The 108252-nt window shown below is 69.6% G+C and carries 115 protein-coding genes, 1 tRNA gene and 1 other RNA gene (2 of these 117 running past the window's edge); 46 read left to right on the forward strand and 71 right to left on the reverse strand.

What is annotated here, in order from left to right:
- Positions 1-422 carry the 3' portion of a ligase-associated DNA damage response endonuclease PdeM gene (gene pdeM, locus RSP_RS11605; RefSeq protein ID WP_011338396.1) on the forward strand. It extends 265 nt beyond the left edge of the window, so the window shows 422 of its 687 coding nt (coding positions 266-687); its start codon lies off the left edge, out of view; the stop codon is at positions 420-422.
- Here the strand turns inward: pdeM and RSP_RS11610 are convergent.
- The 14 genes from RSP_RS11610 to ybgC form a co-directional block, all read right to left on the reverse strand.
- A complete protein-coding gene (locus RSP_RS11610; RefSeq protein WP_011338397.1) occupies positions 386-1105 on the reverse strand; it encodes a LytTR family DNA-binding domain-containing protein in 720 nt (239 codons plus the stop codon). The genes pdeM and RSP_RS11610 overlap by 37 nt on opposite strands.
- A gap of 114 nt (positions 1106-1219) precedes the next feature.
- Positions 1220-2110: a bifunctional methylenetetrahydrofolate dehydrogenase/methenyltetrahydrofolate cyclohydrolase FolD gene (folD, locus tag RSP_RS11615; protein WP_011338398.1), complete on the reverse strand. Its 891-nt coding sequence runs from the start codon at positions 2108-2110 to the stop codon at positions 1220-1222.
- A complete protein-coding gene (locus RSP_RS11620) occupies positions 2107-2424 on the reverse strand; it encodes a chorismate mutase (RefSeq protein ID WP_009561857.1) in 318 nt (105 codons plus the stop codon). The genes folD and RSP_RS11620 overlap by 4 nt, the downstream gene beginning before the upstream one ends.
- Positions 2425-2498: 74 nt before the next feature.
- On the reverse strand, positions 2499-4172 hold the full coding sequence (locus RSP_RS11625) for a formate--tetrahydrofolate ligase (RefSeq protein ID WP_002720843.1): 1674 nt from the start codon (positions 4170-4172) through the stop codon (positions 2499-2501).
- Between the two features lie 80 nt (positions 4173-4252).
- Positions 4253-4879, reverse strand: a complete 627-nt coding sequence (locus RSP_RS11630; protein ID WP_043763983.1) for a hypothetical protein — start codon at positions 4877-4879, stop codon at positions 4253-4255.
- Positions 4880-5445: 566 nt separating this feature from the next.
- Entirely contained in the window at positions 5446-7347 is a 1902-nt protein-coding gene (gene ftsH / locus RSP_RS11635; RefSeq protein ID WP_002720845.1) for an ATP-dependent zinc metalloprotease FtsH, read from the reverse strand.
- Positions 7348-7425: 78 nt separating this feature from the next.
- Positions 7426-8664: a tRNA lysidine(34) synthetase TilS gene (tilS, locus tag RSP_RS11640; RefSeq protein WP_011338400.1), complete on the reverse strand. Its 1239-nt coding sequence runs from the start codon at positions 8662-8664 to the stop codon at positions 7426-7428.
- Entirely contained in the window at positions 8664-9488 is an 825-nt protein-coding gene (gene ybgF / locus RSP_RS11645; RefSeq protein ID WP_011338401.1) for a tol-pal system protein YbgF, read from the reverse strand. Before ybgF ends, tilS begins: the two co-directional genes overlap by 1 nt.
- A gap of 4 nt (positions 9489-9492) precedes the next feature.
- A complete protein-coding gene (pal, locus tag RSP_RS11650; RefSeq protein ID WP_002720848.1) occupies positions 9493-10041 on the reverse strand; it encodes a peptidoglycan-associated lipoprotein Pal in 549 nt (182 codons plus the stop codon).
- An 84-nt stretch (positions 10042-10125) separates the two neighbouring features.
- Complete coding sequence (tolB, locus tag RSP_RS11655; protein ID WP_002720849.1) at positions 10126-11460, reverse strand: Tol-Pal system beta propeller repeat protein TolB; 1335 nt, start codon at positions 11458-11460, stop codon at positions 10126-10128.
- 69 nt (positions 11461-11529) lie between these two features.
- A complete protein-coding gene (locus tag RSP_RS11660) occupies positions 11530-12774 on the reverse strand; it encodes a cell envelope integrity/translocation protein TolA (protein ID WP_017139941.1) in 1245 nt (414 codons plus the stop codon).
- A 10-nt stretch (positions 12775-12784) separates the two neighbouring features.
- Positions 12785-13255: a protein TolR gene (gene tolR / locus RSP_RS11665; RefSeq protein WP_002720851.1), complete on the reverse strand. Its 471-nt coding sequence runs from the start codon at positions 13253-13255 to the stop codon at positions 12785-12787.
- A gap of 3 nt (positions 13256-13258) precedes the next feature.
- Positions 13259-13957, reverse strand: a complete 699-nt coding sequence (gene tolQ / locus RSP_RS11670) for a protein TolQ (RefSeq protein WP_002720852.1) — start codon at positions 13955-13957, stop codon at positions 13259-13261.
- A 126-nt stretch (positions 13958-14083) separates the two neighbouring features.
- The gene (ybgC, locus tag RSP_RS11675; protein ID WP_011338403.1) at positions 14084-14482 is read right to left on the reverse strand and encodes a tol-pal system-associated acyl-CoA thioesterase; all 399 of its coding nucleotides are present in this window, start codon (positions 14480-14482) and stop codon (positions 14084-14086) included.
- Positions 14483-14749: 267 nt separating this feature from the next.
- Here ybgC and RSP_RS11680 point away from each other — a divergent pair, with 267 nt between their 5' ends.
- The 5 genes from RSP_RS11680 (at position 14750) to RSP_RS11700 (ending at position 19109) form a co-directional block, all read left to right on the forward strand.
- Positions 14750-15043: a hypothetical protein gene (locus tag RSP_RS11680; protein ID WP_009561845.1), complete on the forward strand. Its 294-nt coding sequence runs from the start codon at positions 14750-14752 to the stop codon at positions 15041-15043.
- A 412-nt stretch (positions 15044-15455) separates the two neighbouring features.
- Positions 15456-16568: a DNA polymerase III subunit delta' gene (locus tag RSP_RS11685; protein WP_011338405.1), complete on the forward strand. Its 1113-nt coding sequence runs from the start codon at positions 15456-15458 to the stop codon at positions 16566-16568.
- Between the two features lie 11 nt (positions 16569-16579).
- A complete protein-coding gene (locus tag RSP_RS11690) occupies positions 16580-17377 on the forward strand; it encodes a TatD family hydrolase (RefSeq protein WP_011338406.1) in 798 nt (265 codons plus the stop codon).
- A complete protein-coding gene (locus RSP_RS11695; RefSeq protein ID WP_011338407.1) occupies positions 17377-18174 on the forward strand; it encodes an MBL fold metallo-hydrolase in 798 nt (265 codons plus the stop codon). Before RSP_RS11690 ends, RSP_RS11695 begins: the two co-directional genes overlap by 1 nt.
- Complete coding sequence (locus RSP_RS11700; protein WP_011338408.1) at positions 18171-19109, forward strand: AEC family transporter; 939 nt, start codon at positions 18171-18173, stop codon at positions 19107-19109. Before RSP_RS11695 ends, RSP_RS11700 begins: the two co-directional genes overlap by 4 nt.
- On the opposite strand, the gene RSP_RS11705 is transcribed toward RSP_RS11700, so the two are convergent.
- The 3 genes from RSP_RS11705 to hemC all read right to left on the reverse strand — a co-directional run bounded on the left by RSP_RS11705 (position 19094) and on the right by hemC (position 24177).
- Positions 19094-21841 (reverse strand): DUF2339 domain-containing protein, encoded by a 2748-nt coding sequence (locus RSP_RS11705; RefSeq protein ID WP_011338409.1) that lies wholly within the window; start codon positions 21839-21841, stop codon positions 19094-19096. The two genes, RSP_RS11700 and RSP_RS11705, sit on opposite strands and share 16 nt — an antisense overlap.
- A gap of 434 nt (positions 21842-22275) precedes the next feature.
- The gene (locus RSP_RS11710) at positions 22276-23031 is read right to left on the reverse strand and encodes a serine/threonine protein kinase (protein WP_011338410.1); all 756 of its coding nucleotides are present in this window, start codon (positions 23029-23031) and stop codon (positions 22276-22278) included.
- Between the two features lie 177 nt (positions 23032-23208).
- A complete protein-coding gene (gene hemC, locus RSP_RS11715; RefSeq protein ID WP_017139943.1) occupies positions 23209-24177 on the reverse strand; it encodes a hydroxymethylbilane synthase in 969 nt (322 codons plus the stop codon).
- Between the two features lie 77 nt (positions 24178-24254).
- Here hemC and hemE point away from each other — a divergent pair, with 77 nt between their 5' ends.
- Positions 24255-25286, forward strand: coding sequence for a uroporphyrinogen decarboxylase (gene hemE, locus RSP_RS11720; protein WP_011338412.1), 1032 nt, complete (start codon positions 24255-24257; stop codon positions 25284-25286).
- Between the two features lie 99 nt (positions 25287-25385).
- A complete protein-coding gene (locus RSP_RS11725; protein WP_017139944.1) occupies positions 25386-26012 on the forward strand; it encodes a hypothetical protein in 627 nt (208 codons plus the stop codon).
- A gap of 140 nt (positions 26013-26152) precedes the next feature.
- Here the strand turns inward: RSP_RS11725 and hemF are convergent, their stop codons facing one another.
- Complete coding sequence (gene hemF / locus RSP_RS11730) at positions 26153-27028, reverse strand: oxygen-dependent coproporphyrinogen oxidase (RefSeq protein WP_011338414.1); 876 nt, start codon at positions 27026-27028, stop codon at positions 26153-26155.
- A gap of 116 nt (positions 27029-27144) precedes the next feature.
- Here hemF and RSP_RS11735 point away from each other — a divergent pair, with 116 nt between their 5' ends.
- Entirely contained in the window at positions 27145-27558 is a 414-nt protein-coding gene (locus tag RSP_RS11735) for a hypothetical protein (RefSeq protein WP_011338415.1), read from the forward strand.
- Between the two features lie 18 nt (positions 27559-27576).
- Here the strand turns inward: RSP_RS11735 and RSP_RS11740 are convergent, their stop codons facing one another.
- From RSP_RS11740 to clpS, 3 genes are read right to left on the reverse strand one after another with little or no spacing between them, the layout of a single operon-like run.
- A complete protein-coding gene (locus RSP_RS11740; protein WP_002720866.1) occupies positions 27577-28386 on the reverse strand; it encodes an SDR family NAD(P)-dependent oxidoreductase in 810 nt (269 codons plus the stop codon).
- Between the two features lie 12 nt (positions 28387-28398).
- A complete protein-coding gene (locus tag RSP_RS11745) occupies positions 28399-29400 on the reverse strand; it encodes a class I SAM-dependent methyltransferase (RefSeq protein ID WP_011338416.1) in 1002 nt (333 codons plus the stop codon).
- A 16-nt stretch (positions 29401-29416) separates the two neighbouring features.
- Positions 29417-29737, reverse strand: a complete 321-nt coding sequence (gene clpS / locus RSP_RS11750) for an ATP-dependent Clp protease adapter ClpS (protein ID WP_011338417.1) — start codon at positions 29735-29737, stop codon at positions 29417-29419.
- Between the two features lie 171 nt (positions 29738-29908).
- On the opposite strand from clpS, the gene RSP_RS11755 reads away from it, so the two are divergent.
- Complete coding sequence (locus RSP_RS11755) at positions 29909-30622, forward strand: HAD family hydrolase (RefSeq protein WP_002720869.1); 714 nt, start codon at positions 29909-29911, stop codon at positions 30620-30622.
- 179 nt (positions 30623-30801) lie between these two features.
- Entirely contained in the window at positions 30802-32226 is a 1425-nt protein-coding gene (locus RSP_RS11760; RefSeq protein WP_011841606.1) for a D-alanyl-D-alanine carboxypeptidase family protein, read from the forward strand.
- Positions 32227-32332: 106 nt separating this feature from the next.
- Here the strand turns inward: RSP_RS11760 and ccoS are convergent, their stop codons facing one another.
- From ccoS to ccoN, 8 genes are all read right to left on the reverse strand, one after another.
- Positions 32333-32491 carry a cbb3-type cytochrome oxidase assembly protein CcoS gene (gene ccoS, locus RSP_RS11765; RefSeq protein WP_002720871.1) on the reverse strand — a complete coding sequence of 53 codons (159 nt, stop codon included), beginning with the start codon at positions 32489-32491 and terminating at the stop codon, positions 32333-32335.
- Positions 32491-34704, reverse strand: coding sequence for a heavy metal translocating P-type ATPase (locus RSP_RS11770; protein WP_011338419.1), 2214 nt, complete (start codon positions 34702-34704; stop codon positions 32491-32493). Before RSP_RS11770 ends, ccoS begins: the two co-directional genes overlap by 1 nt.
- 3 nt (positions 34705-34707) lie before the next feature.
- The gene (locus RSP_RS11775; RefSeq protein ID WP_011338420.1) at positions 34708-35166 is read right to left on the reverse strand and encodes a FixH family protein; all 459 of its coding nucleotides are present in this window, start codon (positions 35164-35166) and stop codon (positions 34708-34710) included.
- A 1-nt stretch (position 35167) separates the two neighbouring features.
- The gene (gene ccoG / locus RSP_RS11780; protein ID WP_011338421.1) at positions 35168-36601 is read right to left on the reverse strand and encodes a cytochrome c oxidase accessory protein CcoG; all 1434 of its coding nucleotides are present in this window, start codon (positions 36599-36601) and stop codon (positions 35168-35170) included.
- A gap of 234 nt (positions 36602-36835) precedes the next feature.
- Positions 36836-37708 carry a cytochrome-c oxidase, cbb3-type subunit III gene (gene ccoP, locus RSP_RS11785; protein ID WP_011338422.1) on the reverse strand — a complete coding sequence of 291 codons (873 nt, stop codon included), beginning with the start codon at positions 37706-37708 and terminating at the stop codon, positions 36836-36838.
- Entirely contained in the window at positions 37705-37908 is a 204-nt protein-coding gene (locus RSP_RS11790) for a CcoQ/FixQ family Cbb3-type cytochrome c oxidase assembly chaperone (protein WP_002720876.1), read from the reverse strand. The genes ccoP and RSP_RS11790 overlap by 4 nt, the downstream gene beginning before the upstream one ends.
- A 12-nt stretch (positions 37909-37920) precedes the next feature.
- Complete coding sequence (gene ccoO, locus RSP_RS11795) at positions 37921-38646, reverse strand: cytochrome-c oxidase, cbb3-type subunit II (RefSeq protein WP_002720877.1); 726 nt, start codon at positions 38644-38646, stop codon at positions 37921-37923.
- Positions 38647-38662: 16 nt separating this feature from the next.
- Entirely contained in the window at positions 38663-40270 is a 1608-nt protein-coding gene (ccoN, locus tag RSP_RS11800; protein ID WP_011338423.1) for a cytochrome-c oxidase, cbb3-type subunit I, read from the reverse strand.
- Between the two features lie 195 nt (positions 40271-40465).
- On the opposite strand from ccoN, the gene RSP_RS11805 reads away from it, so the two are divergent.
- Positions 40466-41314: a universal stress protein gene (locus tag RSP_RS11805; protein WP_002720879.1), complete on the forward strand. Its 849-nt coding sequence runs from the start codon at positions 40466-40468 to the stop codon at positions 41312-41314.
- 79 nt (positions 41315-41393) lie between these two features.
- On the opposite strand, the gene fnrL is transcribed toward RSP_RS11805, so the two are convergent.
- Positions 41394-42140 carry a transcriptional regulator FnrL gene (fnrL, locus tag RSP_RS11810; RefSeq protein ID WP_002720880.1) on the reverse strand — a complete coding sequence of 249 codons (747 nt, stop codon included), beginning with the start codon at positions 42138-42140 and terminating at the stop codon, positions 41394-41396.
- Between the two features lie 62 nt (positions 42141-42202).
- On the opposite strand from fnrL, the gene hemN reads away from it, so the two are divergent.
- The gene (hemN, locus tag RSP_RS11815) at positions 42203-43555 is read left to right on the forward strand and encodes an oxygen-independent coproporphyrinogen III oxidase (RefSeq protein WP_011338424.1); all 1353 of its coding nucleotides are present in this window, start codon (positions 42203-42205) and stop codon (positions 43553-43555) included.
- A gap of 10 nt (positions 43556-43565) precedes the next feature.
- On the opposite strand, the gene RSP_RS11820 is transcribed toward hemN, so the two are convergent.
- The 6 genes from RSP_RS11820 to RSP_RS11845 all read right to left on the reverse strand — a co-directional run bounded on the left by RSP_RS11820 (position 43566) and on the right by RSP_RS11845 (position 51265).
- A complete protein-coding gene (locus RSP_RS11820) occupies positions 43566-44789 on the reverse strand; it encodes a glycosyltransferase (RefSeq protein WP_011338425.1) in 1224 nt (407 codons plus the stop codon).
- Positions 44790-44794: 5 nt separating this feature from the next.
- The gene (locus RSP_RS11825; protein ID WP_011338426.1) at positions 44795-46426 is read right to left on the reverse strand and encodes an ABC transporter ATP-binding protein; all 1632 of its coding nucleotides are present in this window, start codon (positions 46424-46426) and stop codon (positions 44795-44797) included.
- Positions 46423-47529, reverse strand: a complete 1107-nt coding sequence (locus RSP_RS11830) for an ABC transporter permease (RefSeq protein ID WP_009561816.1) — start codon at positions 47527-47529, stop codon at positions 46423-46425. Before RSP_RS11830 ends, RSP_RS11825 begins: the two co-directional genes overlap by 4 nt.
- Position 47530: 1 nt before the next feature.
- Entirely contained in the window at positions 47531-48619 is a 1089-nt protein-coding gene (locus RSP_RS11835; RefSeq protein WP_002720885.1) for a microcin C ABC transporter permease YejB, read from the reverse strand.
- A gap of 15 nt (positions 48620-48634) precedes the next feature.
- The gene (locus RSP_RS11840) at positions 48635-50572 is read right to left on the reverse strand and encodes an extracellular solute-binding protein (protein ID WP_011338427.1); all 1938 of its coding nucleotides are present in this window, start codon (positions 50570-50572) and stop codon (positions 48635-48637) included.
- A 168-nt stretch (positions 50573-50740) separates the two neighbouring features.
- Complete coding sequence (locus tag RSP_RS11845; protein ID WP_002720887.1) at positions 50741-51265, reverse strand: c-type cytochrome; 525 nt, start codon at positions 51263-51265, stop codon at positions 50741-50743.
- A gap of 120 nt (positions 51266-51385) precedes the next feature.
- On the opposite strand from RSP_RS11845, the gene RSP_RS11850 reads away from it, so the two are divergent.
- Positions 51386-52219 carry a prephenate dehydratase gene (locus RSP_RS11850; protein ID WP_002720888.1) on the forward strand — a complete coding sequence of 278 codons (834 nt, stop codon included), beginning with the start codon at positions 51386-51388 and terminating at the stop codon, positions 52217-52219.
- 18 nt (positions 52220-52237) lie between these two features.
- Here RSP_RS11850 and RSP_RS11855 read toward each other — a convergent pair whose 3' ends face one another.
- Together RSP_RS11855 and nudC are read right to left on the reverse strand one after the other, a co-directional pair.
- Positions 52238-52744 carry an SRPBCC family protein gene (locus tag RSP_RS11855; RefSeq protein ID WP_011338429.1) on the reverse strand — a complete coding sequence of 169 codons (507 nt, stop codon included), beginning with the start codon at positions 52742-52744 and terminating at the stop codon, positions 52238-52240.
- A gap of 37 nt (positions 52745-52781) precedes the next feature.
- Positions 52782-53735, reverse strand: coding sequence for an NAD(+) diphosphatase (gene nudC, locus RSP_RS11860; protein WP_011338430.1), 954 nt, complete (start codon positions 53733-53735; stop codon positions 52782-52784).
- 234 nt (positions 53736-53969) lie between these two features.
- Here nudC and RSP_RS11865 point away from each other — a divergent pair, with 234 nt between their 5' ends.
- The 5 genes from RSP_RS11865 to recR all read left to right on the forward strand — a co-directional run bounded on the left by RSP_RS11865 (position 53970) and on the right by recR (position 58891).
- The gene (locus RSP_RS11865) at positions 53970-55862 is read left to right on the forward strand and encodes a bifunctional 2',3'-cyclic-nucleotide 2'-phosphodiesterase/3'-nucleotidase (protein WP_011338431.1); all 1893 of its coding nucleotides are present in this window, start codon (positions 53970-53972) and stop codon (positions 55860-55862) included.
- A 72-nt stretch (positions 55863-55934) separates the two neighbouring features.
- Positions 55935-56033: signal recognition particle sRNA small type (gene ffs, locus RSP_RS11870), an RNA gene on the forward strand.
- A gap of 151 nt (positions 56034-56184) precedes the next feature.
- Positions 56185-57933, forward strand: a complete 1749-nt coding sequence (locus RSP_RS11875; protein ID WP_011338432.1) for a DNA polymerase III subunit gamma/tau — start codon at positions 56185-56187, stop codon at positions 57931-57933.
- A gap of 12 nt (positions 57934-57945) precedes the next feature.
- A complete protein-coding gene (locus RSP_RS11880) occupies positions 57946-58290 on the forward strand; it encodes a YbaB/EbfC family nucleoid-associated protein (RefSeq protein WP_002720893.1) in 345 nt (114 codons plus the stop codon).
- 1 nt (position 58291) lies between these two features.
- Entirely contained in the window at positions 58292-58891 is a 600-nt protein-coding gene (recR, locus tag RSP_RS11885; RefSeq protein WP_002720894.1) for a recombination mediator RecR, read from the forward strand.
- Positions 58892-58969: 78 nt separating this feature from the next.
- Here recR and opgC read toward each other — a convergent pair whose 3' ends face one another.
- Both opgC and RSP_RS11895 read right to left on the reverse strand, forming a co-directional pair.
- The gene (gene opgC, locus RSP_RS11890) at positions 58970-60190 is read right to left on the reverse strand and encodes an OpgC domain-containing protein (RefSeq protein WP_011841619.1); all 1221 of its coding nucleotides are present in this window, start codon (positions 60188-60190) and stop codon (positions 58970-58972) included.
- 195 nt (positions 60191-60385) lie between these two features.
- Positions 60386-61132, reverse strand: a complete 747-nt coding sequence (locus tag RSP_RS11895) for a DUF1013 domain-containing protein (RefSeq protein ID WP_002720896.1) — start codon at positions 61130-61132, stop codon at positions 60386-60388.
- 121 nt (positions 61133-61253) lie between these two features.
- Between RSP_RS11895 and RSP_RS11900 the strand changes: the two genes are divergently transcribed.
- The gene (locus RSP_RS11900; protein WP_011338434.1) at positions 61254-61874 is read left to right on the forward strand and encodes a ribonuclease T2 family protein; all 621 of its coding nucleotides are present in this window, start codon (positions 61254-61256) and stop codon (positions 61872-61874) included.
- A 303-nt stretch (positions 61875-62177) separates the two neighbouring features.
- Here the strand turns inward: RSP_RS11900 and RSP_RS11905 are convergent, their stop codons facing one another.
- The gene (locus RSP_RS11905; protein ID WP_002720898.1) at positions 62178-63164 is read right to left on the reverse strand and encodes an NAD(P)H-quinone oxidoreductase; all 987 of its coding nucleotides are present in this window, start codon (positions 63162-63164) and stop codon (positions 62178-62180) included.
- Between the two features lie 143 nt (positions 63165-63307).
- Positions 63308-64000, reverse strand: a complete 693-nt coding sequence (locus RSP_RS11910; RefSeq protein ID WP_002720899.1) for a COQ9 family protein — start codon at positions 63998-64000, stop codon at positions 63308-63310.
- Positions 64001-64206: 206 nt separating this feature from the next.
- On the opposite strand from RSP_RS11910, the gene rpsU reads away from it, so the two are divergent.
- From rpsU to RSP_RS11930, 4 genes are all read left to right on the forward strand, one after another.
- Positions 64207-64413 (forward strand): 30S ribosomal protein S21, encoded by a 207-nt coding sequence (gene rpsU / locus RSP_RS11915; protein ID WP_002720900.1) that lies wholly within the window; start codon positions 64207-64209, stop codon positions 64411-64413.
- 234 nt (positions 64414-64647) lie between these two features.
- A complete protein-coding gene (locus tag RSP_RS11920) occupies positions 64648-65385 on the forward strand; it encodes a phosphatidylserine decarboxylase (protein WP_257722017.1) in 738 nt (245 codons plus the stop codon).
- Positions 65386-65388: 3 nt separating this feature from the next.
- A complete protein-coding gene (pssA, locus tag RSP_RS11925; RefSeq protein WP_002720902.1) occupies positions 65389-66126 on the forward strand; it encodes a CDP-diacylglycerol--serine O-phosphatidyltransferase in 738 nt (245 codons plus the stop codon).
- Between the two features lie 23 nt (positions 66127-66149).
- Entirely contained in the window at positions 66150-66764 is a 615-nt protein-coding gene (locus RSP_RS11930) for a class I SAM-dependent methyltransferase (RefSeq protein ID WP_002720903.1), read from the forward strand.
- 38 nt (positions 66765-66802) lie between these two features.
- On the opposite strand, the gene RSP_RS11935 is transcribed toward RSP_RS11930, so the two are convergent.
- The gene (locus RSP_RS11935; RefSeq protein WP_011338436.1) at positions 66803-67261 is read right to left on the reverse strand and encodes an Lrp/AsnC family transcriptional regulator; all 459 of its coding nucleotides are present in this window, start codon (positions 67259-67261) and stop codon (positions 66803-66805) included.
- A gap of 139 nt (positions 67262-67400) precedes the next feature.
- On the opposite strand from RSP_RS11935, the gene ald reads away from it, so the two are divergent.
- Positions 67401-68519: an alanine dehydrogenase gene (ald, locus tag RSP_RS11940; protein ID WP_011338437.1), complete on the forward strand. Its 1119-nt coding sequence runs from the start codon at positions 67401-67403 to the stop codon at positions 68517-68519.
- 275 nt (positions 68520-68794) lie between these two features.
- On the opposite strand, the gene mscL is transcribed toward ald, so the two are convergent.
- Positions 68795-69235 carry a large conductance mechanosensitive channel protein MscL gene (gene mscL, locus RSP_RS11945; RefSeq protein WP_011338438.1) on the reverse strand — a complete coding sequence of 147 codons (441 nt, stop codon included), beginning with the start codon at positions 69233-69235 and terminating at the stop codon, positions 68795-68797.
- Positions 69236-69696: 461 nt separating this feature from the next.
- Positions 69697-70248 (reverse strand): TlpA family protein disulfide reductase, encoded by a 552-nt coding sequence (locus RSP_RS11950; protein ID WP_011338439.1) that lies wholly within the window; start codon positions 70246-70248, stop codon positions 69697-69699.
- Positions 70249-70269: 21 nt separating this feature from the next.
- On the opposite strand from RSP_RS11950, the gene argH reads away from it, so the two are divergent.
- The 6 genes from argH to RSP_RS11980 all read left to right on the forward strand — a co-directional run bounded on the left by argH (position 70270) and on the right by RSP_RS11980 (position 76367).
- Positions 70270-71685, forward strand: a complete 1416-nt coding sequence (argH, locus tag RSP_RS11955) for an argininosuccinate lyase (RefSeq protein ID WP_011338440.1) — start codon at positions 70270-70272, stop codon at positions 71683-71685.
- Complete coding sequence (locus tag RSP_RS11960; RefSeq protein WP_002720910.1) at positions 71682-71831, forward strand: hypothetical protein; 150 nt, start codon at positions 71682-71684, stop codon at positions 71829-71831. The genes argH and RSP_RS11960 overlap by 4 nt, the downstream gene beginning before the upstream one ends.
- A 5-nt stretch (positions 71832-71836) precedes the next feature.
- Complete coding sequence (locus tag RSP_RS11965; RefSeq protein WP_011338441.1) at positions 71837-72055, forward strand: hypothetical protein; 219 nt, start codon at positions 71837-71839, stop codon at positions 72053-72055.
- A 1-nt stretch (position 72056) separates the two neighbouring features.
- Complete coding sequence (locus RSP_RS11970; RefSeq protein WP_011338442.1) at positions 72057-72374, forward strand: DUF2834 domain-containing protein; 318 nt, start codon at positions 72057-72059, stop codon at positions 72372-72374.
- Positions 72375-72568: 194 nt separating this feature from the next.
- Positions 72569-73834, forward strand: a complete 1266-nt coding sequence (gene lysA / locus RSP_RS11975; protein ID WP_002720913.1) for a diaminopimelate decarboxylase — start codon at positions 72569-72571, stop codon at positions 73832-73834.
- 28 nt (positions 73835-73862) lie between these two features.
- Positions 73863-76367 (forward strand): TIGR02302 family protein, encoded by a 2505-nt coding sequence (locus RSP_RS11980; protein ID WP_011338443.1) that lies wholly within the window; start codon positions 73863-73865, stop codon positions 76365-76367.
- Between the two features lie 201 nt (positions 76368-76568).
- Here the strand turns inward: RSP_RS11980 and RSP_RS11985 are convergent, their stop codons facing one another.
- Positions 76569-77660: a zinc-ribbon domain-containing protein gene (locus tag RSP_RS11985; RefSeq protein ID WP_017139945.1), complete on the reverse strand. Its 1092-nt coding sequence runs from the start codon at positions 77658-77660 to the stop codon at positions 76569-76571.
- A gap of 163 nt (positions 77661-77823) precedes the next feature.
- Here RSP_RS11985 and RSP_RS11990 point away from each other — a divergent pair, with 163 nt between their 5' ends.
- Genes RSP_RS11990 through RSP_RS12000 form a run of 3 tightly spaced genes read left to right on the forward strand, consistent with a single transcriptional unit; the run spans position 77824 to position 80121 of the window.
- On the forward strand, positions 77824-78495 hold the full coding sequence (locus RSP_RS11990; RefSeq protein ID WP_011338446.1) for a cell division ATP-binding protein FtsE: 672 nt from the start codon (positions 77824-77826) through the stop codon (positions 78493-78495).
- A complete protein-coding gene (locus RSP_RS11995) occupies positions 78492-79394 on the forward strand; it encodes a cell division protein FtsX (protein WP_011338447.1) in 903 nt (300 codons plus the stop codon). Before RSP_RS11990 ends, RSP_RS11995 begins: the two co-directional genes overlap by 4 nt.
- A 1-nt stretch (position 79395) precedes the next feature.
- Positions 79396-80121: a lysophospholipid acyltransferase family protein gene (locus tag RSP_RS12000; RefSeq protein WP_011338448.1), complete on the forward strand. Its 726-nt coding sequence runs from the start codon at positions 79396-79398 to the stop codon at positions 80119-80121.
- A 12-nt stretch (positions 80122-80133) separates the two neighbouring features.
- Here RSP_RS12000 and RSP_RS12005 read toward each other — a convergent pair whose 3' ends face one another.
- From RSP_RS12005 to mobA, 3 genes are read right to left on the reverse strand one after another with little or no spacing between them, the layout of a single operon-like run.
- Positions 80134-80724: a GNAT family N-acetyltransferase gene (locus RSP_RS12005; protein WP_011338449.1), complete on the reverse strand. Its 591-nt coding sequence runs from the start codon at positions 80722-80724 to the stop codon at positions 80134-80136.
- Entirely contained in the window at positions 80721-82079 is a 1359-nt protein-coding gene (gene mobB / locus RSP_RS12010) for a molybdopterin-guanine dinucleotide biosynthesis protein B (RefSeq protein WP_011338450.1), read from the reverse strand. Before mobB ends, RSP_RS12005 begins: the two co-directional genes overlap by 4 nt.
- The gene (mobA, locus tag RSP_RS12015; RefSeq protein WP_011338451.1) at positions 82076-82657 is read right to left on the reverse strand and encodes a molybdenum cofactor guanylyltransferase MobA; all 582 of its coding nucleotides are present in this window, start codon (positions 82655-82657) and stop codon (positions 82076-82078) included. Before mobA ends, mobB begins: the two co-directional genes overlap by 4 nt.
- Positions 82658-82732: 75 nt before the next feature.
- Between mobA and RSP_RS12020 the strand changes: the two genes are divergently transcribed.
- Complete coding sequence (locus RSP_RS12020; RefSeq protein WP_011338452.1) at positions 82733-83440, forward strand: AzlC family ABC transporter permease; 708 nt, start codon at positions 82733-82735, stop codon at positions 83438-83440.
- Positions 83437-83769 (forward strand): AzlD domain-containing protein, encoded by a 333-nt coding sequence (locus RSP_RS12025; protein WP_002720923.1) that lies wholly within the window; start codon positions 83437-83439, stop codon positions 83767-83769. The genes RSP_RS12020 and RSP_RS12025 overlap by 4 nt, the downstream gene beginning before the upstream one ends.
- A gap of 24 nt (positions 83770-83793) precedes the next feature.
- Here the strand turns inward: RSP_RS12025 and RSP_RS12030 are convergent, their stop codons facing one another.
- The 4 genes from RSP_RS12030 to RSP_RS12045 are packed head-to-tail and all read right to left on the reverse strand — an operon-like array spanning position 83794 to position 87404.
- The gene (locus RSP_RS12030) at positions 83794-84405 is read right to left on the reverse strand and encodes a hypothetical protein (protein ID WP_011338453.1); all 612 of its coding nucleotides are present in this window, start codon (positions 84403-84405) and stop codon (positions 83794-83796) included.
- Between the two features lie 34 nt (positions 84406-84439).
- On the reverse strand, positions 84440-84625 hold the full coding sequence (locus RSP_RS12035) for an aa3-type cytochrome c oxidase subunit IV (protein WP_011338454.1): 186 nt from the start codon (positions 84623-84625) through the stop codon (positions 84440-84442).
- Between the two features lie 59 nt (positions 84626-84684).
- A complete protein-coding gene (locus tag RSP_RS12040; RefSeq protein WP_011338455.1) occupies positions 84685-85719 on the reverse strand; it encodes an MBL fold metallo-hydrolase in 1035 nt (344 codons plus the stop codon).
- Positions 85716-87404 (reverse strand): acyl-CoA dehydrogenase, encoded by a 1689-nt coding sequence (locus RSP_RS12045; protein WP_011338456.1) that lies wholly within the window; start codon positions 87402-87404, stop codon positions 85716-85718. Before RSP_RS12045 ends, RSP_RS12040 begins: the two co-directional genes overlap by 4 nt.
- 108 nt (positions 87405-87512) lie before the next feature.
- Between RSP_RS12045 and RSP_RS12050 the strand changes: the two genes are divergently transcribed.
- Entirely contained in the window at positions 87513-88451 is a 939-nt protein-coding gene (locus tag RSP_RS12050) for an L-threonylcarbamoyladenylate synthase (protein WP_011338457.1), read from the forward strand.
- Between the two features lie 150 nt (positions 88452-88601).
- Here the strand turns inward: RSP_RS12050 and RSP_RS12055 are convergent, their stop codons facing one another.
- The gene (locus RSP_RS12055; RefSeq protein ID WP_011338458.1) at positions 88602-89189 is read right to left on the reverse strand and encodes a DNA-3-methyladenine glycosylase I; all 588 of its coding nucleotides are present in this window, start codon (positions 89187-89189) and stop codon (positions 88602-88604) included.
- 276 nt (positions 89190-89465) lie between these two features.
- Between RSP_RS12055 and RSP_RS12060 the strand changes: the two genes are divergently transcribed.
- Positions 89466-90641, forward strand: a complete 1176-nt coding sequence (locus tag RSP_RS12060; RefSeq protein WP_011841641.1) for an acetyl-CoA C-acetyltransferase — start codon at positions 89466-89468, stop codon at positions 90639-90641.
- A 99-nt stretch (positions 90642-90740) separates the two neighbouring features.
- Complete coding sequence (gene phbB, locus RSP_RS12065) at positions 90741-91463, forward strand: beta-ketoacyl-ACP reductase (protein ID WP_002720931.1); 723 nt, start codon at positions 90741-90743, stop codon at positions 91461-91463.
- Between the two features lie 142 nt (positions 91464-91605).
- On the opposite strand, the gene RSP_RS12070 is transcribed toward phbB, so the two are convergent.
- The 3 genes from RSP_RS12070 to RSP_RS12080 form a co-directional block, all read right to left on the reverse strand.
- The gene (locus RSP_RS12070) at positions 91606-91773 is read right to left on the reverse strand and encodes a YdcH family protein (RefSeq protein WP_009561774.1); all 168 of its coding nucleotides are present in this window, start codon (positions 91771-91773) and stop codon (positions 91606-91608) included.
- Positions 91774-91871: 98 nt separating this feature from the next.
- Entirely contained in the window at positions 91872-92633 is a 762-nt protein-coding gene (locus RSP_RS12075) for a tRNA1(Val) (adenine(37)-N6)-methyltransferase (protein WP_011338460.1), read from the reverse strand.
- Positions 92633-92848, reverse strand: a complete 216-nt coding sequence (locus RSP_RS12080) for a putative signal transducing protein (RefSeq protein ID WP_002720934.1) — start codon at positions 92846-92848, stop codon at positions 92633-92635. The genes RSP_RS12075 and RSP_RS12080 overlap by 1 nt, the downstream gene beginning before the upstream one ends.
- 68 nt (positions 92849-92916) lie before the next feature.
- Between RSP_RS12080 and RSP_RS12085 the strand changes: the two genes are divergently transcribed.
- Entirely contained in the window at positions 92917-93918 is a 1002-nt protein-coding gene (locus RSP_RS12085; RefSeq protein WP_011338461.1) for a polyprenyl synthetase family protein, read from the forward strand.
- Positions 93919-94243: 325 nt separating this feature from the next.
- Positions 94244-94711 carry an MmcB family DNA repair protein gene (locus tag RSP_RS12090; protein ID WP_017139947.1) on the forward strand — a complete coding sequence of 156 codons (468 nt, stop codon included), beginning with the start codon at positions 94244-94246 and terminating at the stop codon, positions 94709-94711.
- On the opposite strand, the gene RSP_RS12095 is transcribed toward RSP_RS12090, so the two are convergent.
- Entirely contained in the window at positions 94712-94933 is a 222-nt protein-coding gene (locus tag RSP_RS12095; protein WP_009561771.1) for a DUF6324 family protein, read from the reverse strand.
- Positions 94934-95048: 115 nt separating this feature from the next.
- Between RSP_RS12095 and RSP_RS12100 the strand changes: the two genes are divergently transcribed.
- Both RSP_RS12100 and RSP_RS12105 read left to right on the forward strand, forming a co-directional pair.
- Positions 95049-95534 (forward strand): GNAT family N-acetyltransferase, encoded by a 486-nt coding sequence (locus RSP_RS12100; RefSeq protein ID WP_009561770.1) that lies wholly within the window; start codon positions 95049-95051, stop codon positions 95532-95534.
- Between the two features lie 45 nt (positions 95535-95579).
- Positions 95580-95656, forward strand: a tRNA-His gene (locus RSP_RS12105).
- Positions 95657-96316: 660 nt separating this feature from the next.
- Here RSP_RS12105 and RSP_RS12110 read toward each other — a convergent pair.
- The 5 genes from RSP_RS12110 to ribB all read right to left on the reverse strand — a co-directional run bounded on the left by RSP_RS12110 (position 96317) and on the right by ribB (position 100147).
- The gene (locus RSP_RS12110; RefSeq protein ID WP_011338463.1) at positions 96317-97189 is read right to left on the reverse strand and encodes a DUF481 domain-containing protein; all 873 of its coding nucleotides are present in this window, start codon (positions 97187-97189) and stop codon (positions 96317-96319) included.
- A gap of 207 nt (positions 97190-97396) precedes the next feature.
- Complete coding sequence (locus RSP_RS12115; RefSeq protein ID WP_011338464.1) at positions 97397-97717, reverse strand: hypothetical protein; 321 nt, start codon at positions 97715-97717, stop codon at positions 97397-97399.
- A gap of 316 nt (positions 97718-98033) precedes the next feature.
- The gene (gene nusB, locus RSP_RS12120) at positions 98034-98507 is read right to left on the reverse strand and encodes a transcription antitermination factor NusB (protein WP_011841646.1); all 474 of its coding nucleotides are present in this window, start codon (positions 98505-98507) and stop codon (positions 98034-98036) included.
- The gene (locus RSP_RS12125) at positions 98504-99040 is read right to left on the reverse strand and encodes a 6,7-dimethyl-8-ribityllumazine synthase (RefSeq protein WP_002720942.1); all 537 of its coding nucleotides are present in this window, start codon (positions 99038-99040) and stop codon (positions 98504-98506) included. Before RSP_RS12125 ends, nusB begins: the two co-directional genes overlap by 4 nt.
- Before the next feature lie 3 nt (positions 99041-99043).
- On the reverse strand, positions 99044-100147 hold the full coding sequence (gene ribB, locus RSP_RS12130) for a 3,4-dihydroxy-2-butanone-4-phosphate synthase (protein ID WP_009561762.1): 1104 nt from the start codon (positions 100145-100147) through the stop codon (positions 99044-99046).
- A 112-nt stretch (positions 100148-100259) separates the two neighbouring features.
- Between ribB and RSP_RS12135 the strand changes: the two genes are divergently transcribed.
- Positions 100260-100478 (forward strand): hypothetical protein, encoded by a 219-nt coding sequence (locus RSP_RS12135; protein ID WP_017139948.1) that lies wholly within the window; start codon positions 100260-100262, stop codon positions 100476-100478.
- Here RSP_RS12135 and RSP_RS12140 read toward each other — a convergent pair.
- On the reverse strand, positions 100460-101020 hold the full coding sequence (locus tag RSP_RS12140; protein ID WP_002720945.1) for a hypothetical protein: 561 nt from the start codon (positions 101018-101020) through the stop codon (positions 100460-100462). The genes RSP_RS12135 and RSP_RS12140 overlap by 19 nt on opposite strands.
- A 1-nt stretch (position 101021) precedes the next feature.
- A complete protein-coding gene (locus tag RSP_RS12145; protein ID WP_011338466.1) occupies positions 101022-101618 on the reverse strand; it encodes a riboflavin synthase in 597 nt (198 codons plus the stop codon).
- 221 nt (positions 101619-101839) lie between these two features.
- Between RSP_RS12145 and RSP_RS12150 the strand changes: the two genes are divergently transcribed.
- Complete coding sequence (locus RSP_RS12150; RefSeq protein WP_011338467.1) at positions 101840-102976, forward strand: polysaccharide biosynthesis/export family protein; 1137 nt, start codon at positions 101840-101842, stop codon at positions 102974-102976.
- A gap of 429 nt (positions 102977-103405) precedes the next feature.
- Here the strand turns inward: RSP_RS12150 and RSP_RS12155 are convergent, their stop codons facing one another.
- From RSP_RS12155 to RSP_RS12165, 3 genes are all read right to left on the reverse strand, one after another.
- A complete protein-coding gene (locus RSP_RS12155; RefSeq protein ID WP_017139949.1) occupies positions 103406-103903 on the reverse strand; it encodes a MarR family winged helix-turn-helix transcriptional regulator in 498 nt (165 codons plus the stop codon).
- Positions 103904-103992: 89 nt separating this feature from the next.
- Positions 103993-104262, reverse strand: coding sequence for an FAD assembly factor SdhE (locus RSP_RS12160; RefSeq protein WP_011338469.1), 270 nt, complete (start codon positions 104260-104262; stop codon positions 103993-103995).
- On the reverse strand, positions 104259-104657 hold the full coding sequence (locus tag RSP_RS12165; RefSeq protein ID WP_002720950.1) for a helix-turn-helix domain-containing protein: 399 nt from the start codon (positions 104655-104657) through the stop codon (positions 104259-104261). The genes RSP_RS12160 and RSP_RS12165 overlap by 4 nt, the downstream gene beginning before the upstream one ends.
- 114 nt (positions 104658-104771) lie before the next feature.
- Between RSP_RS12165 and RSP_RS12170 the strand changes: the two genes are divergently transcribed.
- Entirely contained in the window at positions 104772-105974 is a 1203-nt protein-coding gene (locus RSP_RS12170) for a pyridoxal phosphate-dependent aminotransferase (protein WP_002720951.1), read from the forward strand.
- Positions 105975-106057: 83 nt separating this feature from the next.
- Here the strand turns inward: RSP_RS12170 and RSP_RS12175 are convergent, their stop codons facing one another.
- The 3 genes in view from RSP_RS12175 to ppk2 are tightly spaced (at most 50 nt apart) and all read right to left on the reverse strand, a layout consistent with a single transcriptional unit that may run on beyond the window.
- Positions 106058-107413: an MATE family efflux transporter gene (locus RSP_RS12175; protein ID WP_011338470.1), complete on the reverse strand. Its 1356-nt coding sequence runs from the start codon at positions 107411-107413 to the stop codon at positions 106058-106060.
- Positions 107414-107463: 50 nt separating this feature from the next.
- Positions 107464-108105: an SAM-dependent methyltransferase gene (locus RSP_RS12180; RefSeq protein ID WP_011338471.1), complete on the reverse strand. Its 642-nt coding sequence runs from the start codon at positions 108103-108105 to the stop codon at positions 107464-107466.
- Positions 108102-108252, reverse strand: partial view of a polyphosphate kinase 2 gene (gene ppk2, locus RSP_RS12185; RefSeq protein WP_011338472.1) — the 3' portion only. Its footprint extends 860 nt past the window's final position; only the last 151 of its 1011 coding nucleotides appear in the window; its start codon lies beyond the right edge, outside the window; its stop codon occupies positions 108102-108104. Before ppk2 ends, RSP_RS12180 begins: the two co-directional genes overlap by 4 nt.

The raw sequence follows: 108252 nt of genomic DNA on the forward strand, positions 1-108252 counted from the left end.
GACTGGCCGAGCCCGAGCGGCTCTGGCTTCGGCGGCTGATGACGGGGCGCGACTGGATCTGGATCCTCGGCAATCACGATCCGGCACCCACCGCCTGCGGCGGCAGCCACCGGGCGACCGCGGTGCTTGGCCCCCTCACCTTCCGCCATATCGCGGAGGGCGAGGCCGAGGTCTCGGGCCATTACCATCCGAAATGCGCGCTGGCGGGGCGGGCCCGGCCCTGCTTTCTCCTCGACGGGCGGCGGCTGATCCTGCCGGCCTACGGCGCCTATACCGGCGGGCTCTGGTGCCACGATCCCGCACTGGTGGCGCTGATGCAGCCCGGCGCCCTCGCGATCCTGACCGGCGCCAAGGCGATCCCGCTGCCGATGCCGCGGCGCGCGCCTCAGACGAGGCCGCGCTCCTCCAGCTTCGCGCGGTGAGCGCGGCTGACAGGGATGCGGCTGCCGTCGCTGAGCAGCAGGAAGAGCTTGCCCGGCTCGCGCTCGGTTCCCGTCACCGCCGACCAGGCCACCCAGTGCGAGCGGTGGACCTGCGCCCCCGGCACGCCCTCGGTCTCGTCCATGGCGTCCGAAAAGCGCAGCAGAAGGCTCGAGAGCCCGGCGCTCGTCACCACGTCGACATAGTGATCGCGCACCGTCATCGAGACCAGCGCGCCCCTGAGCTCCGGCTCCATCCGCTGCAGGAGCCGCGGCTGCCCGTCCGGCACGGGCTGCGGCCGGGCGCCGAGCCGGACCGACGAAAGGCCCAGCCCCGCGCAGAAGAGCGCGGGCGCCACTTCGAGGGCACTCGGGGCCTCGGGTCCGAAGGCCAGCTGCATCAGCCACCAGATCGGCAGCGTAAGCACCCCGGCCACCGCGAGCGCGAGGCCCGCCCCCCGCTTCAGATCGCGCAGGCCCACGGCCGCGAACCAGACGCGGAGCGCCAGCCCGAGCCCGAGGGTGATGGCGGCCAGTGCGCTCCAGACCAGAAGACGCTCCGGCAGGGCGACGGCCTGATAACTGCCGAAGGGGCCGGACACGGCGAGGCCCACGGAGGTCACAGCCCAGACGATCCAGGGAAGAGGGGCGGCAAGACATTCGGCGTAAGGGCGCGAGACGGACAAGGAAGCCTCCGCAAAACCTGAACGAACGGTCCGTCGCTACAGGACGCGGACCGCCCGATCAACTCCGCCGTGTGACGCAGGCGGACGGACTCCCCTTGTGCGCCGCCGCGGGCGTCAGGCCGTCAGGCCCTGCGGCTCGGGCAGGCCGTTCGCACGGCAGCAGGCGGTCAGCGTGTTGGCCAGCAGGCAGGCGATGGTCATCGGCCCCACGCCGCCCGGCACCGGCGTGATGGCGCCCGCCACCTCGGCGGCGGAGGCATAGTCCACATCGCCCACGAGCTTCGTCTTGCCGTCGCGCTCGATCCGGTTGATGCCCACGTCGATGACCGTGGCGCCCGGCTTCACGAAATCGCCGGTGATCATCTCGGGCCGGCCCACCGCCGCCACGAGGATGTCGGCGCCGCGGCAGACGGCGGCGAGGTCCCGGGTCCGCGAGTGGGCGATGGTGACCGTGCAGCTCTCGCCCAGCAGGAGCTGCGCCATGGGCTTGCCCACGATGTTCGAGCGGCCCACCACGACGGCATTCAGCCCCGAGAGAGCACCCAGATGATCGCGCAGCATCATCAGACAGCCGAGCGGCGTGCAGGGCACCATGCTCTTCTGCCCGGTGCCGAGACGGCCCACGTTGGAGATGTGGAACCCGTCCACGTCCTTGGCCGGATCGAGCGCATTGATGACGAGATCCGCATTCAGATGCGCAGGCAGCGGCAGCTGCACGAGGATGCCGTGCACGGCCGGGTCGTGGTTCAGCCGGTCGATCAGCGCGAGAAGTTCCGCCTCGGAGGTCCCGGCGGGCAGCCGGTGCTCGAACGAGGCCATGCCCACCTCGACCGTCTGCTTGCCCTTGGCGCCCACATAGACCTGGCTCGCGGGATCCTCGCCCACGAGGACCACGGCGAGGCCCGGCACGATGCCGTGCCCCTCCTTCAGCCGCGCCACCTCTTCGGCCACCCGGGCGCGCACGCCCGCCGCGAAGGCCTTGCCGTCGATCCGCTTCGCCGTCATTCCGTCCCCTCCTGCGGGGCGTCGGGCCCCAGAACCTCTTCCTCGCGCGCAATCGACCAGTCGATCAGGATGCGCCAGAGCGTTTCGATCAGGGCCGGATCCAGACCTTCGGCCATGGCGCGCACACGGACATTGCGCACCACCTCCTCGACGCGCGAGTCGATGCGCGCAGGCAGGCCCACGTCGGTCTTGATCTCGGCGGCACGGTCGATGTAGCCCGCGCGCTGCGCCATGAGCCCGACGATCTTCGCGTCGAGCGCGTCGATCATCGCGCGCAGGTCTTCCATCGAGTGGCAATCTTCCGGGGCTCGCACCTTGGTCCTCGCTTCTGGGTCCGGCCCCGGTTTCAGACACGGGGCACCAGAGGTCAAGGGGGCGAAACGCGCCGTCAGAAGAGGCCTTCGATCCGTCCCTCTTCGTCCAGATGGATAAGTTCGGCCGCGGGCTGGCTCGGCAGGCCTGGCATGGTGCGGATCTCGCCGCAGATCGCGACGACGAATCCCGCGCCGGCCGCCAGCCTCACCTCGCGGATGGGAATGGAGTGCCCCTCGGGCGCGCCCCGGATCGCCGCATCGGTCGTGAAGCTGTATTGCGTCTTGGCCATGCATACCGGCAGCGCCCCGTATCCCGCTTCCTCCCATGTTCGCAGCTGGTCGCGGATCACATGGTCGGCAATCACGTCATGTGCGTGATAGATGCGACGTGCCACGGTCTCCATCTTCTCGAAAAGCGGCATGTCGTCGGGATAGAGCGGCGCGAACATCGAGGGCGTCTCGGCCAGCTCGACCACCTTCTGCGCCAGATCCTCGATCCCGGCCGAGCCTTCCGCCCAGTGGCGGCAGAGGAACGCCTCTGCCCCCTGCCCCGCCGCATAGGCGCGCACGGCCTCGATCTCGGCCTCGGTGTCGGTGGTGAAATGGTTGATCGCCACCACGACCGGCACGCCGAAGCCCTTCACATTGGCGATGTGCCGCCCGAGGTTCGCGCAGCCGCGCCGGAGCGCCGCGACATCCTCGCGCCCGAGATCCTCGCGCGCCACGCCCCCGTTCATCTTGAGCGCCCGGACCGTGGCCACGACCACGGCGGCCGAGGGCTTCAGCCCCGCCAGCCGGCACTTGATGTCGAAGAACTTCTCGGCCCCGAGATCCGCCCCGAAGCCCGCCTCGGTCACGACATAGTCGGCCAGCTTCAGCGCCGTGCGCGTGGCGATCACCGAGTTGCAGCCGTGGGCGATGTTGGCGAAAGGTCCGCCATGGACGAAGGCCGGGTTGTTCTCGATCGTCTGCACGAGGTTCGGCTGCATCGCATCCTTGAGCAGCACGGCCATCGCGCCTGCGGCCTTCAGGTCGCGGCAATAGACCGGGCTCTTGTCGCGCCGGTAGCCTACGACGATCCGGCCGAGACGGCGTTCGAGATCCTCCAGATCGTCCGCGAGGCAGAGGATCGCCATCACCTCGGAGGCCACGGTGATGTCGAAGCCCGTCTGGCGCGGAAATCCGTTCGCCACGCCGCCGAGGTTCACCACCGTGTCGCGCAGCGCGCGGTCGTTCATGTCCATCACCCGCCGCCAGGTGATGCGCCGGGCGTCGAGCTCCAGCGCGTTGCCCCAGTAGATGTGGTTGTCGATCATGGCCGCCAGCAGGTTGTGCGCCGCCGTGATCGCGTGGAAATCGCCGGTGAAATGGAGGTTCATATCCTCCATCGGCACGACCTGCGCGCGCCCGCCGCCCGCCGCCCCGCCCTTCATGCCGAAGTTCGGCCCGAGCGAGGCCTCGCGGATGCAGATGACCGCCTTCTTGCCGATCCGGTTCAGCCCGTCGCCGAGACCGACCGTCGTCGTGGTCTTTCCCTCGCCCGCGGGCGTGGGGTTGATCGCGGTCACGAGGATGAGCTTGCCGTCCGGCCGACCCTCGAGCCCGCGGATGAAGCCCTGTCCGACCTTGGCCTTGTCGTGACCGTAGGGGATCAGCGCCTCGGCCGGGATGCCGAGCCCGGCACCGATCTCCTGGATGGGCTTCTTTCGCGCCGCGCGCGCGATCTCGATATCGGTCTGGACAGCCATGGAACCTCCCTCAGGCCTTGCGTGATCGTCTCCCCACGACGGATCTAGCGCCGGGCAGGAAGAAGGTCGAGCCGACCCGGCTAGGCCGTTCGTCGAATATGGGCGATCGCCTGTATCAAACAGAGCGCAAAGGCAAGTTCGAGCACCTCCTCGATCCGGCCCGCCCGCATGCCGATCTCGCGCGGAACGTCGATGCCGAAGGGCGCGAGCTTGCGGTCGATGCCGTCGATGGTCTTGGCCACGGCCGCAAAGGCGAGGCCCGCGAAGAGCCACCATGCGCCCGCCTCCGCCCGGAGAAGCCGCGCCAGCCAGTCGCGCAGGTTCCGGCGCAGGAAACGCACGAGGACCACGAGGATCAGCAGGATGAGAAGCCCGCCGATCACCTTGTCCGTCCAGCCGCCGGCCCCTGTATAGGTGCGCAGCTTGAGAAGTCCGTGCTCGGTGAGGCTCTTGTCGAAATCGAGCTCGCGCGCGGCCATCAGCAGGAGCGCCACCGGCACATGCCAGCTCGCAAGGCCGCGCCGCAGTCCCTTGATTTCGAACCACAGGAACGTCGCCGCGCCGAGAAGCACCACGGTCAGAAGCTCGACCCCCTCGCCTTCCTTGAAGAAGAGGTCGAGGTCGTCGAGGAAGACGAGATTGCCGAGAAGGGCCGCAAGGGTGGCCGTCGCGGAGACGGCAAGGACGGTCGGAGGAGTAAAGCTCAAGGATCTTTCCAGACGGGGCAGCAAGAGGCGGGACGGGACGGATACCCTGACCCGGACCACCAGCGCCCGGGCCGGGGCGATTGTATCAAAATGATGAATATGCGCCGGAAAGGAAAGAGCGCGTTGCCGTCCCACCACAAGGGATGGGCCGCGGCAAGGGCCGCCTTGCAGCCCGAGACGATGGCTCCGGCCCTCTTCCGGAGCAAGACACGCAAGGGTCGGATTGCCGTCGCTTCCGCGACGCGGCAGACCGAATGGCCGCCTCGGCGGGTCCGGGAGGATGGGACATGCTCCGTAGCCGGGAGCGACTTGGCCGAAGGGCGAGAGGAGGCCCGTCATTCGCAGCGCCGCATGCTCCCCATTCCCGCCTCGACCAGAGGCGTGGAGATCGATCAGATCCCGGCCCGGCCAGCGGATGTGGGGGCGCCGGGCCCATGGCTCCGTCGCCGACCGCAGGTCCGGGCGGCAGCTCCGGCACCCGCGCGCAGATCCAGCGCGGGGCGCAAAGGAAAGCCCCGAAGCCTTCGCAGGCTTCGGGGCTCCAAGTCGCTTCCCGGGGGGTCGGCTCAGACGGAGGGCTCGAGCCCGCCATCCGCCTTGATGACCTTCGGCCGGGTCTTCGGGATCGCGGCCACCGAGCCGCCGCCCACCGGACGGTCGGCATCGTCGTCCGAGTCGATCGGCTCGCCCGCGATCACACGGCGGATCTGGTCGCCGGTGAGCGTCTCGTATTCGAGGAGGCCCTTGGCCAGACGTTCGAACTCTTCCGACTTCTCGGTGAGGATCCGGTAAGCGGTCTGGTAGCCCTCGTCGATCAGGCGCTTCACCTCCGCCTCGATCATCTTCTTGGTCTCGGCCGAGACCGAGAAGCCCGCGGTATTGCCCTGATAGCCCTCATGCGCCTCGGCATAGTCGATGTTGCCGACGACGTCCGACATGCCCCAGCGCATCACCATGGCGCGCGCGAGCGCCGAGGCCTGCTGGATGTCGCCCGCCGGGCCGGAGGAGACCGCCTCTTCACCGTATTTGATGATCTCGGCCGCCTTGCCCGCCATGGTCATGGCGATCTTCTGCTTGCCCTCGTCCTTGTGCATGTTCAGCCGGTCCATCTCGGGCAGGCTGACCACCATGCCGAGCGCACCGCCCCGCGGGATGATCGTGGCCTTGTATACCGGGTCGCACTTGGGAAGGTTCAGACCGACGATGGCGTGACCGGCCTCGTGGTAGGCGGTCTTCTCCTTCTGGTCGGCGGTGAGGACCATCGAGCGCCGCTCGGCCCCCATCATGACCTTGTCCTTGGCATTCTCGAAATCGTCCATCGTGACGAACCGCCGCCCGACGCGGGCCGCGAGCAGCGCCGCCTCGTTCACGAGGTTCATCAGGTCGGCGCCCGAGAAGCCCGGCGTGCCGCGCGCGATCAGGCGCAGGTCGACGTTCGGCCCCAGCGGAACCTTGCGGGCATGGACCGACAGGATCTTCTCGCGGCCCTTGATGTCGGGGTTCGGCACATGGATCGTGCGGTCGAAGCGGCCGGGGCGCAGCAGCGCCGGGTCCAGCACGTCCTTGCGGTTGGTGGCCGCGACGATGATGACGCCCTCGTTGGCCTCGAACCCGTCCATCTCGACCAGAAGCTGGTTCAGCGTCTGCTCGCGCTCGTCGTTGCCGCCGCCGATGCCCACGCCACGGGCGCGGCCCACGGCGTCGATCTCGTCGATGAAGACGATGCAGGGCGCGTTCTTCTTGGCCTGCTCGAACATGTCACGGACACGGGAGGCACCGACACCCACGAACATTTCGACGAAATCCGAACCCGAGATGGTGAAGAAGGGCACGCCGGCCTCGCCCGCGATGGCACGCGCCAGAAGCGTCTTGCCGGTGCCGGGCGGGCCCACGAGCAGCGCGCCCTTGGGGATCTTGCCGCCGAGACGGCTGAATTTCTGCGGGTTGCGCAGGAATTCGACGATCTCTTCCAGCTCTTCCTTGGCTTCGTCGATGCCGGCCACGTCGTCGAAGGTGACGCGGCCCTGCTTTTCGGTCAGAAGCTTGGCCCGGCTCTTGCCGAAGCCCATCGCCCCGCCGCGCCCGCCGCCCTGCATCCGGTTCATGAAGAAGATCCAGATGCCGATCAGCACGAGGAAGGGAAGCCAGAGCGAGATCAGCGAGAAGAAGCCCGACTGCTCCTGCGCCTCGGCACGCACTTCCACGCCATGATTGATCAGACGGTCTGTCACCTCTTCGCCCTGCGGCTTGATCGCCACATACTGCGTGCCGTCCTTGCCGCGCACCATTACCCGTTCGCCGTCGAGCGTGACCGAGGAAACCTCGCCATTGTCCACCCGGGCGATGAAATCGGAATAGGAGATGGTGCGCGAGCTGCTGGTGGTCTGGCCGCCGCTGAACAGGTTGAAAAGCGCCAGGATCAGCAGAAACAGGACCACCCAGAAAGCGATATTTCGCGCGTTGCCCACAAATGTCTCCTTGCAGAGTCTCTCCGCGGGACCACCCGCAGGTCATTGCGGCATAAGATAGACATAAGCGCGGGCCGTTCAATGCGATAGTAGAGAAAGAAAATCCCCATTTTGCAGGGGGTGCGCGACGGCCGTCCAGCCGTTCGACAGTCCCGCGAGGGGGGCCGCCACCAGCGCATCGCCGCGCCAGACGGACGGCGCGGCGAGAAGGCTCGGCCGCGGCAGGCCCGAGGCCCGCCAGTCGGGGCAGCGGGCCAGACCCTCGGGCCCGAGCGCTCGGGTCTCGAGCCCGTCGGTGGAAAAGTCCGCCCCTCCCGGAGCTTGCAGATCCCAGCGGCCATCCCAGCGCTCTCCCACGGCCGCCACGACGGACCGGACAGCCTGCCATTCCCGGCCGATCCGCAGCCCTTCTCGGCGGGGCGCCAGCCGGCATCCGTGGAGCGTGACCGTCGTCCCATCAAAGACGCGGCGCATGGCTTCGCCGAGCGCAGGCCCCCGCGGACCATATTCCGCCGACGCCACCCATTGCAGCGCGGCCTGCAGCAGCCGGCGCAGGATCTCCGGCGGAAGCTCGAGGACGGGGGGCGCCAGCACCACATCGCCGCGATCCACCCGCGCGAGGCGTCCGGCGGCCTCGCGGAGCTGCAGATCGAGCGCATCGCGGACCTCGGCCAGATGGCCCGCCACATCGGCCAGCCGCTCGGGGCGGAGGCCGAGGTCGGCAAGGCTTTCCATCGCCTGTCGCATCCGCACCCGGTCGAAGGCGGGATTGTCGTTCGAGGGATCCTCGATCCAGCTGGCGCCGCGGCGGCGCAGATCCGCACGCAGTTCCTCGCGGCCGATCCCGAGCAGCGGGCGCAGCCAGACCATTCCCTCGGCCCGCCGCACCGCCTGCATGGCGGCGAGACCGTCGACCCCTGCCCCGCGCGCGAGCCGCATGAGGAAGGTCTCGGCCACATCGTCGCGCGTATGGCCGAGCGCCACCGCCTCGAGCCCGGCCCCCCGCGCCCAACCCGCGATCAGCCGCAGCCGGGCGCGCCGCGCCTGATCCATCAGGTTGCCGCGCCCGTCCCAGCCCTCCCACCGCAGGATGTCGTGGGGCACCCCAAGGTCTGCACAGACGCGGCCCACCGCGCGCGCCTCGTCCGCGGCCTCGGGCCGCAGGCCGTGATCCACCGTCACCGCGCGCGTGGCGATCCCCGCCTCGGCCGCGAGATGCAGCAGCGCCATGGAATCGCCGCCCCCCGAAACGGCGAGGCCCAGGGCCCGCGTCTCGCGCAGCCCCGGGCCCCTCAGGAACCGCTCGCGCAGCGGCATCAGCTGCAGCCGAGCCCCTGCATGGTCGTGGCCGCCTCGGCCGCCGACGGGCTGCCCGGGAAGCGGGTGCCCACCTCGGCCAGCGTCACGCAGGCCTCGGGCGTCTGGCGCAGGTCGCCGAGCGCCCGGCCGAGCTTCAGCAGCGCCTCGGGCGCGCGCGGCCCGTCGGGATCGCCCGAAAAGCTCTCGAGATAGGCGCGCGCCGCATTGGCCGTCTCGCCCAGCCGGCTCAGCGCCTCGCCGCGCAGATAATGCGCCTCGTAGGTCAGTTGCCCGCCCGTGTAGGTCTCGGCAAAGGTCTTAAAGAGGTCCGCGGCGGTGCGAAAGTCACCTTGACCGAGCACCTCCTGGGCCCGGTCGAAGTCGGCTTTCTCGTTGACGGCGAAGGTGCCGGCAGGATCGGCCGCCGGGGCCGGCGCAGGGGTGGGCGCGGGCGCCGCCGAGGCTTCCCCGCCGAGCGGCTTCGTCTCGCCGATGGCGCCGATGTCGCAGCCCTCCTCGAGCTCGCAGACGCGGAACTCGAGATCGCCCACGCGGTTCGAGCCGTCGCTGACCACGCGGTTGATCTTCAGTTCGAGCGACTCGGCCTTGGCGGTCACCTGCGCGATGGCCGCCTCCATCGCATCCATGCGTTGGAGGGCCGACCCGCCCGCCGCCCCCGAGGTGGCGGCGCCGGTCGAGACCAGCTCCCGCTTGAGGTCGTTGAACTGCCCCTGAAGGGCGGCGATCTCGGCCTTGATGTCGGCCAGCGTCTGCGCGCGATCCTGCGCCGCCGCCGACAGCGGCGCCAGCGCGAGCGCGGCGGCGAGGATCAGGGTGCGCATGGGATCAGACCCCCGCACCCATCGAGAGCACCGTCACGGCCCGGCGGTTCTTCGAGTAGCAGGCCTCGGTCGAGCAGACCTCGACCGGGCGCTCCTTGCCGTAGGAGACGGTCTTCATCCGCGACGGCGCGATGCCCTTCGAGATCAGGTAGTCCTGCACCGCCGAGGCGCGGCGGGCGCCGAGGGCGAGGTTGTATTCCCGCGTGCCCTGCTCGTCCGCGTGGCCTTCGATGATGATCGCATAGTCGGCGTTCGACATCAGCCACTGCGACTGGGTGTCGAGCGTGGCGCGCGCCGCATCGTTCAGCGTGCTCTGGTCGACGGTGAAGAACACCCGGTCGCCGAGGGTCTGCTGGAAATAGGCGATCGAGCGCGGATCGTTCGGCCCGCCGAGACCCTGGCTGTCGATGCCGCCCGCGCCGTAGCCGCCCGACCCATAGCCGCCCGTGCCGCCGGCCCCTCCGGCCCCGCCCGCGCCGTAGCGGTCGGGATTGTTGCAGGCGGCAAGGCCCAGGGCCGCCAGGAGAATCAGGGCCTTCGGAAGATGGGTCATGGAAATGTCCTTCGCAGATCGGGCGCAGTGCGGCCGAAGGTAACAGGTTTGGCCGCCGCGGGGAACGGCGGCCGGCATGTCATGTCACGGCAGGAGCGGCGACCAGGCCGGATCCGAGGCCGGGACGCTGAGCGGCACCTTCTTCAGGTTCCGCCCCGAGATATCCACCGAATAGAGCGCCGGCTGCCCGCCCGCCCCCGCGCCCTCGCGGGTGAACATGAGCACGCGGCCGTTCGGCGCCCAGGTCGGGCCCTCGTCGAGGAACGAGGCCGTCAGCAGCCGCTCTTCCGAGCCGTCGGTGCGCATCACGCCGATGTGGAAGCGGCCCTGATGCTGCTTGGTGAAGGCGATGAGGTCTCCGCGCGGCGACCAGACCGGGGTGCCGTAGCGGCCCGCGCCGTTCGAGATCCGCCGCGGCTCGCCGCCGCCCGCGGGCATGATGTAGAGTTGCTGGCCGCCCGAGCGGTCGCTCTCGAACACGATCTGGCTGCCGTCCGGCGAATAGGAGGGCGCGGTCTCGATCGAGGGCGAATTGGTGAGCTGCCGGCGCGTCCCGCTGCCCGTGTCGAGCGTGTAGATGTCGGTGTTGCCGCCCTGCTCGAGCGAGAAAGCCACGGTGCGCCCGTCGGGGGCGAAGCGCGGGGCGAAGGTCATGGTGCCCGGCTGCTCGGCGAGGCCGCGGGTCGCAAGCGAGCCCACATCCATCAGATAGATGCGCGGGAAGCCCGTCGAATAGGAGGTGAAGAGGATGCGGTCGCCCGTGGGCGAGAAGCGCGGCGCCAGCACGATCGACGAGGAGTCGGTCAGATACTGCACGTTGGCGCCATCGTAATCCATCACGGCCAGCCGCTTGGCGCGCGCGTTCTTCGGCCCCGATTCCGAGACGAAGACCACGCGGCTGTCGAAATAGCCGCCCTCGCCGGTGATCCGGCTGTAGGCCACGTCGGCCACCTTGTGCGCCATGCGCCGCCAGCCCGAGGCCGAGCCCGCGAACTGCAGCCCTTCGCCCAGCGGTTGGTCCGAGAAGACGTCGTAGAGGCGGAACTTCACCACCACCCGGTCGCCCGAGGCCGAGACCGACCCGGTGATGAGCGCCTGCGCGTTGATCGCCTTCCAGTCGCCGTAGGCCACGGGGGCCTCGAAGCTCGTCACCCGGCTGATGTGGGCCGAGGCCGGGATCTCACGGAAGAGGCCGGTGCCGGACAGGTCCGAGGCGATCACCCGCGCCATGTCGCGCGCGAGCTCCGAGGCGCCCGCGTTCTCGGCGACGAAGTCGGGCACCGCGAAGGGCAAGGGCTCGATCACCCCCTCGGTGATCTGGATGCGCAGCGGCCCCTGCTGGGCTGCGGCGGGCACGGCTGCGGGCAGCAGCAGCGCCAGGGCCAGGCCCATCGGGGCGAGGGTTCTGAACAGGGTCATGGAGTCCTCATGCTCTCCGGGTTCCGTGGGGCCGGGCGCGGGGCCCGGCGACATAGGCGCGGCACGGGGTCATTTCATCCGCATCCCACTGGGATCGAACACCATCTCGACCTCGCGCCACTGGTCGTACTTCTCGGGCGGCAGCGGGAAGCCGCGCGCGCCGCAGCGGATGATGGCCCGCCGCGCCGCCTCGAAGGCCTGCCGCGCGCCTGCATCCGTCCCGCCGCTCGACTCGATCATGCGGATCGAGCCGGCATCGGGCTTTCCGTCCTGCGACAGGCTCATCGCCACCGTCACCGTCGTCGAAAGGGCATCGCTCGAGAGCGCGCCCACGTTCCAGCACTGCTGCACGGCCACGCGGAACGCGTCCTTTTCGCCACTGGTGACGGGCGGGCCCGAGCGGGCGGGCGAGGCGGGCTTCTCGGCCGCAGGCTCTTCGCCGCCGCCCATCGCCTCGGCCAGCGCCGCGTCGATCGAGGCCTCGTCCTTGCGGGGCTTCTGGGCTGCGGGCTTCTCGGCCGGTTTCTCCGCGGGCTTGTCGGCAGGCTTCTCGGCCGTCTCGGTCCGGCTCGAGGCGGGCGTGGGCTCTTCCTCGGCGGGCTCGGGGGCGCGGGCGCGCTGCGGGCGCACCTTGGGCCGCATCGAACTCGTGGGGGCGAGCTGGGCCACCTCCTCCGTCTCGGTCGCCTCGGTCACGATCTCGGTCGTGGCCTCCTCGGGCGCGGCCGGGGGCTTCTCCTCGACCTTCTCCTCGGCCGGGGTCTCGGCGTCGGGCGTGACCGCGGGCGTCGGCACCTCGGCCACCTCGGCCTCGGGCTCCGGCGCCTCGGCGGGCGTCGGTGCCACGCGGGGCGCGGGCTTCGGCTTCGGGCGCGGCGAGCTTTCCGGCACGAGGATCGGCTGCTCGACCTCGGCCACGGGCGCCACCGGCTCCGGCGCCTCGGCGATCTCGGGCTCGGGCACCGGCGCGATCTCGGGCGCGGTGGGGGCCGCATCCGGCGCGGGCGCAGGCTCCGGGCGCGGCTCGGGCGCGGGCGGCGGCGGCTCTTCGGCCACGGGTTCCGGCGCGGGCACGGGCTCGGCCTCCTCGGGTGGCGGCGCGGGCTGCGGCGCCTCGGCCGAGGGGGTGGGCGGCGTGTCGGACGGTTGGGTCGCGGCCGAGGTCATGGCGTCGAACTCCTCGCTCGTCATGAGCGAGACGGAAGTCACGGCCACCTCGGGCGCATGATCGGGCTGGAAGAACCAGTCGCCGAGCAACAGCCAGACGATCAGGCTGAAGTGCCCGATGCCGGAGATGATGACTCCCTTGTCCATCCCGGTTGGCCTAGCCGCCGTTTCCGCCGAAGGTGGGGCCGCCCACATCGGTCACGAGGCCGATGTCCTGGAAGCCGCCCTTGTTGAGCGCGCCCATCACCTGCGCCACGCGCTCGTACGGGATCGAGCCGTCGGCGCGCAGGAAGACCTTCTTCGAGGTCCGCTCGGCCGCCACCGCCTGAAGCTTGGGAATGAGTTCGGCCTCACCGGTCTCGGTGGTCTGGATCATCAGGCGCCCGTCGGCGGCGATGGTGATGGTCAGCGGCTCTTCCTGCTCGGTGGGCAGCGCATTGGCGGCCGTCTCGGGCAGTTTCACCGGCACGCCCACCGTGAGAAGCGGCGCCGCCACCATGAAGATGATGAGCAGCACCAGCATCACGTCCACGAAGGGCGTGACGTTGATCTCGGACATGGCGGCCGACTGGCCGCGACGCCGGCCGCGGCGCCCTCCGCCGCCCTTCTTGATGACGCCCGCACCCATGGATCAGGCCGCGTCCAGCTGACGCGACAGGATCGTCGCGAATTCGTCGGAGAAGGCGTCGTAGCCGCCGATGATCCGCTCGGAGTCCGCGTTGAGCTTGTTGTAGAACACCACGGCCGGGATGGCCGCGACGAGGCCGAAGGCGGTGGCCAGCAGCGCCTCGGCGATGCCCGGCGCCACGACGGCGAGGTTGGTGTTCTGAGAGATCGCGATCTGTTCGAAGGCATGCTTGATGCCCCAGACCGTGCCGAAGAGGCCGATGAAGGGCGCGGTCGAGCCGGTGGTGGCGAGGAAGGACAGGCCCGAGTTCAGGGTCTCGCTCTCCTTGTCGATCGCCACGCCCATCGAGCGGTCGATGCGCGACTGCGCGCCCGCGATCAGGCCGCCGTCATTGCGGTGGCTGCGCCGCCATTCGAGCATGCCGGCCGCGAAGATCTTCTCGGAGGCGCCTTCGGGCTGCGGCCCCAGACGCTCGAAGAGCTCGTCCAGCGGCTCGCCCGACCAGAAGGCGCGGTCAAAGATCGCCGCCTCGCGCCGGGCCTGCCGGTAGAGGAGGTGCTTGCGGACGATGATGGCCCACGACCAGAAGGACATGACGATCAAAAGGATCATCACGAACTTCACGGTGAGCGTTGCGCGCGCGAAGAGGGCGAGCATGGAGAAATCAATCTCCTGCGCCATCGCGAGGGTTTCCGTTTCCATCTGCCTGCTCTCTGGGGGCCGTTCTGCGGGCCGTTCTTAACGCCGATTCTATCCGGCTTTTAGAGGGATTGCCAACACATCTGCGTCAAGTGGCAAAGCTGCGCCACCTGCTGCTTTTGCAGGGCTTCAGGCCGCCTGCACAAGCTTTTGGCGGACTTCCGCCGGAAGCCGCGCCGCACGCCCGTCGGCGGCGAGGCACACGAGCACCACGCGGGCCGCGAAAAGCCGCTCCTCACCGCGGCGCACCTCCTGATCGAGGAGGATGCGCGCGCCGCCCGTCTCGACGAGCCGCGTCTCGACCTCCAGAAGGTCGTCGAAGACCGCCGGGCGCAGATAGTCGGCCTCGACGCGGCGGACGGCGAAGACGATCCCGCTCTCGGCGCGCAGCCGCGCCTGATCGACACCGAGGCCGCGCACCCATTCGCTGCGGGCCCGCTCGATGAACTTCAGATAGTTGGCGTAATAGACGATTCCCGCGAGATCGGTGTCCTCGTAGTAGACGCGCAGGGCAAAACGGTGCGACATGGGCATCTCCCGGCAGGATGGCGCTTTCCGGAGGGGCTAACGCGAAGCTGCCGGCGCCGCAAGGAAGGCGCGGAATTTCCTGCTGAAATTGAGCCTCCGGGCGCCCGTTTCCATGCGGTGCGAGTGTATGCCGCACCTTCCCGCGCGCGTTTGTGCGTGAGGAAGCCGCGGCACATGCTAACTTCGGTTCCGCAGGTGCATCCGCATCATCCCGAGGCGTGTTGCGCGTCTGATCATGAGTTCTAATGCCCGTTAGAGGAGAGCACTATGTCTGATATGGAAAAGGCGATGTCGCAGATGCTGGCCGACATGACGCCGAAGAAGCTGCCCACCAATGAGGAAATCTTCGGCAAGGGCGCCCAGCTGGGCGACGCCAAGGCGATGGGCTTCACCGACATCCTCGACTCGATGACGCCGAAGAAACTGCCGACCAACGAAGAGATCTTCGGCCAGCTCGCCGAGCTCGACACGACGGCCTTCGACGCGCTGCTCGATCTCTTCCGGCCGAAGAAGCTGATGAGCTACGACGAGCTCGGCAAGATGGTCGGGATGAAGTTCTGATCGACAAGGGACGCTGACCCTTCGGGGCCCGAGCGGCCGGCCAGCGGGCCGGCCACGTCATCCGGCGGCCCGTGGCAGGCCCCTCGCTGAACGGATGAGCGAGCCCGCGGCAGCCCGCCGACGCGACCGGGCTGACCCAGGCCCCCGAATCCTGCTCTCCCTGCCCCGGATGCCCTGCCCGACGCCGCTGCCGCCGTCCTTCGGGTGACGCGCCCCCTGCCCCAGCGGCCGCCTGCCCCAGACCCGGCGAAGGCGCGGAGCCTCCGGCCTTCCGACATCTCCGCCCCACGGCCTGCGCCCCGCTTCCGGCCGGCCGCGCGGCGCAGGAGGGTTGCAATCGGCCCGGTGCTCGGCCTACCTCCGGTCTACCCGGCCCCTTGCGGCCGGCGCCCGCCGAGGTCGAGAGGATGCGATGGCGCAGGACGAGATCCCCGAGCCCGACCGCGTGGAGGGTGCCCCCCACCCGCGCGAGACTCAGGCGCTCTTCGGCCATGCGCGGGCCGAGGCCGAGTTCCTTGCGGCCTTCTCCTCGGGGCGGCTGCATCACGGCTGGCTCATCACGGGGCCGCTCGGCGTGGGCAAGGCCACGCTCGCCTGGCGCATCGCGCGGTTCCTTCTGGCCACGCCGCCGGCGGACGGGCTCTTCGCCGCCCCGCCGCCCGACAGCCTCGCCATCGATCCCGACCATCCGGTCGCGCGGCGCGTGAGCGCGCTGGCCGAGGGGCGCCTCTTCCTCCTCCGCCGCGCGTGGGACGAGAAGGCCAAGCGCCTGAAGACCCAGATCACCGTCGAGGAGGTGCGGCGGATGAAGGCCTTCTTCGCCCTCTCCGCGGCCGACGGAGGGCGGCGCGTGGCCATCGTGGACCCGGCCGACGAGATGAACGTCTCGGCCGCCAATGCGCTGCTGAAGCTTCTGGAGGAGCCGCCCGAGGGCGTCACGATCCTGCTGGTCTGCCACCAACCCTCGCGGCTCCTGCCCACGATCCGCTCGCGCTGCCGCGAGCTGCGCCTTGCCCCCCTTGCGCCCGAGGACATGGCGCGCGCCCTCGCCGCGGCGGGGGTCGAGGCGGACGATCCCGCGGCTCTGGCCGAGCTTGCGGGCGGCTCGGCGGGCGAGGCGATCCGGGTGGCGAACCTTGAGGGGGTCAAGCTCTACCGGGCGCTGGTGGGGCTTCTGTCCACCCTGCCCCGGCTCGACCGGGCGAAGCTCGTGGCGCTGGCGGATGCGGCTTCGGGCAAGGGCGCCGAGCCGCAGTTCGAGCTGATGCTCACGCTGATCGACCTCTTCCTCGCGCGGCTCGCGCGGGCGGGCACGCTGCGGCTCCTGCCGCCCGAGGCCGTGCCGGGCGAGGCCGACCTGATCGCGCGGCTCGCGCCCGACGCCCGCGCGGCGCGGCTCTGGGCCGATCTCGCCCAGTCGCTCGGCAACCGCGCGCGGCGCGGCCGGGCGGTCAACCTTGACCCTGCCGCCCTTCTCATGGATATGGTGCTCAGGATCGACGAGACGGCGGCTCAGCTCGCCTGAAGGTAAGCCTGATGACCTCCCAAACGCCCCCGCAGATCGTCGACAGCCACTGTCACCTGGATTTCCCCGACTTCGACGGCGAGCATGAGGCGCTGATCGCCCGCGCCCGCGCCGCCGGCGTCACGCGGATGGTCACGATCTGCACCCGTCTGCGCCACGAGCCGCGGGTGCGCGCCATCGCCGAGGCGCACGAGGGCGTCTTCTACGCCGCGGGCACCCATCCGATGAGCGCCGCCGAAGAGCCCATGGCCACCGTCGAGGAGCTGGTGGCGCTGGCCGCCCATCCGAAATTCGTGGGCATCGGCGAGACCGGGCTCGACTACCATTACACGCCCGACAGCGCGCCGGTGCAGCAGGAGAGCCTGCGCATCCATATCGAGGCGGCGCGGCGCACGGGCCTGCCGCTCATCATCCATGCCCGCGATGCGGATGCCGACATGGCGCGCATCCTGACCGAGGAGCATCGCGCGGGCGCCTACGGCTGCGTGATGCACTGCTTCTCGTCGGGGCCGGAGCTGGCGCAGGCCGCGCTCGATCTGGGCTTCTACCTCTCGATGTCCGGGATTGCGGCCTTCCCGAAATCGGCCGAGCTGCGGGCGATCTTCGCCGCGGCTCCGCTCGAGCGCATCCTGCTCGAGACCGACAGCCCCTATCTTGCCCCCCCGCCCTTCCGCGGCAAGCGCAACGAGCCCGCCTACACTGCCCATACGGCGGCGAAGGGGGCCGAGGTCTTCGGCCTCTCGCTCGCCGACTTCGCCGCCGCCACCTCGGCCAATTTCGACCGGCTCTTCGCGAAGGCCGCCGCCTGATGGCGCGGCTGCGCTGCACCATCCTGGGCTGCGGCTCGTCGGGCGGCGTGCCGCGGCTCGGCGGGCTCTGGGGCGCGTGCGACCCGGCCGAGCCGAAGAACCGCCGCCGCCGCTGCTCGCTGCTGGTCGAGCGGATCGCCGAGGGCGGCACGACGCGGGTGCTGATCGACACCTCGCCCGACATGCATCCGCAGCTTCTGGACGCAGGCGTGGGCGAGCTCGACGCCGTGGCCTGGACCCATGCCCATGCCGACCATGTCCATGGCATCGACGACCTGCGCCAGATCGTCTTCAACATGCAGAAGCGCCTGCCGGTCTGGGCCGATCCGGTCACGCAGGATGCGCTGCTCACGCGGTTCGGCTATGCCTTCGCCCAGCCCGCGGGCTCGCTCTATCCGCCGATCCTCGATCTGAACACGATCGAGGGGCCGTTCGAGGTCGAGGGAGCGGGCGGGACGATCCGGCTCCAGCCGTTCCAGGTGAGCCACGGACCCACCGAGGCGCTCGGCTTCCGCGTGGATGGCATGGCCTATCTGCCCGACGTGGTGGCGATCCCCGAGGAGGCCTGGCTGCATCTCGAAGGGCTCGAAATGTGGGTGCTCGACACGCTGCGCCGCAAGCCGCATCCGACGCATGCCCATCTCGCCCTCGCGCTCGACTGGATCGCGCGCGCCCGGCCGGAGCGGGCGATCCTGACCAACATGCACATCGACCTCGACTATGCCACGCTGGCGGCCGAGCTTCCGCCTCATATCGTGCCAGCTTACGACGGGCTGACCTTCGACCTCGCGGCATGAGCGCGCTGATCGACGTCATCCTGCCGGTCTTCCTCGTCATCGGCTTCGGATATGCCGTCGCGCGGGCGGGCCTCATTGCCGAGGCCACGGTGGATGCGATCATGCGCTTCGCGCAGAACTTCGCCGTCCCCTGCCTGCTCTTCGCCTCGATTGCCCGGCTCGATCTGGCGGCGAACTACGACCTCGGCCTGTTCGTCTCGTTCTATGCCGGCGCCTTCACCTGCTTTGCCCTGGGCTTCGCCACCGCGCGGTTCCTCGCCGGGCGCGCGCTGGCCGATTGCGTGGCCATCGGCTTTGCCTGCTTCTTCTCCAACTCGCTGCTCCTGGGCCTGCCCATTACCGAGCGCGCCTACGGCCCCGACGCGCTGGCCGCGAACTATGCGATCATCTCGATCCATTCGCCGCTCCTCTACGGTTTCGGCATCACGCTGATGGAGCTCGTGCGCTCGCACGGGCTCGGCCTCTCGAAGCCGCGGCTCGCGCGGCAGGTGGTCACCGCGATCTTCAGCCAGCCGCTCGTGATCGGCATTTCGCTGGGCTTTCTGGTAAATCTCACGGGCGTGACGCTGCCCGGCGCTCTGTCGGCGGCGGTCGAGATGATGGGACGCGCCGCGCTGCCCACGGCGCTCTTCGGGCTGGGCGGCGTGCTCGTGCGCTACCGCCCCGAAGGCGACATGAAGCTGATCGGCATGGTGGCGACCCTGTCGCTGATGGTCCACCCCGCCATGGTCTGGCTGCTCGGCCGGCATCTCTTCTCGCTCGACACGGCACAGATCCGGTCGGCCGTCATCACCTCGGCGATGGCGCCGGGCGTGAATGCCTATCTCTTCTCGAACCTCTACGGCGTGGCCAAGCGCGTGACCGCCTCGGCGGTGCTGATCGCGACCGGAGCCTCGATCCTCACCACCTGGTTCTGGCTTCAGCTCCTGCCCTGATCCCCCGCCATCGCCCGGCGCACCATCGTGTTGAGCCAGGCCATGCCCGCGAGCACGAGGCCCAAGCAGAAGAAGCTCAGCACCCGGACGAGGCCCGAAAGGCCCGCCGCATCCCAGAGGAACACCTTGGCCACCGTGAGCGCGAGAACCGCCATGGCGAGCCGGCGCAGCAGCTCCGAGCGCAGGCGCACGGCCTGCCAGAGGAGCACTGCGCCCCCCGCCAGAAGGGCCACCGTGTAGCTGTAGAGCTCGCCCTGAAGCACGCCCGGCGCGTCGATCCGGGGCCCGTGCCAGAGCCTGCGGATCTCGAGCACCGCCCAGAGGAGAAGGAAGGCGCCTCCGAGGGCCGCGAGCGCTGACTGCAGCCGGCCTAGGCCCGGCAGGTGCCGCGCCCCGAGCAGGAACAGCGCCCCGGGCAGCGCATAGGCGAGGAGCAGCGTGTCGAGGATCGGCAGGCCAAGGATCTCGCCCCGCAGCCCGGCGCCGAGCGGGTTCGCGGTGGTCACGGCGAGCCCCAGCGGCATCAGCGCAAGCGCGAAGGCCCCCGCCGCCACGATCCGGCGGAGGAGGTCGATCCGGCCGCCGGACCCGATCCGCCAGAGCTGCGCCCCCGCCACGACCAGCCATGGCAGCGCCTGCAGGGTCAGGAACCAGTGGGTGTTCACCGATTCGACCGGGTCGATCAGCGGGAAGCGGCGGGTGAGCAGCACATTCACCAGAAGCGCGGCCCAGGCGGCGGCCGCGCTCTCGGCCACGGCGCGCTCGAGCCGCCGCTCGGGCGGCAGCAGGCGGCGCGCCCCCACCACCGCGGCGATGGCGCCCGCGAAGGCCGCAAGCATCGGCAGGGCCGGCGCGAAGCGTGCCCAGACGAGGCCCGGATCGACGACCAGCCGGTAGCTGATGGCCGCCACGCCGGCCTGCAGGAACCAGCCCATCTCGACGAGCCGCAGCCGCCGGTCGAGCCAGGCCCCGGCAACGACCAGCACCGCCAGCGCGAGCGTCAGCGCCGCCGCATCGAGGAGAAGGAAGAGCGCGAGGGATACCGACGCGAGCGCCGAGAGGATCGCCCAGGCCATCGGCCGGCGATCCTCGAGCCGCGACCAGCGCACCGCGAACCAGGTCATGAGGGCCGCGACCGCCATCACATGCAGCGCCCAGGGCAGCGAGCCGAGCACCAGCCCCGGCGCCCAGCGGAACTCGAGGAGGGCCGCGGCGACCGGCGCCGTCAGCACCGCCCCGAGGGCCAGCGGACGGCGGACGGATCCGAAGGCGCGCCCCGCGAAGGCCACCGACATGACGGCGGCCAGTGCCAGAAGCGCCGTGGCCGTGGCGGGCGGCGAGGTCTCGGGCGGGCGGCTTCCGAGCGCGAGGCCCGTGAATTGCGACGCCATCCAGAGGTCCGTCCAGAGCCGCAGGAGGAAGGCCGCCGCCGGCAGCAGCGCCAGATCGCCGATCCCCGGCGCCCGCAGGCTGAGGACGACGAGGCCCACGGCCAGCGCGGCGAGCGTCCCGAAGGACCAGAAGCCCTCGACCGTGTACCAGAGCGCGAAGGAAGCCGCTGCCACCATGCCGAGCGCCAGCCGGACCGGGACCGAGAGGCGCGGCCCCGCGTCGGCCCCGCGCGCGAGGAGAACCGCCGTCAGCCGCTCGCTCGGCGCGGGTGCGGCATGTTCCGGCACCGGCGCCCGGCCCGGCACCACGACGGCGAGCAGGACGAGGGCCCCGAGCGTCAGCGCCCAGCCGCCCTGCCCCGCGCCGCCCAGATACATGAGGAAGGCCCCCCCGGTGCCGATCGCCAGCGCCAGCACCGACACCCAACGCCAGAGGCGGAAGGCATCGACCGCGAGGCCGAGGAACGCCACGAGGAGGTAATAGGGATAGAGCGCGGCCGTTGCCCCCTGCCCGCCCGCGACGAGGAACGGCGCAGCCCCCGCCCCGACCAGCCCCATGGCGGCGAGGAACGGCCCGTGCCGCCAGCCCAGCAGCACCGCCCCGAGCGTGGTGGCCACCAGCCCCACCAGCGTCAGTTCCGGACCGTAGAGACCGTAGAGGAGCCGCCCCGCGACGATCCCGCCGTAGATCGAGACGAGCCCCGCGGCCGAGAAGGTCGAGGGCAGCAGAAGCGCCGGCGCCTCCTCGCCGTCGCCGCCGCGGCGGCGGATCCACTCGCCCGCCGCCACCAGCGCCCCGCCGAAGCCGACGGCCGCCGCCACACGGAGCGCGGGCGGCAGGAGCCCCTGCTCGATCCCGTATTGCACGAAGAAGATCCCCGCGAGCGCGAGCGACACGGCCGAGAGGGTGAAGGCCCAGTTGCTGCGCAGCCAGAGCGACAGCGCCGCAATCCGCCCGGGCCCTTCGGGCCTTGCCCGGTCGGGCGGCGGCAGATCGCCGGAGGCAGGCCCCGGCAGGCCGGGTTCGGACCGAGCGGTCTCGCGCGGCTCAGTCGCCTCGGGCAACGGCGGCACGGCCGGACGCCCGGCGCGGACCCAGGGCCCCACGGCCTCGATCATGTCGGCAGGCGGCCTCTCGGGCTGAGGCAAAGGCTCTGCGCGCGGCGCCTCGGCAGGAGCCGGTCCCGGTCCCGCCAGAGCCGCCTCGAGCGCTGCCTCGAGCTTCGCCACCCGGGCCGAGAGGCGGCGCTGGCGCAGGGTCAGAACCAGCGTCGCGATGGGCGTGGCCAACAGGACAGCGGCTAGGAGCACCCCCATCAGGATGAAGAAATCCTCGTTCACGCCGCCCTCCCCTGCTCGTCCGTCCGCGGCACGATGCCACGGATCTCAGCGGATGGGCAGGGGCATCGTTGTGATAAAAGACCGGCCTTTCCGAGGGATGGCGGACGGTGGCATCCGCGCCCCGCGCTTTCGGGGTCCGGCCCCGCCCGCGCGCTGCCGGCAGCGCCCTTCAGCGGCGCGTCTCCGGCACCAGCGTCCCGGCGCGACCGCACGCGCCGACGAAACAGTCTCGACCATCGGCTCGCCCCCCCACGCGCCCGGCAATGCCGGGGCACCGCTTGCGCGGGCGGATCTGGCATGGCGGCCTTGGCCATGCAGGACAGGGAGACCGCCGGGGCTGAGCGTCAGTCCGACCCGAGAAGCACGGTTGGGCCCGGGTGCGGAGCCTCCGCGGGCCCGCCAGTCGGACAAACCCTCCCCAGCGGGCGGTCCCCTCAGGGCCGGCGCTTCCTTTCGGTGACATAGGCGAGCGCCAGCGGCAGCGCGTTCAACTCGCGCGAGCCGGGCCGGGCCAGCCGCAGGGCCGCGGCCGCGGGGGCGATCATGCCCATCAGCATGGCCATCCGCCGCACCGCCCGCCATGTGCCCTCGGGCGCGTGGGCGAGATAGGCCGTCAGCGCCACGCCCAGCACATCGTGCGACGTACGGTCGGCGCAGAGACAGGAATGGATGAAGATCATCACGTCGAGCGCGAAATGCCGCCTGCGCCGCCGGTCGCCCCAGCGCGAGAGGCTGATGAAGCGGACCTCGGCACCGTCCCAGCAGATCGCCCGCACCGTGGGCCGGCCATGGGTGATCCCCGCCCGATGCAGCCGCGCCAGCGCCTCGCCGGCCGCCGCGAAGGCCGCCGCCCGCTCGCGGCTCCGCACGTCGGGCGAGCGCAGGAGGTGGCGCAGGTTCGCGCCCGCGTCCCGCGTCACGAGCCAGTCGCCCTCGCCCTCGACCAGCCGGCCCACGGGAAGACCCGCCTCGGCCAGCCGCAGGAATGCCTCGCGCTCGCGCCGGAGCAGACGGCGCATGTCGCCCTTGCGCTGCCAGGCGCGGTGGGTGAGGTCCTCGATCCGCTTCAGCCAGAGCTGGTTTCCGTCCGGCAGCGGCAGGGGCCGGACGCGCACCGGCGGCTCGGCCAGCCCGGCACGGATCGCCGTGGCGAAGGGGTCGGAGGGAAGGGCTGCATCGACCTGGGACATGGCAACTACCCCGGCGGCACCGTGCCGTCATGATCCGAGGTTAGCAGCGGATCGCCACCCGCCGAGAGAGCCTGTTGCCGCACCCGCGCAAGAAACTGTCGCGGAGGCTGCCGCACCGCGGCCGCCTCAAGGCAAAGGGGCGGCCCGAAGGCCGCCCCCCATCCATGCCCGTGTGGCTCAACGCCAGCTGAAGAAGTCGGCCGGCGCCCGGCCCAGAAGCTCCGAGGCCAGCTCGGACCCGAGGGCCGCCGCATCCGCGATCGCACCGCGGATCTCGCCCGAGATCGACTCGGACCCGTCCGGCCGCAGGATCTCGCCGCGCAGCCACAGCTGATCGCCCTCGAGGATCGCGAGCCCCGCGATCGGCGTCTCGCACGAGCCGTCGAGCTTCAGAAGGAAGCTGCGCTCGGCCGCGAGCCGGTGCCCCGTGGGCACGTCGTGGATCGCGGCCAGCATCTCCTGCGCCCGCGGATCGTCGGTCCGGCGCTCGATCCCGATGGCGCCCTGCGCCACGGCAGAGAGCATTTCCTCGGACTCGATCGGCACCCGCGGCACCTCGTTCATCTTCAGCCGGTTCAGCCCGGCCATAGCGAGGAAGGTGCCCCGCGCCACCCCGTCGTTCAGCTTCTTCAGACGGGTCTGGAGGTTCCCGCGGAACTCGACCACCTGCAGGTCCGGCCGCTTGTTCAGCAGCTGCGCGCGGCGGCGCAGGCTCGACGAGCCGACCGTGGCCCCCTGCGGCAAATCCGCCAGCCCCCCCTCGGCGAAGGTGATGAAGGCATCCCGCGTGTCCTCGCGCGGGAGGTAGGTGTCGAGGATCAGCCCCTCGGGCTGAAGCGTCGGCATGTCCTTCATCGAATGGACCGCGATGTCGATTCCCCCCGACAGCAGGGCCTCCTCGATCTCGCGGGTGAACAGGCCCTTGCCGCCGATCTCCTTGAGCGGACGGTCCAAGACCTTGTCACCTGTGGTTTTTATGACCACGATTTCGAATGCCTCTTCCGGCAGCGAGAAGGCGGCCGACAGGCGGCTGCGGGTCTCGTAGGCCTGAGCCAGCGCAAGCGGCGAGCCGCGCGTGCCGATCTTGAGGGGTTCAGCGGGGGTGGGCATGGAGTGTGTCATGCCGATTTGGTTAGCGCTGTCCATTTGCCCTGACAACTCCCCATATTGACATCCCATGCTCAGCTTGGGAACCAGCAGGCAAGCTGAGAAGGAGCACCTCCATGACCAAGACGATGCTGCGTGCGCTGAAGGGCGAGACGCTGCCCACGCCTCCCATCTGGCTCATGCGTCAGGCGGGGCGCTATCTGCCGGAATACCGCGCCACGCGCGCCCAGGCGGGGGACTTCCTCTCGCTCTGCTACACGCCGGATCTCGCGGCGGAAGTGACGCTCCAGCCGATCCGTCGCTACGGGTTCGACGCGGCGATCCTCTTTGCCGACATCCTGCTCCTGCCGCAGGCGCTGGGGGCGGACCTGTGGTTCGAAACCGGCGAAGGGCCGCGCATGTCGACCATCACCGACATGGCGGGCGTGACCGCGCTGAAGGGCCGCGACGACATCCACGAGACGCTCGCGCCGGTCTATGAGACCTGCCGCATCCTCGCCCGCGAACTTCCCAAGGAGACAACCTTCATCGGCTTTGCGGGCATGCCCTGGACGGTCGCGACCTACATGATCGCGGGCCGCGGCAGCAAGGATCAGGCCGCTGCGCACAAGCTGAAGGACACCGACCGTCCCGCCTTCGAAGCGCTGATGGACCGCGTGACCGAGGCCACCATCGAATATCTCGCCAAGCAGGTCGAGGCCGGCTGCGAGGTGGTGAAGCTCTTCGACAGCTGGGCCGGCTCGCTGAAGGGCCAGGACTTCGAGGATTTCGCCGTGGCCCCCGCCAAGCGGATCGTCTCGGAACTCAAGGCCCGCTTCCAGGGCCTGCCGGTCATCGCCTTCCCGCGCGAGGCGGGCGAGGGCTACATCGGTTTCGCCGAGAAGACCGGGGCCGACTGCGTGGCCATCGACAATTCCGTCAGCCCGGAATGGGCGGCCGAGAAGGTGCAGGCGGGCCGGACCTGCGTGCAGGGCAACCTCGATCCGAAATACATGGTGACGGGCGGCGAGGAACTGGTGCAGGCCACGAAACGTGTGGTCGAGGCGTTCCGGAACGGCCCGCACATCTTCAACCTCGGCCATGGCATCACGCCCGAGGCCGATCCCGAGAACGTGACGCTGCTCGTCGAGACGATCCGCGGCAAGTGAGGCAGGCGGGGGGCGGCTCACGCATCCTTGAGCCGCCCCCCGTTGCCAAGAGCCCGAGGTCCGAGACAGGGTGTCCCCTCCCTTTCCCGGAGCAGACCCATGCGGATGTCCCGCAGACCCTTCCTCCCCGCCCTCGCCGCCCTGGCCCTCCTCACGCTCGCGCCCGCCGCGGCGATGGCCAAGCCCGAGGCCTGCCTGACCTCGCTCGAGGGCTTCCCCACGGCGCTCGCCTATGACACCGGGGACGAGGAGGTGCGCGCCAACCGCTCGATCCGCGAACGCTGGCTCGGCGGCTACGGCGAGATCACCTGCCCCGGCTATGTGACGCTGCGCGCCATGACGCCCGGGCTGAACGACCGGGAACGGTCGGTCTTCTGCCTCCAGTTCGACCGCGACTCCAACACCTACACGGGCTTCGCCGAGGGCAAGCGCGACGCCTATCTGCACTGCGCGCGCCCCTCCGGGGCCTTCTGCGAGAAGGTGAATGCCTCGGCCGAGACCGCCGGCAAGGTGGCCGGAGCCGCCGGACAGGCGCTGAACGGCGTCCGGGCGGTCGAGAACGGCACGGGCGCGGTGGTGCTGTCGGGCGCGACAGGCTCGGTCTCGGCCGCGCTCTCGAACCTCGGGGCAACCGCGCTCGCCACCGTCACCGCCCCCGCCGCCCTGACCGCCGCCGCCGTCACCGTCGTGGCAGTGGGCGGCGCGGTCTATGTCTGCAGCGAGTGACATGCACCCGCTGCAGCGGGAGGGCGCGCCGTCGCCCTGTCGGCCGGCCCCTCGCATGAGAGCGTGAGCAAGCGTCAGAGGCCTCCGGCGGCGGAGCCGGGCCCGGGCACGTTACGGACCCATCCGGCCCAGCGGCTCCGTCAGACCCACTTGGCCAGCGGGGGCAGGCTCATCAGCACGGCGTTGGCGTCGTGGCCGGTCTCGAGGCCGAATTTCGTGCCCCGGTCATAGACGAGGTTGTATTCCGCATAGAGCCCGCGGTGGATGAGCTGCGCCTCGCGGTCGGCCTCGGTCCAGGGCGTTTCCATGCGCCGCTCGACGAGGGGCACGAAGGCCGGCAGGAAGGCCTCGCCCACCGCGCGGGTGAAGGCGAAATCGGCCTCCCAGTCGTCGGTATTCAGGTCGTCGAAGAAGATCCCGCCCACGCCGCGGGCCCGGCCCCGGTGGGGGATGAAGAAATATTCGTCGGCCCAGGCTTTGAAGCGCGGATAGTAGTCCGCCCCGTGCGCCTCGCAGGCATGGCGCAGCGTGGCGTGGAAATGCTTGGTATCCTCGGGATAATCGAGGCAGGGGTTGAGGTCCGAGCCGCCGCCGAACCACCAGGCGTGCGGGGTCCAGAACATGCGGGTGTTCATGTGGACAGCCGGCGCATGCGGGTTCTGCATATGCGCCACGAGGCTGATGCCCGAGGCCCAGAAGCGCGGATCCTCGGCCATGCCCGGCACACCGCGGGCGGCCATCGCCTGCTGCGCCCGGCTCGCCAGCGTGCCATGGACGGTCGAGACATTCACGCCCACCTTCTCGAATACGCGCCCGCCGCGCATCACGCTCATGAGCCCGCCGCCGCCCGCCTCGCGGCTCGTCTCGGTCATCTCGAACCGGCCGGGCGCGGCATCCGCGGGAGAGCCGCCTGTGGCCGCATCCTCGAGTCCCTCGAAGGCCGCGAGGATGCGGTTCCTCAGCTCGCGGAACCACTCCGAGGCCCGCGCCTTCTGTCCGTCCATCGCGTCATTCATGCATTCCTCCCGAACCTTTGCCCTCAGGGCTAGCAGCTTCGCGGAGGCGGATCCAGAGAGCAGCGACCCGCCAGAATCATCTGGCGCCGCAGGGGGATTGGGATAGGGTCGACGACATGAGACATGCCCTGACCCTTCTGCTGCTGCCCCTGCTCGCCGCCTGCGCCACGCCGCAGGAACGCTGCATCTCGCAGGTCACGCGCGACCTGCGGGTGGTGGACGCGCTGATCCAGGAAGGCGAGCTGAACCTCGCGCGCGGCTATGCGATCGAGGAGGTGACGGACTATCGCACCGAATGGGTGCAGTGCGGCCCGCCCATCGTGCGCTACCGTCCGGACGGCAAGCGGGTGGTCTATCCGGCCCGGCACTGTTTCGATCAGGTGCCCTACACGGTGCGCCAGCCCAAGGCCATCGACCTCGCCTCGCAGGCCCGGACGCTGGAGCAGCTGAAGCGCAAGCGGGCCGAACTGGCCCGGGCGGCCGGGCCGGCCGTCCAGCAGTGCCGCGCGACCTATCCCGAGACGAAGTGACCGGCCGGACAGCCGCCGTCAGTGCACCGGCGCCAAGGCCGGGTCGATCAGGCTGCGTCCGCCGTCGAGCGTCACCACCTGTCCCGTCATGAAGGCCGCCGCGTCCGAGGCGAGGAACTGCACCGTCTCGACGATCTCGGCCGGCGAGGCGATGCGCTTCATCGGCGTGCGCTCGGTGATCTGGGCGCGCATCGCCGGGCTGTCCTTCAGCGCGGTCTGGAGGCTCGCGCTCATGACCGAGCCGAAGGAGACCGCATTCACCCGGATGCCCTTCGAGGCCAGCGCCACCGCCATCGACCGCGTCATCTGCTCGACCGCGGCGCAGCTGATCGAATAGGCCAGAAGCTCGGGCTGGGTGCGGATCGCGGCGATGGAGGAGAGGTTGATGATCGAGCCCACCTGCGTGGGCTTCTCGTCGCTCTTCTCGGCCCGCGCGATCATCCGCTTGGCCGTCAGCTGGGTGAGGCGCAGGCTGGTCAGCATATTCTGCTGCAGAAGCGTCTCGACCGCATCCTCTTCCGGGCAGAGCGGATCGGACAGAGCCACCTGACGACTCGCATTCACGAGGATGTCGACCCGGTCGAAGGCATCCATCGTGGCCGACAGGAGGTTGGTGATCGTCAGCTTCTCGCGCAGGTCGCCCGCGAACATGCGCACCGGGCCCTCGGCCCGCGCCTCCTCGCCGATCTGGTCGGCGAGCCGTTCCTCGTCCATGTCCACGAACATCACGTTCGCGCCCTTGTCGACGAAGTGCCGCGCCACCGCGAGGCCGATGCCGGCGGCGGCCCCGGTCACGATGGCCGTCTTGCCGGAAATGATGAGCGACATGGGAAACTCCCGTTATGCAGATGTGCCGCCCGCGCGCTGGGGTCGGGACGCGCGGACGATCCTGAAGGCGGCATCGCCGCCGATGTCCTCGACCTCGCGGAAGAGCGTGCGGAGGCCGCGGTCATAGGGCAGATGGCGGTTGGCCACCAGCCAGAGCACCCCGGTGGGGGCGAGAAGCCGCGCAGCCGCCTGCAGGAAGCCCATCCCGATGGCGGGATCGGCCTCGCGGGTCGTGTGGAAGGGCGGGTTGCAGACCACCAGATCGGCGGGCTTCGAGAGACGGAAGCGGGTGGCGTCGGCCCAGTGGAAATGGGCGCGCTCGTCCGGGACGTTGAGCCGTGCGCAGTCGAGCGCCGCATGTTCGGCCTCGACGAGATCGATCCGCTTCACCGGCCGCCGCTCGAGCACCGCGCGCGCCAGATAGCCCCAGCCCGCGCCGAGATCGACGACCCGGCCCGAGAGATCCGTGGGCAGCGCCTCGACCAGAAGCTGCGAGCCGCGGTCGGGCGCATCGGCCGAGAAGATGCCGGGCAGCGTGCGGAAGCCGCCCGCGATCTCCGTGGGTCGCGCGGCCCAGTCCTCGAGCCCCGGACCGGCCGCGAAAGTGAAGAGCTTGCCGTGCGCCTTGGAGAGGGTGGCCGAGACCGCCAGCCGCTCGGACAGATCGCGCCACATCGGCTCGACACCGTCGGTCTTCTGCCCGTCCACCACGATCAGCCCGCCCGGCTCGACCGAGGCCGCCGCCTCGGCCAGAAGCGCGCGGGCCTCGGCCCGGGCGCGCGGCAGGCAGACGATGGCAGCGGCATGGCCCGCACCGCCGGCGATGCCCACTTTATACCCCTGCGCCGCGAGAGCGTCGTGATCGGGGCGGAAGCCCTGCACCAGCACCAGCCGGTCCCTGGGCAGCGCCGAAAGATCCTCGGCCGCGCGCGGACGATAGACGACGATACTGCCCGCATCGGGCAGGACGACCGCGCCGGTTTCCAGCGCCAGTGTCAGACGGGCAGAGCGCATCCGAAGGCCCCGGGGCCTATTCCTTTTCCATGGTGCATTGCAGCGGATGCTGGTGGCGCCGCGCGAAATCCATCACCTGTGCCACCTTGGTCTCGGCCACCTCGAAGGAGAAGACGCCCACCACCGCGAGACCCTTCTTGTGGACCGTCAGCATGATCTCGAACGCCTGCGCGTGGCTCAGGCCGAAGAACCGCTCGAGCACATGGACCACGAATTCCATGGGCGTGTAATCGTCGTTCAAGAGCAGCACCTTGTAGAGCGGTGGCCGCTGGGTCTTGCTGCGGGTCTTGGTCAGGATGGACGTGTCGTCGCCGGGGCCGCCCGTCTTGTCGGACATGTGAAGCGGACGAAGGGTCAAGATCGTGACTCCTGCCGATGGGCGGATTCGGGAATTGGCGCGAGAGAGAGAGTATAGTCGTTTTTCGTCCGTCGGAAAGAGGCGCACATGACGCGGACGGGCTTGCGGGCCCTGACCGGCACGCTTAATCCGGCAGCGACGGGAGGAGCCATGGACCGGCGCATCACCACCATCGCGTTCGACGCGGACGACACGCTCTGGCAGAACGAGACCTTCTACCGGCTGACGCAGGAGCGCTTCGCCGCCCTCCTCGCCCGGCATGTCGAGAAGGACCGGCTGCACGAGCGGCTCCTGGCGGCCGAGCGCCGCAACCTCGGCCGCTATGGATTCGGCATCAAGGGCTTCATGCTGTCGATGATCGAGACCGCCATCGAGGTGACGGAAGAACGCGTGCCCGCCGGCGTCATCGGCGAGATCATCGCAGCCGGTCAGGAGATGCTCGCCCATCCGATCGAGCTTCTGGACCATGCACGCGAGGCGGTGGAGGCTCTGGCGGCCGATTACCGTGTCCTGCTGGTCACGAAAGGCGATCTTCTCGATCAGGAGCGGAAGCTCGCCCAATCGGGCCTCGGCGACATGTTCCATGCCGTCGAGATCGTCTCGGACAAAAACGCCCGCGTCTACGACCGGATCTTCCGGCGCCACGGCGACGGGCCGGAACGCGCGCTGATGGTGGGCAACTCCTTGAAATCCGATGTTCTTCCTCCGATCGAGGCCGGGGGATTCGGCGTGCATGTCCCGCATGGCCTCACCTGGGCGCTGGAACATGCCGATCCGCCGGACGGGCATCCGCGCTTCTTCACCCTGCCCGACCTGTCCGGCCTGCCGGCGCTGGTCGAGAGGCTTAACGAGAATCTCCCATAACTTGAGGTTCTTGCGCATCCGCGCCCCAGATCTGCCACAGTGACTGAAAAGGCCCGCGAAACCCCTTGAAACTGAGGGGTTTTCCTGAATCACCTCCTGTGCTAGCGTCACTTCAAATCACAAATCCCCTGGACCGAACGGGAACCGGCGGGAACGAGGCAGACAGAAGGACAGGCGACGTGACATCGCAGCTGGGGCAGTACGTCCGACAAGTGCTTTTCGTGTTCGTGGCCATGGTGATGGCGGCACAGTCCGCTGTGGCCGCGCCCTACGCCGCCATCGTGATGGATGCGCGAACGGGCGAGACCCTTTACGAGACCAACTCCGAGACACGCCTGCATCCGGCCTCGCTCACGAAGATGATGACGCTCTACATCACCTTCCAGGCGATCCAGCGCGGCGAGATCTCGCTCGACAGCCTCGTGACGGTGACGAAGAACGCGGCCGCCGAGCCGCCCTCCAAGCTCGGCCTCAAGTCGGGCCAGCGCATTGCGCTGCGCTACCTGATCCGCGCAGCGGCGGTGAAATCGGCCAACGACGCCGCCACCGCGATCTGCGAGGCCGTGGGCGGCTCCGAAGCGGCCTTCGCCGAGCGGATGAACCGGACGGCCAAGGCCATCGGCATGACGAAGACCACCTTCAAGAACTGCAACGGCCTGACCGCCGAGGGCCACCTGTCCACCGCGCACGACATGAACGTCCTGGGCCGGCGGCTGTTCTTCGATTTCCCGCAATATTACAACATCTTCTCGCGCCGCCGCGCCGATGCCGGCGTGACCACGGTCGCCAACACCAACACCCGCTTCCTCGACGCCTACAAGGGCGCCGACGGGATCAAGACCGGCTACACCTCGCCCGCGGGCTACAACCTCACCGCCTCGGCGCAGCGCGGCAACAAGCGCATCATCGCCACCGTCTTCGGCGGCAAGAGCACCGCGCACCGTAACGCCAAGATGGCGGATCTGCTGGATCTGGGCTTTCGCGAGGCCCCGGAGAATGCAAAGGTTCGCAAGCCTGCCCCGATCGACGCCGGCGCGCTCGCCATTGCCTCGGCGCAGGCGGCCCAGCGGCAGCAGCCCGTTCCGATCGCATCCCTGACCAGCTCGCCCCGCCCGCTGGCACGGCCGGGCTCGCAGGCGGCCCTCGCCGCCGCGGCGATGGTGAACTCCATGCAGGGCGGGATCGAGAGCGCGCTGGCCCAGGCCTCGGCCGAGGATGCGGTGGCGATGCAGATCGCGCAGGCGGTGGACTACGGCGGCGAAGGCTCGGACTCGGGCGTCACGCCGCGCAGCCGGCCCGTGCTGCAGCTCGCCGCCGCCGCGCCGGTGCCTACCTCGCCCGAAGTCATCACCCGCATGTCGACCTCCGGCGGTCGGCACTGGGGCGTGAATGTGGGCCGCTTCCCCTCGCGCACCGCGGCCGAGCGCCAGCTCATGCAGATCGCCCTGGCCGAGACCGGGACGCTGGCCGAGGGTCTGCGCAAGATCATCGACCGCCCCGGCGGGTACGATGCCAACTTCATGGGGCTCACGCAGGATCAGGCCGACCTCGCCTGCCGCCGCCTGCAGGCCCGCGCCATCCAGTGCTTCGCCATCGGGCCGTAAGATCCGGCCCGAGCCAAAGGACGAAGGCCCGCGGAGAGATCCGCGGGCCTTTTCGTTTGGGGTCAGTCTGCCGCCGGACCTGTATCCCGGCGCCGCAAAGCGCGTGCTACTGGCGCGGATGCTCGTCGTAGTCGGTCTTGAGGATCCGGTTCGCATCCCCCTCCGGGTCATCGTACTGGCGCGACCTGAGCGACCAGAAGAAGGCGGCAAGCCCCAGCCCCCCGAGGAAGAGCGAGATCGGGATGAGATAGGCGAGGATGTCCATCACTTCACCCGCAGCGCGTTGAGCGAGACGCTGATCGAGGACAGCGACATGGCGAGCGCCGCCGCCAGCGGGGTCGCAAGGCCCACCAGCGCGAGAGGCACCGCCACCACGTTGTAGGCGGCCGAAATGGCAAAGTTCTCGCGGATGCGCTTGGTGGCCTTCACCGAGATGCGCGCGGCATCGGCGATGGGCGCCATGTCCTTGCCCAGAAGCACGATGTCGGACGCCACCCGCGCCGCATCGAGCGCGGAAGCAGGCGAGATCGACACATGGGCCGCGGCCAGCGCCGCAGTGTCGTTCAGCCCATCGCCCACCATCAGCACGCGCCGCCCCTCGGCAGTGAGGTCGGCCACCCGCTGCGCCTTCTCGGCCGGAAGCTGGCCCGAGCGCCACTCGCCGATGCCGAGCCGCCCTGCGAGCTCGGCCACGGCGCCTTCGGTATCGCCCGAAAGGAGGAGGATCCGCTTGCCCTGCCCCGCCAGCGCCCGCACGGCCTCTTCCGCGCCGGGACGCAGCCGGTCGGAGAAGGTGATGGCGCGCGTGGCCGCTCCGGTCGAGAGGTAGGTCGCGGTCACGGGCTCGGGCGCAGCACCCACCCATTCGGCGCGGCCGAGCCGGACGGTGCGGCCCTCGAGCCGGCCCTCGATGCCGAAGCCCGGCACTTCGCGCAGGTCGGTGACGGCCGCGGGCTGCACCCCCTGCCCCCTTGCGGCGAGCGCGAGCGCCATGGCCAGAGGATGCGCCGAGGACGCGGCCAGCGCCGCCGCCAGCGTCAGATCCGCCGGGGGAAGCGTCGCGAGATTGGTGGGCTCGGGCGTGCCCAGCGTCAGCGTGCCGGTCTTGTCGAAGACGACCGTATCCACCTCGGCGAGACGTTCCAGCGCGGTGCCGTCCTTGATGAGCAGCCCCTTGCGGAAGAGCCGCCCGCTCGCCGCCGTCACCACGGCGGGCACGGCGAGCCCCAGGGCGCAGGGGCAGGTGATGATGAGCACGGCGGCCGAGATGTTGATCGAGGTGCGCACGTCGCCCTTCGTGATCCACATCCAGACCCCGAAGGCGGTGAAGGAGAGGATATGGACCAGCGGCGAGTAGAGCCGCGAGGCGCGTTCCGCGAGGGACGTGTAGCGGGTCTTGGCGCTTTCGGCGACCGCCACGAGATCGGCCATCCGATGCAGCGAGCTGTCGCGCCCGGCCGCCGTCACCCGCACCGTGAGCGGGCCGGTGAGGTTCACCTCACCCGCCGAGACCACGGTTTCGGGGCCGGCCGGCACCGGCAGGCTCTCGCCGGTGAGGAGCGAGCGGTCGAGCTCGGAGAAGCCTTCGGCCACCACACCGTCGACCGGCATCCGCCCTCCAGGCCGCACGCGCACCAGATCGCCCGCGGCAAGCTCGGCAATCGGCACCGTCACTTCCTCGCCATCGCGCAGGAGCATGGCGCGCGGCACTTCCAGCGCCGCCAGTTCCTCGGCTGCCGAACGGGCGACGGCGCGGGTGCGGTGGTCGAGATAGCGGCCCGCGAGCAGGAAGAAGGTCAGCATCACCGCCGCGTCGAAATAGGCGTGGTGGCCGGAATGGAAGGTCTCGAAGAGCGAGATCGACGAGGCGAGGATGATGGCGAGCGAGATCGGCACATCCATCCCGAGCCGCCCGGCGCGGAGCGCCGTCCAGGCGTTGCGGAAGAAGGGCTGGCCCGCGAAGACCACGGTCGGCAGGGCGATGGCGGCCGAGATCCAGTGAAAGAGATCGCGCGTCGCGGCCTCGGCGCCCGACCAGACGGCCACCGACAGCAGCATCACGTTCATCATCGAGAAGCCGGCCACGCCGAGGCGCATCAGGAGGTCGCGCCCCTGCCGGTCGGTCTCGGTGGCCGACAGCATCCCGGCATCGAGCTCGTGGGCCTCGTAGCCCAGCCGCGACAGCGCCTCGACCAGCTGGGCCGCCGTCACCTCGGGCTCGGCATCGACCGAGACCCGGCGCAGCGTGAGGTTCACCCGCGCCGAGCGCACGCCCGCGAGCTTCTCGAGACCGCCCTCGACGGTGGTCATGCAGGCGGCGCAATGGGCGGTAGGCAGCGACAGGACGAGCCGCCCGCCGGCGGGCCCGGCCATGGCGGCCAGCCGTTCGGCGGAAGGTGCGGCAAGGCAGGCGGGACAGGCCGAGGCACCGCCGGGCGCCTCGGAGGACGGCAGGTCGATGCGCTCGGCCAGCGACATGGCTCAGTCCTCGACGAAGAGATCGAGGCGTTGGCGGAAGGCGGTGCCGCTCGGCGACGTGGCCTCCACCCTCAGCATCCACTTGCCGCGCGCGAGATCCTGCGGCGCGCGGAAGGCGCCGTCGCGCAGCACGAACTCAGGCTGGCGGTCGTCGCTCGCTTCTGTCGTGCGGCCCACCAGCACATCGAGCGCGCTGACCGCCGCGGGGCGGCCATCGGCGCCGGTGAAGCGCAGGCTGATTTCCCGCGCCGCTTCGTCGTAGTCGGCCACCAGCGTCCAGCCGAGCGCCTGCTGCGACGCCCGTTCGACATCGAAGGTCTGGCTGGCGACATAGGGGTTATCGACCTCGAGGCCGGGGAAGGTCGAGATCGCCTTGAAGGCCATCAGCAGGTTCACCGCGATGATGACCCCGAAGGCCCCCACGGTGATCGCCAGAACCTTGCGCCCGGTCATCTCGGCCATGTCAGTTGCCCCTTCCGTTGAAGATCGTGTCGTGATGCACCCGCTGCCCGGCGGCGAGATCCTCGACCCAGAGGCGCAGGTCCGTCCGCTCGGCCTCGGCGGCGGGCGTGCCCTTGCCCGCGATGATGTAGACCCGCTGGGTCATGGTCTCGTTCGCGGGCACCGTTACCACGGTCGCCGGGTGCCCCTCCAGCGAAAGCGCCAGATCCGCCTCGCTCGTCACCGAGATCTGATAGTCGCGCGCCTCGCCCTGCTTGTTGCGCAGCCGGACGTCGTAGGTGTTGCGGATCGAGCCGTCCGAGAGCGTGACATAGAGCGGATTGCGCAGCGGGGTGACGTTGATGTCGATGGGCGAGCGCAGGAAGAGCGCCACGATCAGCGCGAGCCCCACCCCGGACCAGAGCGCGGTATAGATGAGGGTGCGGAGCCGGAAGACATGCCGCCAGGCAGAGCGCGGGGACCTGCCCTCGCGCTCCGCGCGCTCGTCGGTCAGGGCGAGATAGCCGATCAGGCCGCGCGGCTTGCCGATCTTGTCCATGACCTCGTCGCAGGCGTCGATGCAGAGCGCGCAGGTGATGCAGGCGAGCTGCTGTCCGTCGCGGATGTCGATGCCCATGGGGCAGACGTTCACGCAGGCCATGCAGTCGATGCAGTCGCCCTGATCGGGGCTGAGCGGCTCGCCCTTCTTCAGCTTGCCGCGCGGCTCGCCCCGCCATTCGCGGTAGGCGACGGTGATCGTCTCCTCGTCCATCATCGCGGCCTGGATGCGTGGCCAGGGGCAGGCATAGATGCAGATCTGCTCGCGCGCGAAGCCGCCGAAGGCGAAGGTGGTGGCAGTCAGCGTGGCCATGGTGATGTAGGCCACCGGATGGGCGTTCCCCGTCAGGAGATCGACGAGAAGCGTCGGCGCATCGGTGAAATAGAACACCCAGGCGCCGCCGGTGGCCAGACCGATCAAGAGCCAGAGCGTCCATTTCGTGAGGTATTTCCGCGTCTTCTCGAGATCCCACCGCTGGCGCAGCAGGCGGATGCGCGCGTTGCGGTCGCCCTCGACCCAGCGCTCGACGAGGATGAAGAGATCGGTCCAGACCGTCTGGGGGCAGGCATAGCCGCACCACACCCGGCCCGCCGCCGAGGTGAAGAGGAAGAGCCCGAGCCCCGCCATGATGAGGAGGCCCGCGACGAAGTAGAATTCGTGCGGCCAGATCTCGATCATGAAGAAGAAGAAGCGCCGGTTGGCCAGATCGACGAGGATCGCCTGATCGGGCAGGTTCGGCCCGCGGTCCCAGCGCAGCCAGGGCGCGATGTAGTAGATCCCCAGCGTCACGCCCATGATCCACCACTTCAGGCTGCGGAACTTGCCGCTCACCCGCTTGGGAAAGACGGGCTCGCGCTTGGCGTAGAGGCTGCTGGTTTGGGTATCGGGGCTGGTCACGACGGACTCCGGCTACAAGGATGTTCCGGGTGCTATCAGACGAAACCGCCCGCGCAACTTGACTTCGGTCAATATTACGCATCCGTGATACATCATTCACGGCGCGGATCGGCTGTCCGCCTCCCGCCCCTCGGGGCGTGGAGGCACCGACCCTCCGCACTCGGAACGCGCGAACTGGAACGAGGGCCGGCGTCGGCCCGGGAGAGATCCCCCGGGCCGCTTCAGCTCCTTGGATTACTCGCCACCGCCGAGGCCGTGGACATAGACGGCGACCGACCGGATGTCCGCCTCGGTGAGGCGGGCGTTCCAGTTCGGCATCACGCCGAAGCGGGCATAGGTCACCGTTTCGGTCACGGTGGCGCGATCTCCGCCATAAAGCCAGATCGCGTCGGTCAGGTTCGGCGCACCCACATCGCGGCTTCCGGTGCCGTCCTCGCCGTGGCAGGCGGCGCAGTTGTCGGCGAAGATGGTGGCGCCTTCCGCGGACAGGGCCGCATCGTGGTCCTGACCCGAGATCTGCAGCACATATTCCACGACCTGCGAGATCTGGGTGCTGTCGAGCAGACCATCGGCCCCGAAACGCGGCATCTCGGAATAGCGCGCCTCGTCGTCGGTGGTGTTGCGGATGCCGTGGGTGACGGTGGTGTGGATCGACTCGATGTCGCCGCCCCAGAGCCAGTCGTCATCCAGCAGGTTCGGATAGCCCACGTTGCCCGCCGCGCCCGAGCCGTGGCACTGCACGCAGTTGGTGCGGAACACGGCCGCACCGGCGTTGGTCGCATATTGCAAGAGGTTCGGATCGGCAGCGATGGCCGTCAGGTCCGTGTTGACCAGTTGCTGCCGGATGGTGGCATTGGCCTCGGCAAAGGCCTCGATGTCACGCTGCACGTCCGCCCGGGTCGAATGGCCGATCAGCCCGTTCGTCGCCCCGTTGATCAGCGGCCAGGCCGGGTAGAGGATCGAATAGCCGATGGCCCAGACGATGGTGACGTAAAAGGTCCAGAGCCACCAGCGCGGCATCGGGTTGTCGAACTCTTCAATGCCATCCCAGGAATGGCCCGTGGTCGGCGGCTCGCCGGGCTTCTGTTTCGTCGGTTTCACACTCATTTCCTCGCCTCCTCGGACGACGACACCGGGTCGTCGTCGGCGGGTTTCGTCTCGTGGCGGAAGATCGCGCTGGCAGCCTCGTCATGATCCTTCCGGCTGCGCGGACGCCAGGCCCAGAACACCACGCCCACGAAGAAGAGCGTCATCACGATCAGCATCCAGCTGTCCGCGAAGCCACGCAGCAGGCTGTAGGTATCCATGCCTGCGCTCCCTTACCGGCTATCGTCGGGAGTGAAGGTCGAGAAGTCGACCATCGTGCCCAGCACCTGCAGGTAGGAGATGAGGGCGTCCATCTCCGTCAGCTCGGCCTGCCCGTCGAAGTTCCGCACGGCGGCCTTGCCGTAGCGCTCGAGCAGCCCGTCCGTATCGGCGTCCGGGTTGGCCTGCGCTTTGAAGTCGGCGACGGCATTCTCGAGCATCTCGTCGCTGTAGGGCACGCCCACGATCCGGTGCACCGACATCAGGTCGCGGATGTAGCGGCCGTCGATCACGGTGTGCGAGAGGAACCCGTATTTGGGCATGATCGATTCCGGCACCACCGACTGCGGGTTGGTCAGGTGATCGACGTGCCACTCGTCCGAATAGCGCTCGCCGACGCGGGCGAGGTCGGGCCCCGTCCGCTTCGAGCCCCACTGGAACGGGTGGTCGTACATCGATTCCGCCGCGAGGCTGTAGTGGCCGTAACGCTCGGTCTCGTCGCGCATCGGGCGGATCATCTGGCTGTGACAGACGTAGCAGCCCTCGCGGATGTAGATGTCGCGCCCGGCGAGCTCGAGCGGGGTGTAGGGGCGAACCCCCTCCACCTTCTCGATCGTGTTCTCGAGGTAGAACAGCGGCACGATCTGCACCAGGCCGCCGATGGTGACCACGAAGAAGCTGAAGATCAGCAGCAGCGTGGCGTTGGTCTCGAGGATCTTGTGTTTGGCAAGGATACCCATGGCTGTCCCCTTATCTTCACTCAGCGGGAACGGCCGCGGCGCGCACCACCCGCGAGGGGGCGCTGGTCACGGTTTTCCACAGGTTGTAGCACATGATGAGCGCACCGGTGAGGTAGAGCACCCCGCCGAGACCCCGCACCACGTTCATCGGGAACTTGGCAGCCACCGTGTCGGCGAAGGCGTTCACGAGGAAGCCGTTCGCATCCACTTCCCGCCACATCAGGCCTTCCATGATGCCCGAGACCCACATCGACGAGGCGTAGAGCACGATGCCGATGGTGGCGAGCCAGAAGTGCCAGGAGACGAGGCTGAGGCTGTAGAGCCGTTCCTTGTTCCACAGTTTCGGCGTGAGGAAGTAGAGCGCGCCGAAGGTGATCATGCCGTTCCAGCCGAGCGCGCCGGAATGGACGTGACCGATGGTCCAGTCGGTGTAATGGCTGAGCGAGTTCACGGCCTTGATCGACATCATCGGGCCCTCGAAGGTCGACATGCCGTAGAAGCCGATCGAGACGACCATCATGCGGATGATCGGATCGGTGCGCAGCTTGTCCCAGGCGCCCGAGAGCGTCATCAGGCCGTTGATCATCCCGCCCCAGGACGGCATCCAGAGCATGATCGAGAACACCATGCCGAGGGTCGAGGTCCAGGTCGGCAGCGCCGTGTAGTGCAGGTGGTGCGGACCGGCCCAGATATAGAGGAAGATCAGCGCCCAGAAGTGCACGATCGACAGTTTGTAGCTGTAGACGGGACGCTCGGCCTGCTTCGGCACGAAGTAATACATCATGCCGAGGAAGCCCGCGGTCAGGAAGAAGCCCACCGCGTTGTGGCCGTACCACCACTGCACCATGGCGTCCTGCACGCCCGAGAAGACCTGCACGGACTTCGAGCCGAAGAACGAGACCGGGATCGAGAGGTTGTTGAAGATGTGGAGCATCGCCACGGTGACGATAAAGGCAAGGTAGAACCAGTTGGCCACATAGATGTGGGGTTCCTTGCGCTTGATGATCGTGCCGAGGAAGGCCGCGAGATAGCAGACCCAGACGATGGTCAGCCACAGGTCGAGATACCATTCCGGCTCGGCATATTCCTTCGACTGGGTGGCGCCGAGCAGATAGCTCTGGGCCACGAGCACGATGAACAGGTTGTAGCCCCAGAAGACGAACCAGCCGAGGTTGCCGCCCCAGAGGCGCGCGGCCGAGGTGCGCTGCACGACATAGAAGCTCGTCGCGATCAGGGCGTTGCCGCCGAAGGCGAAGATCACCGCGGAGGTGTGCAGCGGACGCAGCCGTCCGAAGTTCAGATAGCCGTGCGCCCATTCGAAGTTGAGCTGGGGAAAGGCCAGCTGGAAGGCGATGATGACGGCCACCAGAAAGCCCACCACGCCCCAGAAGGCCGTCGCCACCACACCGTAGCGGATGACCCCGTCCATATATTCCGTCTGAAGCGCCGGCTTCGGACGGACCTCGTCCCCGACCCGGCGCACCTGCCACAGGAACAGGCCGCCGGCCACCAGCATGACCGATACGGCGTTCACCATGTATGCGAGGTCGCGCGCGTAGTTGGCTGCGATCGCGGCACACAGCGCGATCACGCCGAGCGCGACCAACTTAACGTAATCCCACATCTTGCGTCCCTTCGTCTTCGCTAGGCCGACTCCCCCGGCCGATGCTAATCGACAGGCCGTGTGTGGCGGCATGTCGCGGAATCTGCCTTGATCCATGTCAATGGTTTCGGTCCTGATACTTGATCCTCATCAAGGAACAAAGCCCCATTCGATCACACATTCGGGGTCCATATCCCATCGGCTGGAGGTTGTGAGATGGCCTATAAATCCTTGCTGACGGTGGCCACTTCGCCCGAGCGAGTCGAGCCGGCGATCACCGTTGCATCGCGCCTCGCCCTGAGCAGCGATGCGCATCTCGACGTGCTGGCGCTTGGCATCGATGGCACCCAGGTGGCCTACTACAACATGGGCGGCACGGCGGTCGTGCTGCAGATGGCGCTGGAACGCGCCGAACAGGAAGCGCAGGCGGTCGAGAAGGCGGCGGCGGCGGCGCTGTCGGCCCAGCCCGCGATGCTGCGCGCGTCGGTCGAGTCGGCCGTGGCGCAGATGGGCGGGCTCGCGGGGCTGGTGGCGCTGCGCTCGCGCTTTGCCGATCTCGTCGTGCTGTCCCGCCCCTACGGCAAGGGCCGGGGCGCGGAAACCGAAGCCGTGGTCGAGGCCGCGCTCTTCGAGGGTCAGGCGCCGGTTCTGGTGGTGCCCGACGATCCGGCCCTGAGCGAGCGGTTCGGCCACCGGATCGTCATCGCCTGGGACCAGAGCCGCGAGGCGCTGACGGCGGTGCGCAAGGCCATGCCGTTCCTTCTGCGCGCCGACAATGTGGACATCGTGATCGTCGATCCCGCGGCCCATGGCGCCGAACGGTCGGATCCGGGCGGCGCGCTCTGCCAGATGCTCGTGCGCCACGGGGTCCGGGCCGAGGTTTCGGTGCTGGCCAAGACGATGCCGCGCATTTCCGACGTGATCGCGCGCCATGTGCGCGATCAGGATGCCGATCTTCTGGTGATGGGTGCCTACGGCCATTCCCGCTTCCGCGAGGCGATCCTCGGCGGGGCCACGCGGGACATGCTCGAACTGGCGGAAGTACCCGTCCTGATGGCGCACTGACGGAAGAAGGGGCTGCCTCTGCCCGCCTCGCAAGGGGCGGGCCTTTTCAAGCCGGCCGGGGCGGGACCGGCGGGTCGCCTCAGACCGGCAGACCGCCGTCGCTGTCGTCGCCGGCCTCTTCGAGCAGACGGGCGAAGTCTGTCACGATCACATGCCGCTTGCCTTCGAGCGCGATCACCCCGTCCCGCTTCAGCGCCGAGACCTGACGGCTCACGGTCTCGAGCGTCAGGCCGAGGTAATCCGCCATCTCCTCGCGCGTGAGCGGCAGGTCGAAGGTCATGGGTCCGTTCGACTCGCGCAGCTTCAGCGCCGCGTCGCGCCGGGCGATGATCGCAAGCAGGCTCGCGATCTTCTCGCGCGCCGTCTTGCGTCCCAGGAGCAGCATCCATTCGCGCGCGGCATCGAGCTCGTCGAGCGTCATCTCCAGCAGGCGCTGCCCCACATGGGGCGTCTTCTGCATCATTTCCTCGAAGGGCTTGCGCCGGAAGCAGCACATCAGCAGGTCGGTCGTGGCGGTCACGTCATAGGCCACGGTCTGCCGGCCGGGACGGCCCACGAAATCCGAAGGCAGCAGAAGGCCCACCATCTGCCGGCGGCCGTCCTCCATCGTCTGGGTCAGCGTCGCGATGCCGGTGACGACCGACGCCACGAAATCCATCTTGTCGCCCGACCAGATCACGGTCTGACCGGCCTGATAGCTGCGGTAATACTTGATCTGCTCGAGCGTCGCGAGTTCTTCGGAGTCACAGCGTGCGCAGACGGCACGATGACGGATCGGGCAGTCGCCGCAGCGGTGAAGGATGGTTGGGACTTCGTGCAGCGTCATGCCGTTTTCCCCGCTTGATCTGAATCAAAGCAATAGACGACTTTCACGCCTAGCGAAAGCCGATGGCGGCCGTTTCTCATCTTGCAAAACTCGGGCTATTTGACGCGCGGGTTCCACGCTACACGAGCTACCCGACGGCGCCGAACTTCGGTGTCGGGGTAACCGAGAACCTCCATGCGGACTGGATCTCGTCCATTCCTGCGGGAGGTTCAATATCATTATACCTCCATGTCCCTTTCTGTCGCAGGCTCTGCTGGTTCTGCGCCTGCCGCACTCAGGGGACGAGTTCGGACGCCCCCGTGCGCGCTTATGCCGCAGCCCTCAAATCCGAGCTCGCGCTCCTGCGGGCGCGGCTCGCTCCGGGCGTGCGACTGGCGCGGATGCACTGGGGCGGGGGCACGCCCACGCTCCTGCCGCCCACGCTGATCCATGAGCTGGCTCTGGCGATCCGCGATGCGGTGCCGTCCGATGCCGAGACGGACTTCTCGGTCGAAATCGATCCGACCGAGATCGATGCCGCGCGCCTCGATGCCCTGTTCGAGGCCGGCATGACCCGCGTCTCGATCGGGGTGCAGGACTTCGACCCCCTGATCCAGCAGTCCATCGGCCGGGAGCAGAGCTTCGAGCTCACCCAGCGCCTGACCGAGGATCTGCGTCACCGCGGGCTGATGGGCCTCGATGCCGACATTCTCTACGGGCTGCCGCACCAGACGGCGCCCGGCGTCGCGGATTCGGTCCAGAAGCTCCTGTCGCTCTCGCCCGATAGGGTGGCGGTGCTGGGCTATGCCCATGTGCCGGCCGTCTCGCGGCGTCAGCTCATGATCCCCACGGCCTCGATCCCCGGTCCGGAGGAGCGGCTCGATCTCTTCGAGACCGCGCGAACCCTCATCCTCTGGGACGGCTACCAGCAGGTCGGTCTCGACCATTTCGCCCGCGCGGGCGATCCGCTTGCCCATGCCCATGCCTGCGGCCGGCTGTGCCGCTCGTTCCAGGGCTACACGGACGACCGGGCCGAGGTGCTGATCGGCCTCGGCGCCTCGGCCATCTCGCGCTTTCCGCAAGGCTTCACCCAGAATGCGCCCAGCACGTCCGACCATCTGCGGGCGATCCGGTCGGGCCGGTTCTCCACGGCCCGCGGCCATGTGCTGAGCGACGAGGACCGGCTGCGCGGGCGGATGATCGAGCAGCTCCTCTGTGAATTCCGCATCAGCCGCGCCCAGATCCTTGCCCGCTTCGCCGTCGCGCCCGAGCGGCTCGAGACGCTGTTCCGCACCTGCGCCGCGGCCTTCCCGGGGGTGGTGGAGATCACGGGCCACGGGCTCGAGATCCTCGAGGAGGGCCGCCCCCTCGCCCGCATCGTCGCCCGCAGTTTCGACCGTTACGATGCCAGCGGCAAGCCGCAGGGCGCGATCTGAGGCACCCGCCTCAGCGCGGACCGTGACGCTCCACCCAGTCGACCAGCCGCGGCAGGCAGATGCGGCGCAGATCGTAGCGGTCCCGGATCGTCGCGCGCGCGGCCGCACGCAAGGGCATCATCCGCTCGGGCTCGGCCAGCGCCCGGATCAGCGTGCGTGACCAGCCCGGCCCGTCGAAGAAATCCACCAGAAGCCCGTTCCGCCCGTCCTCGATCAGCTCCTCGACCGGCGCCGTGCGCGAGCCCACCACGAGCGCGCCCGCCGACATGGCCTCGAGCAGCGACCAGGACAGGACGAACGGATAGGTGAGATAGGCATGGGCCTGGCTCACCTGCATCAGCGCCTTGAACCGGTCGTAAGGCACGCGGCCCACGAAATGCACCCGCGACAGGTCGAGGCGGGGGCCCAGCTCTTCCACGAAATGCTGCTTCCAGCTTCCCTCCGAGGGGGCGGGGCCGTAGCTCACGCCGTCGCCGCCCACCAGCACCACCTGCGCCTCGGGCCGCGCGGCCAGAACCTCGGGCAGCGCCCGCAGGAAGATGTGATAGCCGCGGTAGGGCTCGAGATTGCGGTTGACGAAGGTCAGCACCTCGTCGCCTGCCCGCAGCACCCGCCCGTCCGGCAGCTCGAACCGGGCCGAGGCATCGGGCGCCACGGCATCGGTATCGACGCCGTCGTGGATCACCTCGATCATCCGGCGCAGCGGGGGCGGATAGGTCGAGGCCTGCCATTCGGTGGGCGAGAGGCCCGCATCGGCATGAAGCAGCGCCTGCCCCAGATGGGCCGCCCGGCCTTGCGCGATCATCACCCCGTCGAAGCCGCGCCGGTCGAATTCGGGATCGAAGCCTACGTCCTGGCCCACGCCGCGATAGTAGAACTCGGCATAGATCAGCAGCTTCGCCTCGGGCCAGACCTCCTTCAGGAACAGGGTCTCGCCCCAGCCCGAATGGCCCACGATCACGTCGGGACGGTAGCCGCGCTGATCGCGGAGCTGCAGCGCCGCCCGCGCCACGCTCACGCCCCGGTCGCTCATCTGGGTGAAGTTCCGCCCGAGGCGTGTCGCCTGCGGGTCGGGCGCGGGCGCCTCGTGCCGGTAGCGCAGCACCGGGATCGGCGCCTCGCGCCGGTTCTCGCCATCGGTGAGGGCGAGGCACTCATGGCCCCTGCCCTGCAGTTCGGGCGCGAGATGCAGGAACTGGCCGGGGAAGTTCTGATGGACGAACAGGATCTTCATGGGCGTCACACGGCTTCGGGCACCGCGTCTCCGAAGGCCGCCGCCAGAAGCGTGCGGGTATAGTCGGTCTGCGGCGCGGCGAAGAGCTCCGCCCCCTCCCCCGCCTCGACGACATTGCCCTCCTTCATCACGATCACCTTGTGCGAGAGGGCGCGCACCACCCGCAGGTCGTGGCTGATGAAAAGGTAGGCCAGACCCCATTTCCGCTGCAGGTCGCGCAAAAGGTCCACGATCTGCACCTGAACCGTCATATCGAGCGCACTCGTTGGCTCGTCCAGCACGACGAACTTCGGCCGCAGGATCATGGCGCGGGCGATGGCCACGCGCTGGCGCTGGCCGCCCGAGAATTCGTGCGGATAGCGCCCCATCGCCGCCGGATCGAGCCCGACCTCGGTCAGGATCTCGGCCACCATCGAGCGGCGGTCGCGTCCCGGCTCGACGCCATGCACGCCCAGCCCCTCGGCCACGATCTGCTCGACCGTCATCCGCGGCGAGAGGCTGCCATACGGGTCCTGAAACACGATCTGCATGTCGCGCCGGATCTCGCGCAGCGCCCGCGACCGGCGGCTGTGGATCTCCTGCCCGAGAAAGAGGATCGGCCCCTCGGACTCGATCAGCCGCAGGATGCCGAGCCCGAGCGTCGTCTTGCCCGAGCCGCTCTCGCCCACCACGCCCAGCGTCTCGCCCTCGCGGATCGAGAGGCTGACGCCGTTCACCGCCTTCACATGGCCGACCGTCCGCCGGAGGATCCCGCGCTGGATCGGAAACCAGATCCGCAGCCCGTCGGTCCGCACGATCTCCTTCGCCCCCTCGGGCACCGGATCGGGCCTGCCCGTGGGCTCCGCCGCGAGGAGCTTCCGGGTATAGGGATGTTCCGGCGCCTCGAAGATGCGCCGCGCCGGGCCCTGCTCGACGATGGCGCCGCCCTGCATGACGCAGACCCGGTCGGCGATGCGGCGCACCACGCCGAGATCGTGGGTGATGAACAGAAGGCTCAGCCCCTCGGTGCGCTTCAGCTCGGCCAGAAGGTCGAGGATCTGCGCCTGGATCGTCACGTCGAGCGCGGTCGTGGGCTCGTCGGCGATCAGCAGATCCGGCCCGTTGGCCAGCGCCATGGCGATCATCACCCGCTGCCGCTGCCCGCCCGACAGCTGATGCGGATAGGCGCCGAGCCGCGTCTCGGGATCGCGGATGCCGACCTTGCTCAGCAGCTCGAGGATCCGCACCCGCGCCGCCTCTCCGGCGAGGCCCTGATGCAAAGCGAGGCTCTCGCCGATCTGCCGCTCGATCGTGTGCAGCGGGTTGAGCGAGGTCATCGGCTCCTGAAAGATGAAGCTGATGTCATTGCCGCGCACCCGGCGCAGCTCGGCCGCGGGGGCGCCCACCATCTCGCGGCCCTCGTAGCGGACCGATCCGCCGACCTCGGCGCTGTCGGGCAGGAGTGCCACCGTCGAGAGCGCCGTCACCGACTTGCCCGATCCGCTCTCGCCCACCAGCGCCACGGTCTCGCCGCGCCCGACGGTGAAGGAGACGCCCTTCACCGCCTCGACGGTCCGCCCGTCCTGCCGGAAGCGGACGGTGAGGTTCGACACGTCGAGGACCGGCGCCCCCGCGTCGCTGGCGTCGCGGCCGGTCATCGGAAGGTCTTTCTCGGGTCGAAGGCGTCGCGGACGCCCTCGAAGATGAACACCATGAGCGAGAGCATGATGGCGAAGGCGAAGAAGGCGGTGAAGCCCAGCCACGGCGCCTGAAGGTTCTGCTTGGCCTGCAGCGTGAGCTCGCCCAGCGAGGGCGCCGAGGAGGGCAGACCGAAGCCGAGGAAGTCGAGCGCCGCGAGGCTGCCGATGGTGCCGGTGATGATGAAGGGCAGCATGGTCAGCGTGGCCACCATGGCGTTGGGCAGCACATGGCGGAACATGATGACGAGATCCGACACCCCGAGCGCCCGGGCCGCGCGGACATATTCGAAGTTCCGCGCCCGCAGGAACTCGGCCCGGACCACGCCGATCAGGCTCGTCCAGCCGAAGAGCACCATGAGGCCCACGAGAAGCCAGAAGTTCATCTGCCAGATCGCGGCCACGATGATGATGATATAGAGCGAGGGGGTCGAGCCCCAGAGCTCGATCACCCGCTGGAAGATCAGGTCGGTAAGCCCGCCGAAATAGCCCTGCACCGCGCCCGCCGCGATGCCGATGGCGGAGGTGAGGAAGGTCACGATCAGCGCGAAGGCCACCGACAGGCGGAAGCCGTAGATCACCCGCGCCAGCACGTCGCGCGCCGTGTCGTCGGTGCCGAGCCAGTGGTCGGCATCGGGCGGCGAGGGCGCCGCGCGACCGATGTCGTTGATCGTGTCGTAGCTGTAGGGAATGAGCGGCCAGAGGATCCAGCCCTTCTCGATGGGCTCGCCTGCCACCGTGCCGGTCTCGGCCTCGGCAAGGATCGCCTCGGGATCGTCGAAACAGGTGTCGAGCCCGCCCGAGCGGATCAGGCAGCGCACCTCGGGGTCGCGATAGGCGGCCTCGGTCTGGAAATCGCCGCCGAAGGTGGTCTCGGGATAGAAATGGGTGATGGGCGTATAAAGGCTGCCGCGGTAGCTCACCAGCAGCGGCTTGTCGTTGGCGATGAGCTCGGCGAAGAGCGACAGGCCGAAGAGCACCGAGAAGATGAAGAGCGAGACATAGGCCCGCCGGTTCGCCTTGAAGTTCCGCCAGCGGCGCTGGTTGAGCGGGGACAGCGCCATCTCAGCCCCGCGTCCCGAAGTCGATGCGCGGATCGATCCAGACATACATCAGGTCCGACAGGATCCCCATGAGCAGGCCGAGCAGGCCGAAGACGAAGAGCGTGCCGAAGATCACCGGATAATCCCGCGCCACCGCCGCCTCGAACCCGAGCCGGCCCAGCCCGTCGAGCGAGAAGATCGTCTCGATGATGAGGCTGCCGCCGAAGAAGACCGAGACGAAGACGGACGGGAAGCTCGCGATCACGATGAGCATCGCATTGCGGAAGACATGGCCGTAGAGCACCCGGCCCTCGGCCAGTCCCTTGGCCCGCGCGGTCATCACATATTGCTTGCGGATCTCCTCGAGGAAGGAGTTCTTCGTCAGCAGCGTGAGCGTGGCGAAGGCCGAGATCGTCGAGGCCACCACGGGCAGGGTGATGTGCCAGAAATAGTCGGCCACCTTGCCCAGCGGGGACAGGCTGTCCCAGTTGTCAGATGTCAACCCGCGCAGGGGGAACCACTGCCAGTAGGATCCGCCCGCGAAGAGCACGAGGAGCAGAATCGCGAAGAGGAAGCCCGGGATCGCATAGGCCACGATGATGGCGCCGCTCGTCCAGGTGTCGAAGCTCGATCCGTCGCGGACGGCCTTGCGGATGCCGAGCGGGATCGAGACCAGATAGGCGATCAGCGTGGACCAGAGCCCGAGCGAGATCGAGACCGGCATCTTCTCCTTGACCAGATCCACCACCGAGATCGAGCGGAAGTAGCTCTCGCCGAAGTCGAAGCGGACGTAGTTCCACATCATGTCGAGGAAACGCTCCAGCGGCGGCTTGTCGAAGCCGAACTGCTTCTCGAGCTGGGCGATGAATTCGGGCGGCAGCCCGCGCGAGCCGACGTAGCGTTCGGACGTCTGCGCCGAGGGTGCGCTCGCCGTGCCGGCATCGCCGCCGCCCGCAACGGTCTGGAACACGTCGCCCTGCCCGTCGAGCCGCGCCAGCACCTGCTCGATCGGGCCGCCCGGCACGAACTGCGTCAGGACGAAGTTGATGACCATGATGCCGAACAGGGTCGGCACGATCAGAAGAAGTCGCCGGAGGATGTAGGCTCCCATGGGGGGATGCAGCCCTTACTGTCTCAAGGCGCCCGCGTCACGCAGCGCCTGGGCCTTGTCGGGGTTGAACCACCAGAAGTCCAGCTCGCCCAGCGCATAGGGCGGCAGGGTCTCGGGATGCTCGAACATGTCGTAATAGGCGACGGTGTTGCTGGCCTTGTACCATTGCGGCACCCAGAACCGCTGCAGCCGCAGCACCCGGTCGAGCGCCTTGGTCGCCACTTCGAGCTCCTCGGAGGTCTTGGCGGCCAGAACCACCTCGATCATGCGGTCCACAGCCTTGTCCTTCAGGCCCATGATGTTGAAGGCCGAGATGTCGGCGGTCTCCGACCCGTAATACTGCTTCAGCTCGGCGCCCGAGATGTAGTTCGTGCGCGCATTGCCGGTGGTGATGTCGAAATCGTAGCTCGGCGGCCGGGTGCGGCTTTCCATCTGGGCATTGTCCACGCGCGTCATCAGCGCATCCACGCCCAGCGCGCGCAGGTTCTCGACGAAGGGGCTGATGACCCTGTCGAAGGTCTGGCTGTCGTTGAGGAATTCGACGCGCAGCACCTCGCCCTTGGCGTTGCGGCGCATCCCGTCCGAGCCCACGGTCCAGCCCGCCTCGTCCAAGAGCTTGCTCGCCGCCCGGAGGTTCCTGCGGTCGAGCTGCCGTTCGCCAGAGACGGGCGGGCTGACCGGGGGCTCGGTGAGGATCGAGGCCGGCAGCAGGCCCTCGTCGACGAGCGGCTTCAGAAGCGCCGCCTCGGCCTCGGAGGGCGCGCCCTCCGCCTCGAGGTAGCTGTTTTCCCAGAAGGAATCGACGCGGGTATAGAGGCCGTAGAACAGCGTCTGGTTCGACCATTCGAAGTTGAACATGAGGTTCAGCGCCTCGCGCACCTTCGGGTCCTGGAACTTCTCGCGCCGGAGGTTCAGCATCCAGCCCTGCCCCGTGGCCTTGGCGCCCGAGGGCAGCTCGACCTTCACCACATGGCCGGTCTGGACGGCGGGGAAGTCGTAGCCCGTGGCCCAGAGGATCGAGGAGGCCTCGTTGCGGAAGGTGTAGCTGCCGCCCTTGAAGCCCTCGAAGGCCGCATTGTAGTCGGCGTAATATTCGATGCGGATCGCGTCGAAATTTCCGGTGCCGCGCATGAGCGGCAGGTCCTTGCCCCAGTAGTCGGGATTGCGGCGGTAGACGACGGTCTGGCCCACCTTCATCCGGCTCTCGTCGAGCACATAGGCGCCCGAACCGAGGAAGGGCTTCAGGCTTCCCTCCTCGAGGTCGAGCCCCTCGCGCTCATACTGCGCCTTGGACAGGACCGGCAGCCCGCCCACGTCCTGCGGCAGATCGCGGGTGGGGATGCCCTTCTTGAAGGTGAACTTCACCCGATGCGTGTCGAGCGCCTCGGCCCCCTCGACCTGCTGGGCGAAGATGGTGCGGAAATCGGTGAGCCCCTTGGCCACGAAGGTCTCGTAGGAAAAGACCACATCCTCTGCGGTGACGGGGGTGCCGTCCGAGAATTTCGCCTCGGGGCGCAGGTTGAAGATCACCCAGCTGCGGTCCTCGGGATATTCGAGCGTCTCGCAGAGCAGGCAGTAGGCCGCGCCGATCTCGTCGGCCGTGCCCGCGAGGATCGATTCATACATGATCGACGAGAGGGCCGCAGCCCGGCCCTTCACCGAATAGGGGTTCATCGAATCGAAGCCGCCGAAGGTCCATTCCGAGATCTCGCCGCCCTTGGGTGCGTCGGGATTGACGTACTCGAGGTGGGTGAAATCGGCCGGATATTTCAGATCGCCGAAGGTCGAGATGCCGTGCGCCTTGATGATCTTCGGCGCGTCCTGCGCATGGGCGGGCAGCGCCGCCGCGGCTGCGGCCAGCAGGCCGAGCCCCCCCAGAAGCCATGACCGCACGTCGGGAAGTCTCGAGACTGCGACCCTGCCCTGCGCCGTGCGCGCCGTGACTTCACCCATGCCGTTCCCCCTGCCTCGTGTCGCGCGCCTGGCGCCCGGTTCGCCATGCTACGGTGCATTGGGACGCAGTCTCAAGTTGCGATTGCGTGACGAGACGGCAGGCCCGGCAGGAAAAACGAAAAAGGCCGCCCGATCGGGCGGCCCTTCAAGAAACAGGGGGTTCTGCCCTTACTGGAGCGAGGCCAGATAGGCCACGACATTGGCGCGGTCCTGCTCTTTCGGCAGGCCCGCGAAGGTCATCTTGGTGCCCGGCACATGGCCCTTGGGATTCTCGACGAAGGCGCCGAGCTCTTCCAACGTCCAGGTCGGCGCCTCGGCGGCATGGGCCACCATCGCGTCCGAATAGGCGAAGCCCGCCACCGAGGCCACCGCGCGGTCGACCACACCATTCAGATGCGGGCCCGTCGCGTCCGAGCCGTCGACCTTGTGACAGGCGGCGCATTTGGCGAAGACCTTCTGGCCCGCCGCCGCATCGGCCGCAGCCACCAGTTCCGGAAACGGCACCGCTTCGGCGGCCGGTTCCTCGGCGGCGGCACTGGCGCCCGTGTCGATCACATAGGCTTGCGTCACATCCTCGCCGTGGCCCTCGCCGAAGGTGTAAAGGCCGCTGGCCGCCCAGGATCCAAGCAGGAACACCAGGAGCGCGCCGCACCCGGCGCCGACCGCCTTCGTCAGGGTCATCGTGTCGAACATGTCGCATTTACCTCGGTTTGGGTCCGCCGGACATGTATCCGCTTCTTCCCCTTGCTTTCAAGGTGTAGTAGCGCCGCCGGACGCGGGGACAACCTGTTTTTGATCGCGGAGACCCAAGTCATGACCGGCCGAATCGCTTTCCAGGGGGAACCCGGCGCCTATTCGCACCAGGCCTGCCGTCAGGCGCGCCCCGAAATGGAGGCGATCCCCTGCCGCACCTTCGAGGATGCGATCGAGCTGGTCCGCGCGGGCGAGGCCGACCTCGCGATGCTGCCGGTCGAGAATTCCACCTACGGCCGCGTGGCCGACATTCACACGCTGCTGCCGGGCTCGGGCCTGCGGATCGTCGACGAATCCTTCGTGCGGGTGCACATCAATCTGCTCACCCTGCGCGGCACGCCCATCGAGCAGGTCGAGCGCGCCATGAGCCACACGGTTCTGCTGGGCCAGTGCCGCACCTTCCTGCGCGGCCATGACATCCGGCCGGTGACGGGCGCCGACACGGCGGGATCGGCGCGTCTGGTGGCGGAACAGGGCGATCCTGCGCTGGCCGCGCTCGCCTCGGAGCTCGCCGGCGAGATCTACGGGCTCGACGTGGTGGCGCGCCACATCGAGGACCAGTCGAACAACACCACCCGCTTCCTCGTGATGGCGCGGGAGGCCGACTGGACGCGGCGCGGCCCCGGCAAGATGGTCACGACCTTCACCTTCCGCGTGCGCAACATCCCGGCCGCCCTCTACAAGGCGCTCGGCGGCTTTGCCACGAACGGGATCAACATGACCAAGCTCGAGAGCTACATGGTCGGCGGCTCCTTCACCGCGACCGAGTTCTATGCCGACATCGAGGGCCATCCCGAGGATGGGAACGTGGCGCTCGCGCTCGACGAGCTGCGCTTCTTCACCAGCCAGTCCGAGATCCTCGGCGTCTATCCGGCCGACCCCGGCCGGGGCTGAGCCCCGTCGCGCTTGGTCTCAGGCCTGCGGCCCCTTCGCGGCCGCAGCCGCGGCAGCTTTGCGGCGGGCCTGCCAGCGCCGGCCGATCTCGGCCGCGAAGCCCTTGATGCGGGCGTCGTACTTCTCCTGAAGCGTGCCCTGCGCCAACCGCAGCGACTGGAGGAAGACGCGCGAGGGCAGCGTCAGCGCCTTCACGTCCGAGGTCACGGTGACGCGCGTCCGGCGCGGGGCGAGTTCGAGGAACGCGAGCGTCAGATCCGCCCGCAGGGAGTGGCCGGTGGCCTCCATCAGCAGCTTCTGGTCCGGCTCGATGCCCACGAGGCGCATCTCCACCTCCCGCGTCCGGCCGTGGTAGTCGAAGCGGACGAGCCAGCCCGTGCCGGGACCCTCCTCGGGCGTCCCGTCGAGCCTCCGGACCGTCACGCCGCGCTGCGAGGCCGCGCGCTCCCAGTTGCCGAAGTCCGACAGCTGCCTCCAGACGAACCGGATCGGCGCCTCGACTTCCTGGCTGGTGCTCAGTCGCATGGTCTCTCCCCTTCCGCGTCCCGCGGCGCTTTTCGCGTCAATCCAGACGGTCCGCAAGCCAGTTGGAGATCAGGAAGTGCGCGATGGCGCCTTTGCGCGCAGGCCGGACCTCGGGATGACGCCCCGCCATCACCGTCACCATCTCCTCGCGCGTGATCCAGCGCGCATCCTCGAGCTCCACCGGATCGAGCGTGATGACATCGGTGAGGGCGATCCCGTGGCAGCCCATCATGAGCGAGGCCGGGAAGGGCCAGGGCTGGCTCGCCAGATAGCGCACCGGGCCCACGGTCACGCCCGCCTCCTCCATCACCTCGCGGCGCACGGCGGCCTCGATCGTCTCGCCGGGCTCGACGAAGCCCGCGAGGCAGGAATAGACCCCCTCGGGCCAGCCCGGCGACCGGCCGACCAGCGCGCGGTTGCCATGGGTCACCAGCATGATGACCACCGGATCGGTGCGGGGGAAATGCTGCGCGCCGCAGGCGGTGCAGCGGCGGTGCCAGCCGCCCTCGGAGGGTGCCGAAGGCGCGCCGCAGGTCGAGCAGAAGCGATGGCTGCGGTGCCACTGCACGAGCGCCTTGGCGGTGGCGGCCAGCTCCGCCTCGCGCGGCGAGAGCGCGAGCATCAGGCCGCGCAGGTCGCCGAAGCCCGGCGCGCCCGGCAGGGCGGGATGCGACTGGAACCCCGGATCGAAGAACCCGCCCTGAACAGCCTCGGCGCCGGCCTCGGGCGACCAGTGCGAGATGTCGGCCGCAAAGCGGGGCGCCTCGCCGTCGAGCCCGAGAAAGATCGGCTCCTCCGCCCCGGCCAGCACGGGATGGCCGGGCGGAAGCCAGCCCAGCGCGCCTTCCTCGGCGCAGAGCGGACGGCCGCGCCAGATCGGCAGGACACAGTCGCCCGCCAGAAGCCGCGCGAGACTTGCGGCATCGCCCCTCAGCCGGCCGGCCCGGTCGAGCCCCGACCCTCCGAAGGTCACTGTCTCCGCGATCCGCATGCCGCCGCTCCTCCAGATCCGGCGGTCCGGCCGCCCCGGGCCGTCATGCCATGCCGCGCGGCAGGGGCCAAGGGTCGGACGGCGAAGATGCCATGGCCGGGGGGCTGGAACATCCCGGCCGCGCGGCCTAGCCTCGGCCCCGGCGATACCCATGCCTGTCGCGCGACCGCTTCGGAAGCCGCGGCGGGCGCAGGAATGCCGGGCAGGGCCGCGCCGAAGAAGGAAGTCCGGGGCATGAGACGAGAGGACGATCACCGCGAGAGGCGGCCGCAGGTGCTGGCGGAGCCGCCCGCAGACCCGGCCCGGCTCCGGCTGCGCCTGCTCGCCACGACGGACCTTCATGCCGAGATCCTGCCCTACGACTATCATGCCGACCGGCCGGCGCCGGGGCTGGGCCTCGCCACCACCGCGACCCTCATCGCCGAGGCGCGCGCCGAAGCCACGAACACGCTGCTCTTCGACAATGGCGATCTGCTGCAGGGCACGCCGATGGGCGATCTCTGGGCGCAGCGGGCGCCCGAAGGGATCCATCCCCTGATCGCGGCCATGAAGGCCCTCGGCTACGATGCGGCGACGGTCGGCAACCACGACTTCGACTACGGTCTGGATCATCTCGACCGCACGCTCGCCGACGCGACCTGGCCCGTCGTCTCGAGCAATGCGTTGCTGACGCTCGGAGCCGAGCCTGCGGCAGACCGGACGCTGCTGCCCCCGGCGGCGATCCTCGACCGCGAGATGATCGACGAGGCGGGGCAGCCGCACCGTCTGCGGATCGGGGTGCTGGGCCTCCTGCCGCCGCAGGTGCCGGTGTGGAACCGCGCCGTGCTGGGCGACCGGCTGCAGGTGCGCGACATCGCCGAGGCGGCGGCGGGCCATCTGGCGGCGCTTCGGGCCGAGGGCTGCGATCTCGTCGTGGCGCTCTGCCATTCGGGGATCGGCGCGCCCGAGGCCCAGCCCGAGCAGGAGGATGCGGCGCTGCCCGTGGCGGCGCTCGAGGGGATCGACGCGGTGGTGACGGGCCACAGCCACCTCGTCTTTCCCGCGCCGGGCTTCCCGCCGCGGCCCGGAGCCGATGCCACGCTGGGGCGGCTCGCGGGCAAGCCCGCCGTAATGGCCGGCGCCCGCGGCTCGCATCTGGGGGTGATCGATCTCCTGCTGGCCCGGGACGCCCAAGGCTGGCGCGTGGCGGAGGCGCAGGTCGAGGCCCGCCCGGTGCGGCGCGCGGGAAGCCCCGTGCAGGCCTGCCCGAAGCTCACCGCGCTTGCCGCGCCCGCCCATGCCGAGACCCTCCGCCACATCCGCCGCCCCATCGGCCACTCGACGGTGCGGATCGCGAGCCATTTCGCCCTCGTGGCGCCCACGGCCTCGCTGTCGCTCGTAGCCGAGGCGCAGGCCGCCCATCTGGCAGAGCACATCGCGGGAAGCCCCCTCGCGGGCCTGCCGATCCTGTCGGCGGCGGCGCCCTTCAAGGCGGGGGGGCGCGCCGGGCCTGCCCATTACAGCGACGTGCCGGCTGGACCGCTCGCGCTGCGCCATGCGGTCGATCTCTATATCTACCCGAACCTCATCGCCGCCGTCCGGCTGACCGGCGCCCAGATCGCGGAATGGCTCGAGCGGGCCGCGAGCCTCTTCGCCCGGATCGAACCGGGGGGAGTCGACCAGCCGCTCCTCGATCCCGAGATGCCGAGCTACGGCTTCGACCCGATCCAGGGACTGACCTTCTCGATCGACTTGGCCCAGCCCGCGCGCTACGACGCCCACGGCCGGATCGTCCGCCCCGAGGCGCGGCGCATCCTCGACCTGCGCTGGCAGGACCGGCCGCTGGACCCGACGCAGCCCTTCGCGGTGGCCACCAACAGCTACCGCGCCGCCAGCTGCAGCCGGCAGTTCGGCCCCCTGCCGACCTGGATCGGCACCGAGCCGATCCGCGACATCCTGAGCCGCCACATCTCCCGGACCTCGCCGCTGGCCCCCGAGGTGCCCCGCTTCTGGCGCTTCCGGCCGATGCCCGGCACCACGGCGATCTTCGAGACGGCCCCCGCCCCGGCCGAGCCGCCGCCCTTCCTCGATCTGACCCGGCTCCCTTCCTCGCCTGCGGGGTTCTCGCGCTTCCGCCTCGCCCTCTGACGGCCGCGCGCGATGCCCCGCCTGCGGCCGCGGGGCGCTTGCAAATGCCCCCGGCCCGGCCTATATCGGCCGCGAGAGGTTGGCGCGGGCAGGCGCCTCGCCAACCCGGTCAGGTCCGGAAGGAAGCAGCCGTAACGAGCCCCGTCTGGGTCGATGTCCAGCCTCTCACCTTTCCCCGATCATGCAGCGAAAGATCCCGGTTCCGTGAGGCTTGCGCAGGCAGCGCCTCCACGCGCGGGCTGCATTGCGCCTGCCCCTTCGGGTGGACGCCGCTCCTCCCCCGCCCTAATCTCGGGGCTGACCCCGAATCCGCCGAGGCCCGATGTCCGACACACCCGAGCAAGGCTATCAGGTCCTTGCCCGCAAATACCGCCCGCAGACCTTCGCCGACCTGATCGGTCAGGACGCGATGGTGCGCACGCTGAAGAACGCCTTCGCGGCGGACCGGATCGCCCATGCCTTCGTGATGACCGGCGTGCGGGGCGTGGGCAAGACGACCACGGCGCGGATCATCGCCAAGGGGCTGAACTGCGTGGGCCCGGACGGCACCGGCGGCCCCACGACCGAGCCCTGCGGCCAGTGCGAGCCCTGCCGCGCCATTTCCGAAGGCCGCCATGTCGACGTGATGGAGATGGACGCCGCCTCGCGCACCGGGGTGGGCGACATCCGCGAGATCATCGACTCGGTCCACTACCGGGCCGCCTCGGCGCGCTACAAGATCTACATCATCGACGAGGTCCATATGCTCTCGACCAGCGCGTTCAACGCGCTGCTCAAGACGCTCGAGGAACCGCCCGCCCATGTGAAATTCATTTTCGCCACCACCGAGATCCGCAAGGTGCCGGTCACGGTGCTGTCGCGCTGCCAGCGGTTCGACCTGAAGCGGATCGAGCCCGAGGTGATGATGGCCCACCTCTCCCGCGTGGCGGGGAAAGAGGGCGCAGAACTCACCCGCGATGCGCTGGCGCTCATCACCCGTGCGGCCGAAGGGTCGGTGCGCGACGCGATGAGCCTGATGGATCAGGCCATCGCGCACGGGGCGGGCGAGACCACCGCCGATCAGGTGCGCGCGATGCTGGGGCTGGCCGACCGCGGCCGCGTGCTCGATCTCTTCGATCTGGTGATGAAGGGCGAGGCGGCAGCGGCGCTGGCCGAACTCTCCGGCCAATATGCCGACGGGGCCGACCCGATGGCCGTGCTGCGCGATCTGGCCGAGATCACGCACTGGATCTCGATCATCAAGATCAGCCCCGAGGCGGCCGAGGATCCGACCACGCCGCCCGACGAACGCACACGGGGGCTCGAGATGGCGGAGCGGCTGCCGATGCGGGTGCTGACCCGCATGTGGCAGATGCTGCTCAAGGCCATCGAGGAGGTCTCGCTGGCGCCGAACGCCATGATGGCGGCCGAGATGGCGGTGATCCGCCTGACCCATGTGGCCGATCTGCCCGATCCCGAGGCGCTGATCCGCAGGCTCCAGTCCGAGCCGCGGCCCGGCCCGGGCCCGGGCGGCGGCGTTCAGGCGGGCACGCAGGCGGCGCCTGCCGCGCCGATGGCGCGGATGCAGGCTGCCCCGCCGCGCGCCGCGCACCCGGCGCCGCAGGCCTCGGGGGCCGCCACGGCCGTGGCCCTCGCTCCCGGCACCCTCCCCTGCCAGAGCTTCGAGCAGATGGTCGAGCTGATCCGGCAGAAGCGCGACATGAAGCTCTTGTACGAGGTCGAGACCGGCGTGCGCCTCGTCCGCTTCGCCCCGGGGCGGATCGAGTTCGAGCCGGCACCCGACGCCGCCCCCGATCTTGCCGCGCGGCTGTCGCAGCGGCTGCAGGGCTGGACCGGCGGGCGCTGGGGCATCTCGGTCGTCTCGGGCGGCGGCGCGCCGACGCTCGCCGAAGAGCGCGACAAGGGGCGCCTTGAAGAAGAGGCGCGCGCACTGGAAAACCCACTCGTCCAGGCGGTGATGGCCGCCTTCCCGGGCGCGCGGATCGCCGAGATCCGCAGGCTCGAGGAACAGGCCGCGGCCGAGGCTCTGCCCGAGGTCGAGGACGAGTGGGACCCGTTCGAGGACAATTGAGAGGAGCAACGAATGCTGAAGGGTTTGGGCGGTCTTGGCGACATGGCCAAGATGATGAAGGCCGCGCAGGGATTCCAGGAGAAGATGGCGCAGCTTCAGGAAGATCTGGGCGGCATGACCGTCGTGGGCGAATCGGGCGCGGGTCTCGTGCGCGCCACGGCGACCGCCAAGGGCGAGCTGACCGGCCTCGAGATCGACCCGTCGATCTTCGTCGCCTCGGAGAAGGAAGTGGTCGAGGATCTGATCCTCGCCGCGATCAAGGATGCCCAGTCCAAGGCCTCGGAACGGGCCAAGGAAGAGATGGGCAAGCTAACGGAAGGCCTCGGCCTGCCGCCGGGCATGAAGCTGCCCTTCTGACATGGCCGAAGCCCCCGGCGACATCGAGCGTCTGATCGAGCTGATGGCGCGGCTGCCGGGGCTCGGGCCCCGCTCCGCCCGCCGGGCGGTGCTTCTGATGCTGAAGAAGCGGGGGGCCGTCATGGCCCCTCTGGCACAGGCCATGGCCGAAGTCGCGACCAGCGCGCGCGATTGTGTGCGCTGCGGCAACATCACGAACGCCGATCTCTGCGGGATCTGCCGCGACGAGCGCCGCGCCACGGGCGAGCTCTGCGTGGTGGAGGATGTGGCCGACCTCTGGGCGCTCGAGCGCGCAGGCGCCTTCCGCGGCCGCTATCATGTGCTGGGCGGCGTTCTCTCGGCGCTGGATTCGGTCGGCCCCGAGGAGCTGCGCATCCCCCGCCTCGCCGAGCGGGTGCGCGAGGAGGGCATCTCCGAGGTGATCCTCGCGCTCAATGCAACGGTGGACGGCCAGACCACGGCCCATTACATCGCCGACGTGCTCGAGCCTTCGGGCGTGCAGGTCACGTCGCTGGCCCAGGGCGTGCCCATCGGCGGCGAGCTCGACTATCTCGACGACGGCACCATCGGTGCCGCCCTCCGCGCCCGCCGGCGGTTCTGAGGGCCGGCCCCGAACCGTCTCTGCCCCCGAACCACCTGTCAAATCCCCGGAGCGGCCGCCTGCCCCCCGGGGTGCGGGTCACGCGCTCGCAGGTACGAGCCTCGAGACGGTCCGGTCGACGGGGCGCTGCATCCCCCGCACGAGGCGCTGGAAGCCGGTCGCAATGCGCGTCCAGACCCGGCTGGCCTCGGGCGAGACCGGGGTCATCAGCCGCAGGAAGAGCCAGCTCTGCCCCAGCATGATCGCGAAGAAGACAAGCGCGAGCGGCAGGCCGCCTCCCAGCGCGGGCAGCCGCTCGGGCGCGAGATAGAGCAGGATGTTGCCGAAGGAGAAGGTGAAGAGGCTGGTCCGCCCGAGGAACAGGACGGGCTTGCCCCACCGCCGCCCCAGCCGGTCGAAGAGCAGCACCGCCAGCAACACCTCAAGAAGCGTGGCCGTGAGGCCGATGGCGGCATAGATCGGATGGTTGTCGTTGCGCAGGCTCATGTCGGCGATCGCCACGACGGTCTGGTAGGGCGCCTGCCAGTTCCATAGCGCCGCCGAGGCACCGGCCGTCGTGGCCAGCATCAGCCCGAGCACGAGCGCGCCGCGGCGCCGCTCGGACGCCTCTGCGGACAGGAGGAGCCGCACGCCGCGCCCGAGGATCATGCCCGCCGCGACCAGCGCGAGCCCGTGCAGCACCGACGGGCCGCCCGCCTCGCTGGTGCCGCCATAGAGGAAGCTCGCGGGCTTCTGGAGGTAGTCGCGCCCGAAGAGCAACGGCGGCTCCGGCAGCTGGGCCAGCAGCGGATGGGCGGCGGGCACCGCCACCGCAAAGAGGAGCACCGCGCCGAGCCCGTGGCGGAGCCGCATCCGCAGGAGCAGGGGCGCGGCGAGGAGGGCCAGGGCGTAGAACTTCAGGATATCCGCATAGGGCGTCACGCCCAGCATCAGGAGGCAGCGGATCGTATAGCCCAGCGACTGACCGCCCGAGACATGCAGCGCGATCACCGTCAGCGCATAGAGCAGGTAGCATTGCAGCGCCCGCGTCCAGAGCTGCCGGGTAGCCGCCTCGGCCCCGCCCGCAGCGAAGCGCGGCGCATAGACGATCTCGAGCATCGCGCCGAACAGGCAGATGAAGGTCACCGGCGCGGTCTGGATCGCGAAGCGGGTGAAGGTGGCGGTCGGGCCGTGCCACGCCTCGAACACGTCGAACTGGATCAGCGTATGGCTCAGCATGGCCAGCATGATCGCGAGCGAGCGGGTCACGTCCACGCCGTTGATGCGCGCGGCGGAACTCCGGGAAGGATTGGGCGGCATGGTCGGTCCTGCATTGGGGGCGGCTACGCGACCGGAAGTGGCGGAGCCCCCTGCCGGGAGGGAAATGGTCACATCAATCGACGCGGCTCAAACGGGAACAACCGCCCGAGGGCGGTTGTTCCCGTGGTCGCTCATCGAAGCGCCCCCATCAATGCAAAAGCCTGCTGCGCCGCAGAATGAGCGGTAGACTGCCGATCAGCGGGCCGGATCCTCGTCTTCTTCCTCGTCCGCATCGTCGCCGTGCGGCAGATTGAAGAAGGAATCGGCATCCGAGAAATCGGCGGGACGCTTTTCTTCCTCGCTGCGACCGAACTGCTCAAGGCCCGAGGGCATCCGCGGCTCGTCCGGCATCGAGAGCGACTGTTCGGTGGAGACGAGCTTGCGCCGCTCGTCGTCGCTCATCACCACGCCTTCGGCGGCCTTGCGGCGGGCCGCTTGCTGCACCGCTGCGTCGAGCTCGGTCTGGCGGCAGAGGCCGAGGGCGACCGGATCGATGGGCTGGATCGAGCCGATGTTCCAGTGGGTGCGCTCTCGGATCGACTGGATGGTGGGCTTGGTGGTGCCCACGAGCTTGGCGATGGCGCCGTCCGAGAGCTCGGGGTGGAACTTCACCAGCCACAGGATCGCCGCCGGCCGGTCCTGCCGCTTGGAGAGCGGCGTGTAGCGCGGGCCGCGGCGCTTCTCCTCGCCGACGGCGGCGGGGTTGAACTTGAGCTTCATCTTGTAGAGCGGGTCGCGCTGACCCTTCTCGATCTCGATCGCGTCGAGCTGGTTGTTGGCGACGGGATCGAACCCCTTGACGCCGGTCGCCACGTCACCGTCGGCGATGCCCTGCACCTCGAGCTCGTGCATTCCGCAGAAATCGGCGATCTGGCGGAACGAGAGGGTGGTGTTGTCGATCAGCCAGACGGCGGTGGCCTTGGACATCAGCGGCTTGTTCATCGGACGATCCTCTGCAAATCTTGACCATGCCGGGAAAACGGCTGCGGCCGGGCCGCGTCTTCTCGTTTTCGGGAAGTTCACGCTGGCATATAATGCCGTTCCACCGCGAGGGGAAGTGAAAATGCGTCTGCTGGCTTTCACGCTTGCGCTGGCTGCGGCTCCCGCGCTCGCAGACCACGACCGGGCGGGGGATTTCACCCATTACATCCTCGCGCTGAGCTGGGAGCCCACCTGGTGCGCACTCGAGGGCGAGGCACGCGGGGCCGAGGAATGCAGCTGGGGCCGCGGCTTCGTGCTCCACGGGCTCTGGCCGCAGCGCGAGCAGGGCTGGCCCGCCTTCTGCCTGACAACCGAGCGCGATCCGTCGCGGCGCGAGACGGCCGGGATGGCCGATCTGATCGCGCCGGGGCTCGCGTGGCATCAATGGAAGAAGCACGGCCGCTGCGCGGGCCTGCCGGCCACGGACTATTTCGCGCTGATGCGCCGCGCGGTGGAGCGCGTCGTAGTCCCCGAGCCGCTCCGGCACCTGCCCGTGGACATCTCGCTGCCGCCCCGCGTGCTGGAAGAGGCTTTCACCGAAGCCAATCCGGGCCTCGCGCCCGAGGGCATCACCGTGGCCTGCGAGGCAGGCCATGTGCAGGAGGTGCGGATCTGCCTGACGAAGGATCTGGACTTCCGCCCCTGTGCGCTCGAGGCGCGGCCGGATTGCCCGCTGCCGCTCGCGAAGATGGACCGGCCCTAGGCGGTTCTCGCCCGGCGGAGGAAGGCCGGGGGCGCTGCCCCCGGACCCCCGGGATATTTGAACCAGAATGAATGAGGGGAGGGTGAGGTCGGGCGTTCGAGGTCGCGTTGCGGCGGATGTCCCTGGGGGGGGCCGCGAGGCTGTTTCCCCGGGGGGCTTCGGGAAGGGACGGACGGTCCGGTCCTGTGGCGCCGCGCGGGGGACGGCGTGCCCTTCGGGGCAACCGGGAGAAGCCTGGCCGGCGGCAGCGCCGGAGGCGGGGGTTCGATGCCCCCGCCTCCGGCTCCCCCGGGCCGGTCCGGCTCAGAGTTTCAGGACGATCTTGCCGATGTGGGACGAGCCTTCCATGCGGGCATGTGCCTCGGCCGCCTGCTCGATCGGGAACTCGCTGTCGATCACCGGGCGCAGCGCGCCGCGCGCGACCAGCGGCCAGACCTGCGTCTCGATGTCGCGGGCATAGCGGGCCTTGGCCAGATCGCTCTGCGGCCGGAGCGTGGACCCGGTGATCGTCAGCCGGCGCATCATCACCTCGGCGAAGTTCAGCTCCACCTTCGTGCCCTCGAGGAAGGCGATCTGCACCAGCCGTCCCTCGGTCGCGAGCGCCTTGACGTTGCGCGGCAGGTAGCTGCCGCCCACCATGTCGAGGATCAGGTCCGCTCCGCCTTCGGCCTTGAGCACGGCCACGAAATCCTCCTCGCGGTAGTTGATCGCCCGTTCCGCCCCGAGCGCCCGGCAGGCCGCGCATTTCTCCTCGGAGCCGGCGGTGGCGAAGACGCGGGCGCCCAAGGCCGCGGCCAGCTGGATCGCGGTGGTGCCGATCCCCGACGAGCCGCCATGGACGAGGAAGCGCTCGCCCGCCCGGAGCCCGCCGCGGAGCGCCACGTTCGACCAGACGGTGAAGCAGGTCTCGGGCAGGCAGGCGGCCTCGCGCAGGGTGAGCCCCGACGGCACCGGCAGCGCATGGTCGGCCGGGGTCACCGCATAGTCGGCATAGCCGCCGCCCGGCAGCAGGGCGCAAACCTCCTCGCCCACGCGCCAGCGGGTGACGCCCGGGCCCACCGCCGCGACGGTTCCCGAGGCCTCGAGCCCCGGCAGCGGCGAGGCGCCGGGCGGAGGCGCATAAGCGCCCGCGCGCTGCAGCGCATCGGGTCGGTTGACCCCGGCATAGGCCACGCGGATCAGGATCTGGCCGTGGCCGGGCACCGGGACCGGCACCGTGGCGGGGCGCAGGACCTCGGGCCCTCCGGGTCGGCTGATCTCGATGGCACGCATCGTCTCGGGCAGGCTCACGCGGATCTCCTCGATTGGGGGGCTGGACCGGCGGCGATCCGGCCCGGAACTGTCTGGCGGCCGGGGCCGCATCCCGGTCGCGGCAGCGGCTGTGAAATGCCCGCCCGCGCGGGCAGGCATCGGAAGCGCGCGCGGGCTTCTCCTCAGAAGCGGCTCGACCGGCCCGGCACATCGGCCGGCGGAGCGGGGGCATGAACACGGCGCATCACCATCCGCGGCCCTGCCGTCACGGCGCGCAGGAGCGGGTTGCGCTGCGCCTCGGTCTTCATCTTCTCGAAGCGCAGCACGTCGGCGATGCGGCGGTCGAGGAACTCCCAGGTGGCATAGTGCCCGGGCGTATCGTCGCCCAGCCAGTAGAGCACGGTCGCCGCATAGACCGCCGAGAGCGTCGCCCGCTTGGTGTACCAGTTCAGGTCGCGCGAGCTGTCGCCGAGCGCCGTCCAGATCCGGTCGGCCGTGCCCCAGAGCGCGCGCGCGCCGTCGCCCGCATGCTGCGGCAGGCTGAAGAGGGTGGAGCCGCGCCGGACCAGCTCCTTGTCCTCGACCGCCTCGAGCCGGAAGCGGATCAGCGCCGCCACCCGCTCGGAATAGCGCAGGGCTCCCAGATCCGCGGCCGCCGCCTTCTCGAGCATCCGCTCGTCGCCGCGTCGGTGGTAGGCCAGCGCAAGATCCACCCCGCCGCGCGGAAAGAGCGCGCGCGCCAGCCCCGGCGCCACGCCCGAATCGCGGATCGCGGCCCGCAGCGTGGTTTCCGACCAGCCGTCGAAGGGCACATGCATCACCGCCGCGTCGAGGATGGCGTCGCGGGTCTTCTCGTTTCCGTCGCGTGTATCCATGGCGTTTCCTTTCCGGTTCCCTGCGCGCGGGAGGGTCTGCTGTCCGCCCCTGCTGACGGAGAACTGAGCCGCTTGTCCAGTGCGTCCAGTGTCCCGCGCTCCGCCCCGGCAGGGGCCGCGGGTGGTGGACAGCCCCACCCGTCTCTGTTATAGGCGCCCGACCTGCTACTCTTGCAACTCTAACCTAGGAAGGTGGTGACAACCACATGCAGGTCAGCGTCCGCGACAACAACGTCGAACAGGCCCTCCGGGCCCTCAAGAAAAAGCTCCAGCGCGAAGGCGTGTTCCGCGAAATGAAGCTCAAGCAGCATTTCGAGAAACCCTCCGTCAAGCGCGCCCGTGAGCAAGCCGAAGCGGTCCGCCGTGCGCGCAAGCTCGCGCGCAAGAAGGCGCAGCGCGAAGGCGCTCTCTGAGACGTCAGCGCGAAGCTGGGCGGGCCCCCGGGCTCGCCGCCATCGGACCCCCGTCGCGCAAGTGTCGGGGGTTTTTCTTTCGGGTGCGGCACAGGCGCGCGGCGGAGCATCGCCACCAAGGGTTGCAATGCGGGAGCCGGATGGTTTTATCCGCGTTAACCTTGACAGGATCCGCGCCGCGCGGCCTGTGTGGCCCGACACAAGGGGCCCCTGCCCCGACCGAAGACCGCACCCATCGCAAGACCAAGCCCCAAGTCAGAAGGCACCTCCTCCATGGCGATCGACCTGCTCTCGACCTTCATCAAGCCGATGCACCGCGAGGGCACCAAGTTCGTCGCCATCTTCGCCGTGGTCACGCTCGTCCTGTTCCTGATCTGGGAGCCGCTCGGCTGGATCGGCGTGGGCCTCACGGTCTGGTGCTACTACTTCTTCCGCGATCCGGTGCGCGTCACGCCGACGCGTGAGGGGCTGATCGTAAGCCCGGCCGACGGGGTCGTGTCGCTGATCGAGCCCGCCGTGCCGCCGGCCGAGCTCGGCATGGGACCCGCGCCCATGACCCGCGTCTCGGTCTTCATGAACGTCTTCGACTGCCATGTGAACCGTGCGCCCATCGGCGGCACGGTGACGGCCGTCGCCTATCGTCCGGGCAAGTTCCTGAACGCCTCGCTCGACAAGGCGAGCGAGGACAACGAGCGCAATGCGCTGGCGATCCGTCTCGCCGACGGCCGCCAGATCGCCGTCGTGCAGATCGCGGGCCTCGTGGCGCGCCGGATCCTCTGCGAGGTGCGCGAGGGCACGCCGCTGCTGACGGGCGAGCGGTTCGGGATGATCCGCTTCGGCTCGCGGCTCGACGTCTATCTGCCCGAGGGCGTGCAGCCGCTCGTCTGCCTCGGTCAGGTCATGACCTCGGGCGAGACCGTGCTTGCCGACCTCGCCAGCCCGGAGGCGCGCCGCACCGGCGCGGCGCGCTGAGCCATGCTGCGGCGCGACGACCGGACCCTGCCGATCCTGATGCTGCTGCCGAACCTGGTGACGATCACCGGGCTCTGCGCGGGGCTCACGGCGATCCGCTTCATCATGGTGGGCCGCTTCGATCTGGCCGCGATGCTGATCGTCTTCGCGGCCGCCATCGACGGGCTGGACGGGCTGATCGCCCGGCGCCTCAATGCGCAGTCGAGCTTCGGGGCCGAACTCGATTCGCTGTCGGACTTCCTGAATTTCGGCGTGACGCCCGGGCTCCTCGTCTTTCAATATGCGCTGGCGGGCACCTATTCCACGAGCTGGATCTTCGTCCTCGTCTACACGATCTGCGGCTGCCTGCGGCTAGCGCGCTTCAACATCAACCGCGACACGCCCCTGCCGCCCGGCACCAAGCCGCATTTCACGGGCGTTCCCGCGCCCGGCGGCGCGCTTCTGGCGCTGCTCCCGGTCTTCATGTCGCTTCAGGGCCTGATCGACGCCCGCGACTTTCCCGTGGCCTACGGCATCTATCTCGCGCTGGTGGGCCTCATGATGACGAGCCGCATACCCACCATCTCGCCCAAGTCGATGCGCATCCCGCGCGACAAGGCGATCTTCGTGCTGATCGGCACGGTCATCGTGATCGGCCTGCTCGTCACGCGCTTCTGGCTGCTGATGGTGCTGGTCGGGCTGGTCTATCTGGTCGTGACGGGCTTTGCCATCGTGACCTACCTGCGCCGCTGGCGCTCCTGAGACAACGGAAGAGGGACGGACGGATGGAACTTGACGCGGTAAGCCGGAGCTACAAACGCTGGGCGCCGATCTACGACTTCAGCTTCGGCAAGGTGAGCGAGAGCCCGCGGCGCCGGACGGCGGCCCATGTGAATGCCCGCGGCGGCCGCGTGCTCGAGGTGGGCGTGGGCACGGGCCTGTCGCTGCCGCTCTACAGCCACCGGGTGGCCGTGACGGGGATCGACTTCTCGCACGAGATGCTGGCCCGGGCCCGCGAGAAGGTCGAGGAGATGGGCCTCGAGCCGGTCAAGGAGCTGCGCCAGATGGATGCGCGCGAGCTCGACTTCCCCGACGAGACCTTCGACACGGTCGTGGCCATGTTCCTCGTCTCGGTCGTTCCCGAACCCGAGCGCGTGGTCTCGGAGATGGCGCGCGTCTGCCGCAAGGGCGGCGAGGTGGTGATCGTGAACCATTTCGCGCGCGACAAGGGCCCGCTCGCCGCCGTCGAGAAGGCGCTGGCGCGGTTCGAGAACACGCTGGGCTGGCACTCCGACTTCGCGATCGAGCGCGTGACCGCCGATCCGCGCCTCGAGGTGGTCGAGCAGACCCCGATGAGCCCCGGCGGCCTCTTCACCTTCCTGCGCTTCCAGCGCCGCTGATCCTTCCATCCCGCGCCGTCCGCGGCGCGGGACCCGTCTCAGACGGGGATGGCCGTCGTCTTGAACACGGTGCGCAGCGCGAAGCTCGAATGCATCTGCGCCACCCCCGGCAGCCGCGACAGATACTGGCGGTGGATGCGGGCGAAATCCTCGGTATCCTGCGCCACGATCTTCAGCAGGTAATCCGCCGTCCCCGCCATCAGGTGACATTCGAGGATATCGGGCACGCGCGCCACCTCGCGCTCGAACCTGTCGAGCAGATCGTCGGCCTGCCCCTGCAGCGTGATCTCGACGAAGACCGTTGTGGGCCGAGCCAGCTTGCGGGCGTCGAGCAGCGCCACATAGCCCGCGATATAGCCCTCCTCCTCCAGCCGCTGCACGCGCCGGTGACAGGCCGAGGGCGAGAGGTTCACCCGCTCGGACAGCTCCGCATTGGTGATGCGGCCCTGTTTCTGCAGGACGGTCAGGATTCGGCGGTCTGTCGCGTCAAGTTCCATTCGGATGCAATCTTCTTCGGCTCGAGGGGCGGTCTGCGAAAGAACCTACCGCCCTGCCCCGGCGTCGTCACGTACCTTTTCAAAGCACCGCCCCTGCTCCGAGTGCATCCTGAGAGAAAATCGCACAGGGAGGAAAGCGATGAGGATCGGTTGCCCGAAGGAGATCAAGCCGCAGGAATTCCGCGTGGGCCTCACGCCCCATGCCGCGCGTGAGGCCGCAAGTCACGGGCACGAGGTGCTCGTCGAGGCCGGGGCCGGCGCCGGCGCAGGATTCTCCGACGAGGATTACCGCGCCGCGGGCGCGCGCCTCGTCGACACCGCCGAAGAGCTCTTCGCCGCGGCGGAGCTGATCGTGAAGGTGAAGGAGCCGCAGCCGGTCGAGCGCCAGCGGCTCCGCGAGGGCCAGCTGCTCTTCACCTATCTGCATCTCGCACCCGACCCTGAGCAGACGCGCGACCTGATGGCCTCGGGCGTGACCGCCATCGCCTACGAGACGGTGACGGATGCCCGCGGCGGGCTGCCGCTCCTTGCCCCCATGTCCGAGGTCGCGGGGCGGCTTGCGCCGCAGGTGGGCGCCTGGACGCTGCAGAAGGCCAATGGCGGGCGCGGCGTGCTTCTGGGCGGCGTCCCCGGCGTGGGGCCCGCGAAGGTCGTGGTGATCGGCGGCGGCGTGGTGGGCACCCATGCCGCGCGGATCGCGGCCGGGATGGGGGCGGATGTGACCGTGCTCGACCGCTCGCTGCCCCGGCTCCGGGCGCTCGACGAGGCCTTCGGCACGCTCTTCCGCACCTCCTACGCCTCCAGCGGCACCACGGCCGAGCTGGTGACGGCGGCCGATCTCGTGATCGGGGCGGTGCTCATCCCCGGCGCGGCGGCCCCGAAGCTCGTGAGCCGCGCGCAGCTCGGCACGATGAAGCCGGGCGCGGCCATCGTGGATGTGGCGATCGATCAGGGCGGCTGCTTCGAGACTTCGCGGCCGACGACGCATCAGGATCCGATCTACGAGGTGGACGGGGTGATGCACTACTGCGTGGCCAACATGCCCGGAGCCGTCGCCCGCACCTCGACGCTGGCCCTCGGCAACGCCACCATGCCCTTCCTCCTCGCCCTCGCGGACAAGGGCTGGAAGCGCGCCTGCGAGGAGGACCCGCATCTTCTGGCGGGCCTCAACACCCATGCCGGGCACCTGACCTACTATGCCGTGGGCCGGGCGCTCGAGATCGACGTGCTCTCGCCGCAACTGGCCCTGAAGATGTGAGCCCTTCCGGAGCGCCGTCCCCGGCGCTCCGCCCGTCGGCTTCCGGGCCCCTCCGGCGCGCAACGAACCGGAGGGGTCTCGGCACAGAAGCGCCGCCGGGGGAGCTTCCCGAACGGCATGGTCGGGCGGATCGTCCCGCCCGGATGCGAACCGGCGCAGGGCTTAGACCCGGCCGATCCGGTGCCCGTCACCGCCCTTTCGCCCATCGGTGACGCACAGCCATTGCCCCGGCGCTCGACAGGTGGGCGTGACCGTCACCCCCGGCTTTCTGCCGCTCAGGCGGGGCTGCGCTTCAGCAGGTCGCGGATCTCGGCGAGGAGTTGCTCCTGCGTCGGGCCCGCGGGCTGCGCCTCGGCCTCCTTGGCGCTCTTGTGGATGGCCGCGTCCTTCACCCGGTTCACGATCTTCACCAGCAGGAACACGACCCAGGCGATGATGAGGAAATTGATGACCGCGGTGATGAACGATCCGTAGGCGAAGACCGGGGCGCCCGCATCGCGCGCCGCGGCGAGGCTCACATAATCGCCGTCGCCCAGATTGACGAACAGGTTCGAGAAGTCGATGCCCCCGGTGATGAGGCCGATGATCGGGTTGATGAGATCGGCCACAAGGCTCGAGACGATGCCGGTGAAGGCCGCGCCGATGATGATGCCGACGGCCATGTCCATCACATTGCCCTTCGCGATGAAGGACTTGAACTCGTCCAATATGCTCATGCGCGTCTTCCTTCCTGTCCCGGCCGGGGCGCTGGCCTCCGGCATCTCGCTTGCGTCCGGGCAGGCCGACCGCCTGCCTCTCTGCTCCGCCCGGGAGGTCGCTTCTTCTGCGCCATGCACAGGGTCGCGGGCCGAGGCGGACCGCATGGCGGTTCGACATCCGGCCCGGAACGGCTGACGCCCTCGACTGCACCCTCACACGCGGAAACACGGTCAGAATGCCCTTCTCCGGGGCGTCGAGACAAGAGAGCAGGTGAGGGCGCGGTTCCGTCGGGACGCGCGGACCCTCCCCGCGACGAAAGGGCAGCCAGGCCCGCCGGGTCCCGACCCGCAATTTGCACAGGCGGCGGATGGCACACCGGGCATCGGTTCAAGCCCCGAAGGCAGGGCAGTCGGGCGATGAACCGGGCAGGGCCGCCGCCGACGCGGATCGGAAGGCGCCTGCCGCGCCGGGGCTGCGCCTAGTGCATCATCGCGCGCAGCACGGCCATGGCTTCGGGCGAGCCCCAGTCGGCGTCGCCGATCAGCCGCGCCACCTCGCGGCCCTCGGGGTCGAGGACCAGCGTCACCGGCAGTCCCATCACCCCGATCTGCCGGGCGAGCGCGGATTTCGGATCGCGCAGCGCGGGCAGGTGCGTGACGCCGGCCTCGTCGAAGAACTTGCGGATCGCCGGCACGGCGTTTCGCCCGGTGGCGACCGTCACCACCGCGAACTCCTCGCCCCCCATCTCGGCCGCGAGCCGGTCGAGCGTCGGCATCTCTTCGCGGCAGGGCGCGCACCATGTGGCCCAGAAGTTCGCCACCACCCAGCGCCCGTGCCAGTCGGAGAGCGACGCGGCGCCGTCGTCGAGACCCGCGAGGGTGGCCTCGGGCAGCGGCTTCGGCTCGGCATGAATCACGAGCTTCTTCATGTCGCCCGCCAGAAGGGCCCCGGCATCGGCCGGGGCCGCCGCCACGCCGTTTGCACCGAAGGTCAAGGCCGTGTAGATCACGGCAAACAGCAGACGCAGCATTTCACCTCCCGAAGGCTTCCCATGTCCGACGCGCCCGACCCCTCCTCCGCCGCCAACACCATGTGGGGCGGCCGCTTCGCCGCGGGCCCCGATGCGATCATGCAGGCGATCAACGCCTCGATCGGGTTCGACAAGCGGCTCTACGCGCAGGATATCCGCGGCTCGCGGGCCCATGCCGCGATGCTCGCGGCGCAGGGCATCCTGACTTCTAGGGATGCCGAGGCCATCGGGGAAGGCCTTCTCACCGTTTTGTCAGAGATCGAGGCCGGCGGCTTCCCCTTCCGGGTCGAGCTCGAGGACATCCACATGAACGTCGAGGCCCGCCTGAAGGAGCTGATCGGCGAGCCCGCCGGCCGGCTGCATACGGCGCGCTCGCGCAACGATCAGGTGGCGGTCGATTTCCGTCTCTGGGTCCGCGACCAGTGCGATGCGGCCATCTCGGGGATCGAGGCGCTGATGCGGGCCTTCCTCGCGCAGGCCGAGGCGGGGGCCGACTGGGTGATGCCGGGCTTCACGCATCTGCAGACCGCGCAGCCGGTCACCTGGGGCCATCACATGCTGGCCTATGTCGAGATGCTGGCGCGCGACCGCTCGCGCTTCGTGGATGCCCGCGCGCGCATGAACGAATGCCCGCTGGGCGCCGCGGCGCTGGCGGGCACGGGCTTCCCCATCGACCGGCACATGACGGCGGCGGCGCTCGGCTTCGACCGGCCCACCGCCAACAGCCTCGATTCGGTCTCGGACCGCGACTTTGCGCTCGAGTTCCTGTCGGCCTCGGCGATCTGCGCCCTGCATCTGTCGCGCTTCGCGGAAGAGCTGGTGATCTGGTCCTCGGCCCAGTTCCGCTTCGTGCGCCTGTCGGACCGCTGGACCACCGGCTCGTCGATCATGCCGCAGAAGAAGAACCCCGATGCGGCGGAATTGCTGCGGGCCAAGATGGGCCGGGTGCTGGGCGCGGCCGTCGCGCTCTTCACCGTGATGAAGGGCCTGCCGCTGACCTATTCCAAGGACATGCAGGAGGACAAGGAGCAGGTCTTCGACGCGGCCGACACGCTGATGCTGGGGCTTGCCGCCATGACCGGCATGGTGGGCGACATGCAGGCCAACCGCGAGAGCCTCGCCGCCGCCGCGGCCTCGGGCTTCTCGACGGCGACCGATCTGGCGGACTGGCTGGTGCGCGAGCTGAACCTGCCGTTCCGCGACGCCCATCATGTGACGGGCACGCTCGTGGCCCGCGCCGAGGCCCGGGGCTGCGACCTGCCCGATCTCTCGCTCGCCGAGATGCAGGAGGTGCATCCGGGCATCCGCGAGGACGTGTTCGCCGTCCTCGGCGTCGAGAATTCCGTGCGCAGCCGCACCTCCTACGGCGGCACCGCACCCGACAATGTCCGCGCGCAGGCCGCGCGCTGGAAAGAGCTGCTGGGAGATGCCGCATGAAAGTCCCGCTGATCCTCGGTCTTCTGGTCCTCGCCGGCTGCGGCGTCGACGGCCCGCCGCTCCGTCCCGGCACCGATCAGCCGGTGACGGTCCCGCCGGGCCTGTCGATCGGCGGCACCGCCGAAATCGGCATCCGGAGCAACTGACCGCCATGGTCCGGGCGCTGGTCCTGTTCGCCCTGCTGGCCGCCTGCAGCGATCCGAACGCGCCGCGTCTCGGGATGGGCGTGGGGGTCGGGCCGGGCGGCGTCCACGTCCATCCCCGCATGTCGACGCGGGTGGGGGCGACCAGCCTCGGCGTGTCCCCCTACGGCGCCTCGGTGGGCACGGGCATCGGCAATGTGGGCGTCGCCGTCGGAGGAGCCTTCTGACATGTCCCCCCTGCGTCTCGTCTTCCTCGCCCTTGCCGTCTGGGGCGCCACCCATCCGATGTATCACTTCATCAGCTACATGGTGACGACGGGCGAAGGGTTCGGCGGCCTGATCGATGCCTGGTATGTGAATGCCTCGACCACGGGCCTCGTCTGGGACCTGACCATCGCCGCCCTCACCCTCACCGTCTGGGTGCTGGCCGAGAGCGTCCCGCGAAAGAACTGGCTCGCGCTGGTGGCCATTCCCGCCACCTTCCTGATCGGCGTGTCCTGCGGCCTGCCGCTCTATCTGTTCCTGCGCTCGCGCCCCGCGGCCTGAGCCCGACCCGCCGCCCGCGCGCATCCGGGGCACGAGCCCCTTGGCCCCTGCCCCGCGGCCGCCCGCCCCCCGCTCCGGCCCCCGTGGCCCGAGCCCCGATCCCCCGCCCTGCCCCGCGGCCCGGGCCCCGTTCCTCCGCACCGGCCGGTGCATCCGCTCCGAGCCGCGCCCCCGATCTTCAGGCTGACCAGACCATGGACCATTTCCTCTACCGCAACGGGTCGCTCCACGCCGAGGAGGTGCCGCTCTCGGACATCGCCGCGACCGTCGGCACGCCCTTCTACTGCTACTCGGCGGCCACGCTCGAACGGCACTACCGGCTCTTCACCGAGGCGCTGACGCCCCTGCCGCATCTGGTCTGCTTCGCGATCAAGTCGCTGTCGAACCTCGCGGTGCTGAAACTTCTGGGCGATCTCGGCGCGGGCATGGATGTGGTCTCGGCGGGCGAATATCTGCGCGCGCGCGCCGCGGGCGTGCCGGGCGACCGGATCGTCTTCTCGGGCGTGGGCAAGACCCGCGAGGAGATGCGGATCGCGCTCGAGGGCGGGATCCGGCAGTTCAACGTGGAATCCGAGCCCGAGATGCGGGCGCTGTCCGAGGTGGCCTCCTCGATGGGGCTGCGCGCGCCCATCGCCGTGCGGGTGAACCCCGACGTCGATGCCCGCACCCACGAGAAGATCGCCACAGGCAAGAAGGAGAACAAGTTCGGCATCCCGATAGAGCGCGCCTCCGAGGTCTATGCCGAGGCCGCGGCCCTGCCCGGGCTCGAGGTCATGGGGATCGACGTCCATATCGGCTCGCAGCTGACCGAGCTCGAGCCCTTCGAGCAGGCCTATCTGAAGGTGGCGGAGCTTACCGGCCGCCTGCGCGCCGAGGGCCACGAGATCCGCAGGCTCGACCTCGGCGGGGGTCTGGGCATCCCCTATACCCGCTCGAACGAGGCCCCGCCGCTGCCCACCGACTACGGCGCGCTCATCAAGCGCACCGTGGGCCATCTCGGCTGCGAGATCGAGATCGAGCCCGGGCGGCTGATCTCGGGCAACTCGGGCGTGCTGGTGAGCCGGGTCATCTATGTCAAGAACGGCGAGGGACGCGACTTCCTGATCCTCGACGCGGCGATGAACGATCTCGTGCGGCCCTCGATGTATGGCGCGCACCACGACATCGTGCCGCTGGCGGAGGCCGCGCCGGGCACCGAAAGCCAGCCCTACGACGTGGTGGGCCCGGTCTGCGAGACGGGCGACACCTTCGCCAAGGCGCGCGCGCTGCCGCCGATGGCCGAGGGCGATCTGGTGGCCTTCCGCTCGGCCGGGGCCTATGGCGCGGTGATGGCCTCGGAATACAATTCCCGCCCGCTGGTGCCCGAGGTTCTGGTGCGCGGGGATCACTTCGCCGTCATACGGGCGAGACCGACGTTTGACGAAATGCTCGGCCGCGATAGCATCCCCGAATGGCTGTGACGCGCGCAGCCGCAGTCAGGCGAGGCGCATGGCCCACGAGAACCGCGACACCGCTCGGGATCCCGCGACCGCCACGGCGCTCGCGCGACTGATCTGGCCGCTCCGCCTGACATGGGCGGGGCTCTGGGCCGAGCGGCTGGTGCGCAGCTTCTGGCCGGTCTGGACGATCCTCGTGGCGACCCTCGCGGCGCTGGTCTTCGGGCTGCAGGATCTTCTGCCGCTCGACTGGGTGCGGGGCGGCCTCGCGCTGGCAGTCCTGGGCGCGCTGATCGCGGCAGGCTTCGGGCTTCGCGCCTTCCGCAGGCCCACGCGGACCGAGGCGCTCTCCCGGCTCGACGCCTCGCTGCCGGGCCGCCCGATCTCCTCCATGACCGACGCGCAGGCCATCGGCAGCGGCGATCCCTGGTCGCGCGCCATCTGGGAGGCGCACCGCCGCCGCATGGCCGAACGCGCGGCCGAGGCGCGTCCCGTGCGACCCGACCTCAGGCTCGCCCGCCGCGACCCGTTCGCGCTGCGCTATCTGGCGCTGACCGCCCTCGTCATCGCGCTGATGTTCGGCTCGATCTGGCGCGTGGCCTCGGTCACGGGCCTCGCGGGCGGCGGGGCGGAGGCGATGGTAGGCCCGAGCTGGGAAGCCTGGGCGCAGCCCCCCTCCTATACCGGCAAGCCGTCCCTCTATCTCAACGAGATCGACGCGCCCGAGATCACCCTGCCCGTGGGCACGAGGCTCCAGATCCGCCTCTACGGCGAGGTGGGCGATCTGACCGTCACCGAAAGCGTCTCGGGCCGCCCCGCGGGCGAGGCGCCCGCCGGGCCCGCGCAGGATGTCGAGGTGCGCCAGACCGGCGCGCTGACCATCGACGGGCGCGGCGGAAGGTCGTGGAAGATCATGGCGCTGGCCGACCGCCCGCCGCTCGTCACCGCCGACGGCCAGATGGAGCGCGAGGCCGACGGGCAGATGAAGCTCTCCTTCTCGGCCCGCGACGATTACGGCGTGACGGGCGGTCAGGCCACGATCCTGCTCGACCTGCCTGCGATCGACCGCCGCTACGGGCTGGCGGTGGACCCCGAGCCGCGCGAACCGGTGACGCTCGACCTGCCCCTGCCCATCGCGGGCAACCGCGCCGAGTTCAGCGAGACGCTGGTCGACGATCTGGCGAAACATCCGTTCGCGAACCTGCCCGTGGTGCTGAACCTCTCGGTCACGGATGCCGCCCTGCAGGAAGGCCGCGCCGAGCCCCTGAAGGTGGTGCTGCCGGGCCGGCGCTTCTTCGACCCGCTGGCGGCGGCCCTGATCGAGATGCGGCGCGACCTCCTGTGGAACCGGACGAACGGGCCGCGCACGGCGCAGATCCTCCATGCGGTGACTCATGCGCCCGAAGGGCTCTTCCGCAACGAGCGCGCCTTCCTGCGCACGCGGGTGCTGATGCGGAAGCTCGATGCCGAGGCCGCCACCCTGGCCCCCGCCGCCCGTGACGAGATCGCCGAGCAGCTCTGGGAGATCGCGCTGATGGTCGAGGAGGGCGACCTCGCCTCGGCGCTCGAGGCGCTCCGGCGCGCACAGGACCGGCTCGACGAGGCGATCCGCAACGGCGCCTCGCAGGACGAGATCGAGCAGCTGATGCAGGAGATGCGGCAGGCGCTCGACAATTACATGCGCGAGCTGGCCGAAGAGGCACAGCGCAATCCCGACCAGCAGCAGGCCGAGAACCGCCAGACGATGGAGATGTCGGGCGACCAGTTGCAGGAGATGCTCGACAAGCTGCAGGAGCTGATGGAGCAGGGCCGCATGGCCGAGGCGGCCGAGCTGATGGAGATGATGCGTCAGCTGATGGAGAACATGCAGGTCACCATGGGCGAGGGTCAGGGCCAGGGCCCCGGCAGCCAGGCGATGCGCGACCTCTCCGAGACGCTGCGCGACCAGCAGGGCCTGTCGGACGATGCCTTCCGCGAGCTGCAGCAGGGGCCGAACGGCGGCCGCCCGCAGGACGGCCGGCCCGGCGAGGGCGAGGGTCAGGAGGGCCGCGACGGCCGGAGCCTCGCCGAGCGCCAGCGCGAGCTGGGCGACCGGCTGAACGGAATGCAGAACCAGCCCCTGCCCGGTCAGGGCAGCGAGAGGGGCGAGAACGGCCGCCGCTCGCTCGACGATGCCGGCCGGGCCATGCGCGAGGCCGAGCGGGCGCTGCGCGACGGCGACCTGCCGGGCGCCCTCGACCGGCAGGCCGAGGCGATGGAGCAGCTGCGCGAGGGGATGCGCGAGCTGGGCGAGGCCATGGCCGAGGAGCAGCGCCAGCAGAACGGTCAGGGCGAGGGCGAGGCCTTCGGGCGCGCGGATCCGAACAGCCAGCGCGATCCTCTGGGGCGCGAGCCCGGCGAGACCGGCCGGATCGGATCCGACCGCAACATGCTGCAGGGCGAGGATGTCTACCGCCGCGCTCAGGATCTCTTGGACGAGATCCGCCGCCGTTCGGGCGACCTCTCGCGCCCCGAGATCGAGCGCGAATATCTCCGCCGGCTGCTCGACATGTATTGAGAGGGCGGCAGCGACGCTTCCGTCCTCGCGAGGTTCCGCTGCGCACGGGACACCATCGCGTGGTCCCGAAGGAAACCGCGGCGCTGTCGTCTCGCGAGACCCGGCCCCGCCCGGTCGATCACCCTGCCGTTGCGAAGGGAGCTTGGCGCTGTCCGCCCGGGCACTGCCTGAGGCGCACCCGGCCCTGACAGGTGTCAGCCGTCAGCGGGCCTCCTCGAGGCGCTCCGCGGCGGTGCGCAGCAGCCGGTCGAAGGCCAGGCGCGCCTCGTCGACCGCCGTCACATAGCGCCGCAGGGCGGGTTCGGCGCCCGGGATCTCGGCCGCGATCCGCGGCGCCATCGCGTAGGCCAGCGCGAGGAACAGGGCCAGACTGATCATCAGGAAGAAGCCGGTCCGGAACGGGGCGCGCGAGCGCGGCGCGGGCGCCTGCGGCGCGGCAGTCTCCGTCGGGCGCTTCCCGTTCGAGCGGAGGCTCGAATTGATCGCCTCGATGTCCGGCAGCAGATCGCGGCGGGGACGCGCGACGGGCTCGGCCGGATCGGGCGCCCCGGTCGGGACGACATCCGGCGAGGCGGTGGGCGGCAGAGCCTGCGGCCAGGGCGCGACGGGCGCCACGGCGGCCGCGGGAACCGGCTCCGGCGTCGGAGCGGCGGCAGGCCGGGCGGGCGCTTCGGCCCGACGCTGACGGGCGGCAAGCTCGGCCTCCTCGCGCAGGACGGCCAGAAGCCCCTCGTCGAGGCTCCGGCTGGGCGGGGCCACCGTCCCGGCCCAGAGCCTCCGCGACTCGGCCGTCCTTTCGTCCTCGTCCTCGTCGTCCTCGTCGATGGGCGGCAGGGATGGGGGCACCGGTCTGGCCGGACCCCCATGAAGGCTGGCGCCGCCGCCCTGCACCTGCTCGGGCCGGGAGGCATCGGCGCCGAACGGGGTCCCGGTCTCCGGCTCGGCCGCCTTATCGGACCGGGGCGGCTGGGCCTCGGCCCGGGATCCTATTTCCGGCTCTCCGCCCCTCTCCGGCCGATCCGCCCGGGGCTGCTGGGCGGGCGCTTCGGGCCGAGCTTCGGCCGCGCGCTCTTCTCCATCGGGCTGCGACGGCAGGGCCGCGGGATCGGGCCGATCCGGCTGCGGCGCGGCAAAGGTGGGCGGCGCGCCGATCCCTTCCACGCGGATCAGCGAGACCGGGCGCTGGAACCATCCGTGACCGCAGTTCGAACATTGCACGTCGCGGCCTTCCGGGGGGATCGCCTCGTCGGACACTTCATATTGCGCATCGCAATTCGGGCATATCAGCCGCATGTCCCTCGTCCTGCCCCGTTTTCTGGTTCTTGCCCCACCTTGTAGCGCCGTTGCCCCCGCCATCCAAGCCTCTGTGGCCCGCCCGGCACCGAGCCGCATTGAAACCGCGGACAGGTCGGTTAAGACTGCGGCCGCATGCGCGGGGACCCAGGGGAGTGACGGCGTGATCGCCTTCGACAATGTCGCCTACAGCTACGGCGGGGGAGAGCTCCTGTCCGAGGTCTCGCTGCGGCTGACGCCCGGCTCGTTCCATTTCCTCACCGGTCCCTCGGGGTCGGGCAAGTCGACCTTCCTCAAGCTCTGCTACGGCGAGCTTCTGCCCACCGTGGGCACGGTCACGATCTTCGACCGCGAGGTCCATGGCCTCGACCGCGACGAGGTCGCGCGGATGCGGCGGCGGATCGGCGTGGTGCATCAGGATTGCCGCTTCCTCGACCATCTGCCGCTCGCCACCAACGTGACCCTGCCGCTGACCGTGACCGGGCGCGAGAGCAACACGCAGGATCTGTCGGACCTGATGGCATGGGTGGGGCTGTCGCAGCTGGCGGACGCCCTGCCCCCCTCGCTCTCGGGCGGCGAGCGCCAGCGCGCTGCGGTCGCGCGGGCGATCATCACCTCGCCCGACGTGCTTCTGGCCGACGAGCCGACCGGCAACCTCGACTGGGAGATGTCGCTCCGGCTCCTGAAGCTTCTGGTGGAGCTGAACCGGATGGGCACGACCATCCTTATAGCCACGCACGATCTGAACCTCATCCGCAGCGCCAAGCAGCAGGTGGCGGCGCGGGTGCTGCGCATCTCGAACCGCCGGATCCAGCTGGCGGGGGCGGACCTGTGACCCTGCGCGAGCTGCTGAGCGAGATCGCGACGCCCGACCGGCAGGCCGACCGGGTGGTGCCGCCCTCGGGCCACACGGCCTGGCTCACGGGCTTCACCGCGGGCACGATGGCCTTCCTCGCCGTCTTCGCGCTGGCGCTGTCGCTGGCGGCCGGGCGGCTCGCCGACCGCTGGGGCGAGGCGCTGGAGCGCACGGCCACCATCCGCATCTCGGCGCCCGAGGAGCAGATGGAGCTGCAGACGCGGGCCGTGCTCGACCTGCTGGCCACCACGCCGGGCGTGGCGTCGGCCCGCGCGCTGACCGATGACGAGGAGCACGCGCTGCTCGAACCCTGGTTCGGCTCGGATCTGCCCCTCGACACGCTGCCGATCCCGCGGCTGATCGAGCTGCAGGAGGAGGGCCAAGGATACGACGCGCAGGGCCTGCGCCAGCGCCTCGCGGCCGAGGCCCCGGGCGCGATCCTCGACGACCATCTGCGCTGGCGTCAGCCGCTGGCCATCGCGGCCTCGCGGCTGCGGCTGCTGGGCACGGTCTCGATCCTGCTCATCCTCGCCAGCACGGCCGCGATGATCACGCTGGCGGCCAATGCCTCGCTCGCGGCCAATGCGCAGGTGATCGGGGTGCTGCGCCTCGTGGGGGCGCGCGACATCTATATCGCGCGGGCCTTCGTGCGGCGCTTCACGCTGCGCGCGCTGGCGGGCGCCGCGGCCGGAACCGCCGGCGGCCTCGTTGCCGTGATGCTCCTGCCCTCGGCCGATGCGGCGGGCGGGTTCCTGACCGGCCTCGGCTTTCAGGGCGCGGGCTGGCTCCTGCCCTTCCTGCTGCCGCCCGTCGCCGCCGTCACCGCCTTCCTCGCGACCCGCGCCGCCGCCTTCCGCAAACTGAAGGAACTCACCTGACATGCGCACCGCGCTGCAATGGATCCGGTCCATCCTCTTCAACATCGTGATGTATGTCTCGATGATCGCCATCGCGCTGGCCTTCACGCCGCTCGTGCTGGTCGACCGCAAGTGGGCGCCGGTCTGGATGCGGATCTTCGCGCGCTGGACGCGCTTCACGCTGCGCTGGATCGCGGGGCTCCGGACCGAGGTGCGGGGCGAGATCCCCACGACCGGCGCGCTCATCGCCTCGAAGCACCAGAGCTTCCTCGATTCCATCCTGCTCTTCTCGGTGCTGCCCGCGCCGCGCTTCATCATGAAGAAGCAGCTGGCCTGGATCCCGCTGATGGGCTGGATGGCGCTTCAGGCGGGCTTCATTCCGGTGGACCGCGGCAAGCGGGGCGCGGCCATCAAGAAGATGATGGCCGATGTCGAGAAGGGCCGCGCGACGCCGGGCCAGCTCATCATCTATCCGCAGGGCACCCGCGTGGCTCCGGGCGCGCATCTGCCCTACAAGATGGGCACCGCCGCCCTCTACGGCCAGCTCGATCAGCCCTGCTATCCGGTGGCGGCCAATGTGGGCGTCTTCTGGCCGCGGCACGGGATCTATCGCCGGCCCGGCACCGCCGTGGTGGAGTTCCTGCCGCCGATCCAGCCCGGCCAAACGGCCGCGGCCTTCATGGTCGAGCTGGAGACCGCGATCGAGGACGCCTCGAACCGGCTGATCGCCGAGGCCCGGCAGGGCTGAGCGGCCCGGCCCTCAGCCGGCCACCGGACGCACCATGGTGATGGCGGCATTGAAGCCGAAGACGTAGCGCAGAAGCCCGATCCGGTGGCTCCGGATCGCGATGAAGCCCTGCCGCTCATAGAGGGCGCGGGCGCGCCAGTTGGTGTCGATCACATCGAGCCGCACCGCCGGATAGCCGCGCCGGACCGCCTCGGCGCAGATCCCCTCGAGAAGGGCGCTGCCGATCCCCCGGCTGCGCAGGTCGCGCGCGACGCAGATCCCGTCGAGGAGGAACCGCTCGTTGTCGACATCGCCCTGCAGCGCCCGCAGCATCAGTACGCGCCATGTGCCGCCCCAGACGCCGTAGACCGCGCGCATGTCGGCACAGGTGCCGCCTGCAAAGCCGCCGGCCGGCGTCTTGAAGCCCGCGAGCCCCAGAAGCCGGCCCTCGGCATCGACGGCCGCCAGCACATGGTCGGCCCGCATCACCCGCTCGAGGAAGGCCAGCGCCCGCGGCTCGGGCCCCATGACCCGGTCGAGCTTGCCGCCGAAGGCCTGCCAGTAGAGCTCGGCCGCCAGCCGCCGCTGCCCGGGCGGCAGCCCCTGCCGGACCTCGATCCTCATATCAGCGCAAGCCGCAGCTGCTCGGCCTGCCCCGCGCCGAGGATCCAGCCCTCCTCGGCCCGGCCCGGCCAGTCCGGCACATCCGCCAGAAGCGCGGCGAGCGAGCCGTCGCGCGCCATCCGCCAGAGCGCCCGCGCCATCAGCCGCACCTGCGCGGAATCCTTGATCTCGCCCTCGCGGGTGGCCTTCGAGATCGCGGGGCCGAGCAGCGAGGGATAGATCTCGGCCAGCACGATGGGGCCGGTGGCGGGCTCGAACGGCCAGGCCTGGGCGTGGAAGCGGCGGCGGAGCCGCGCGATCACCGGCAGCCCGAGCAGCGCCTGCGAGCCCACCGACCCCGTGGTATAGAGCTTCCAGACCGGATGGGCCTTCGGCACCGCCTGCTCGACCCGTCGGCGCTCGGCGATGCCCAGAGCCTCGTGGTCGCAGAGCTTGCGGTCAGGCAGATGGTCGAGCGCAAGCCCGCCCGGCCGGCCCCAGAACGGCCCCTGCCCCGGAAAGCCCGCGTTGATCCGGTCGGCGAACTGGAAGCGGGTGTTGGCATTGTCCGGCCCGTCCTCGATCCGCGCCTCGAGCCAGTCCCAGAGCGCGGGCGCGAAGGCCTGCCCGGTCAGGCGCGGCGCGAACCCTTCGGGATAGCCGAAGGGGAAGTCGAAGCCCGCGAGCACCCGCCGCCCCGCCGTCAGTTCGAAGGCGAAGAGGTCGTTCAGATGCGCCTCGGCATCGGCGCGGGTGCGGTGATAGCTGACCGTCTCGCCCAGCGGAGAGGCCACCCCGATCCAGATCGCATCCGACGAGGGCTTGCGTGGCGAGGGCACCGAGGCGCCCGACCAGTCGACCGCGATCACCGTGTCGAAGCCCGACCGCACCAGCCCCGAATCGGTGAGCAGGAAGTCGGCCACCGCCTCGGTATCGTCCAGATCGAGCACCGGAACCGGCAGCGCCATCTGCGTGTCGCTCGCCACCGCGCGCACCCACGGATCCTCGGGCTGCCGCAGCGCATGGCCCGCAGCCTTGCGGAACACCTCGATCTTCGGATGGGGCTCGGTCTTGTAGCCTTCGACCAGCACCAGATCGACCGGCGCCATCCGCTCGAGGATGGCGGCAAGGCGCGGCGGCTCGCCGCGATGCTCGCGCGTGAGGATCAGGCGGCGCGGTCCCGCCAGCACCACTTCGGCGGCGCCCGCCGCGCGGTGGCGGTGGCTGTCGCTGCCGGGCGGGTCGGGATCCACGTCATGATGGCTGTGCTTCACGGTCGAGACGCTGAAGCCGCGGGCGGCGATGGCCGCCACCAGCCGCTCGACGAGCCCGGTCTTGCCCGCATCCTTCCAGCCGATGATCCCGTAGACCCTCATGCGTCCTTCCGCAGCAGCGATTCGGCCCGCGCGAGGTCTTCGGGCGCATTCAGGTTGAGGAAGGCGTTTTCGTCGGGAAATCCAGCCCGTGCGGCCCCATGCCGCGCCGCAAAGCCCATGACGCGCGCCTCGCCCGCGGCCAGCCACGCGGCGAGATCCTCCGCCACCGCCACCGGCCAGAGCCCGCAGGCCGGATGCACGCGCCCGCCCGCCTCGGCCACCGCGCAGGTGCCCTCGCCCGCAAGCCACAGCCGGGGCGCGAGATCCCCCGGCACGAAGGGCGTGTCCACCGGCGCCGTCACCAGCGCGTCGGCCCCTGCCGCCGCCGCCCAGCGCAGCCCCGCGAGCACGCCCGAGAGCGGCCCCTGCGGATGTTCGTCGCGCAGCACCGGCAGGCCCAGCCCCGCAAAGCGCGCGGGATCGCCGTTCGCGCTGATCGCCAGCTCCTCGACCTGGGGCCCGAGCCGCTCGGCCACCCAGGTCACAAGGAGCCTGCCCCCCAGCGTGAGGGACGCCTTGTCCGTTCCGCCCATCCGCCGGCCCTCGCCCCCGGCGAGGATCAGACCGAAAAGTCGCATGGCCGCCTCCGATTGCATCGTCCGACGAGAAGCCCTAAGCGCAAGAGTTGCGTCCGACAACCACAAGGTTCTGCCATGTCCACCCGACGCTCGGCCTTCCTGCGCGGTCTCTGGGCCGCCACGCCCTTCTCGCTGGTGATCGCGCCTTTCGGGCTTCTCTTCGGTGTCGTGGGGACCGAGGCGGGGCTCGACATCGTCGAGGTGATGGGCTTCTCGATCATCGTGATCGCCGGGGCGGCGCAGTTTGCGGCGGTGCAGATGATGGCCGACCATGCGCCGACGCTCATCATCCTCGCCACATCGCTCGCGGTGAACCTGCGAATGGCGATGTATTCGGCCTCGCTCACGCCGCATCTGGGGCCCGCGCCCGCAGGTCTGCGCGCGCTGATCGCCTATTGCCTCGTGGACCAGACCTACACCGCCTCGATGATCGAGTTCGACCGCGCGCCCCAGCAGAGCCTCGGCGAGAAGATCGCCTTCTTCTTCGGAACCGTGCTGCCGGTCTGCCCGCTCTGGTATGGCTCGACCTATGTCGGCGCCCGGCTCGGCACGAAGATCCCGCCGGAGTTCGCGCTCGATTTCGCGGTGCCCATCACCTTCCTCGCGATGATCGCGCCGCTCCTGCGCACGCCGGCCCATATCGCGGCGGCGGGCGTGTCGGTCGCGCTGTCGCTGGTGCTGGCCTTCATGCCCTACAACAGCGGGCTTCTGGTGGCGGCGGTGGCTGCGATGGTGACGGGGGCGCAGGTCGAGGCCTGGACCGAGCGGAGGCGCGCAGCATGATCGAGGATTCCGTTCAGGTCTGGACCGTCATGATCGTGCTGGGACTCGGCACGTTCCTGCTGCGCTTCTCGTTCCTCGGGCTGATCGGCAGCCGCTCGCTGCCGCTGTGGGCGTTGAGGCTCCTGCGCTACACGCCGGTCGCCGTACTGCCGGGGCTGGTGGCGCCGCTGGTGCTCTGGCCGCCGGCAACGGGCGGCGAGACCGATCCCGCGCGGCTCGCCGCGGCGGTCGCCACGGTGGCTCTGGGTCTTCTCACCCGCAACGTCTTCGCCGCGATCTTCGGCGGGGCGGCGGTGCTCTACCTCACGCCGTGGCTCCTCAGCCTCTGATCCCGGCGATCCGGGGCCCGCGGCTCAGTTGAGGCGCGGGTCGCCGTGCTGGACGATGAGCACGCCATGGTTGTCGTCGGCATCGTCGTCGTGGATCGTGCGGCTGGTCGCGCCCGGCAGCTGGCCGAACTCCTCGCGCAGGCGGTTCGGGAACCAGGTCACGTCGACCTGCTCGAGCCCGGGCGTGCCATGCAGGATGGTCGAGATCGCCCGCGCACAATTGGCCTTGGGCACCGCGCCATAGGCCAGCGCGCGCTGCAGCACCGTCTCGGCCACAGCGGGGGGCACGCGCAGCGTCTGTTCATGGACGTCGAAGGTCTCGCGCGCGTGATAGTCGATGTAGTAGGCCACCACCTTCGGCGTGACGCCGAAATGGACGTCGTTGCGCTCGGGCAGGGCTGGATGGTGCCACGAGCCGGCAGGGTCGAACATGACGACCTGACTGCCGTTGATGAGCAGGCCCGAATGGGCGCCGCTGCCGTCCTTCACCCGCGTGACCGTGAAGAGCGTGATCGAGGCAGGCTCGGTCGAGACATAGCGGGCACGCGCCACCTGATCGTCGGGCGCCCAGACGGGCTCGGCACCGCCGCAGGCGGCCAGCGCCACGAAGGCGGCGCAGAAGAGAAGATGGCGCATGAAAAGTCCGGGCTTGCGGCGTCCGCGAGGAAGATCAGGCGTTGGCCAGCGCGAGGAAGATCAGGGCCGCGACGATGACCACGGCGGCCCATGTCACCATCCGGACGAAGCCCGCGAAGGTCTTCTCCTGCTGGGTGATGTCCATCGAGCCTGCCACATGCCCGTGAGCGGGATGCGAGTGATCTGCCATCGGTCCGGTCCCCTTGTTAGTCTCTGCCATCTATCCGATTTCCTCCCTTCTGTCACGCCCTTGCAGCCCCGGCCGCGCAGGGGCACGCCTCAGCCCCGGGCCCGCTGCCAGAGCCATGCGCCCTGCGCGTCGACCGTCCGCGAGACCTCGCCCCGGTGCCAGAGGTGGTTCAGATGCGCCACCGCCTCGACCAGCGCCATGCCGTAGGCCGGCCCCGTCAGCTCGCGCCCGAACAGCGGAAGGAAACAGCCCACCGCCGTCCGGGGTTCCGCGAGATGGGTCCGCAGCCGCTCGAGCGCGCCCTCGTGGTTCTCGATCATCTGGCGCAGGCGGAGGGGCAGGCCCGTGAAGGGCAGCTTGTGGCCCGGCAGGATCAGGTGCCGCGGTTCGGCATGGGCCTGAAACGCCCGGCAGGAGTCGAGCCAGTCGGCCAAGGGATCGGCCTCGGGCTCTGAGGCATAGACGCCGATATTGGCCGAGATGCCCGGCAGAAGCTGATCGCCCCCGAGCACCAGATCGTCGTCGAGGCTCCAGAGCGTGGCATGTTCCGGCGCATGGCCGTGGCCGATCCGCACCCGCCAGCGGCGCCCGCCCGCGACCAGCTCGGAACCCTCGACGATCCGGGTGAAGCCCAGCGGCAGGGGCGCCACCATGTCGGAGAAGTTGAAGGGCCGCTCGGCCGCGCGCTCAGCCAGCATGGCGGGCGGCATCCCCGCCCCGCGCCAGAAGGCCAGCGTCTCGGGCGCGGGCACTTCCTGCACGTCGAGCACCAGCATCCGGGCATAGAGCCAAGAGGTGCGGGTGGTCACGAGCTCGGCCCCCATCGACTGGAACCAGCCGGCAAGGCCCACATGGTCGGGGTGGTAATGGGTCACGATCACCCGCCGGACGGGCCGCCCGCCGAGCGGGCCCGCCAGAAGCCGCTCCCAGATCGCGCGGCCGCGGCGGCTGTCGAAGCCCGTGTCCACGAGCGTCCAGCCGTCGCCGTCGTCCAGCGCGAAGACATTCACATGGTCGAGCTGCATCGGCAGCGGCAGGCGCAGCCAGAGCACACCCGGGGCGAGTGGAATGGCCGAGCCTTCCTCGGGCGGGATCTCGAACGGGGTCCGGATCTGGGCCGTCACGCGGCCAGATCCTCGGGCGAGAGCGCATAGAGCCCCGCCGCGCCCTCGCGCACCTGTGCGAGCAGCGCCGCATGTTCCGGAAGCAGCCGGCGGATCGCGACCCGCGCGAGCGGCTCGCGCGCAGGATCGGTGACGGCGGCCGTCAGGTGGAAATGCGCGCCGAGCACGCGGGCGAAGGCGCGCAGATAGGGCACCGCGCCCGCGAACCGGTCCTGCATCTCCTGGCCCACCAGCGTCTCGGTCGCCTCGCGCAGCGCCTCGGAGGCGGCCCAGACATCGTTGGCCAGATCGGGCAGCCTGTGGCGCGCGGTCTCGGCCGCGTCCTCGATCTCCTGCAGAAGGCGGAAGGCCGCCTCGCCCCCGTCCATCATCTTGCGGCCGACGAGGTCCATCGCCTGGATGCCGTTCGTCCCCTCGTAGATCGCCGTCACCCGCACGTCGCGCAGGAACTGCGCGGCGCCGGTGCCCTCGATGAAGCCCGTGCCGCCATGGACCTGCACCCCCATCGAGGCGACCTCGATGCCCACATCGGTGCCGTAGGCCTTGGCGATCGGCGTGAGAAGCGCGGCCCGCGCCTGCCATTCCGGCTGGCCCGTCGCGCGGCCCATGTCGAGGGCCACGGCACAGGCGAGCGCGATGGCGCGCGCCGAGAAGGTCTCGGCCTTCATCACGGCGAGCATCCGGCGCACGTCGGCATGTTCGATGATGCCGCCCGGCCCGCCCTGCCGGCGCTCCATCGCATAGGCCACGGCCGCCTGGGTCGCGGCCTCGGCCACCCCCACGCCCTGCACGCCGACCCCGAGACGGGCGTTGTTCATCATGGTGAACATCGCGGCCATCCCCTTGTGCGGCGCGCCCACCAGCCAGCCCTTCGCCCCGTCATAATCCATGACGGCAGTGGGAGAGCCATGCAGGCCCAGCTTCTCCTCGAGGCTCACCACCGTCACCGCATTGCGCGGCCCCGGACGGCCCTCGGCGTCGGGCAGGAACTTCGGCACGAGGAAGAGGCTGATCCCGCGCGTGCCCTGCGGCCCGTCCGGCAAGCGCGCCAGCACGAGGTGGCAGACGTTCGCGTTGAAGTCGGTGTCGGCCCAGGTGATGTAGATCTTCTGCCCGGTGATCGCATAGGTGCCGTCCTCCAGCGGCTCGGCCCGCGTGCGCACCGCGCCCACGTCCGACCCCGCCTGCGGCTCGGTCAGATTCATCGTGCCGCTCCACTCCCCCGAAATGAGCTTCGGCAGATAGAGCGCCTTCAGTGCATCCGAGGCGTGATGCTCCAGCGCCTCGATCTGGCCCTGCGTCAGCAGCGGATTGAGCTGGAGCGAGAGACAGGCCGAGGACATCATCTCGTTCACGGCGGTCGTCACCGCCATGGGCAGGCCCATGCCGCCATGCTCGGGGCTGGCGGCGATCCCCACCCAGCCCCCGTCCGCAATGGCGCGGTAGCCCTCGGCATAGCCGGGCGAGGTGCGCACGACGCCATTCTCGAGCCGGGCCGGATGCAGATCGCCCGGCCGCTGCAGCGGCGCCAGCACCTCCTCGCAGAGCTTGCCCGCCTCGGCGAGGATGGCCTCGACCGTCTCGGGCGTGGCTTCGGCGAACCGCTCCGTCGCGGCCACCTGATCGAGGCCCACCACATGGCCCAGCAGGAAGCGGAAGTCGGCCAGCGGCGCACGATAGGGCATGAGGTCCTCCGGGAAGGGCTGCCTTGGCAAAGGCGGCGGACGCGTCTAAGTCAGCGCAAAGCCTACCGCACATGCCCCCATCCTCAAGCTCGAACGCTGCGTCACGCGATGACCGACACCCGCCTCCTGCCGCCCACCGCCGAAGGGATCGCCGAAGCGGCCCGCCTGCTTGCCGCGGGCGGCCTCGTGGCGCTGCCGACCGAGACGGTCTACGGCCTCGCCGGCGATGCCCGCGACGACCGCGCCGTGGCGCGGATCTTCGAGGCCAAGGGGCGGCCGCAGTTCAATCCGCTGATCGTCCATCTGCCGGACCTGGAGGCCGCGCGCCGTTATGCGCGGTTCGATGACGAGGCGCTGCGGCTTGCTGAGGCCTTCTGGCCCGGTCCCCTCACCCTCGTCCTGCCGCTGGGCGACACGCCCGTCTCGCCCCTCGTCTCGGCAGGCCTTTCGACCGTGGCGATCCGGGTGCCGGCCCATCCGCTGGCCCAGCAGCTGCTGCGCGCCTTCGGAGGGCCGCTCGCCGCCCCCTCGGCCAATCCCTCGGGCCGGGTGAGCCCGACCCGGCCCGAGCATGTGCTGGACGGCCTCTCGGGGCGGATCGAGGCGGTGCTCGACGGCGGCACCTGCGGCGTGGGCGTGGAATCGACGATCCTCGCCCCGGGCGAGCCGCCGCTTCTCCTGCGGCCCGGAGGTCTGCCCGCCGAGGCGCTGGAAGAGTGCCTCGGCCGGCCGCTCGTCGCAGGCGGCAGCGCCGACCGCCCCTCGGCGCCGGGTCAGCTCGCCTCGCATTACGCGCCCGAGGCGCCGGTGCGGCTCGGAGCGACCGAGGCGCGGCCCGGCGAGAGCTGGATCGGCTTCGGCAAGCTCGGCGGGCCGCAGAACCTGTCGCCCTCGGGCGATCTCGTGGAGGCGGCGGCGAACCTCTTCCATTTCCTGCGCGAGGCGGACCGCGAGGGGCGGCCCATCGCGGTGGCGCCTGTGCCCGAGCGGGGTCTCGGCCGCGCGATCAACGACCGCCTCCGCCGCGCCGCAGCCCCCCGGCCCTGACCACCGCAGCGACCGGCTGCCCGCCGCCGTCCCTCATGAGCCGATCCATCGGCAGGCGGGAGATACACGACGGTCACGGCGCCGGCCGGGGGCAGCCTGTCGATGCCCGGCCGTTCACCAGCGGCTTGCGTCCGCGCGCCGGGGCCGCGCTCAGCCCGCCGGGCGCGCGGCGAGGCTCGCGCAGCGGTCGTGGGCGTGGCAGCCCACCAGATGGTCGTTCACCATGCCGGTGGCCTGCATGAAGGCATAGACGATGGTCGGCCCGCAGAAGCGGAAGCCGTGCGCCTTCAGCTCCTTCGACATGGCGCGGGCGGCGGCGGTCTCGGTCGGCGCCTCGGCCATCGTGGCGAAGCGGTTCTGCACCGGCCGTCCCTCGACATGTTTCCAGAGGAAGTCCGAGAAGCCCTGCCGCTCTTCGATCGCGAGGAAGGCGCGGGCATTGCCGATGGTGGCCTCGATCTTGCCGCGGTGGCGCACGATGCCCGCGTCGCCCAGAAGACGCACCACATCGGCCTCGCCCCAGGAGGCGATGACGGCGGGCTCGAAGCCCTGAAAGGCGGCGCGGAAGGCCTCGCGCTTGCGCAGGATGGTGATCCAGGCGAGGCCTGCCTGGAAGCCGTCGAGGATGAGTTTTTCCCACAGGGCACGCGCCTCCCATTCGGGCACGCCCCATTCGGTGTCGTGATAGGCGGTGTAGAGCGGATCCTGTCCGCACCAGGGGCAGCGTGTGAGGTCCATGTCCGTCCGGAAAAAGAGGCGACTGCGCCCACCTTTAAGGCCCCGGTCCCGGACTGTCATCGGCTTTCGGCCCGGACGGCGTGCCGAAGCCCGCGCAGCGCGCGCGCCGCCGCCCCTGCCGAAGCCCGCGGCCGGAGGAGGTGCGGGCCCCCCGGCGCACTCCACCGGGCCGCGAGCGCAAACATCTTGCAGAACGCCTTCCCGGTGCTTACCCGTTTTCTGCACAGCGGCGGAGAATGCCCTCTGCCCGCATCGGTTCAAGGGAGAGGATCGGACATGACCAACGTGGTAATCGTGTCGGCGGCGCGCACGGCCGTCGGCAGCTTCAACGGCGCCTTCGCGAGCACGCCCGCCCATGACCTCGGCGCTGCCGTGATCGAGGCCGTGGTGGCCCGCGCCGGGATCGACAAGGCGGACGTGAGCGAGACGATCCTCGGCCAGGTGCTGACCGCGGGTCAGGGCCAGAACCCCGCCCGTCAGGCCCACATCAAGGCAGGCCTGCCGCAGGAAAGCGCCGCCTGGAGCATCAACCAGGTCTGCGGCTCGGGCCTGCGCGCGGTGGCGCTGGCGGCGCAGCACGTCCAGCTGGGCGATGCCTCCATCGTCGTGGCGGGCGGCCAGGAAAACATGAGCCTCTCGCCCCATGTGGCCCATCTGCGCGCGGGGCAGAAGATGGGCGACCTGAGCTTCATCGACTCGATGATCAAGGACGGGCTGTGGGACGCCTTCAACGGCTATCACATGGGCCAGACCGCCGAGAACGTCGCCGCGAAATGGCAGATCAGCCGCGACATGCAGGACGAATTCGCCGTCGCCAGCCAGAACAAGGCCGAGGCGGCACAGAAGGCCGGCCGCTTCGCCGACGAGATCGTGCCCTTCGTCATCAAAACCCGGAAGGGCGACGTGACAGTGGATGCCGACGAATACATCCGCCACGGCGCGACGCTCGACGCGATGGCCAAGCTGCGCCCCGCCTTCATCAAGGACGGCACCGTGACCGCGGCCAACGCCTCGGGCATCAACGACGGCGCGGCGGCGGTCCTCGTGATGAGCGCCGAGGAGGCCGAGAAGCGCGGCCTTTCGCCGCTGGCCCGCATCGCCTCCTATGCCACGGCGGGGCTCGATCCCTCGATCATGGGCGTGGGTCCGATCCATGCCAGCCGCAAGGCGCTCGAGAAGGCCGGCTGGAAGGTGGGCGATCTCGATCTGGTCGAGGCCAACGAGGCCTTCGCGGCGCAGGCCTGTGCCGTCAACAAGGACATGGGCTGGGATCCCTCGATCGTGAACGTGAACGGCGGCGCCATCGCCATCGGGCACCCGATCGGGGCCTCGGGCGCGCGCGTGCTGAACACGCTGCTGTTCGAGATGCAGCGCCGCAACGCCAAAAAGGGCCTCGCCACCCTCTGCATCGGCGGCGGCATGGGCGTCGCCATGTGCCTCGAGCGCCCCTGATCGCCCGCGGCGATCTGACAACGGGTGCGCAATAATGTTGCGCACCCTTTTCCATATCTATAACAGTCTTTCAACGAGCGGATATTTGAAGGAGGGATCATGTCCAAGGTTGCTCTGGTGACGGGCGGTTCGCGGGGCATCGGCGCCGCCATCTCGGTGGCGCTGAAGAACGCGGGCTACACGGTCGCCGCGAACTATGCGGGCAATGACGAGGCGGCGCGGAAGTTCACCGAAGAGACCGGCATCAAGACCTACAAATGGTCCGTCGCGGATTACGATGCCTGCGCTGCGGGCATCGCGCAGGTCGAGGCCGAGCTCGGGCCGGTGGCTGTGCTGGTGAACAACGCCGGCATCACGCGGGATTCGATGTTCCACAAGATGACGCGCGACCAGTGGAAAGAGGTGATCGACACCAACCTGTCGGGCCTCTTCAACATGACCCACCCGGTCTGGTCCGGGATGCGGGACCGCAAGTTCGGCCGGATCATCAACATCTCTTCGATCAACGGCCAGAAGGGCCAGGCCGGGCAGGCGAACTATTCCGCGGCCAAGGCGGGCGACCTCGGCTTCACCAAGGCGCTGGCGCAGGAGGGCGCGCGGGCGGGCATCACCGTCAATGCGATCTGCCCCGGCTATATCGCGACCGAGATGGTGATGGCCGTGCCGGAAAAGGTGCGCGAGTCGATCATCGCCCAGATCCCGACCGGCCGCCTCGGCGAGCCGGAGGAGATTGCCCGCTGCGTGGTCTTCCTCGCCTCCGACGATGCGGGCTTCGTCACCGGATCGACCATCACGGCGAACGGCGGCCAGTATTTCGTCTGAGGATCTTCTCATCCTGAAAACCAGAGAGCCGCGCAGGGATCTGCGCGGCTCCTTTCGTTTCACTGGAATCAACCGTCGGCTGAAACGTCCCGCGACGGGCGAGCCGGGGCGCCAGCACCCGAAGGTGGGCGCCGCCCCCTCGTCACGCCTGAGAAAGACGGGCGATTTCCTCTTTCAGCTTGAGTTTCTGTTTCTTCATCTCGGAGATCTTCAGGGCGTCCATGGCGGGGTTTCGCTGAGCTTTCTCCACGCTCGTCGAGAGAGTCTCGTGTTTGCGGCGCAGTTCCTGCAGATGCGAAGCGACAGTCATTCTCGTCCTCCTGTGCATGATCCGAGTGTCACGAGTTCATCACAAAGGTCGAGTCGTGTCACGCGAAGTCGGGCCGGTGGGCAGGACCTCGCGCAGTCTCATATCAACCTGAACGGGAATTCCCCTCCGTTGCGCAGGATATGGGCAGCCGCGGGGCTGAAGCTCTCGCGGTCGCCGTCATGTTGGGCGCCCTCGTGCAGCACGAAGGGCGGCAGCAGCCGGAACGGCGCCCGCCCGCCCTTGCGGGACTGGAGGATCACGCGCTTGGCCGGGCGGCCCTCGCGCGGCTGAAGCGGCAGGAGGACGGAGGAGCCCATGCGTCCGTCGAGGGCGGCCAGCGCATCCGGCAGGCGATCCGCGCCGAAGATGAGCGACAGAACGCCGCGGGGCGCAAGACGACGCACGGCGGCCTCGATCCAGGTCGCCAGAGGCGTCTCCTCGCGCATCGCCCGCTCGCGTCCGGGATCGGCCGCTCCGGTTCCGCCGCCCGCGGGATAGTAGGGCGGATTGGCAATCACATGGTCGAAGCTCTGCCGCAGCGCCGCCGGCATCGCCGAGAGATCGCCCTCCACAACCTCGAGAGCCACGCCGTTCATCGCCGCATTCTCGCGCGCGAGCGCGGCATAGGCCGGTTGCAGCTCCAGCCCCGCAAGCCGCAGCCCCGGCACCCGTGCCGCGAGACAAAGGCTCGCGACCCCGGCACCGCAGCCCAGTTCCAGCACGCTCTGCCCCGCGCTGGCGGGAACGGCCGCGGCGAGCAGCACCGGATCGGTCGCGGCCCGGTAGCCCCGGCGCGGCTGCAGCACCGTCAGACGTCCGCCGAGAAAGCCGTCGGAAGTCAATTCGTCCGGGGCGAACATCAGGGGGTCGTCGGGATGCCGTTGTCGGACATCACCCGGCAGGCGCGATCCCAGTCTTCTTCCGGGACAAACAGACGCCGCGGCAATATGCCGATGGAGCCTTCGAGGACGCTCATGTGGACGTCCACCGGAAAGGCGTCTATATCCTCGCCCTGAAGGAGCGCGGTGGCGAAGGCGATGATCGTCGGGTCGGTCGTGCGCAACAGTTCCTTCATGTCGGGGACATTGTCGGCAACGCCTCGGTTTGTCGAGGCCGGTTCGTCGACCGGGTGGCAGGATCGGGATGGGATTGGACGAGGTTTCGCAAAAGCCGCATGAACGGCTCGCCGCGTGGCTGGCCGAGGACATGGCCGCCGTCAACGGGCTGATCCGCGAGCGGATGGCCTCGAAACACGCGCCCCGCATTCCCGAGGTCACGGCGCATCTGGTCGAGGCCGGCGGCAAGCGGCTGCGGCCGCTCCTGACGCTCGCCGCGGCGCGGCTGTGCGGCTACGAGGGGCCCTATCACATCCATCTGGCCGCGACGGTGGAGTTCATCCACACGGCGACGCTGCTTCACGACGATGTGGTGGACGAAAGCCACCGCCGCCGCGGCAAACCCACGGCGAACCTGCTGTGGGACAACAAATCCTCGGTGCTGGTGGGCGACTATCTCTTCGCCCGCAGCTTCCAGCTGATGGTCGAGACCGGCTCGCTTCGCGTGATGGACATCCTCGCCAATGCCTCGGCCACCATCTCCGAGGGCGAGGTGCTGCAGCTGACCGCGGCCCAGGATCTGCGCACGACCGAGGACATCTACCTGCAGGTGGTGCGCGGCAAGACGGCCGCGCTCTTTGCCGCGGCAACCGAGGTGGGCGGCGTGGTCGCGGGCGTGCCCGAGGCGCAGGTCGAGGCGCTCCACGCCTACGGGGACGCGCTGGGGATCGCCTTCCAGATCGTCGACGACCTCCTCGATTATGGCGGCGTGGATGCCCAGATCGGCAAGAACACCGGCGACGACTTCCGCGAACGCAAGCTGACGCTGCCGGTCATCAAGGCGGTGGCCCAGGCCGATGCCGAGGAGCGCGCCTTCTGGCAGCGGGTGATCGAGAAGGGCGACCAGCGCGAGGGTGACCTCGAGCAAGCCCATGCGATCATGTCCCGCCACGGCGCCATGGAGGCCGCCCGGCAGGATGCGCTCCGCTGGGTCACGGTGGCGCGCGAGGCACTCGGCCAGCTGCCGGAGCACCCGCTGCGCGAGATGCTGCACGATCTGGCCGATTTCGTGGTCGAACGCATCGCCTGATCCCTTCCGGGCGCTCTGCCCCGGCGCAGCGCAGGATCCCGCGCTGCGCCCCTTTCGGCCTTCCGACAGTCCCTCTGCCGCGGGAGGCCGGCCTCGCCTGAGAAGCCGCACTGGCCGCCGGTCTTCCCCCGAACCGCTCCCGGGCCTGCTCGGAAGGCGTCCGCCGCAAAAGCCCCCGCGGGGGGGCCTCACCGGCGGCCATCAGGAAGAGACCGTTGAAGCGGCCCGCTCGAATCCTGTCGCGCCCCCCCCCCGACCGGGCGGCTCTCCGATCCGTGTTCGCTCGGCGATGGACAGCCGTTCCCTGTCCGTTCATGATGGCGCCATGCAGACCCTTACCGTTCCCGATTCCGGCCTCGCCCCCCTCCTGCCCGGCCAAAGGCTCGCCCGCGGCGTCTGCCGCCATCTGCGCAGCCATGATTTCGTCTCGGTGGTCGAACTCGTGCCCGCGCCCGGCCTCAGGGTCGACGTGATGGCGCTGGGGCCCAAGGGCGAGATCTGGGTGGTGGAATGCAAATCCTCGCGCGCGGACTATCAGTCCGACCGCAAGTGGCAGGGCTATCTCGACTGGTGCGACCGCTTCTTCTTCGCGGTGGACGAGGCCTTTCCGGTGGATCTCCTGCCCGAGGGCACCGGCCTCATGCTCGCCGACGGCTACGATGCCGAGATCCTGCGCATCGGCCCCGAGGGGCGGCTCGCGCCCGCGCGGCGCAAGGCCGTGATCCAGGGATTCGCCCGCCACGCGGCCCTGCGCCTGCAGGGTCTGCGCGATCCGGGCGCCTTCCCCGGCTGATCACTTCCGCTTCTTCGGCTCCGGCCCGCGGTTGTCCTTGGCCATCGCGCGCGCACGCTCGGCTGCGGCGCGCAGCTCCTCGGCGATCTCGTCGGCCTCGTCGGGGTCGAAATCGAGCGGCAGGTCCACGCCCTCGCCCTCGATATAGATCCGCACCATGCCGAGCGAGGTCGGCCCGATCTGCAGGTTCGCGGCAAGCTCGCTCTGTTTGTCGATCCCCATGTCGGTCCTCCGTTGCCAGTGGAGTGGGCGTAGCGCCCTTCTGTCGCGCTGGCAAGGCGCCGCCTTGATCCGTGCCCTCCCCCGCCTCATGATCGCAAAGGGAGGGCCTCCGGCGATGCAGGACGCATTGGAACTGCGCGACCTCGAGATCGGCGACGCGGGCTGGATCGTGGCCCGGCACGCCGAGATCTATGCGGCCGAGGCGGGGTTCGACCTGAGCTTCGAGGCACAGGTGGCCGAGCACATGTCCCGTTTCATCCGCACCCGCGATCCGGCCCGCGAGCGCGCCTTCATCGCCTGTCTCGGCGGCCGCCGGGTAGGCTGCCTGCTCTGCACCCGCATGGGCGACGAAAGCGCCCGGATCAGCCTGTTCCTCGTCGAGCCCGAGATGCGCTGCCGCGGGATCGGCCGCCACCTCCTGCAGCAGGCGATGAACTTTGCCCGCGCCCACGGCTATGCGTCCCTCTGCTTCTGGACCTTCAACGGGCACCACACCTCGGAGTCGCTCTATGTCTCGTCGGGCTTCCGGAGGGTCACCTCCCACCCGGCCCATTCCTTCGGCCGCGACGTGATCGAGCAGGAATGGGAGATCGTGCTCTGAGCCCTCTTGCATTCCCCCGCCGCCGAGTCTAAATGGCCCGCGAGTGCCGGCTTAGCTCAGTTGGTTAGAGCACCAGATTGTGGATCTGGGGGTCCCCCGTTCGAGCCGGGGAGTCGGTACCATCTCATAAGGCCCGGGCATCGCGTCCGGGCCTTTTGCTTGCCACCCCAAAGCTCCATCTCGCGGGCAGATGCGCCAAGGTCGGGCTTGCCTGCCTAAGCGCGGCACCCTATCTAGAGCGATGGCGGGTTCTGCCCCTCTCGTGCGTGGTCCTTTTCCAGTGGCCGATAAGCATATCCGAGGGAGCTGGCTCTGCCAGGGTCCTGGCCCTGGTATCTGGCGACCACCTGAGTCTCAGGCTCTCGGGAAACGCATGCCACCACGGCTGCCGCGGTTCCCGCCACTTCTTCCCTCTTTGCAGCACGGGCCAAGGGCCAAGGGCCAAGGGCCAAGGGCCAAGGGCCAAGGGCCAAGGGCCAAGGGCCAAGGGCCAAGGGCCAAGGGCCAAGGGCCAAGGGCGATCCGCTGCTCAGGGATCGGCGTCAAGCCGCGCTCGATCTTCTCTCGGTTCCGCTGAGGTAACAGGGCGGACCGCCTCGCCTCGCGTCTGGCACCAGGGTGTGCTCAGCCATGGCAGAAATTCGGGAGCTCGGCCCGCGGCTCCTGCCGGAGGGCGCCTGCCGGCGCGGTGCCGTCTTGGCCCGGTCTGCCGGAAGAGGTTTCCTCCGCACGAAAAAGGGGCGGATTGCTCCGCCCCTTCTGACAGGATCGCAGGGGTGCGATCAGAAGCCGTAGACGAGCGACACGCCGAGCTTGTTGTCCGTGCGGATCGCGCGGCTCTCGTTATAGTCAGTCAGGTAGCTCACGCGCGTCGAGAAGGCGTCGGTCATCTTGATGTTGACGCCGAAGTCGTTGTTCACGCGCAGCGCCTCGTCCGAGCTCAGAACGTCGGTGTCGTTGGTCAGGAAGACGTTCTCGTTGATCCGGTAGAAGAAGCGCGACGAGGCGATGTAGCCCACCTCGGACTCGTCCCGGTCATCGCCGAACTCGAGGTAGCTGAGGCCCACACCGGCCTGGACGCGCCAGGTCATGTCGGCACGGTTGATCACCCGATAGCCCGGGCCGACGCCGATGAAGCCGTCGGTCTTGACCCGCTCGCCCAGCGGCACGTCGGCGATCTCGCCGGTCGCATCCTCGTCGTCGGCGAGGCCGTTGAACTCCGCCCGACCCAGCACGAAGCCGTAGAACTGCTCGTTGAAGTAGTAGTTGCCCTCATAGACCATGAAGATGTCTTCCTGGTCGGAGTCGCCGTCCGATTCGGCATAGTCGAGAACGACGCCGAGGTTCTGGACATACGGGCCCTGCGCGTGGCGCAGACGGGCACCGATGGTCAGGTTCTGCTCCTCGGTGTTGCCGTCGCTGCCGCTGTAGCCGAGCGAGGCGCTGCCCGAGAAGCCGGGACGGAACTCGGGGTTGCCGAAGCGGGACGGATCCTGCGCTTCTTCGAGGTCGTCCTGAACATCATCCTCGATGTCCTCGATCCGATCCTCGATCTGCCGCGTCCCGGTGAGGGTGCCCACCTGCGCGTGAACGGCGGTCGTGCCGATGAGCAGGGCGAAAGCCGTCAGGCCGGCAATGCGAAAATTCTCTTTCATGCTTGTCCCCTAGGTCAGTGGTAGGCCGCGACGCTCGCGGCCGGCATGTGCTGCCGGGGAGACAACCGGGGGTAGCGGGGGACGTTCCCCCTTAGGTCAGGGGGCATCCTTTCGATAGTGTCGAATGTGCAACAGCTTTGCGACGGACATGAGAAGGCCCGGACGCTCAAGCAGCCGGGCCCAAAGGAATAATCGCTGAGGGAGCGTTCAGCGCCGCTTTTTGTGATCTGCAGAAACCGTCACCCGGATGGGAACAAGCTCCATCCGCACGGGGCGCAGGCGCCCGCGGGGTGGGGTGCGGTCCTCGGGATCCGCCATCCGCATGACGGCGATGGCGAATTGCACGCCCGCGAAGACGACGCCGTTGAACATGACCAGCATCAGTCCGCCCAGCCAGCCCATGTCGGTTTCAAGCACCAGATGCCCGAGCCCGCCCACATCCATCGCGACCAGAGCCACGACGAAGGCCACCGAGATCCCGAAACCGATGAGGACATTGACGATGTAGAGACGGACGAGCTGAGGCATGATCTGAACTCCTTGCGACCACGATACCGTCCGCCGAGGATGAAGCCACAAGAATCTGCAGCGGATGCGCAGGTTTCTTGCTGCTTCGCCCTGCCTTCCCTTCCGCCGGAAGATGCGCCGCGTGCGGGCACCGGGAACGGTCGGGACAGATCGGATATCCTGCCGCCAACATGGGGTCTCAGGCCTTTGTTCCCAAGCGGGAAGAAAGACAGATCGGCGCCCGTCTCGCGCCCCCGCGGCTGATCGCGCAGCCTCCGCCGCGGCGGACGGCCGGAAACGCCCCAGCCCCCTGAGGGATAGCTCTGTCGAGCCGCGATCAGCCCTGCGGAAAGGCCTCGGGCCTGGCCTCGCGCGCCATGTGGTCAAGGACCGCATTGACGAATTTCGGCTCTCGGCCCTCGGGGAAGAAGGCCTTGGCGATATCGACGAACTCGTTGATGACGACCTTGGGCGGCGTCTCGCTCTCGAGAAGCTCCGAGCCCGCCGCGCGGAACAGCGCGCGGATCACCGGGTCGATCCGGTCGATGGGCCATTTGGCCACCAGCGCCCGGTCGGTCATCTGGTCGATGCCCGCCTGACGGTTCACCGCGCCCGAGACGATCGCCCGGAAGCTCTTCGCATCCCCCTCGGCCATCTCGTCGCCTTCATAGACGGCGCCGAACCGGTGGGTCTCGAACTCGCGCGCCACCTGCTCGACCGTCTGGCCGGTGGTCTCCATCTGAAAGAGCGCCTGCACCGCATAGAGGCGCGAGGCCGACTTCATCTGCCGCCTGTCGGGTTTCACGCTCATGCCTCGCTGGTCCCCGCGACGCGGAACTCGTCCACCGGCTTGAAGCCCATGCCCTTGCGCTGGCCCGACCATCTGCGCGACAGCGCGATGAGGTGGAGCGCCGCGGCGGCGGCCCCGCCGCCCTTGTCCTGCTCGGAGGGCGCGGCCCGCACGACGGCCTGCGCGCGGTTCTCGACGGTGAGGATGCCGTTGCCGATGCAGGCGCCCTGCAGGCCCAGCAGCATCAGCCCCCGGCTCGAATCGTTGCAGACCGTGTCGTAATGGGTGGTCTCGCCGCGGATCACGCAGCCGAGCGCCACATAGCCGTCGAAGTTCGCCTGACGCTCGGCCATGGCGATGGCGGTCGGCAGTTCGAGCGCACCGGGCACCTCGATCAGCTCCCAGCTCGCGCCGCAGCTTTCGATCACCGCCTTGGCGCCGGCGATCAGATCGTCCGCGATGTCGCGGTAATAGGGGGCCACTACGATCAGAAGCTTCGCCGGCCGCTCGAAGGCGGGCAGCGGCAGGGTGAAATGGGTTTCGGAACCGGCCATCGGTCAGACCTCGGAAATATGGTGCGTGCCGACGATGGAGAGGCCATAGGCCTCGAGACCCACCACCTTCGGCGCACGGGAGTTGGTGACGAGCACGATCTGGGACAGGCCCAGCGCCGAGAGGATCTGGGCGCCGAGCCCATACTGGCGCAGCGTCTGGGGTGAGGCCTCGTCGTCCATCGGAAGCTTCATCGTGACGTCGCGCAGGAGCACGACGACGCCCCGACCCTCCTGCGCGATGAGGCGCATGGCGCCGTGCAGATCGCCCGCATGGGCGGGGCCGATGCCCAGCACGTCCTCGAGCGGGTTCAGCGCATGCATCCGCACCAGCACCGGCTCGCCGTCGGTGACATTGCCCTTCGACAGGATGACATGCTCGGCCCCCTGCGTATCGTCGGAGAAGATGCGCATGAGCCAGTCGCCGCCGTAGCAGGAGGTGACGTGCTTGACCGCCTTCTCCTTCACCAGATTGTCGTGCCGGCGACGGTAGGCGATCAGGTCCGAGATCGTGCCGATCTTGAGACCGTGCCGCTGGGCGAAGGCCACGAGATCCGGCAGGCGGGCCATGGTGCCGTCGTCGTTCATGATCTCGCAGATCACGCCCGAGGCATTGAGACCGGCCAGACGGCTCACATCGACCGCGGCCTCCGTGTGGCCGGCCCGGACGAGGACCCCCCCGTCCCGGGCGCGGAGCGGGAAGACATGGCCGGGCGTCGCGATGTCGGCCGGCCCTTTGGACGGATCGATGGCCACGGCCACGGTGCGGGCCCGGTCGGCGGCCGAAATGCCGGTGGTGACGCCCTCACGCGCCTCGATCGAGATGGTGAAGGCCGTCTCGTGCCGCGAGGAGTTCTTCGGAGTCATCAGATGCAGGCCGAGCTGGTCGATCCGCGCCGACGGCAAGGCGAGGCAGATCAGCCCGCGCCCGTGGGTCGCCATGAAGTTGATGGCGGCGGGGGTGCACATCTGCGCGGGGATGACGAGGTCGCCCTCGTTCTCGCGGTCCTCGTGGTCCACGAGAATGAACATCCGCCCGTTTCGCGCGTCGTCGATGATCTCCTCGATGGACGAGATCGCGTCGGAATATTCGGTCTTGCTGTGGCTCATCGCATCGCTCCGGGATCAGACCTGCCCATACCGCGACGAAGCGCCGTTGGCCAGAGCTTCATCCCGGAGAGACGACCCGCCCCCCCTGCCCCGAAGGGCGCGCACCACCCTGATGATGTTCCATGCCTTCACCTGGCGTCGGCGGGCGGGATGGCTCATGCCGGGCTTTCCGGGGCCGATCCTCGTCGGATCGGTGAACCCCGGCTGGCACTGTGCCGTCTACGGGTACGCGGGCGTGGCGCTCACGGCCGCGCTCCGGGCTGGGGTCGGGCGCTTCCTCGGGGGTCGCGCCCGGGCGCCCGAGGCCGCGTCTCAGCCCGCGGCCATGTAGCGCTCGACATCGAGGCAGGCCGCGAGGCGCGCGGCCTCGGACCATTCCCGTTCGGACCAGCCCTCTCCCACGAGGATCACCTGATCCGAGGGAATGCGCCCGAGGGCGGCCCGCAGTCGGGCGCGGCTCTCGGACCAGCCGGCGAAGGGGCGCGGCGCGGGATGGGCGGCATCGAGCACGCCCTCGGCCGCCGCCAGCAGCGCCTCGGGCGCGAGCCGCCCCTGCGCCAGACCGATCCGGCCGGCGCACAGCCGGCGCAGCTTGCCCGCGCGATCTTCAGGCAGATCCTGCCCGGGCATCACCCGCAGGGCGTTGGACGAGAAGAGGAAGGCCACCACGTCATGGCCGCTCGCGGCCCGCACCGAGGCATAGGTCCGGTAGTCGAGCCCGAGCTCGGCCGCGCGGGAGACGCGCTTGCGCACGACCTCGATCGGCAAAGTCGGCAAGAGATCGGCCCGCGCCTTCGACCAGCAGTGCCGCCGCCAGCTGCCGCCGGGCTGAAGCGCAGGCCCGCCGTTGTGACCGGGACCCGGGCCGGTCATCTCAGGCGAACTCGTTCAGCCGGGCGACATAGCGCGCCAGCGTGTCGATCTCGAGATTGACCCGCAGACCGGGCGCGATGCCGCTCCAGGTGGTGACCTCCTGCGTGTGCGGGATGAAGTTGATCCCGAACTCCGCGCCATCGACCTCGTTCACGGTGAGCGAGGTGCCGTTCAGCGCGACCGAGCCCTTGGGCGCGATGAAGCGCGCCAGCGCCTCGGGCGCCCGGAAGGTCACGCGCAGACTGTCGCCCTCGGGCACGGCCCGCACCACCTCGGCCACCCCGTCGACATGTCCCGAGACGATATGACCGCCGAGCTCGTCGCCCACCTTGAGGGCCCGCTCGAGATTGATGCGGCGACCCGGCTCCCAGTCGCCGATCACGGTCTTCGACAGGGTCTCGCCCGAGATATTGACGTCGAACCACGCAGACGGCTCGGTGCCCGTGGCCACGACGGTCAGGCAGACGCCGTCGCAGGCGATCGAGGCGCCGATGTCGATGGCCTCCACGTCGTAGGCGGTGGCGATGCGGGCGCGGAGGTCTCCCGTCCGTTCCAGTTCCAGCACGCGGCCGATATCGCTGACGATCCCGGTAAACATGACGTCTCCTTGTCCTTCGCCCAAGGGGTAGCTTCCGGGGCGACGGCGCGCAACGGCTTTGCGGGCCGCGCCGCCCGGCGGACAGGGCGGGTCGGTCGCGGAGACCTGTCGGCAACAGTCGCCCCCGCGTCTGCCGCCTTTCTGCGCACACGCTGGCAATCCCGTTCATGTTCCGCTAGCTTCGCCCGAAACACTCAGGCAACGCCAAGAGGAGCCGGGCAGTGCGACTTACGACCGTCAGGGGCGCGAGGACGCTCATTCTTCTCGTGCTCGTATCCACGACGGTCGCCGCCTGCGGGCTGCCGCGCTCGGGGCCGCACAAGCGCGAGATCTTCGCAGGCTCCGTCGAGCGGCAGGGCGATGCCTTCATCGTTCCGGTCAACCGATTCGTGAGCCGCGTCACCGCCGTCACGCCCGCCTTCGGCTTCAGCTCGAACTTCCGCACGGCCGACCTCGTGGGCTCGGACGTGATCGCGGCGGGCGACACGGTGGGGATCACCGTCTTCGAGAACGTCCGTGACGATCCGCTGCTCGGCAACAGCGGCCAGCGGGTCTCGTCGCTCGATCAGGTGCAGGTGGACGGTCAGGGCTACATCTATGTGCCCTATGCCGGCCGGATCCGCGCCGCGGGCCAGACGCCCGACGGCCTCCGGCAGGCGATCACCCGCAAGCTCGACACCCAGACCCCCGATCCGCAGGTGTCGGTGCAGCGGCTGGCGGGCGACGGGTCGTCCGTCACCGTCTCGGGCGCCGTGGGCTCGCAGGGCGTGTTCCCGATCGAGCGGCCGACGCGGACTCTGTCCTCGATGCTGGCCCGGGCGGGAGGCACCACCGTGCCCGTCACCACGGCCATCGTGCGCGTGACCCGCAAGGGCAGCACCAGCCAGATCTGGCTGCAGGATCTCTACGACAATCCCACGCTCGACATCGCCCTGCGTCCGGGCGACGTGATCGTGGTGGAAGAGGACGACCGCTCGTTCGTGGCGCTCGGCGCGACGGGGCGCCAGACGCGCATCCAGTTCGAGACGCAGAACGTCTCGGCCGTCGAGGCGCTGGCGCAGGTGGGCGGCCTGAACACCAACCTCGCCGATCCGAAGGGCGTGTTCGTCCTGCGCGACGAGCCCGCCGAGATCGCCAATTCGGTGCTCGGGCGGACCGATCTCGTGGGCGATCAGCGGATGGTCTATGTGCTCGATCTGACGCAGCCCACCGGTCTGTTCGAGGCGCGCGACTTCATGATCCGCGACGGAGACACGGTCTATGTGACCGAGGCGCCGTTCGTCCAATGGCAGAAAACCCTCAGCGCGATCACGGGCGCCACGGCCGCCGCCAATCAGGCGGAGGCGGTCGGCAACTGATCTACCGGTCTCGCTGGTGCGGGACCCACGGCCCCCGCCAATCGGGCTGACGCCGCCCGCAACTGATCTGCGGATCCCGCCGGTGCGGGGCCCACGGCCCCCGCCGATCAGGCGGAGGCCGCCCGCAACCGATCCGCAAGCCGCCCGGCGAGGATGCTCCGCCCGGCCGAGATCTTCGTCAGCCCGGCCCGGCACGGGCTCCCGCCCATGCGGGACCGTGGCGGGCAGGCCGCGCCGGGCGGGCGCTTCCGCAACAGGCGCTGGCGGTGGAGAAGGCCCTCATCCGCATGGTCCGAGGCGCGGATCGATGGGACCACGGCGGAGGGCCTCAGGTCTTCGGATCGATCTCTTCGGGACGGAGTGCCGTGGGGTGCGCGGGTACCGCGCCATCGCGCGGGCCGCGCGGACATCGCCCTCACACGGAAACTGTCAGTAGATGTAGCGGATCTGTTCGGTCCAGTAGCGCTCCATGCGCCGCAATGCCTGGTTCAGATCCTCCATCCCAGAGACGCCCACGACATTGCGCCGTTCGAGCCCCTCGGCATGGCGGGCGAAGAGGTCGGACAGGACCTGGCGAACGTGGCGCCCCTTGTCGGTCAGCCGCACCCGCACCGAGCGCCGGTCGATCTCGGACCGCTGGTGGTGCATGTAGCCGAGTTCGACCAGCTTCTTCAGATTGTAGCTGACGTTCGAGCCCTGATAGTAGCCGCGGGTCTTCAGTTCGCCCGCCGTCACCTCGTTGTCGCCCACGTTGAACAGCAGCAGCGCCTGAACAGGATTGATCTCGAGCAGCCCGATCCGCTCGAACTCGTCCTTGACCACGTCGAGCAACAGCCGGTGCAGACGCTCCACTAGCGAAAGGCTTTCCAGATAGCCCAGCAGAAAGGCCTTCTGCGTCCCATCGAGAATGCCTGCGTGTACCGTCATTCCTGTCTCCACCGAACGTTGCTGGACACAGAATCTGCACAAAGCACAAACATAGCGTAAACCGGAACGGCTTTTCAGCGCGCCCCGGCTCAGCGGGCCAGACGGGACCGGGCGAAGGCGCCGATCTCGGCGATCAGAGCGGCCAGATGGGCCGGCGGCTCGCGCTGACCCAGCACCCAGGGCAGGAGATCCTGGTCGTTCTCGTTCAAGAGCGAATCATAGAGGGCAAGGCGCTCCTCGGAGAGGCCCGCCAGATGCGCGTCCGACCAGGGCCCGAGGATCAGGTCCATCTCCTTGGTCCCCCGCCGCCACGACCGCATGGACATGCGCTTGAGCCGCGCGTCCTCCGCCTCGATCATTCCGCCTCCTTGCGCAAGAGCGCCCGCATCCGCTTTTCCAGCTGCCCCATCTCCTGAGCCAGCGCAAGCATCTGCGTGCGCATCCGCGCAAGCTCGGCCAGCGCCTCGCGCCCCTCGCTGGTCAGGATCGCGGGCTCGGACGGCCCCTCCGCCCCCTCGCCCTCGCCGGTCAGAAGCCAGCGCAGGCTCACATTGAGCATTCCCGCCATCATCTGCAGCCGGTTCGCGCGGGGCTCGGCCAGATCGTCCTCCCACGATTGCAGGGTCTTGAGCCGCACGCCGAGCCGGCGCGCCATCTCTTCCTGCGTGAGGCCCGCGGCCTCGCGGGCGCCTGCCAGACGGTCCCCGAAGGTCGCCGTCTCGTTGCTGAACCAGCCCTGATTGTCCATCGCCATCCTGCCTCTCCCTCGATACCGCTTGATCGCTTTCGGGGCAGAACCTAGAACAAATGGCCGAAAGTTACAAACCGGCCGCCCGTCCGGCCGCCCCTCCCCCGGAGTTTCCCCCGCATGGCCTTCCTCTCCGACACGCTTGCCCGCGTCAAACCGTCCCAGACGATCGCGGTCACCAACAAGGCGCGAGAGCTTGCGGCCGCCGGGCGCGACGTGATCGGCCTCGGCGCGGGCGAGCCCGATTTCGACACGCCCGACAACATCAAGGCCGCGGCCAAGCGCGCCATCGATGCGGGCCGCACCAAATACACCGCGGTCGACGGCATCCCCGAATTGAAGCGCGCGATCTGCGAGAAGTTCGAGCGCGAGAACGGGCTGAAATACACGCCGGCGCAGGTGACGGTCGGCACCGGCGGCAAGCAGATCCTCTACAACGCGCTGGTAGCGACGCTGAACCCGGGCGACGAGGTCATCATCCCCGCGCCCTACTGGGTGAGCTACCCCGACATGGTGCTTCTGGCCGGCGGCACGCCGGTCAGCGTGGCGGCCGGGATGGAGACGGGCTTCAAGCTCACGCCCGAGCAGCTCGAGGCGGCGATCACGCCCCGCACCAAATGGTTCATCTTCAACTCACCCTCGAACCCGACGGGGGCGGCCTACACCCGCGCCGAACTTGCCGCGCTCTGCGAGGTGCTGATGCGCCATCCGCAGGTCTGGATCATGTCCGACGACATGTACGAGCATCTGGTGTTCGACGATTTCGATTTCACCACGCCCGCGCAGATCGAGCCCGGCCTCTACGACCGCACGCTGACCTGCAACGGCGTCTCCAAGGCCTACTGCATGACCGGCTGGCGCATCGGCTATGCGGCGGGCCCGGTCGAGCTGATCCGCGCCATGGGCACCATCCAGTCGCAATCGACCTCGAACCCCTGCTCGATCGCGCAATATGCGGCGCTCGAGGCGCTGTCGGGGCCGCAGGAGTTCCTCGCCACGAACCGCGAGGCCTTCCAGCGCCGCCGCGATCTGGTGGTCTCGATGCTGAACGAGGCCAAGGGCGTGACCTGCCCCAACCCCGAGGGCGCCTTCTACGTCTATCCCGACATCTCGGGCTGCATCGGCAAGACCTCGGCCGGCGGCGCGAAGATCACGGATGACGAGGCCTTCGCCTCGGCGCTTCTGGAAGAGACGGGCGTGGCGGTGGTCTTCGGCGCGGCCTTCGGCCTCTCGCCCAACTTCCGCATCAGCTATGCCACCGCCGACGAGGTGCTGCGCGAGGCCTGCGCCCGCATCCAGGCCTTCTGCGCCGGCCTGAGCTGAGGCGCGTGGGGGAGGCGCGCAGGCGCCTCCCCTCCCCGGCCATGTCGGACCGCAGCGGCTCCGCCTGCCCTTCCGGCCGTCTGTCAGGCCAGCCGGGGCGCGCGGAGCCAGAAGCGGGTCATGAGCAGGATCGCGGCCAGCGTCAGCCCCACCACGAGGCCGAGCCAGAGGCCGGGGCCGCCGAGCCCCATCGGAAAGCCGAGCACATAGCTCGCCGGGATCCCCACCATCCAGTAGCTGAAGCTCGCCAGCCACATCGGCACCTGCGTGTCGCGCAGCCCGCGCAGCAGGCCGAGCGCGATCACCTGCATGGCGTCGGCGATCTGGAACAGGGCCGCGAAGGCCAGCAGCACCGAGCCGAAGGCCACGATCTCATCGAACTCGGGGTTCGCCCGGTCGAGGAAGAGCGCGATGATCGGGCCCGGGAACAAGAGGAAGATCGCCACCATCACGAGGCCGAAGCCCAGCGAGAGCAGGATCGCGACCTTCGCTCCGTCCCGCAGGCCCTCCGTGTTGCCCGCCCCGTCCGCGCGGCCCGTGCGGATCGTCGCCGCGTTCGAGATCCCCACATGGACCATGAAGGCCAGCGCCGTCACCTCGGGCGCGATCCCGTGGGCGGCGAGCGGCACGGTGCCGATCCAGCCCATCATCAGCGCCGCCGCCTGAAAGATCGCGCCCTCGGCAAGCCCGGTGAAGCCGATGGGCCAGCCCAGCGCGAAGACCCGCGCCAGCGCATGCCAGTCGGGGCGCCAGAAGCGCTGGAACAGGTTGAACCGGCGCAGCGGCGGCAGAAGGGCCGCATAGAGGCCGAGCGCGGCGAGCGACATGATCTGCGCCCCGACTGAGGCGATGGCGGCCCCCTCCACGCCCAGCTCCGGCGCGCCGAACCTGCCGAAGATCAGCACCCAGTTGAGGCCCGCATTGACCACCACCGCGGCAAGCGTGGCCCAGAGCACGATCTGCGTCCGCTCCAGCGCCGAGAGATAGCTCTTCAGCACCATGATGAGCAGCGCCGGCACCATGCCCAGCCCCGCGATCCGCAGGTAATCCTGCGCAAGGGCCGCCACCTCGGGCTGCTGGCCCAGCGCCAGAAGGATCGAGCCCGAGAACCAGAAGAGCGGATAGACGAGCAGCCCGAAGGCGATCGAGAGCCAGAGCCCCATCCGCGTGTCGCGCCGCACCTGCGTCTCGTCGCCCCGCCCGAGCGCCTCGGCCACCATCGGCATGACGGCCTGCGCGAAGCCAGAGCCCAGGATGAATGTCACGAAGAAGAGCGAGGCGCCGAGCACCACGGCGGCCAGTTCGGTCACGCCATACCAGCCCAGCATCACCGTATCGGTGACATGCAGCGACATCTGCGCCAGATGACTGCCGACGAGGGGGAGCCCCAGCGCGAGAATCGCCCGCGCATGGCTGGTGAAGGTGGAACTACGGACCATGCGGCAGCAGTAGCCCGCCGCAGCATCCTCATCAAGCGAGCGCCGCGCGATCAGGCAGAAAGAGGCTTTCGTGCCACGAAATCCACCAGCGCGGAAAGACCGGCATGGGCCCGGCCCTCGTGGATCTCCTCATCCGCATCGCGGGCCACGAGCCGCTCCCAGCCCGGGAAGTCCGCCGCGAGATCGGCCAGCTCATACATGTTCTCGGCCGCCGAGGGGCCGCCCGTCCCGTAGCCCACCTGACGCGGCGCATAGCCGTGCAGGAGGACCAGCCCGCCGGGCCGCACCGCGCGGGCGATGCCCGCATGGATCTCGCGCCGGAGCGCGGGCGGGGCGAACTGGATGAAGATGCCCAGCACGGCGTCGAAGGGCCGGCTCCAGTCCCATTGCGCCACGTCGGCGTGGTGCAGCTCGACCGCCACGCCCCGCTCGGCCGCGAGCGTCCGGGCCTTGGCCAGCGCCACCTCCGACAGATCCATCGCCGTCACCCGGTGCCCGAGCCCGGCCAGATACACGGAGTTCCGCCCCTCCCCGTCGCCCAAGCAGAGAAGCTCGGCCCGCGCGGGCAGGAGGGCCGCCGCGCGCAGTGCGAAGGCCGACGGCTCCTTGCCGAAAAGGTAATCGGCGCTGCGGTAGCGTTCATCCCACATGCGCCGATAGTGCACCGGATCGAACAGCCGGCCAAGGCTCATCCCTGACGCGGCTTGCGCAGCGCGGGCGGCGTGGCGCTGTCGAGGATGTCGGCCGCCGTGCCGATCACCTGCGCCGCACGTCCCACGATCAGCGGATCGGGCACGCCCACCACCTCCGGGTCCTTGCCCGGATAGTCGAGGCTCGAC

The sequence above is a fragment of the Cereibacter sphaeroides 2.4.1 genome (assembly GCF_000012905.2).
Lineage (GTDB): Bacteria > Pseudomonadota > Alphaproteobacteria > Rhodobacterales > Rhodobacteraceae > Cereibacter_A > Cereibacter_A sphaeroides.

Coding starts and splice junctions, on each gene's coding strand:
- folD (WP_011338398.1), bottom strand. CDS start 2,110: ATGACGGCGAAGCGGATCGACGGCAAGGCCTTCGCGGCGGGCGTGCGC.
- RSP_RS11625 (WP_002720843.1), bottom strand. CDS start 4,172: ATGGCTGTCCAGACCGATATCGAGATCGCGCGCGCGGCGCGAAAGAAG.
- tilS (WP_011338400.1), bottom strand. CDS start 8,664: ATGCCGCTGCGCGAGCGGTTCCTGAGGGGCCCGGGGCTGCGCGAGACG.
- ybgF (WP_011338401.1), bottom strand. CDS start 9,488: ATGCGCACCCTGATCCTCGCCGCCGCGCTCGCGCTGGCGCCGCTGTCG.
- pal (WP_002720848.1), bottom strand. CDS start 10,041: ATGACCCATCTTCCGAAGGCCCTGATTCTCCTGGCGGCCCTGGGCCTT.
- tolB (WP_002720849.1), bottom strand. CDS start 11,460: ATGACCCTGTTCAGAACCCTCGCCCCGATGGGCCTGGCCCTGGCGCTG.
- RSP_RS11660 (WP_017139941.1), bottom strand. CDS start 12,774: ATGGACAAGGGAGTCATCATCTCCGGCATCGGGCACTTCAGCCTGATC.
- tolR (WP_002720851.1), bottom strand. CDS start 13,255: ATGGGTGCGGGCGTCATCAAGAAGGGCGGCGGAGGGCGCCGCGGCCGG.
- tolQ (WP_002720852.1), bottom strand. CDS start 13,957: ATGGAAACGGAAACCCTCGCGATGGCGCAGGAGATTGATTTCTCCATG.
- ybgC (WP_011338403.1), bottom strand. CDS start 14,482: ATGTCGCACCGTTTTGCCCTGCGCGTCTACTACGAGGACACCGATCTC.
- RSP_RS11680 (WP_009561845.1), top strand. CDS start 14,750: ATGTCTGATATGGAAAAGGCGATGTCGCAGATGCTGGCCGACATGACG.
- RSP_RS11685 (WP_011338405.1), top strand. CDS start 15,456: ATGGCGCAGGACGAGATCCCCGAGCCCGACCGCGTGGAGGGTGCCCCC.
- RSP_RS11690 (WP_011338406.1), top strand. CDS start 16,580: ATGACCTCCCAAACGCCCCCGCAGATCGTCGACAGCCACTGTCACCTG.
- RSP_RS11695 (WP_011338407.1), top strand. CDS start 17,377: ATGGCGCGGCTGCGCTGCACCATCCTGGGCTGCGGCTCGTCGGGCGGC.
- RSP_RS11700 (WP_011338408.1), top strand. CDS start 18,171: ATGAGCGCGCTGATCGACGTCATCCTGCCGGTCTTCCTCGTCATCGGC.
- RSP_RS11710 (WP_011338410.1), bottom strand. CDS start 23,031: ATGTCCCAGGTCGATGCAGCCCTTCCCTCCGACCCCTTCGCCACGGCG.
- hemC (WP_017139943.1), bottom strand. CDS start 24,177: ATGGACAGCGCTAACCAAATCGGCATGACACACTCCATGCCCACCCCC.
- hemE (WP_011338412.1), top strand. CDS start 24,255: ATGACCAAGACGATGCTGCGTGCGCTGAAGGGCGAGACGCTGCCCACG.
- RSP_RS11725 (WP_017139944.1), top strand. CDS start 25,386: ATGCGGATGTCCCGCAGACCCTTCCTCCCCGCCCTCGCCGCCCTGGCC.
- hemF (WP_011338414.1), bottom strand. CDS start 27,028: ATGAATGACGCGATGGACGGACAGAAGGCGCGGGCCTCGGAGTGGTTC.
- RSP_RS11735 (WP_011338415.1), top strand. CDS start 27,145: ATGAGACATGCCCTGACCCTTCTGCTGCTGCCCCTGCTCGCCGCCTGC.
- RSP_RS11740 (WP_002720866.1), bottom strand. CDS start 28,386: ATGTCGCTCATCATTTCCGGCAAGACGGCCATCGTGACCGGGGCCGCC.
- RSP_RS11745 (WP_011338416.1), bottom strand. CDS start 29,400: ATGCGCTCTGCCCGTCTGACACTGGCGCTGGAAACCGGCGCGGTCGTC.
- clpS (WP_011338417.1), bottom strand. CDS start 29,737: ATGTCCGACAAGACGGGCGGCCCCGGCGACGACACGTCCATCCTGACC.
- RSP_RS11755 (WP_002720869.1), top strand. CDS start 29,909: ATGGACCGGCGCATCACCACCATCGCGTTCGACGCGGACGACACGCTC.
- ccoS (WP_002720871.1), bottom strand. CDS start 32,491: ATGGACATCCTCGCCTATCTCATCCCGATCTCGCTCTTCCTCGGGGGG.
- RSP_RS11770 (WP_011338419.1), bottom strand. CDS start 34,704: ATGTCGCTGGCCGAGCGCATCGACCTGCCGTCCTCCGAGGCGCCCGGC.
- RSP_RS11775 (WP_011338420.1), bottom strand. CDS start 35,166: ATGGCCGAGATGACCGGGCGCAAGGTTCTGGCGATCACCGTGGGGGCC.
- ccoP (WP_011338422.1), bottom strand. CDS start 37,708: ATGAGTGTGAAACCGACGAAACAGAAGCCCGGCGAGCCGCCGACCACG.
- RSP_RS11790 (WP_002720876.1), bottom strand. CDS start 37,908: ATGGATACCTACAGCCTGCTGCGTGGCTTCGCGGACAGCTGGATGCTG.
- ccoO (WP_002720877.1), bottom strand. CDS start 38,646: ATGGGTATCCTTGCCAAACACAAGATCCTCGAGACCAACGCCACGCTG.
- ccoN (WP_011338423.1), bottom strand. CDS start 40,270: ATGTGGGATTACGTTAAGTTGGTCGCGCTCGGCGTGATCGCGCTGTGT.
- RSP_RS11805 (WP_002720879.1), top strand. CDS start 40,466: ATGGCCTATAAATCCTTGCTGACGGTGGCCACTTCGCCCGAGCGAGTC.
- fnrL (WP_002720880.1), bottom strand. CDS start 42,140: ATGACGCTGCACGAAGTCCCAACCATCCTTCACCGCTGCGGCGACTGC.
- hemN (WP_011338424.1), top strand. CDS start 42,203: ATGGCGGCCGTTTCTCATCTTGCAAAACTCGGGCTATTTGACGCGCGG.
- RSP_RS11820 (WP_011338425.1), bottom strand. CDS start 44,789: ATGAAGATCCTGTTCGTCCATCAGAACTTCCCCGGCCAGTTCCTGCAT.
- RSP_RS11825 (WP_011338426.1), bottom strand. CDS start 46,426: ATGACCGGCCGCGACGCCAGCGACGCGGGGGCGCCGGTCCTCGACGTG.
- RSP_RS11830 (WP_009561816.1), bottom strand. CDS start 47,529: ATGGCGCTGTCCCCGCTCAACCAGCGCCGCTGGCGGAACTTCAAGGCG.
- RSP_RS11835 (WP_002720885.1), bottom strand. CDS start 48,619: ATGGGAGCCTACATCCTCCGGCGACTTCTTCTGATCGTGCCGACCCTG.
- RSP_RS11840 (WP_011338427.1), bottom strand. CDS start 50,572: ATGGGTGAAGTCACGGCGCGCACGGCGCAGGGCAGGGTCGCAGTCTCG.
- RSP_RS11845 (WP_002720887.1), bottom strand. CDS start 51,265: ATGTTCGACACGATGACCCTGACGAAGGCGGTCGGCGCCGGGTGCGGC.
- RSP_RS11850 (WP_002720888.1), top strand. CDS start 51,386: ATGACCGGCCGAATCGCTTTCCAGGGGGAACCCGGCGCCTATTCGCAC.
- RSP_RS11855 (WP_011338429.1), bottom strand. CDS start 52,744: ATGCGACTGAGCACCAGCCAGGAAGTCGAGGCGCCGATCCGGTTCGTC.
- nudC (WP_011338430.1), bottom strand. CDS start 53,735: ATGCGGATCGCGGAGACAGTGACCTTCGGAGGGTCGGGGCTCGACCGG.
- RSP_RS11865 (WP_011338431.1), top strand. CDS start 53,970: ATGAGACGAGAGGACGATCACCGCGAGAGGCGGCCGCAGGTGCTGGCG.
- RSP_RS11875 (WP_011338432.1), top strand. CDS start 56,185: ATGTCCGACACACCCGAGCAAGGCTATCAGGTCCTTGCCCGCAAATAC.
- RSP_RS11880 (WP_002720893.1), top strand. CDS start 57,946: ATGCTGAAGGGTTTGGGCGGTCTTGGCGACATGGCCAAGATGATGAAG.
- recR (WP_002720894.1), top strand. CDS start 58,292: ATGGCCGAAGCCCCCGGCGACATCGAGCGTCTGATCGAGCTGATGGCG.
- opgC (WP_011841619.1), bottom strand. CDS start 60,190: ATGCCGCCCAATCCTTCCCGGAGTTCCGCCGCGCGCATCAACGGCGTG.
- RSP_RS11895 (WP_002720896.1), bottom strand. CDS start 61,132: ATGAACAAGCCGCTGATGTCCAAGGCCACCGCCGTCTGGCTGATCGAC.
- RSP_RS11900 (WP_011338434.1), top strand. CDS start 61,254: ATGCGTCTGCTGGCTTTCACGCTTGCGCTGGCTGCGGCTCCCGCGCTC.
- RSP_RS11910 (WP_002720899.1), bottom strand. CDS start 64,000: ATGGATACACGCGACGGAAACGAGAAGACCCGCGACGCCATCCTCGAC.
- rpsU (WP_002720900.1), top strand. CDS start 64,207: ATGCAGGTCAGCGTCCGCGACAACAACGTCGAACAGGCCCTCCGGGCC.
- pssA (WP_002720902.1), top strand. CDS start 65,389: ATGCTGCGGCGCGACGACCGGACCCTGCCGATCCTGATGCTGCTGCCG.
- RSP_RS11930 (WP_002720903.1), top strand. CDS start 66,150: ATGGAACTTGACGCGGTAAGCCGGAGCTACAAACGCTGGGCGCCGATC.
- RSP_RS11935 (WP_011338436.1), bottom strand. CDS start 67,261: ATGGAACTTGACGCGACAGACCGCCGAATCCTGACCGTCCTGCAGAAA.
- ald (WP_011338437.1), top strand. CDS start 67,401: ATGAGGATCGGTTGCCCGAAGGAGATCAAGCCGCAGGAATTCCGCGTG.
- mscL (WP_011338438.1), bottom strand. CDS start 69,235: ATGAGCATATTGGACGAGTTCAAGTCCTTCATCGCGAAGGGCAATGTG.
- RSP_RS11950 (WP_011338439.1), bottom strand. CDS start 70,248: ATGCTGCGTCTGCTGTTTGCCGTGATCTACACGGCCTTGACCTTCGGT.
- argH (WP_011338440.1), top strand. CDS start 70,270: ATGTCCGACGCGCCCGACCCCTCCTCCGCCGCCAACACCATGTGGGGC.
- RSP_RS11960 (WP_002720910.1), top strand. CDS start 71,682: ATGAAAGTCCCGCTGATCCTCGGTCTTCTGGTCCTCGCCGGCTGCGGC.
- RSP_RS11965 (WP_011338441.1), top strand. CDS start 71,837: ATGGTCCGGGCGCTGGTCCTGTTCGCCCTGCTGGCCGCCTGCAGCGAT.
- RSP_RS11970 (WP_011338442.1), top strand. CDS start 72,057: ATGTCCCCCCTGCGTCTCGTCTTCCTCGCCCTTGCCGTCTGGGGCGCC.
- lysA (WP_002720913.1), top strand. CDS start 72,569: ATGGACCATTTCCTCTACCGCAACGGGTCGCTCCACGCCGAGGAGGTG.
- RSP_RS11980 (WP_011338443.1), top strand. CDS start 73,863: ATGGCCCACGAGAACCGCGACACCGCTCGGGATCCCGCGACCGCCACG.
- RSP_RS11985 (WP_017139945.1), bottom strand. CDS start 77,660: ATGCGGCTGATATGCCCGAATTGCGATGCGCAATATGAAGTGTCCGAC.
- RSP_RS12000 (WP_011338448.1), top strand. CDS start 79,396: ATGCGCACCGCGCTGCAATGGATCCGGTCCATCCTCTTCAACATCGTG.
- RSP_RS12005 (WP_011338449.1), bottom strand. CDS start 80,724: ATGAGGATCGAGGTCCGGCAGGGGCTGCCGCCCGGGCAGCGGCGGCTG.
- mobB (WP_011338450.1), bottom strand. CDS start 82,079: ATGAGGGTCTACGGGATCATCGGCTGGAAGGATGCGGGCAAGACCGGG.
- mobA (WP_011338451.1), bottom strand. CDS start 82,657: ATGCGACTTTTCGGTCTGATCCTCGCCGGGGGCGAGGGCCGGCGGATG.
- RSP_RS12020 (WP_011338452.1), top strand. CDS start 82,733: ATGTCCACCCGACGCTCGGCCTTCCTGCGCGGTCTCTGGGCCGCCACG.
- RSP_RS12025 (WP_002720923.1), top strand. CDS start 83,437: ATGATCGAGGATTCCGTTCAGGTCTGGACCGTCATGATCGTGCTGGGA.
- RSP_RS12030 (WP_011338453.1), bottom strand. CDS start 84,405: ATGCGCCATCTTCTCTTCTGCGCCGCCTTCGTGGCGCTGGCCGCCTGC.
- RSP_RS12035 (WP_011338454.1), bottom strand. CDS start 84,625: ATGGCAGAGACTAACAAGGGGACCGGACCGATGGCAGATCACTCGCAT.
- RSP_RS12045 (WP_011338456.1), bottom strand. CDS start 87,404: ATGCCCTATCGTGCGCCGCTGGCCGACTTCCGCTTCCTGCTGGGCCAT.
- RSP_RS12050 (WP_011338457.1), top strand. CDS start 87,513: ATGACCGACACCCGCCTCCTGCCGCCCACCGCCGAAGGGATCGCCGAA.
- RSP_RS12055 (WP_011338458.1), bottom strand. CDS start 89,189: ATGGACCTCACACGCTGCCCCTGGTGCGGACAGGATCCGCTCTACACC.
- RSP_RS12060 (WP_011841641.1), top strand. CDS start 89,466: ATGACCAACGTGGTAATCGTGTCGGCGGCGCGCACGGCCGTCGGCAGC.
- phbB (WP_002720931.1), top strand. CDS start 90,741: ATGTCCAAGGTTGCTCTGGTGACGGGCGGTTCGCGGGGCATCGGCGCC.
- RSP_RS12070 (WP_009561774.1), bottom strand. CDS start 91,773: ATGACTGTCGCTTCGCATCTGCAGGAACTGCGCCGCAAACACGAGACT.
- RSP_RS12075 (WP_011338460.1), bottom strand. CDS start 92,633: ATGTTCGCCCCGGACGAATTGACTTCCGACGGCTTTCTCGGCGGACGT.
- RSP_RS12080 (WP_002720934.1), bottom strand. CDS start 92,848: ATGAAGGAACTGTTGCGCACGACCGACCCGACGATCATCGCCTTCGCC.
- RSP_RS12085 (WP_011338461.1), top strand. CDS start 92,917: ATGGGATTGGACGAGGTTTCGCAAAAGCCGCATGAACGGCTCGCCGCG.
- RSP_RS12090 (WP_017139947.1), top strand. CDS start 94,244: ATGCAGACCCTTACCGTTCCCGATTCCGGCCTCGCCCCCCTCCTGCCC.
- RSP_RS12095 (WP_009561771.1), bottom strand. CDS start 94,933: ATGGGGATCGACAAACAGAGCGAGCTTGCCGCGAACCTGCAGATCGGG.
- RSP_RS12100 (WP_009561770.1), top strand. CDS start 95,049: ATGCAGGACGCATTGGAACTGCGCGACCTCGAGATCGGCGACGCGGGC.
- RSP_RS12110 (WP_011338463.1), bottom strand. CDS start 97,189: ATGAAAGAGAATTTTCGCATTGCCGGCCTGACGGCTTTCGCCCTGCTC.
- RSP_RS12115 (WP_011338464.1), bottom strand. CDS start 97,717: ATGCCTCAGCTCGTCCGTCTCTACATCGTCAATGTCCTCATCGGTTTC.
- nusB (WP_011841646.1), bottom strand. CDS start 98,507: ATGAGCGTGAAACCCGACAGGCGGCAGATGAAGTCGGCCTCGCGCCTC.
- RSP_RS12125 (WP_002720942.1), bottom strand. CDS start 99,040: ATGGCCGGTTCCGAAACCCATTTCACCCTGCCGCTGCCCGCCTTCGAG.
- ribB (WP_009561762.1), bottom strand. CDS start 100,147: ATGAGCCACAGCAAGACCGAATATTCCGACGCGATCTCGTCCATCGAG.
- RSP_RS12135 (WP_017139948.1), top strand. CDS start 100,260: ATGATGTTCCATGCCTTCACCTGGCGTCGGCGGGCGGGATGGCTCATG.
- RSP_RS12140 (WP_002720945.1), bottom strand. CDS start 101,020: ATGACCGGCCCGGGTCCCGGTCACAACGGCGGGCCTGCGCTTCAGCCC.
- RSP_RS12145 (WP_011338466.1), bottom strand. CDS start 101,618: ATGTTTACCGGGATCGTCAGCGATATCGGCCGCGTGCTGGAACTGGAA.
- RSP_RS12155 (WP_017139949.1), bottom strand. CDS start 103,903: ATGACGGTACACGCAGGCATTCTCGATGGGACGCAGAAGGCCTTTCTG.
- RSP_RS12160 (WP_011338469.1), bottom strand. CDS start 104,262: ATGATCGAGGCGGAGGACGCGCGGCTCAAGCGCATGTCCATGCGGTCG.
- RSP_RS12165 (WP_002720950.1), bottom strand. CDS start 104,657: ATGGCGATGGACAATCAGGGCTGGTTCAGCAACGAGACGGCGACCTTC.
- RSP_RS12170 (WP_002720951.1), top strand. CDS start 104,772: ATGGCCTTCCTCTCCGACACGCTTGCCCGCGTCAAACCGTCCCAGACG.
- RSP_RS12175 (WP_011338470.1), bottom strand. CDS start 107,413: ATGGTCCGTAGTTCCACCTTCACCAGCCATGCGCGGGCGATTCTCGCG.
- RSP_RS12180 (WP_011338471.1), bottom strand. CDS start 108,105: ATGAGCCTTGGCCGGCTGTTCGATCCGGTGCACTATCGGCGCATGTGG.